Origin of the sequence: Agrococcus phoenicis (assembly GCF_047302415.1) — a bacterium.
In the GTDB taxonomy this organism is placed as follows: domain Bacteria; phylum Actinomycetota; class Actinomycetes; order Actinomycetales; family Microbacteriaceae; genus Agrococcus.
The window spans coordinates 2,636,875-2,746,243 of record NZ_CP154854.1 but is presented as its reverse complement, the minus strand read 5'-3'; the positions used below and the strand labels follow the sequence as shown (position 1 = coordinate 2,746,243).

Annotated in this window: 111 protein-coding genes and 4 pseudogenes (2 of these 115 running past the window's edge); 57 read left to right on the top strand and 58 right to left on the bottom strand. The window is 71.3% G+C overall.

The genetic code is table 11. The features are described 5' to 3' along the window. The 6 genes from AA0Z99_RS13250 to AA0Z99_RS13225 form a co-directional block, all read left to right on the top strand. Positions 1–74 carry the 3' portion of a glycosyltransferase gene (locus AA0Z99_RS13250; RefSeq protein ID WP_413318115.1) on the top strand. 1,162 nt of this gene lie to the left of the window's left edge, so only the last 74 of its 1,236 coding nucleotides appear in the window; its start codon lies beyond the left edge, outside the window; it ends in the stop codon at positions 72–74. A gap of 104 nt (positions 75–178) precedes the next feature. After that, the gene (locus AA0Z99_RS13245; RefSeq protein ID WP_413318113.1) at positions 179–820 is read left to right on the top strand and encodes an NAD(P)-dependent oxidoreductase; all 642 of its coding nucleotides are present in this window, start codon (positions 179–181) and stop codon (positions 818–820) included. Positions 821–896: 76 nt separating this feature from the next. After that, positions 897–1,085, top strand: a complete 189-nt coding sequence (locus AA0Z99_RS13240) for a hypothetical protein (protein ID WP_413318112.1) — start codon at positions 897–899, stop codon at positions 1,083–1,085. A gap of 63 nt (positions 1,086–1,148) precedes the next feature. Continuing rightward, the gene (locus AA0Z99_RS13235) at positions 1,149–1,664 is read left to right on the top strand and encodes a nitroreductase family deazaflavin-dependent oxidoreductase (RefSeq protein ID WP_413318110.1); all 516 of its coding nucleotides are present in this window, start codon (positions 1,149–1,151) and stop codon (positions 1,662–1,664) included. A gap of 68 nt (positions 1,665–1,732) precedes the next feature. After that, the gene (locus AA0Z99_RS13230; protein ID WP_413318108.1) at positions 1,733–2,374 is read left to right on the top strand and encodes an SDR family NAD(P)-dependent oxidoreductase; all 642 of its coding nucleotides are present in this window, start codon (positions 1,733–1,735) and stop codon (positions 2,372–2,374) included. 13 nt (positions 2,375–2,387) lie between these two features. Next, a complete protein-coding gene (locus tag AA0Z99_RS13225) occupies positions 2,388–2,600 on the top strand; it encodes a hypothetical protein (protein ID WP_413318106.1) in 213 nt (70 codons plus the stop codon). A gap of 54 nt (positions 2,601–2,654) precedes the next feature. Here AA0Z99_RS13225 and AA0Z99_RS13220 read toward each other — a convergent pair whose 3' ends face one another. Both AA0Z99_RS13220 and AA0Z99_RS13215 read right to left on the bottom strand, forming a co-directional pair. Continuing rightward, on the bottom strand, positions 2,655–3,095 hold the full coding sequence (locus AA0Z99_RS13220) for a nitroreductase family deazaflavin-dependent oxidoreductase (protein ID WP_413318105.1): 441 nt from the start codon (positions 3,093–3,095) through the stop codon (positions 2,655–2,657). A gap of 101 nt (positions 3,096–3,196) precedes the next feature. After that, a complete protein-coding gene (locus tag AA0Z99_RS13215) occupies positions 3,197–5,713 on the bottom strand; it encodes a DEAD/DEAH box helicase (protein ID WP_413318103.1) in 2,517 nt (838 codons plus the stop codon). A gap of 57 nt (positions 5,714–5,770) precedes the next feature. Between AA0Z99_RS13215 and AA0Z99_RS13210 the strand changes: the two genes are divergently transcribed. The 6 genes from AA0Z99_RS13210 to AA0Z99_RS13185 all read left to right on the top strand — a co-directional run bounded on the left by AA0Z99_RS13210 (position 5,771) and on the right by AA0Z99_RS13185 (position 11,108). Beyond that, positions 5,771–7,288, top strand: a complete 1,518-nt coding sequence (locus tag AA0Z99_RS13210; RefSeq protein WP_413318101.1) for an SDR family NAD(P)-dependent oxidoreductase — start codon at positions 5,771–5,773, stop codon at positions 7,286–7,288. A 10-nt stretch (positions 7,289–7,298) separates the two neighbouring features. Next, the gene (locus tag AA0Z99_RS13205; RefSeq protein ID WP_413318100.1) at positions 7,299–7,532 is read left to right on the top strand and encodes a ferrous iron transport protein A; all 234 of its coding nucleotides are present in this window, start codon (positions 7,299–7,301) and stop codon (positions 7,530–7,532) included. 386 nt (positions 7,533–7,918) lie between these two features. Next, entirely contained in the window at positions 7,919–8,503 is a 585-nt protein-coding gene (locus AA0Z99_RS13200) for a LapA family protein (protein WP_413318098.1), read from the top strand. 86 nt (positions 8,504–8,589) lie between these two features. Further along, positions 8,590–9,888, top strand: coding sequence for a M18 family aminopeptidase (locus AA0Z99_RS13195; protein ID WP_413318096.1), 1,299 nt, complete (start codon positions 8,590–8,592; stop codon positions 9,886–9,888). 138 nt (positions 9,889–10,026) lie between these two features. Next, the gene (locus tag AA0Z99_RS13190) at positions 10,027–10,401 is read left to right on the top strand and encodes a PadR family transcriptional regulator (RefSeq protein ID WP_413318094.1); all 375 of its coding nucleotides are present in this window, start codon (positions 10,027–10,029) and stop codon (positions 10,399–10,401) included. After that, positions 10,398–11,108, top strand: a complete 711-nt coding sequence (locus tag AA0Z99_RS13185) for a hypothetical protein (protein ID WP_413318092.1) — start codon at positions 10,398–10,400, stop codon at positions 11,106–11,108. The genes AA0Z99_RS13190 and AA0Z99_RS13185 overlap by 4 nt, the downstream gene beginning before the upstream one ends. A 9-nt stretch (positions 11,109–11,117) precedes the next feature. Here the strand turns inward: AA0Z99_RS13185 and AA0Z99_RS13180 are convergent, their stop codons facing one another. After that, complete coding sequence (locus AA0Z99_RS13180) at positions 11,118–11,789, bottom strand: DNA alkylation repair protein (protein WP_413318090.1); 672 nt, start codon at positions 11,787–11,789, stop codon at positions 11,118–11,120. Positions 11,790–11,818: 29 nt separating this feature from the next. Between AA0Z99_RS13180 and AA0Z99_RS13175 the strand changes: the two genes are divergently transcribed. Then, a complete protein-coding gene (locus tag AA0Z99_RS13175; RefSeq protein ID WP_413320877.1) occupies positions 11,819–13,564 on the top strand; it encodes a long-chain-fatty-acid--CoA ligase in 1,746 nt (581 codons plus the stop codon). 13 nt (positions 13,565–13,577) lie between these two features. On the opposite strand, the gene AA0Z99_RS13170 is transcribed toward AA0Z99_RS13175, so the two are convergent. Beyond that, a complete protein-coding gene (locus AA0Z99_RS13170) occupies positions 13,578–13,979 on the bottom strand; it encodes a TIGR03618 family F420-dependent PPOX class oxidoreductase (protein ID WP_413318088.1) in 402 nt (133 codons plus the stop codon). 160 nt (positions 13,980–14,139) lie between these two features. Here AA0Z99_RS13170 and AA0Z99_RS13165 point away from each other — a divergent pair, with 160 nt between their 5' ends. From AA0Z99_RS13165 to AA0Z99_RS13155, 3 genes are all read left to right on the top strand, one after another. Then, positions 14,140–14,943, top strand: coding sequence for a MerR family transcriptional regulator (locus tag AA0Z99_RS13165; protein WP_413318086.1), 804 nt, complete (start codon positions 14,140–14,142; stop codon positions 14,941–14,943). 76 nt (positions 14,944–15,019) lie between these two features. Then, the gene (locus AA0Z99_RS13160) at positions 15,020–15,604 is read left to right on the top strand and encodes a small multidrug efflux protein (protein ID WP_413318085.1); all 585 of its coding nucleotides are present in this window, start codon (positions 15,020–15,022) and stop codon (positions 15,602–15,604) included. 86 nt (positions 15,605–15,690) lie between these two features. Beyond that, positions 15,691–16,464: a GOLPH3/VPS74 family protein gene (locus tag AA0Z99_RS13155; protein ID WP_413318083.1), complete on the top strand. Its 774-nt coding sequence runs from the start codon at positions 15,691–15,693 to the stop codon at positions 16,462–16,464. Between the two features lie 24 nt (positions 16,465–16,488). Here the strand turns inward: AA0Z99_RS13155 and AA0Z99_RS13150 are convergent, their stop codons facing one another. From AA0Z99_RS13150 to AA0Z99_RS13140, 3 genes are all read right to left on the bottom strand, one after another. Beyond that, a complete protein-coding gene (locus tag AA0Z99_RS13150; protein WP_413318081.1) occupies positions 16,489–17,376 on the bottom strand; it encodes a dihydrodipicolinate synthase family protein in 888 nt (295 codons plus the stop codon). Positions 17,377–17,429: 53 nt separating this feature from the next. Next, on the bottom strand, positions 17,430–17,627 hold the full coding sequence (locus tag AA0Z99_RS13145) for a hypothetical protein (RefSeq protein WP_413318079.1): 198 nt from the start codon (positions 17,625–17,627) through the stop codon (positions 17,430–17,432). 94 nt (positions 17,628–17,721) lie between these two features. Continuing rightward, complete coding sequence (locus AA0Z99_RS13140) at positions 17,722–19,260, bottom strand: SulP family inorganic anion transporter (RefSeq protein WP_413318077.1); 1,539 nt, start codon at positions 19,258–19,260, stop codon at positions 17,722–17,724. Between the two features lie 181 nt (positions 19,261–19,441). Between AA0Z99_RS13140 and AA0Z99_RS13135 the strand changes: the two genes are divergently transcribed. Further along, the gene (locus AA0Z99_RS13135; protein ID WP_413318075.1) at positions 19,442–19,861 is read left to right on the top strand and encodes a MerR family transcriptional regulator; all 420 of its coding nucleotides are present in this window, start codon (positions 19,442–19,444) and stop codon (positions 19,859–19,861) included. Positions 19,862–19,907: 46 nt separating this feature from the next. On the opposite strand, the gene AA0Z99_RS13130 is transcribed toward AA0Z99_RS13135, so the two are convergent. From AA0Z99_RS13130 to AA0Z99_RS13075, 12 genes are all read right to left on the bottom strand, one after another. Beyond that, positions 19,908–20,675: an alpha/beta fold hydrolase gene (locus AA0Z99_RS13130; RefSeq protein WP_413318073.1), complete on the bottom strand. Its 768-nt coding sequence runs from the start codon at positions 20,673–20,675 to the stop codon at positions 19,908–19,910. A 2-nt stretch (positions 20,676–20,677) separates the two neighbouring features. Next, entirely contained in the window at positions 20,678–21,931 is a 1,254-nt protein-coding gene (locus tag AA0Z99_RS13125; RefSeq protein WP_413318071.1) for a CaiB/BaiF CoA transferase family protein, read from the bottom strand. Next, positions 21,928–23,076: a thiolase family protein gene (locus AA0Z99_RS13120; protein WP_413318069.1), complete on the bottom strand. Its 1,149-nt coding sequence runs from the start codon at positions 23,074–23,076 to the stop codon at positions 21,928–21,930. The genes AA0Z99_RS13125 and AA0Z99_RS13120 overlap by 4 nt, the downstream gene beginning before the upstream one ends. After that, positions 23,073–23,480 (bottom strand): Zn-ribbon domain-containing OB-fold protein, encoded by a 408-nt coding sequence (locus AA0Z99_RS13115; RefSeq protein WP_413318067.1) that lies wholly within the window; start codon positions 23,478–23,480, stop codon positions 23,073–23,075. Before AA0Z99_RS13115 ends, AA0Z99_RS13120 begins: the two co-directional genes overlap by 4 nt. Continuing rightward, positions 23,477–24,220, bottom strand: a complete 744-nt coding sequence (locus tag AA0Z99_RS13110; RefSeq protein ID WP_413318065.1) for an alpha/beta fold hydrolase — start codon at positions 24,218–24,220, stop codon at positions 23,477–23,479. Before AA0Z99_RS13110 ends, AA0Z99_RS13115 begins: the two co-directional genes overlap by 4 nt. Before the next feature lie 70 nt (positions 24,221–24,290). Next, the gene (locus tag AA0Z99_RS13105; RefSeq protein ID WP_413318063.1) at positions 24,291–24,812 is read right to left on the bottom strand and encodes a type II 3-dehydroquinate dehydratase; all 522 of its coding nucleotides are present in this window, start codon (positions 24,810–24,812) and stop codon (positions 24,291–24,293) included. 35 nt (positions 24,813–24,847) lie between these two features. After that, complete coding sequence (locus AA0Z99_RS13100) at positions 24,848–25,603, bottom strand: SDR family NAD(P)-dependent oxidoreductase (protein WP_413320875.1); 756 nt, start codon at positions 25,601–25,603, stop codon at positions 24,848–24,850. A gap of 33 nt (positions 25,604–25,636) precedes the next feature. Further along, positions 25,637–26,404 (bottom strand): SDR family NAD(P)-dependent oxidoreductase, encoded by a 768-nt coding sequence (locus AA0Z99_RS13095; RefSeq protein ID WP_413318061.1) that lies wholly within the window; start codon positions 26,402–26,404, stop codon positions 25,637–25,639. Then, positions 26,401–27,174 carry an IclR family transcriptional regulator gene (locus tag AA0Z99_RS13090; RefSeq protein WP_413318059.1) on the bottom strand — a complete coding sequence of 258 codons (774 nt, stop codon included), beginning with the start codon at positions 27,172–27,174 and terminating at the stop codon, positions 26,401–26,403. The genes AA0Z99_RS13095 and AA0Z99_RS13090 overlap by 4 nt, the downstream gene beginning before the upstream one ends. Positions 27,175–27,206: 32 nt before the next feature. Continuing rightward, positions 27,207–28,490, bottom strand: coding sequence for a TRAP transporter large permease (locus AA0Z99_RS13085; protein ID WP_413318057.1), 1,284 nt, complete (start codon positions 28,488–28,490; stop codon positions 27,207–27,209). Next, on the bottom strand, positions 28,490–29,062 hold the full coding sequence (locus AA0Z99_RS13080) for a TRAP transporter small permease (RefSeq protein WP_413318055.1): 573 nt from the start codon (positions 29,060–29,062) through the stop codon (positions 28,490–28,492). The genes AA0Z99_RS13085 and AA0Z99_RS13080 overlap by 1 nt, the downstream gene beginning before the upstream one ends. After that, positions 29,059–29,985 carry a TRAP transporter substrate-binding protein gene (locus tag AA0Z99_RS13075; RefSeq protein ID WP_413318053.1) on the bottom strand — a complete coding sequence of 309 codons (927 nt, stop codon included), beginning with the start codon at positions 29,983–29,985 and terminating at the stop codon, positions 29,059–29,061. Before AA0Z99_RS13075 ends, AA0Z99_RS13080 begins: the two co-directional genes overlap by 4 nt. 411 nt (positions 29,986–30,396) lie before the next feature. On the opposite strand from AA0Z99_RS13075, the gene AA0Z99_RS13070 reads away from it, so the two are divergent. Next, on the top strand, positions 30,397–30,792 hold the full coding sequence (locus tag AA0Z99_RS13070; protein ID WP_413318051.1) for a hypothetical protein: 396 nt from the start codon (positions 30,397–30,399) through the stop codon (positions 30,790–30,792). After that, a pseudogene (locus AA0Z99_RS13065) lies at positions 30,789–32,174 on the top strand (LLM class flavin-dependent oxidoreductase). Before AA0Z99_RS13070 ends, AA0Z99_RS13065 begins: the two are co-directional and overlap by 4 nt. Before the next feature lie 161 nt (positions 32,175–32,335). Here AA0Z99_RS13065 and AA0Z99_RS13060 read toward each other — a convergent pair. Next, positions 32,336–32,548, bottom strand: a pseudogene (locus AA0Z99_RS13060) (hypothetical protein); the annotation flags it as partial. A gap of 127 nt (positions 32,549–32,675) precedes the next feature. Continuing rightward, positions 32,676–33,005, bottom strand: a pseudogene (locus AA0Z99_RS13055) (hypothetical protein); the annotation flags it as partial. Here AA0Z99_RS13055 and AA0Z99_RS13050 point away from each other — a divergent pair. After that, positions 32,898–33,374: a hypothetical protein gene (locus AA0Z99_RS13050; protein ID WP_413320904.1), complete on the top strand. Its 477-nt coding sequence runs from the start codon at positions 32,898–32,900 to the stop codon at positions 33,372–33,374. The pseudogene AA0Z99_RS13055 and the gene AA0Z99_RS13050 sit on opposite strands and share 108 nt — an antisense overlap. Before the next feature lie 224 nt (positions 33,375–33,598). Here the strand turns inward: AA0Z99_RS13050 and AA0Z99_RS13045 are convergent, their stop codons facing one another. The 6 genes from AA0Z99_RS13045 to AA0Z99_RS13020 all read right to left on the bottom strand — a co-directional run bounded on the left by AA0Z99_RS13045 (position 33,599) and on the right by AA0Z99_RS13020 (position 46,667). Continuing rightward, complete coding sequence (locus AA0Z99_RS13045) at positions 33,599–34,030, bottom strand: very short patch repair endonuclease (RefSeq protein WP_413318049.1); 432 nt, start codon at positions 34,028–34,030, stop codon at positions 33,599–33,601. A 361-nt stretch (positions 34,031–34,391) separates the two neighbouring features. Then, on the bottom strand, positions 34,392–35,462 hold the full coding sequence (locus AA0Z99_RS13040) for a DNA cytosine methyltransferase (protein WP_413318047.1): 1,071 nt from the start codon (positions 35,460–35,462) through the stop codon (positions 34,392–34,394). A 49-nt stretch (positions 35,463–35,511) separates the two neighbouring features. Then, a complete protein-coding gene (drmB, locus tag AA0Z99_RS13035) occupies positions 35,512–37,332 on the bottom strand; it encodes a DrmB family protein (protein ID WP_413318045.1) in 1,821 nt (606 codons plus the stop codon). Further along, on the bottom strand, positions 37,319–40,450 hold the full coding sequence (locus AA0Z99_RS13030; RefSeq protein ID WP_413318043.1) for a helicase-related protein: 3,132 nt from the start codon (positions 40,448–40,450) through the stop codon (positions 37,319–37,321). The genes drmB and AA0Z99_RS13030 overlap by 14 nt, the downstream gene beginning before the upstream one ends. Continuing rightward, the gene (locus tag AA0Z99_RS13025) at positions 40,447–42,003 is read right to left on the bottom strand and encodes an NERD domain-containing protein (RefSeq protein WP_413318041.1); all 1,557 of its coding nucleotides are present in this window, start codon (positions 42,001–42,003) and stop codon (positions 40,447–40,449) included. The genes AA0Z99_RS13030 and AA0Z99_RS13025 overlap by 4 nt, the downstream gene beginning before the upstream one ends. Further along, entirely contained in the window at positions 42,003–46,667 is a 4,665-nt protein-coding gene (locus tag AA0Z99_RS13020; protein WP_413318039.1) for a sacsin N-terminal ATP-binding-like domain-containing protein, read from the bottom strand. Before AA0Z99_RS13020 ends, AA0Z99_RS13025 begins: the two co-directional genes overlap by 1 nt. Before the next feature lie 257 nt (positions 46,668–46,924). Here AA0Z99_RS13020 and AA0Z99_RS13015 point away from each other — a divergent pair, with 257 nt between their 5' ends. The 6 genes from AA0Z99_RS13015 to AA0Z99_RS12990 all read left to right on the top strand — a co-directional run bounded on the left by AA0Z99_RS13015 (position 46,925) and on the right by AA0Z99_RS12990 (position 52,555). After that, positions 46,925–47,926, top strand: a complete 1,002-nt coding sequence (locus tag AA0Z99_RS13015; RefSeq protein ID WP_413318037.1) for a methionine ABC transporter ATP-binding protein — start codon at positions 46,925–46,927, stop codon at positions 47,924–47,926. Continuing rightward, a complete protein-coding gene (locus tag AA0Z99_RS13010; protein ID WP_413318035.1) occupies positions 47,923–48,726 on the top strand; it encodes a methionine ABC transporter permease in 804 nt (267 codons plus the stop codon). Before AA0Z99_RS13015 ends, AA0Z99_RS13010 begins: the two co-directional genes overlap by 4 nt. Before the next feature lie 87 nt (positions 48,727–48,813). After that, on the top strand, positions 48,814–49,644 hold the full coding sequence (locus tag AA0Z99_RS13005; RefSeq protein ID WP_413318033.1) for a MetQ/NlpA family ABC transporter substrate-binding protein: 831 nt from the start codon (positions 48,814–48,816) through the stop codon (positions 49,642–49,644). A gap of 103 nt (positions 49,645–49,747) precedes the next feature. Beyond that, the gene (locus AA0Z99_RS13000; RefSeq protein WP_413318031.1) at positions 49,748–50,902 is read left to right on the top strand and encodes an MFS transporter; all 1,155 of its coding nucleotides are present in this window, start codon (positions 49,748–49,750) and stop codon (positions 50,900–50,902) included. A 133-nt stretch (positions 50,903–51,035) separates the two neighbouring features. Further along, a complete protein-coding gene (locus AA0Z99_RS12995; RefSeq protein WP_413318029.1) occupies positions 51,036–51,614 on the top strand; it encodes a dihydrofolate reductase family protein in 579 nt (192 codons plus the stop codon). 74 nt (positions 51,615–51,688) lie between these two features. Beyond that, positions 51,689–52,555 (top strand): alpha/beta fold hydrolase, encoded by an 867-nt coding sequence (locus AA0Z99_RS12990; protein WP_413318027.1) that lies wholly within the window; start codon positions 51,689–51,691, stop codon positions 52,553–52,555. 172 nt (positions 52,556–52,727) lie between these two features. On the opposite strand, the gene AA0Z99_RS12985 is transcribed toward AA0Z99_RS12990, so the two are convergent. From AA0Z99_RS12985 to AA0Z99_RS12960, 6 genes and pseudogenes are all read right to left on the bottom strand, one after another. Then, complete coding sequence (locus AA0Z99_RS12985; RefSeq protein WP_413320873.1) at positions 52,728–53,516, bottom strand: ABC transporter permease; 789 nt, start codon at positions 53,514–53,516, stop codon at positions 52,728–52,730. A gap of 29 nt (positions 53,517–53,545) precedes the next feature. Next, a complete protein-coding gene (locus tag AA0Z99_RS12980) occupies positions 53,546–54,367 on the bottom strand; it encodes an ABC transporter ATP-binding protein (protein WP_413318025.1) in 822 nt (273 codons plus the stop codon). Further along, positions 54,364–54,762: a DUF1048 domain-containing protein gene (locus AA0Z99_RS12975; RefSeq protein ID WP_413318023.1), complete on the bottom strand. Its 399-nt coding sequence runs from the start codon at positions 54,760–54,762 to the stop codon at positions 54,364–54,366. The genes AA0Z99_RS12980 and AA0Z99_RS12975 overlap by 4 nt, the downstream gene beginning before the upstream one ends. Before the next feature lie 116 nt (positions 54,763–54,878). Next, positions 54,879–55,193: pseudogene (locus AA0Z99_RS12970) on the bottom strand (PadR family transcriptional regulator); the annotation flags it as partial. Between the two features lie 175 nt (positions 55,194–55,368). Then, positions 55,369–56,214: an alpha/beta fold hydrolase gene (locus tag AA0Z99_RS12965; protein WP_413318021.1), complete on the bottom strand. Its 846-nt coding sequence runs from the start codon at positions 56,212–56,214 to the stop codon at positions 55,369–55,371. Between the two features lie 129 nt (positions 56,215–56,343). Beyond that, positions 56,344–57,159, bottom strand: a complete 816-nt coding sequence (locus AA0Z99_RS12960; RefSeq protein ID WP_413318019.1) for a hypothetical protein — start codon at positions 57,157–57,159, stop codon at positions 56,344–56,346. A 238-nt stretch (positions 57,160–57,397) separates the two neighbouring features. Here AA0Z99_RS12960 and AA0Z99_RS12955 point away from each other — a divergent pair, with 238 nt between their 5' ends. Further along, entirely contained in the window at positions 57,398–58,618 is a 1,221-nt protein-coding gene (locus AA0Z99_RS12955; RefSeq protein WP_413318017.1) for a sensor histidine kinase, read from the top strand. 193 nt (positions 58,619–58,811) lie between these two features. Here the strand turns inward: AA0Z99_RS12955 and AA0Z99_RS12950 are convergent, their stop codons facing one another. After that, positions 58,812–60,926 (bottom strand): cell wall-binding repeat-containing protein, encoded by a 2,115-nt coding sequence (locus AA0Z99_RS12950; RefSeq protein WP_413318014.1) that lies wholly within the window; start codon positions 60,924–60,926, stop codon positions 58,812–58,814. A gap of 128 nt (positions 60,927–61,054) precedes the next feature. Between AA0Z99_RS12950 and AA0Z99_RS12945 the strand changes: the two genes are divergently transcribed. After that, the gene (locus tag AA0Z99_RS12945) at positions 61,055–61,753 is read left to right on the top strand and encodes a response regulator (RefSeq protein ID WP_413318012.1); all 699 of its coding nucleotides are present in this window, start codon (positions 61,055–61,057) and stop codon (positions 61,751–61,753) included. Between the two features lie 43 nt (positions 61,754–61,796). Further along, positions 61,797–62,171 (top strand): hypothetical protein, encoded by a 375-nt coding sequence (locus AA0Z99_RS12940; RefSeq protein WP_413318010.1) that lies wholly within the window; start codon positions 61,797–61,799, stop codon positions 62,169–62,171. Between the two features lie 55 nt (positions 62,172–62,226). On the opposite strand, the gene AA0Z99_RS12935 is transcribed toward AA0Z99_RS12940, so the two are convergent. Then, positions 62,227–62,433, bottom strand: coding sequence for a helix-turn-helix domain-containing protein (locus AA0Z99_RS12935; RefSeq protein WP_413318008.1), 207 nt, complete (start codon positions 62,431–62,433; stop codon positions 62,227–62,229). Then, the gene (locus AA0Z99_RS12930) at positions 62,433–62,855 is read right to left on the bottom strand and encodes a DUF2975 domain-containing protein (RefSeq protein ID WP_413318006.1); all 423 of its coding nucleotides are present in this window, start codon (positions 62,853–62,855) and stop codon (positions 62,433–62,435) included. The genes AA0Z99_RS12935 and AA0Z99_RS12930 overlap by 1 nt, the downstream gene beginning before the upstream one ends. Before the next feature lie 46 nt (positions 62,856–62,901). Between AA0Z99_RS12930 and AA0Z99_RS12925 the strand changes: the two genes are divergently transcribed. The 3 genes from AA0Z99_RS12925 to AA0Z99_RS12915 are packed head-to-tail and all read left to right on the top strand — an operon-like array spanning position 62,902 to position 64,384. After that, positions 62,902–63,366, top strand: a complete 465-nt coding sequence (locus AA0Z99_RS12925; protein ID WP_413318004.1) for an ArsR/SmtB family transcription factor — start codon at positions 62,902–62,904, stop codon at positions 63,364–63,366. Then, positions 63,366–63,815, top strand: coding sequence for an SRPBCC family protein (locus AA0Z99_RS12920; RefSeq protein WP_413318002.1), 450 nt, complete (start codon positions 63,366–63,368; stop codon positions 63,813–63,815). Before AA0Z99_RS12925 ends, AA0Z99_RS12920 begins: the two co-directional genes overlap by 1 nt. Beyond that, complete coding sequence (locus AA0Z99_RS12915; RefSeq protein WP_413318000.1) at positions 63,812–64,384, top strand: dihydrofolate reductase family protein; 573 nt, start codon at positions 63,812–63,814, stop codon at positions 64,382–64,384. The genes AA0Z99_RS12920 and AA0Z99_RS12915 overlap by 4 nt, the downstream gene beginning before the upstream one ends. Before the next feature lie 30 nt (positions 64,385–64,414). Here the strand turns inward: AA0Z99_RS12915 and AA0Z99_RS12910 are convergent, their stop codons facing one another. Further along, entirely contained in the window at positions 64,415–65,092 is a 678-nt protein-coding gene (locus AA0Z99_RS12910) for a hypothetical protein (RefSeq protein ID WP_413317998.1), read from the bottom strand. Between the two features lie 101 nt (positions 65,093–65,193). Between AA0Z99_RS12910 and AA0Z99_RS12905 the strand changes: the two genes are divergently transcribed. The 3 genes from AA0Z99_RS12905 (at position 65,194) to erm (ending at position 68,576) form a co-directional block, all read left to right on the top strand. Next, positions 65,194–66,075, top strand: a complete 882-nt coding sequence (locus tag AA0Z99_RS12905; protein WP_413317996.1) for an ABC transporter ATP-binding protein — start codon at positions 65,194–65,196, stop codon at positions 66,073–66,075. Beyond that, complete coding sequence (locus AA0Z99_RS12900) at positions 66,072–67,205, top strand: ABC transporter permease (RefSeq protein WP_413317994.1); 1,134 nt, start codon at positions 66,072–66,074, stop codon at positions 67,203–67,205. The genes AA0Z99_RS12905 and AA0Z99_RS12900 overlap by 4 nt, the downstream gene beginning before the upstream one ends. A gap of 483 nt (positions 67,206–67,688) precedes the next feature. Further along, entirely contained in the window at positions 67,689–68,576 is an 888-nt protein-coding gene (gene erm / locus AA0Z99_RS12895) for a 23S ribosomal RNA methyltransferase Erm (protein ID WP_413317992.1), read from the top strand. A 106-nt stretch (positions 68,577–68,682) separates the two neighbouring features. On the opposite strand, the gene AA0Z99_RS12890 is transcribed toward erm, so the two are convergent. Further along, the gene (locus tag AA0Z99_RS12890) at positions 68,683–70,032 is read right to left on the bottom strand and encodes a cryptochrome/photolyase family protein (protein WP_413317990.1); all 1,350 of its coding nucleotides are present in this window, start codon (positions 70,030–70,032) and stop codon (positions 68,683–68,685) included. Between the two features lie 125 nt (positions 70,033–70,157). Here AA0Z99_RS12890 and AA0Z99_RS12885 point away from each other — a divergent pair, with 125 nt between their 5' ends. Genes AA0Z99_RS12885 through AA0Z99_RS12875 form a run of 3 tightly spaced genes read left to right on the top strand, consistent with a single transcriptional unit; the run spans position 70,158 to position 72,144 of the window. Further along, a complete protein-coding gene (locus AA0Z99_RS12885) occupies positions 70,158–70,517 on the top strand; it encodes a GntR family transcriptional regulator (protein ID WP_413317988.1) in 360 nt (119 codons plus the stop codon). After that, positions 70,514–71,413 (top strand): ABC transporter ATP-binding protein, encoded by a 900-nt coding sequence (locus AA0Z99_RS12880; protein ID WP_413317985.1) that lies wholly within the window; start codon positions 70,514–70,516, stop codon positions 71,411–71,413. Before AA0Z99_RS12885 ends, AA0Z99_RS12880 begins: the two co-directional genes overlap by 4 nt. Before the next feature lie 11 nt (positions 71,414–71,424). Beyond that, positions 71,425–72,144 carry a hypothetical protein gene (locus AA0Z99_RS12875; RefSeq protein ID WP_413317983.1) on the top strand — a complete coding sequence of 240 codons (720 nt, stop codon included), beginning with the start codon at positions 71,425–71,427 and terminating at the stop codon, positions 72,142–72,144. Between the two features lie 80 nt (positions 72,145–72,224). Here AA0Z99_RS12875 and AA0Z99_RS12870 read toward each other — a convergent pair whose 3' ends face one another. Next, positions 72,225–72,611 carry a hypothetical protein gene (locus tag AA0Z99_RS12870; protein WP_413317981.1) on the bottom strand — a complete coding sequence of 129 codons (387 nt, stop codon included), beginning with the start codon at positions 72,609–72,611 and terminating at the stop codon, positions 72,225–72,227. A gap of 206 nt (positions 72,612–72,817) precedes the next feature. On the opposite strand from AA0Z99_RS12870, the gene AA0Z99_RS12865 reads away from it, so the two are divergent. Further along, complete coding sequence (locus tag AA0Z99_RS12865) at positions 72,818–73,867, top strand: threonine aldolase family protein (RefSeq protein ID WP_413317979.1); 1,050 nt, start codon at positions 72,818–72,820, stop codon at positions 73,865–73,867. Positions 73,868–73,925: 58 nt separating this feature from the next. Here AA0Z99_RS12865 and AA0Z99_RS12860 read toward each other — a convergent pair whose 3' ends face one another. Beyond that, positions 73,926–74,090, bottom strand: coding sequence for a hypothetical protein (locus AA0Z99_RS12860; protein ID WP_413317977.1), 165 nt, complete (start codon positions 74,088–74,090; stop codon positions 73,926–73,928). Positions 74,091–74,263: 173 nt separating this feature from the next. On the opposite strand from AA0Z99_RS12860, the gene AA0Z99_RS12855 reads away from it, so the two are divergent. The 3 genes from AA0Z99_RS12855 to AA0Z99_RS12845 are packed head-to-tail and all read left to right on the top strand — an operon-like array spanning position 74,264 to position 75,824. Beyond that, on the top strand, positions 74,264–74,746 hold the full coding sequence (locus AA0Z99_RS12855) for a hypothetical protein (protein WP_413317975.1): 483 nt from the start codon (positions 74,264–74,266) through the stop codon (positions 74,744–74,746). Continuing rightward, positions 74,743–75,066, top strand: a complete 324-nt coding sequence (locus tag AA0Z99_RS12850) for a transcriptional regulator (protein WP_413317973.1) — start codon at positions 74,743–74,745, stop codon at positions 75,064–75,066. Before AA0Z99_RS12855 ends, AA0Z99_RS12850 begins: the two co-directional genes overlap by 4 nt. A gap of 44 nt (positions 75,067–75,110) precedes the next feature. After that, positions 75,111–75,824 (top strand): YdeI/OmpD-associated family protein, encoded by a 714-nt coding sequence (locus AA0Z99_RS12845; RefSeq protein ID WP_413317971.1) that lies wholly within the window; start codon positions 75,111–75,113, stop codon positions 75,822–75,824. A gap of 54 nt (positions 75,825–75,878) precedes the next feature. Here the strand turns inward: AA0Z99_RS12845 and AA0Z99_RS12840 are convergent, their stop codons facing one another. From AA0Z99_RS12840 to AA0Z99_RS12830, 3 genes are read right to left on the bottom strand one after another with little or no spacing between them, the layout of a single operon-like run. Continuing rightward, complete coding sequence (locus AA0Z99_RS12840) at positions 75,879–77,012, bottom strand: SRPBCC domain-containing protein (RefSeq protein ID WP_413317969.1); 1,134 nt, start codon at positions 77,010–77,012, stop codon at positions 75,879–75,881. A 36-nt stretch (positions 77,013–77,048) separates the two neighbouring features. Continuing rightward, a complete protein-coding gene (locus AA0Z99_RS12835) occupies positions 77,049–77,867 on the bottom strand; it encodes an endonuclease/exonuclease/phosphatase family protein (protein WP_413317967.1) in 819 nt (272 codons plus the stop codon). 12 nt (positions 77,868–77,879) lie between these two features. After that, positions 77,880–78,506 (bottom strand): TetR/AcrR family transcriptional regulator, encoded by a 627-nt coding sequence (locus AA0Z99_RS12830; protein ID WP_413317965.1) that lies wholly within the window; start codon positions 78,504–78,506, stop codon positions 77,880–77,882. A gap of 102 nt (positions 78,507–78,608) precedes the next feature. Between AA0Z99_RS12830 and AA0Z99_RS12825 the strand changes: the two genes are divergently transcribed. Together AA0Z99_RS12825 and AA0Z99_RS12820 are read left to right on the top strand one after the other, a co-directional pair. Further along, on the top strand, positions 78,609–80,126 hold the full coding sequence (locus AA0Z99_RS12825; protein ID WP_413317963.1) for an MDR family MFS transporter: 1,518 nt from the start codon (positions 78,609–78,611) through the stop codon (positions 80,124–80,126). A gap of 53 nt (positions 80,127–80,179) precedes the next feature. After that, positions 80,180–81,142: an ROK family protein gene (locus AA0Z99_RS12820; protein ID WP_413317961.1), complete on the top strand. Its 963-nt coding sequence runs from the start codon at positions 80,180–80,182 to the stop codon at positions 81,140–81,142. A 178-nt stretch (positions 81,143–81,320) separates the two neighbouring features. On the opposite strand, the gene AA0Z99_RS12815 is transcribed toward AA0Z99_RS12820, so the two are convergent. Beyond that, positions 81,321–82,955 (bottom strand): DEAD/DEAH box helicase, encoded by a 1,635-nt coding sequence (locus tag AA0Z99_RS12815; protein WP_413320871.1) that lies wholly within the window; start codon positions 82,953–82,955, stop codon positions 81,321–81,323. A gap of 353 nt (positions 82,956–83,308) precedes the next feature. Between AA0Z99_RS12815 and AA0Z99_RS12810 the strand changes: the two genes are divergently transcribed. Next, complete coding sequence (locus AA0Z99_RS12810; protein WP_413317959.1) at positions 83,309–84,628, top strand: cytochrome P450; 1,320 nt, start codon at positions 83,309–83,311, stop codon at positions 84,626–84,628. Between the two features lie 138 nt (positions 84,629–84,766). After that, entirely contained in the window at positions 84,767–85,204 is a 438-nt protein-coding gene (locus AA0Z99_RS12805) for a hypothetical protein (protein WP_413317957.1), read from the top strand. Here AA0Z99_RS12805 and AA0Z99_RS12800 read toward each other — a convergent pair. The 3 genes from AA0Z99_RS12800 to AA0Z99_RS12790 are packed head-to-tail and all read right to left on the bottom strand — an operon-like array spanning position 85,176 to position 89,646. Continuing rightward, positions 85,176–86,651: a sugar porter family MFS transporter gene (locus tag AA0Z99_RS12800; protein WP_413317955.1), complete on the bottom strand. Its 1,476-nt coding sequence runs from the start codon at positions 86,649–86,651 to the stop codon at positions 85,176–85,178. The two genes, AA0Z99_RS12805 and AA0Z99_RS12800, sit on opposite strands and share 29 nt — an antisense overlap. An 11-nt stretch (positions 86,652–86,662) precedes the next feature. After that, complete coding sequence (gene map / locus AA0Z99_RS12795; protein WP_413317953.1) at positions 86,663–87,439, bottom strand: type I methionyl aminopeptidase; 777 nt, start codon at positions 87,437–87,439, stop codon at positions 86,663–86,665. Beyond that, positions 87,436–89,646 carry an ATP-dependent Clp protease ATP-binding subunit gene (locus AA0Z99_RS12790; RefSeq protein WP_413317951.1) on the bottom strand — a complete coding sequence of 737 codons (2,211 nt, stop codon included), beginning with the start codon at positions 89,644–89,646 and terminating at the stop codon, positions 87,436–87,438. Before AA0Z99_RS12790 ends, map begins: the two co-directional genes overlap by 4 nt. A gap of 163 nt (positions 89,647–89,809) precedes the next feature. Between AA0Z99_RS12790 and AA0Z99_RS12785 the strand changes: the two genes are divergently transcribed. The 5 genes from AA0Z99_RS12785 to AA0Z99_RS12765 all read left to right on the top strand — a co-directional run bounded on the left by AA0Z99_RS12785 (position 89,810) and on the right by AA0Z99_RS12765 (position 94,301). Continuing rightward, the gene (locus tag AA0Z99_RS12785; RefSeq protein ID WP_413317949.1) at positions 89,810–90,742 is read left to right on the top strand and encodes a DUF6772 family protein; all 933 of its coding nucleotides are present in this window, start codon (positions 89,810–89,812) and stop codon (positions 90,740–90,742) included. Next, positions 90,739–91,068, top strand: a complete 330-nt coding sequence (locus tag AA0Z99_RS12780) for a hypothetical protein (protein WP_413317947.1) — start codon at positions 90,739–90,741, stop codon at positions 91,066–91,068. The genes AA0Z99_RS12785 and AA0Z99_RS12780 overlap by 4 nt, the downstream gene beginning before the upstream one ends. Positions 91,069–91,072: 4 nt before the next feature. Continuing rightward, the gene (locus tag AA0Z99_RS12775; RefSeq protein ID WP_413317945.1) at positions 91,073–92,380 is read left to right on the top strand and encodes an MFS transporter; all 1,308 of its coding nucleotides are present in this window, start codon (positions 91,073–91,075) and stop codon (positions 92,378–92,380) included. Then, positions 92,352–93,449, top strand: a complete 1,098-nt coding sequence (locus AA0Z99_RS12770) for a LacI family DNA-binding transcriptional regulator (RefSeq protein WP_413317943.1) — start codon at positions 92,352–92,354, stop codon at positions 93,447–93,449. The genes AA0Z99_RS12775 and AA0Z99_RS12770 overlap by 29 nt, the downstream gene beginning before the upstream one ends. 117 nt (positions 93,450–93,566) lie before the next feature. Then, complete coding sequence (locus tag AA0Z99_RS12765) at positions 93,567–94,301, top strand: Pr6Pr family membrane protein (RefSeq protein ID WP_413317941.1); 735 nt, start codon at positions 93,567–93,569, stop codon at positions 94,299–94,301. Between the two features lie 15 nt (positions 94,302–94,316). On the opposite strand, the gene AA0Z99_RS12760 is transcribed toward AA0Z99_RS12765, so the two are convergent. The 4 genes from AA0Z99_RS12760 to AA0Z99_RS12745 all read right to left on the bottom strand — a co-directional run bounded on the left by AA0Z99_RS12760 (position 94,317) and on the right by AA0Z99_RS12745 (position 98,039). Next, complete coding sequence (locus AA0Z99_RS12760) at positions 94,317–94,964, bottom strand: dihydrofolate reductase family protein (protein ID WP_413317939.1); 648 nt, start codon at positions 94,962–94,964, stop codon at positions 94,317–94,319. Between the two features lie 159 nt (positions 94,965–95,123). After that, the gene (locus AA0Z99_RS12755) at positions 95,124–95,957 is read right to left on the bottom strand and encodes a hypothetical protein (RefSeq protein WP_413317937.1); all 834 of its coding nucleotides are present in this window, start codon (positions 95,955–95,957) and stop codon (positions 95,124–95,126) included. A 56-nt stretch (positions 95,958–96,013) separates the two neighbouring features. After that, on the bottom strand, positions 96,014–97,369 hold the full coding sequence (locus AA0Z99_RS12750) for a sensor histidine kinase (protein ID WP_413317935.1): 1,356 nt from the start codon (positions 97,367–97,369) through the stop codon (positions 96,014–96,016). Continuing rightward, entirely contained in the window at positions 97,362–98,039 is a 678-nt protein-coding gene (locus AA0Z99_RS12745) for a response regulator transcription factor (RefSeq protein ID WP_413317933.1), read from the bottom strand. The genes AA0Z99_RS12750 and AA0Z99_RS12745 overlap by 8 nt, the downstream gene beginning before the upstream one ends. A gap of 148 nt (positions 98,040–98,187) precedes the next feature. On the opposite strand from AA0Z99_RS12745, the gene AA0Z99_RS12740 reads away from it, so the two are divergent. The 3 genes from AA0Z99_RS12740 (at position 98,188) to AA0Z99_RS12730 (ending at position 100,347) form a co-directional block, all read left to right on the top strand. Continuing rightward, the gene (locus AA0Z99_RS12740; protein WP_413317931.1) at positions 98,188–98,985 is read left to right on the top strand and encodes an alpha/beta fold hydrolase; all 798 of its coding nucleotides are present in this window, start codon (positions 98,188–98,190) and stop codon (positions 98,983–98,985) included. 84 nt (positions 98,986–99,069) lie between these two features. Then, the gene (locus AA0Z99_RS12735) at positions 99,070–99,672 is read left to right on the top strand and encodes an ATP-binding protein (RefSeq protein ID WP_413317929.1); all 603 of its coding nucleotides are present in this window, start codon (positions 99,070–99,072) and stop codon (positions 99,670–99,672) included. A gap of 186 nt (positions 99,673–99,858) precedes the next feature. Continuing rightward, positions 99,859–100,347 (top strand): Hsp20/alpha crystallin family protein, encoded by a 489-nt coding sequence (locus AA0Z99_RS12730; RefSeq protein WP_413317927.1) that lies wholly within the window; start codon positions 99,859–99,861, stop codon positions 100,345–100,347. A 64-nt stretch (positions 100,348–100,411) separates the two neighbouring features. Here AA0Z99_RS12730 and AA0Z99_RS12725 read toward each other — a convergent pair whose 3' ends face one another. The 7 genes from AA0Z99_RS12725 to dnaK all read right to left on the bottom strand — a co-directional run bounded on the left by AA0Z99_RS12725 (position 100,412) and on the right by dnaK (position 107,188). Beyond that, positions 100,412–101,005, bottom strand: a complete 594-nt coding sequence (locus AA0Z99_RS12725) for a hypothetical protein (RefSeq protein ID WP_413317925.1) — start codon at positions 101,003–101,005, stop codon at positions 100,412–100,414. After that, positions 101,002–102,111: a hypothetical protein gene (locus AA0Z99_RS12720; protein ID WP_413317923.1), complete on the bottom strand. Its 1,110-nt coding sequence runs from the start codon at positions 102,109–102,111 to the stop codon at positions 101,002–101,004. The genes AA0Z99_RS12725 and AA0Z99_RS12720 overlap by 4 nt, the downstream gene beginning before the upstream one ends. A 104-nt stretch (positions 102,112–102,215) precedes the next feature. After that, a complete protein-coding gene (locus tag AA0Z99_RS12715; RefSeq protein ID WP_413317921.1) occupies positions 102,216–103,073 on the bottom strand; it encodes a hypothetical protein in 858 nt (285 codons plus the stop codon). Positions 103,074–103,168: 95 nt separating this feature from the next. Next, complete coding sequence (locus AA0Z99_RS12710; RefSeq protein WP_413317919.1) at positions 103,169–103,603, bottom strand: heat shock protein transcriptional repressor HspR; 435 nt, start codon at positions 103,601–103,603, stop codon at positions 103,169–103,171. Next, positions 103,603–104,562 carry a DnaJ C-terminal domain-containing protein gene (locus AA0Z99_RS12705; RefSeq protein ID WP_413317917.1) on the bottom strand — a complete coding sequence of 320 codons (960 nt, stop codon included), beginning with the start codon at positions 104,560–104,562 and terminating at the stop codon, positions 103,603–103,605. The genes AA0Z99_RS12710 and AA0Z99_RS12705 overlap by 1 nt, the downstream gene beginning before the upstream one ends. Before the next feature lie 47 nt (positions 104,563–104,609). After that, positions 104,610–105,320, bottom strand: coding sequence for a nucleotide exchange factor GrpE (locus AA0Z99_RS12700; protein ID WP_413317915.1), 711 nt, complete (start codon positions 105,318–105,320; stop codon positions 104,610–104,612). A gap of 2 nt (positions 105,321–105,322) precedes the next feature. Further along, positions 105,323–107,188, bottom strand: coding sequence for a molecular chaperone DnaK (dnaK, locus tag AA0Z99_RS12695; protein ID WP_413317913.1), 1,866 nt, complete (start codon positions 107,186–107,188; stop codon positions 105,323–105,325). A gap of 260 nt (positions 107,189–107,448) precedes the next feature. On the opposite strand from dnaK, the gene AA0Z99_RS12690 reads away from it, so the two are divergent. The 3 genes from AA0Z99_RS12690 to AA0Z99_RS12680 all read left to right on the top strand — a co-directional run. Then, positions 107,449–108,144: a DUF1345 domain-containing protein gene (locus AA0Z99_RS12690; RefSeq protein ID WP_413317911.1), complete on the top strand. Its 696-nt coding sequence runs from the start codon at positions 107,449–107,451 to the stop codon at positions 108,142–108,144. 40 nt (positions 108,145–108,184) lie between these two features. Continuing rightward, positions 108,185–108,727 carry an NUDIX domain-containing protein gene (locus AA0Z99_RS12685; RefSeq protein ID WP_413317909.1) on the top strand — a complete coding sequence of 181 codons (543 nt, stop codon included), beginning with the start codon at positions 108,185–108,187 and terminating at the stop codon, positions 108,725–108,727. 73 nt (positions 108,728–108,800) lie between these two features. After that, positions 108,801–109,369, top strand: the 5' end (the start) of a protein-coding gene (locus tag AA0Z99_RS12680) for an MFS transporter (protein WP_413317907.1). It continues 898 nt past the right edge of the window; the window shows 569 of its 1,467 coding nt (coding positions 1–569); its start codon is at positions 108,801–108,803; the stop codon falls past the right edge of the window.

Here is a 109,369-nt window from a genome sequence, read left to right as displayed (position 1 = left end):
GCCTCGCGGCAGCCGGCGGGGCGCCGAGGGCCGCCGACCTCATCGAGGAGCAGCTCGCGGCGCAGCAGCGCTGACCTGCGCCGTCGCGCTGCGAGGAGGTGCCGCGGAATGCCCTGCCTTCGGCGCGGGTTGCCCAGAGCGGGACGACCATCAGCAGCACGACGACGGAGGAGACGACATGGCCAAGATCACGGTGCTCGGCGCGACAGGGTTCGCAGGCAGCCACATCGCAGCAGAGGCGGCAGCGCGCGGCCACCAGGTCACCCTGGTCTCGCGATCGCAGCCCGACGACGCACCGGCGGGCGCGCGCGTGCTGCAGGGCTCGGTGCTCGATGGCGAGCTGCTCGCCCAGGCGCTCGACGGCGCCGATGCCGTCGTGGGCGCGCTGTCGCCGCGCGGCGACATGCAGGGCGAGGTGGCGGATGCGTACGCCGACATCGCGAGCAGGCTCGCCGGCGGATCGACGCGGTTCATCATCGTCGGCGGCTTCGGGTCGCTGAAGGACGAGCAGGGCGAGCGCATCGTCGAGACCGATGCCTTCGCACCCGAGTACAAGGACGAGGCGCGCGAGCTGTTCTCGGCCTACGAGCGCGTCAGCGCCGTCGACGACGTCGACTGGACGTACGTGTCGCCGGCGGGCACCTTCGGCAGCTACGTGCCCGATCAGACCCGACGCGGCGAGTACCGCACGGGCGGCGACACCCCGCTCGTCACGGACGGCGGCGGTTCGCTGATCTCGGGCGCCGACTTCGCCCTCGCGGTCGTGGACACGATCGAGTCCGGCGAGCACCGACGCGCCCACGTGCACTTCGCCTACTGACGCGCAGGGCCGCGGGCCGCTGGACGCGCGACCGCATGCTCTGCCGCCTCCCAGCCCAGCCTGGCACCGTGGGGCCATGGCTATCGAATGGATCCCCGACTACGGCGAGCTGCTCAAGCGCGGCGTGACCATCCCGCTCGAGGGCACCGAGGACGACGCGGTCGCCGCGGTCATGCAGCTGCTCGACGCAGGCGGTCCGCTCCCCTCCCACACCGACGTGCGCCAGCTGGTGCAGGATGCCCGCGCGGGCTACCAGGGAGGTTGATCCCTGCCGCCGCGCGCGAGCCGGCGGAGCCCGTGAGCCGCGCTCCGCGGTGACGGCCAGCACGTGACGCACCCGCTGCGCCGCGTGCTGCGCCGCATCCTCGCGCCGGTGTCGCGCACGCGCGCCTTCCGCCGCATCGGGCCGCGCGCCATGCCGGTCGCCGAGCGCATCGCGTCGCGGCTGAGCGGCGGACGCCTGGTGGTCTCGGACATCCTGGTGCCCTCGCTGGTGCTCCACAGCCGTGGCGCGAAGACCGGGGAGCCGCGACGCTCCGAGCTCATGTTCACGCCCGACGGCGCCGGCGGAGCGATCGTCGCCGGCACGAGCTTCGCACGCGAGCGGCACCCGGGATGGACGGCGAACCTGCTCGCCCACCCCGATGCCGAGGTCGTGGTGCGGGGCGCGCGCTTCCCGGTGCGCGCGACGCGCGTCACGGCGGCGGAGCGGGATTCGGCGTGGGCCCGCATCGAGGCCCAGTGGCCGGGCTATCGGCAGTACGAGCGCGACTCGGGCCGCACCGTGCGCCTGTTCAGGCTCACCACGGATGCGGTGCCCTCGCCGTTCCGCGAGCGCCACTAGGGCGCCGACGGCCGCCCGCGGGCCCGCGGGGCGCGACGAGGATCAGCCCCGCACGGCACACTGGGTGCATGCGCATCCTCATCGCCGGTGCCACCAGCGCGCTCGGCCACGCCACCGCATCCGCCCTGCTCGACGCGGGCCACCACGTCATCGCCGTGGGGTCGAACGCCGATCGGCTGGGGCTCGTCGACGCGACCGAGCACTTCGAGTGCGACCTCACCGACATGGCGGCCGTCGAGCAGCTCGCGACCGAGGTGGGCGAGCTCGACGGCCTGCTGCACCTCGTCGGCGGCTGGCGCGGCGGCGGTGGGCTCGCAGGCCAGAGCGACGACGACTGGGCGTGGCTCGAGGCGCGCGTGGTCGGCACGCTCCGCAACACGACGAGGGCGTTCGCCGAGGCGATCGGGCGGTCGGAGGCCGGGGTCATCGCGATCGTGTCGTCGACCGGCGTCCAGCGGCCCACCGCCGGCAACGCGAACTACGTGGCGCTGAAGGCGGCGGCAGAGGCGTGGTTGGCAGCCGTCGGACACGCGCTGCGAGCGACGCCGGCGCGCACCGTCGCGCATCGCGTCACGGCGCTCGTCTCCGATGCCGATCGCGCAGCGCAGCCCGACCGGGAGTTCGCCGGAGCCACCGACGTCGTGGACCTCGCCGAGACGCTCGCCGCCGAGTTCGCCGCGCCAGCCGCCTCGCCGAGCAGCGGCGGATGACGGGCCGCGCAGCATGAGCGGCTTCCGCCCTCGACCGGCCAGCACGGCCTGGATGCTCATCGGCCTCGTGGCGCTGGTGCTGCTGCTGACCGGCACGATCCTGCCTCGCCTGCTCAGCGCGATCGTCTTCGCCATCGCCGTCGTCGCCTACCTCCGCTCCGGCACCGGTCGCGAGGGCGCGGAGCGCGGCGGCGACGAGCGCCCGCGCACCCCGCACGCCGACTGAGGGCTGCTCGACCGGCTGAGGGCTGCGCCCAGCAGGTCGGCTGCCCGCCGAGCGCTACTCGGTCATGCGCTCGAGCACGAAGACGGGGATGAGGCGGTCGGTCTTCTCCTGGTAGTCGGCGTAGTCCGGGTACGCGGCGACCGCGCGCTCCCACCACGTCGCGCGCTCGTCGCCCGTGACCTCGCGCGCCAGGTAGTCGTGCTTCTCCGCACCGTCCTGCAGCTCGACGTGCGGCTGCTGCTTGAGGTTGTAGTACCAGACGGGGTGCTTCGGCGCACCGCCGAGCGAGGCGACAGCGGCGTAGGCGCCCTCGTGCTCGACGCGCATGAGCGGCGTCTTGCGCAGCTTGCCGCTCTGCGCGCCCACGCTCGTCAGCAGGATGATCGGCATCCCGCGCATCGTGTTCGCCTCAGCGCCGTTCGACGCCTCGAACTGCTCAGCCTGGTCGCGCGCCCACTCGGACGTGCTCGGTGCGTACTCGCCTTCCAGCGGCATGGTGCTCCTTCGGTCGACCTCGACCGTAGCGCGCCGAGGTGTCCGCAGTCGCTCCGACGCCTGAGCTCGGCAGGCGCTGCAGGTCTGCGCCGCTGCCGCGACTAGAGCCGGCCGACCCGGGTGACCTGGACGACCGCGGTGCCCGCCTCTGCAGAGGCGGCGAGGTCGATGGTCGCCCAGATGCGCCAGTCGTGGTCGCCTGCCGGGTCGGCGAGGATCTGCTGCGCCTGCCACGCCGACGGCCCCTCGTCGATGACGAGCATGCGCGAGCTGCGGGCATCCGCCCCCGTGCCCATCGTCTCGTGCTCGTCGTAGTAGGCGTCGAGGGCGTCGCCCCAGGCATCCGCCCCGAACCCCGGGTCGAGCTCGCCGAGCGCCTCGTGGCGGTCGAGCGCCGCCAGCTGCACGCGCCGGAACAGCTCGTTGCGCACCAGCGTGCGGAACGCCCGCGGGTTGGCGACCACGCTCGGCGGCGGCGGTGGCGCGATCGGCGCCTCGCCCGGCGCGGTGGGGTGCATGAGCTCCTCCCACTCGTCGAGCAGGCTCGAGTCCACCTGCCGCACGACCTCGCCGAGCCACTCGATGATGTCGAGCAGATCCTCGCTCTTCGCCTCGTCCGGCACGGTCTGCCGCACCGCCCGGTAGGCGTCCGAGAGGTAGCGCAGCACGAGCCCCTCGCTGCGCGCGAGCCCGTAGTGCTGCGTGTAGTCGGCGAACGTCATCGCCCGCTCCCACATGTCGCGCACGACCGACTTCGGCGAGAGCGCGAAGTCGCCCACCCACGGCTGCGACGAGGCGAAGACCGCGAGCGCCTCCGTCAGCAGCTCCTCGAGCGGCTTCGGATGCGTGACCGCCTCGAGCAGCTCCATGCGCTGGTCGTACTCGATGCCCTCCGCCTTCATCGCCGCGACCGCCTCGCCGCGCGCGAGGAACTGCTGCTGCGACAGGATCGGCCGCGGGTCGTCGAGCGTCGACTCGATGACCGAGATCACGTCGAGCGGGTGGGTCGGGTCGGCCGGGTCGAGCACGTCGATGACCTCGAGCGCGAAGGGCGAGAGCGGCTGGTTGAGCGCGAAGTTCGCCTGCAGGTCGACCGTGAGGCGGATGAGCGGCGGCCCGTCGGGGTTCGCCGGATCCACGTGCTGCTCGACGACGCCGGCCGTGCGCAGCGTGCGGTACATCGCGAGCGCGCGCCGCATCAGCGCGAGCTGCGAGCGTCGCGGCTCGTGCGAGGACTCGATCAAGTCGCGCATCTCGGTGAACGCGTCGCCGCCCCGGCCGATGACGTTGAGCAACATCGAGTGGCTCACCTGCATCTGCGACACGAGCGGCTCGGGCTCGGCGTCGATCAGCTTCTCGAACGACGGCTTGCCCCAGGAGACGAAGCCCTCCGGCGCCTTCTTGCGCACGAGCTTCCGCCGCGCCTTCGCATCGTCGCCGGCCTTCGCGAGCATCTTCGCGTTCTCGGCCTCGTGCTCGGGCGCCTGCACCACCACCGTGCCGGCCGTGTCGTAGCCGGCGCGGCCCGCGCGCCCCGCGACCTGGTGGAACTCGCGCGCCGTGAGCTGCCGCATCCGCTGCCCGTCGAACTTCGTCAGGCCGGTGAGCAGCACGGTGCGGATGGGCACGTTGATGCCGACGCCGAGCGTGTCGGTGCCGCAGATGACGCGCAGCAGCCCCTGCTGCGCGAGCTGCTCGACGAGGCGGCGATACTTCGGCAGCATGCCAGCGTGGTGCACGCCGATGCCGGAGCGCACGAGCCGCGAGAGGGTCTTGCCGAACGTCGTCGTGAAGCGGAACTCGCCGATCGCCGCCGCGATCTCGTCGCGCTGCTCGCGGCTGACGATCTTCACCGACGAGAGCGCCTGCGCGCGCTCGAGCGCCGCCGCCTGCGCGAAGTGCACGATGTAGACGGGCGCCTGGTTCGTCGCCAGCAGCTCCTCGATCGTCTCGTGCACGGGCGTCATCGCATAGCTGTACGACAGCGGCACGGGCCGCTCGACGCCCGTGACGGATGCGGTCTCGCGGCCCGTGCGCCGGCTCAGGTCGTCGGCGATGGGCGTCGTGTCGCCGAGCGTGGCCGACATCAGGATGCACTGCGCCCGCGGCAGCGTCAGCAGCGGCACCTGCCACGCCCACCCGCGCTGCGGATCCGCGTAGTAGTGGAACTCATCCATCACCACCTGGCCGACGTCGGCGTCGGCGCCGCCCCGCAGCGCCAGGTTCGCGAGGATCTCGGCGGTGCAGCAGATGATCGGGGCGTCGGGGTTGACGGAGGAGTCGCCCGTCACCATCCCGACCTGCTCGGCGCCGAAGACCTCGACCAGGGCGAAGAACTTCTCGCTCACGAGCGCCTTGATGGGCGCCGTGTAGAAGGAGCGCCGCCCCTGCGCGAGCGCAGCGAAGTGCGCGCCGGTCGCGACGAGCGACTTGCCGGTGCCCGTCGGGGTCGAGAGGATCACGTTGGATCCCGTGACGATCTCGAGCAGCGACTCCTCCTGCGCGGGGTAGAGCGTGAGCCCGCGCTCGGCGGCCCAGGCCTCGAAGGCGTCGAAGGCGGCGTCGGGATCCCAGGCGCCGGATTCCCGGAGCCGCACGGCGTGGTCGAAGAGGGTCATCCCCTCGAGTCTGTCGCACGCTTCCCCCAGGCGCCGCGCCGCTCGGTAGGATCTCCTGTGCTCCCCCATCCTCCGGCTCCCTCCGGCGCGCCCGCCGACGAGCCACCAGCCGAGCCCTCGACGCTCTCCGCCGCTGACGTCGAGACCACGCTCCGCGTGCTCGCGACCCTCCACGAGATGGATCGCGACGACCCGCACTACGTCGCCGTGCGACAGGCGACCGCGAACATGTTCAAGGAGGTCAAGCTCGCGAGCCGCAAGGCCAAGCACGCGCGCATCCAGGCCGCCGACAAGGCCGTGATCGCCGCGACCGCCACCGGTGCGCCCGACCGCATCGACGACGAGACGCGCGGCGTGCCGCTCGCGACCCGCGCATCCGCCCCCACTGCCGGCACGCTGCTGCGCTCGCGCGGCTGCTACATCTGCAAGCAGCAGTACACGCTCGTCGACGCGTTCTACCACCAGCTCTGCCCGGCGTGCGCGGCGCTCAGCCACGCGAAGCGCGAGGCCCGCACCGACCTCACCGGCAAGCGCGCGCTGCTGACGGGCGGCCGCGCCAAGATCGGCATGCACATCGCGCTGCGCCTGCTGCGCGACGGCGCCCACACGACGATCACGACGCGGTTCCCGCGGGATGCGGTGCGGCGCTTCTCGTCGCTCGAGGACTCGTCGGAGTGGCTCGGCAGGCTCAAGGTCGTGGGCATCGACCTGCGCGACCCGGCGCAGGTCGTTGCGCTCGCGGAGGACGTCGCGGCGGCCGGCCCGCTCGACATCCTCATCAACAACGCCGCGCAGACCGTGCGGCGCTCGCCCGGCGCCTACGCGCCGCTCGTCGACGCCGAGAGCGCGCCGCTGCCCGAGGTCGCGCCGCACGGCGGCCCGATGCCGGAGCTCGTGACCTTCGGGCACACGAACGACGCGCATCCGCTCGCCCTCGCCGCCTCGGTGGCGAGCCACCCGATCCTCGCGAGCGCCGCCTCCACGGCCGACGAGCTGACCGCGCAGGCGATGGCCGCCGGCTCCAGCTCGCTCGAGCGGCTCGCCGCCGGCACCGCGATCGACGCGGGCGGCCTGCTGCCCGACGAGGAGCACGTCAACAGCTGGACCCAGCACGTCGACCAGGTCGAGCCGCTCGAGATGCTCGAGGTGCAGCTGGCGAACATGACGGCGCCGTTCCTGCTGGTGTCGAAGCTGCGGCCCTCGATGGCCGCCTCGACCGCGCGCCGCACGTACATCGTGAACGTCTCGGCGATGGAGGGGGTCTTCGGCCGCGGCTACAAGGGCCCCGGCCACCCGCACACGAACATGGCGAAGGCGGCGCTGAACATGCTCACCCGCACGAGCGCGCGCGAGATGTTCGAGACCGATCGCATCCTCATGACCGCCGTCGACACCGGCTGGATCACCGACGAGCGCCCGCACTTCACGAAGGTGCGGCTCGCCGAGGAGGGCTTCCACGCCCCGCTCGACCTCGTCGACGGCGCCGCCCGCGTCTACGACCCGATCGTGCGCGGCGAGGCGGGCGAGGATCTCTTCGGCATCTTCCTGAAGGACTACGCCAAGGGCGCGTGGTGAGGCAGCGCCGATGAGGGCGAGCGAGCTGCGCGCGCTGCCCGTCGGCACGCGCCTGGTGGTGCGCTACCGCTTGCACGAGGGGCCGCACGGGGCGACGGATGCGCTCGGCGAGCTGGACTCGGTCGACGCGCGCACGTGCACCCTCCGCACGCGCCGCGGCGAGGTCGTCATCGCGATCGCCGACATCGTCGCCGCCAAGCGGGTGCCGCCGCCGCCCGCGCCGCGACCTCGCGCAGGCGCGTAGCCGGCTCCGCGCCGCCACCACAGCCGTCCCCGCGCTGCGACCCGTGACGCTCAACCGGCGGAGCCGACGCTCGACCGGATAGTCCGCTCGCCCTGCCGCCACACCGGTTGAGCGTCGCTCAGGCTCGCCTCATGGGATCGGCAGGGTCCGGTGAAGCGGGCGCGATCGCGCATACGCTGCAGCCAGCCCGGGAGGGTGCTCGCGCTGGTCCGACCGAGGTCGGCGACTGCGGCGACGCACAGCACCGCTCGGGCACGCGGGTGGAGCTGCGGCGGCGACGACGGGGAGCGCCGCCGCGGCCCGCCCTGCGCGCGGCTCCGCCGATCGTCAGGTTGCAGGACTAGCGTGAGCGGCCAGGACGACCCGCGACGAAGGAGCGATCCGTCATGACCGACACCTCTGAGCCGAACCGGCGCTCGCGAGACCTCGACGCCGACGACGCGCACCGAGCCACCCCCTCCGACGAGCCGTACGCGCCGACCGCGGGCACCGCATCCGACCCCGACCGCCTCGACGCCGAGCGCGGCCGCAGCGAGCGCGTCGGCACCGACCGAGTCGGCACCGGCTCGACCGCCGCGACGCCCACTGCCGTGCAGCCGCAGGCGGCGGATGCGCGCACGGCCGAGCGCGCCGCCGAGCCTCGCATCGTCAAGACCGACCCGGCGCTCGACGGTCACCAGCGGCAGGGCGTGACGGGCGCGACGTGGATCGCGCTGATCCTCGGCACGGTCATCCTGATCCTGCTGCTCATCTTCATCCTGCAGAACAACGTGCCGGCCGACTTCGCCTACTTCGGGTTCGCGTTCTCGCTGCCGCTCGGCATCGCGATGCTGTTCGCCGCGATCGCGGGCGTGCTCATCACCGCGCTGCTGGGATCGGTGCGGCTGTTCAAGCTGAGCCGGCGGGTGCGCAGGCTCGAGCGCGAGCGCGCGACGATCAAGCAGGCCATCGCCGACACCTCGGGGCGCTGACCCGAGCCCTCGAGGGCTTCCCGACCGGTCGGGGATGCGCGGCGGGCGGCGCCGATACGATCGGAGGCCCGTCCCATGGAGGTTCCGTGCCCACCGAGTCCGTCTCCCACGCCGAGGATCTCGCCGACTTCGTCGACGCATCCCCCTCGAGCTACCACGCGGCCGCCGAGGTCGCCCGACGCCTGCAGGGCGCGGGCTTCGCCGCGCTCGACGAGACGGATGCGTGGCCCGAGACCCCGGGCAGCTACCTGGTGGTGCGCGACGGCGCGGTCATCGCGTGGGTCGTGCCGGAGCGGGCGACGGCGACGACGCCGGTGCGCGTGTTCGGCGCGCACAGCGACTCGCCGGGCTTCAAGCTCAAGCCGAAGCCGACGACCGGCTCGCACGGCTGGCTGCAGGCCGGGGTCGAGGTCTACGGCGGCCCGCTGCTGAACTCGTGGCTCGACCGCGAGCTGCGCCTCGCCGGCCGCCTGGTGCTCGACGACGGCACCCAGGTGCTCACCGACACCGGCGCGCTGCTGCGCCTGCCGCAGCTCGCGATCCACCTCGACCGCGAGGCCAACGAGCGCTTCGCCCTCGACAAGCAGGCGCACACGCAGCCGGTCTGGGGGCTCGCCGAGACGGCGGGCGCTCCCGCGTCCGCCGATCTGCTGGCCGAGCTAGCCGCATCCGCCGGCGGCGACGCCGTCGACCCCGGGCGCATCCGCGGCTTCGACGTCGTGACCGCCGACGCCGCGCGCGGCCGGGTCTTCGGCAAGGGAGACGTGCTCTTCGCGAGCGGCCGCCTCGACGACCTCGCGAGCGTGCACGCGGGCGTCGTCGCCATGGTGGCCGCCGCCGAGGGCTTCGAGGGCGACCACATCCCGCTGCTCGCCGTCTTCGACCACGAGGAGATCGGCTCGACCACCCGCTCGGGCGCGGCGGGGCCGTTCCTGGAGGACGTGCTCGAGCGCATCGGCCTCGCGCTCGGGGCGGATCGGGCGGAGCGGATGCGCGCGCTCGCGTCGTCGTGGTGCGTCTCGAGCGACGTCGGGCACTCGGTGCACCCGAACTTCGCGGGCAAGCACGACCCGGTCGTGCAGCCGGTGCTCGGCTCGGGCCCGATCCTGAAGATCAACGCGAACCAGCGGTACGCGACCGACGGCGCGGGCGCCGCGGCGTGGCACGGCTGGTGCGGGGCCGCTGGGATCCGGAGCCAGGAGTTCGTCTCGAACAACACCGTGCCCTGCGGCTCGACGATCGGCCCGATCACGGCGACGCGGCTCGGCATCCGCACGGTCGACGTGGGCATCCCGATCCTGTCGATGCACTCGGCGCGCGAGCTGGCGGGCGTGAGCGACCTCTTCGACCTGACGCGGGTGGCGGAGGCGTTCTTCCGCGGGTAGCGGCGCTCTTCCGCGGGTAGCGCCCTCGGGCCGGGATGCTGCCGCGTCCCTCGGGGGCGAGCTGACGGCGGCCACCAGAAGTGGGCGATCAGCGTCACTAGGTAGACACGCAGACTAGATAGCCGTACGATCTAGTGCATGACGACAGAGGGATGGCCGAGCGACTGGCTGCGGGGCGTGCTGGAGGTGTGCGTGCTGCGGTCCGTCGCCGCGGCACCGACCTACGGGTACGCGATCGCGGCTGATCTCGAGGCCGCCGGGCTCGGCTCGATCAAGGGCGGCACGCTCTACCCGCTGCTGACCCGCTTCGAGAAGGCAGGCATCGTCGCGCCCGAGTGGCGCACGGGCGAATCCGGGCCGGCCCGCAAGTACTACGCGCTGACCGACCTCGGGCGGAGCCAGCTCGCGGAGCTCACCGCGCGCTGGTCGGCGTTCTCGCACATCGTCACGACCCACCTCGGCGAGCCCCTCGATGCCGAGCTGCCCACTCCCTCGCGAAAGGCGACCCCATGACCACGCACGACAACCTCGTCGACTCCTCCTGGGAGGACGACTTCATCGTCGAGCTGCGGCTGCGCGACGTCGACGGCCGCACGATCGGCGATGCGCTCGCGCAGGTGCGCTCGCACTGCGCCGAGAGCGGCCAGACGATGCGCGAGGCGTTCGGCGACCCCGAGGCCTATGCGCGGAGCCTCGACCTGCCGGCGCAGCCGAGCAGCGGTGTCGGCCTCGTGATCGCGCGCAGCGCCATCGGCCTCGTCGCCATGTTCCTGACGCTCTGGAGCTTCACCGCGTGGCTCGAGGGCGAGGGCTTCGCGCTCACGCTCGGGCGCGTCGTCGCGCTCGCGCTGCTGACGGGCGCGGTGCTGCTCATCGCGCGCGGGCTCGGCTTCATCGTGCGTCACCCGTGGTGGTCGGGCCTCATCATGAGCGCGCTCGTGGCGGGGGTGGTGGTCGCCGAGGTGCTGCTGCCGCAGCCGATCGTGATGCTGCCGGCGCTGGCGACGGGCGCGATCGGTGTCGCGGTGCTGCTCGCGACCTCGGCGTGGGAGGCGCGCTCCTCGGCCGCCGATGACGACCCGGTCGTCGACCCGGTGACGGAGCGCGGCGAGGAGACGGGTCGCGCGGGTCGTGTGGTGCTGGTGCTCACGCCGTGGGTGCTGCCGATCGCGACGGCGGCCGTGCTGCTGGTCGCGTGGCTCATGCACCAGCTCGGCTGAGCGGGCCGGTCAGCGAGCGGCCTCCTGCCGCCGCACGACCTCCGCGATCCACGCCGGCGCGAACGGCGAGGTGCAGTTCGGCGGCGTCGGGTAGTCGTGCAGCACCTGGAGGCGCTCGCCGATCGCGATCGCCCGCTCGCGCAGCTCCGGGTGCGAGATGCCGATCTGCGCGAGGCAGTGGTTCATCGCCCACTGCTTGCGCTCGGGCGCATCGACCAGCTCCGCCTCGATCTGGTCGAGCAGCCCCACCAGATCGATGCCCGCCGGCGACGTCGCGACCCGGTCGATCGTCAGGGCCCAGCCCGCGCTCGCGACCACCGCATCCGGGTCGTCGAACCACCGCGAGCGCAGCGCCTCGACGTGCGGCGACCTCTTGACGACGTAGCTCACGAGCCAGTCGTGCACCTTGGGCGCCCGCGCCTCGCGCAGCATCGCGTCGAGCTCGTCGGCCTCGAGCGCCTTCGGCCGGCAGATGAGCAGCGCGAGCAGCCGCGCCGGCGTCTCGCCGGTCGCCCACAGGTCGAGCGCGAGCTCGTGATCGGTCTTCAGCCGCTTGGCGATCGCGCGCAGCTTCGACAGGTTGACGCCGTGGTCGTCGCCGTGCCGCTCGTTCACCTCGCGCATGCGCGGATCCTCGAGCGCCGCCAGCTCTGCATGCAGCGCCGCCACCGTGTCGGTCATCGTGGCCTCCTCGCCGTGGTCACGCCAGCATACGAGCGGATGCGCATGCACGGCTCAGCCCGGTCGAGCAGAATCGACGCATGAGCGCCTTCGACGATCGACCCTGGCTGTCCTCCTACGCCGAGGGCGTGCCGAGCGACATCCCCGAGATCGAGGAGACGCTCGTCGACATGATCGACGGCTCGGTCGGAGAGCACCGGCGGGCGGTCGCGCTCGACTTCTTCGGCGAGACGCTCACCTACGCCGAGCTGGGCGAGGCGATCGAGCGCGCGGCCGGCGGGCTGCGCACGCTCGGCGTGGAGGCCGGCGACCGCGTCGCCATCGTGCTGCCGAACTGCCCGCAGCACCTGATCGCCTTCTACGCCGTGCTGCGGCTCGGAGCGGTCGTGGTGGAGCACAACCCGCTCTACACCGAGCGCGAGCTGCGCCACCAGTTCGAGGATCACGGTGCGACGGTGGCGATCGTGTGGGACAAGGCGGCGCCCGCCGTGCTCGGCCTCCCGGGCGACATCGGGGTCGCGCACGTCGTGTCGGTCGACATCACGCACGCGATGCCCTGGCGCACGCGCGCGGCGCTGCGCCTGCCGATCGCCAAGGCGCGCGAGTCGCGGGCTGCGCTCACGAGCGGCGAGCTGGCACCGGGGGCGACCGACTGGTCGCAGCTGGCCGACGCGAAGCGCATCCCGCGCTCGCACCCACGCCCGGCGGTCGACGACATCGCCGTCCTGCAGTACACGAGCGGCACCACGGGCCGGCCGAAGGGCGCGATCCTCACCCACCGCAACCTGCGCGCCAACGCTGCACAGGGGCAGGCGTGGGTGCCGGGGCTGCAGCCCGGCCGCGAGGTCGTCTACGCCGTGCTGCCCATGTTCCACGCCTACGGCCTGACGCTCTGCGCGACCTTCGCGATGAGCATCGGTGCGCGCCTCGTGCTGTTCCCAAAGTTCGACCCGGCGCTCGTCCTGAAGGCCATGCGCTCGGCCCCGGCCACCTTCCTGCCAGCGGTGCCGCCGATCTACGAGCGACTGGCGAAGGCCGCCGGCGAGCAGCGCGTGAGCCTGCGCAGCATCCGCTTCGCGATCTCCGGTGCCATGAGCCTGCCCGTCTCGACGGTCGAGCTGTGGGAGGAGGCATCCGGCGGGCTGCTGATCGAGGGCTACGGCATGACCGAGACCTCCCCCGTCGCGATCGGCAACCCGATGGGCCCGTCGCGGCGCCCCGGTGCCGTTGGCGTGCCCTTCCCGAGCACGCGGATGCGGGTCATCGACCCTGAGGACCCCACGGTGGACCGCGGCCCGGGCGAGGACGGCGAGCTGCTGCTGCACGGCCCGCAGGTGTTCTCCGGCTACTGGAACCGGCCGGAGGAGACGCGCGAGGCGCTGCTCGACGGCGGCTGGCTGCGCACGGGCGACCTCGTGCGCGTCGATGCGGCCGGCTTCGTCACGATCGTCGACCGCCGCAAGGAGCTCATCATCACGGGCGGCTTCAACGTGGCGCCGTCAGAGGTCGAGGAGGCGCTCGTCTCGCACCCCGCGGTCGCGGAGGCCGCGGTGGTCGGGCTGCCGAGCCCCAGCGGCGGCGAGACGGTGGTCGCCGCCGTCGTGCTGGCGCCGGGCGCTGCGCCGGATCTCGAGGAGATCCGCGAGCACGCCCGGCTGCGGCTGACGGCCTACAAGGTGCCGCGGCGCATCGAGGTGGTCGAGGATCTGCCTCGCTCGCTCATCGGCAAGGTGCTGCGGCGCGAGGTGCGCGAGCGGATGGTGGCGGCGCAGTAGCCGCCGCGAGACGCTAGTCGTCGCTCCCGAAGTCGCGCCCCCACCACCTGCTCGGGCGGATCACGAACGCCACGAAGCCCTCGCGCTCGCCGTAGGGCTTGCCCTCGTACTTCTGCGACAGCCGGTCGACGATCGCCATGCCCTCCTCGCCGTCGATGCGCTCGACGACCTCGCCCCGCACCGTCGCCATCGCGTAGGCGTCGTCGGGAGCCGTGACGGACAGCGCGACGCGCGGGTCGCGCGAGACGTTGCGATCCTTGCGCGATCCCGCGGTGGTGAAGAACACCAGGTCGCGCTCGCCGTGCCGGTCGATCCAGAGCGGCACGACCTGCGGCGAGCCGTCTGCCTGCAGCGTCGCAAGGTGCGCGACCGCGGTCGTCGAGAATCGGTCGGCGACCTCGTCCCATTCCTGCATCGGATGCTTCCCTCTCGTCGGGCGCGCCGGGCAGCCTCGTCGCCGGTCGACCGCGAGACCGAGCGCGCGCAGCCAGCGTATCCAGCGCCGATCCGCCGCCGTCGGGCACGGCTCGAAGCCATGGTGAGTACAGTCGGCGCAGCATCGAAAGGGGCGCACGATGGCCTGGAGCACGCGCGAGCTCGCCGACCTCACCGGCACGACCGTCAACACCGTGCGGCACTACCACCGGCTCGGCCTGCTCGAGCTGCCCGAGCGCACCGTCAACGGCTACAAGCAGTACGGCGTGGCGCACCTGGTGCGGCTCCTGCGCATCCGACGGCTCGTCGACCTTGGCGTGCCGCTCGCGCAGATCAGCGAGCTGAGCAGCGACGTGGAGCGCACGCCGGAGGCGCTGCTCGCCGTCGACGCGCAGCTGGAGGAGCAGATCGAGCGGCTGCAGCGGGCGCGCGGCGACATCGCGGCGATCCTCGCCGGCAAGGGCCCCGCCGACGCACCGCGCGGCTTCGAGTCCGTCGCCGCGCAGCTCTCGGATGCCGACAGCTCGATGCTGCACCTCTACGCACAGCTCTACGACGACGACATCGTGCAGGATCTGCGCGCGATGGTCGAGGCGGAGGCGGGGGACGCCGCAGAGGCGGAGTTCAACGCGCTGGCGCCCGATGCCGACGACGCCGCCAGGCAGCGGGTCGCCGAAGCGCTCGCGCCGGCCCTCGAGCAGCACATGCGCGACTTCCCGTGGGTGCTCGACCCCCTCTCGCGGTCGCAGCGCGACGCCCGGGCGACCGCGGAGACCTTCGTCGAGGCCGTCGTGCAGCTCTACAACCCCGCACAGCTCGACGCCCTGGCTCGCGCGGACATCATCGCGCGAGCTCGGGTGCAGCAGGGCGCCGAGGGCGCGGGCACGGACGGCGCTGTCGAGCCCGGCGCTGTCGAGCCCGGCGGAGGCGCGGCCGGGGCTTGACCCTGTGGTGAGAACACAGTGCCTACTGGGGTGAGCGCCGACATCCGGCGCCTCTCATGACCCGAGGAGCACCACCGTGAACCCGATCGAAGACCTGATCATCGGCTTCCAGGAGCTCGTGGCCCAGGTGCCAGAGCTGCTGCAGCCCTTCATCGTCATGCTCGCCGGCATGATCCCCTTCATCGAGGGTGAGGGCGGCTCGGCGATCGGCATCGTCGGCGGCATCCATCCGCTGATCGCCGCGATCGCAGCCGCCGCCGGCAACTTCCTCGCCGTGCTCGCCGTCGTGCTGCTCACCTCACGCACCCGCGACGCCGTCGTGGCGCGCCGGGGCCGCGCCGCGGCCGATGCGCAGGCGACGCAGGATGGCGCCGTCCTGACCCTGGAGGGCGACGAGGGCACCGCCGCAGCGCCCGCAGCGCCCGCCAAGCCCGAGTCGAAGGGCCGGAAGCGCTTCCAGCGCTGGCTCGTGCGCTTCGGCGTGCCGGGCGCCAGCCTGCTCGGCCCGCTCGCCATCCCGACGCACTTCACCGCTGCGACCCTCGTCGCCTCCGGCGTCGCGCGCGGCTGGGTGCTGCTGTGGCAGAGCATCGCGATCGTGCTGTGGACGACCATCGTCACCGTGCCGCTCTGGCTCGTGATCTCGGCGGTCGTCGGCTGACGCGCGCGAGCCGCGCTCGACCGCATCTGCATCCGCATCCGCATCCGCCCGTCCACCGCATCCGCACTGCCTGAGAGGAACCTCCCGTGAGCGACGCCACCGAACCGAACCAGCTGCCGAGCCAGGGCCCCGGCACCGAGCCCGACGCATCCCCCCGCCACCGCGCAGCGGCCGCCGAGCCGACGCTCGCCGAGGACCTGATGCTGCTGCTCTTCCAGCCCGGCTCCGGACTGCACTCCGGCACCGGCAGCATCGCCGGCGAGGGCACGCTGTTCTACGTGCTCGCCGGCGCGGTGCTGACCGACCTCGCGCTCGGCGGGCACGTCACGACCGACGAGTCGAACCGCGCGGCGCGCGTCGAGGCGGTCGCCGACAACCCGCCGTCGGATGCGCTGCTGCGCAAGGGCTGGGAGTACGTCGCGCAGAAGTCCCGCGGCGTGCAGACCGTGCTCGCCGCGATCGGCCCGACGCTGCGCGCGCCGGTGCTCGAGCGGCTCGTCGAGCGCGGCGACATCGAGCGCGGGCAGCGCAAGTCCCTGGGCCTGTTCACGACGGACGTGCTGGAGGGCGACGGCGGCGACCGTCGCGCCGCGCTGATGGCCGAGGTGCGCACCGTGCTGGTCGACGGCGCCGAGCCGAGCCCGCGCATCGCGGCGCTCGGTGCGCTGTTGGCTGCCAGCGGCACGCTGCCGCAGTTCCACGGCGAGATCCCGTGGACGTCGCCCGTGATCGAGCGCGCCGAGCAGCTGAAGCGGGGCGACTGGGGCGCCGGCGCTGCGGCGCAGGCGGTCGCGCGCACCACCACGGCGATCGTCGTGAACAACGTGATCGTCGCCGCCGCGGTGCTGCCGCGCACGTAGCGGGGGCTGCCGGGTGCGGGCAGCTCAGTCCGCGGGCATCGCGGCGAGGGCTGCCCGCACCCGCTCGCGCGCCGCAGCGTCGAGCCCTCGGATCGGGCGCGGCAGGGGGTTGCCGCTGACGATGCCCGCCTGCTCGGCGACGGCTGCCACCACGCGCTGGCTGCCGTGCTCGGCGAAGAGCTGCCAGAGCGGCTGCAGCCGGGCCGACTCGGCGAGCGCGGCCTCGCTGTCGCCGCGCAGCGCCGCCCGGGCGATGCGCAGGGCCGGTGCGGGCAGGGTGCCGGCGATCACCGAGTACCAGGCCTCGCAGCCCGCGCTCAGCACCTCGGCGGCGAAGGCGTCACCCGAGATGCCGATCGTGACCTCCGGCGGCACGACGTCGCGGATCTGCGCGATCCGCGCCTCGGCGGAGACCGACGCGGGCAGCCCGGGGATCTTGATGGAGGCGACGCCGGGCAGGCTCGCGAGCCGCCCGTAGAGCGCATCGGTGAAGGTGAAGCGCGTCGTGCCGGGGTTGTCGTAGACGATCACCGGCACGCTCGCGTGCTCCAGCACATCCGCGTACAGGCCGAAGACGTCGTCGTCGGTGAGCGCCTGATAGCTCATCGGCGCGAGCAGCAGCGCCCCGGCGCCCGCCTCCTGGGCGTCGAGCGCGTGCGCGATGACGCGCGAGGTGCGCAGCGCCCCGATGCCGGCGATCACGGGCACTCCCCGGGCTGCTGCGACCGCTGCCGCGACCACCTGCTGCCGCTCGTCGCGATCGAGGTAGGCGTACGACCCGGTGGAGCCGAGCGCGGCGATGCTGTCGACGCCGCTGGCCGCGAGCATCCGAACGATGCGGTCGAGGGCGGCGAGGTCGACGCGGTCGTCGCGCAGCGGCGTGAGCGGGAACGCGCTCAGCCCTGTCAGCACGGCGTCGCCTGCGCTCGAGCGGCGGGCACGGGGAGGCTGACGCGCACCTGCGCTCAGCCCTGGCTGGCCTGCGAGAAGTGCTTCCGGATGCGGTCGGCTTGCTCCGGCGTCAGGTGCCACTCGGTGCCGATCTCGTGGCCCTCGAAGGGGCCGCCGCCATCGGTCGGGTTGCGCAGGAACCCGCGGATCTGCTTGCCCTTGCGGTCCATGCCCAGCTCGCGCGACAGCTCGACCGGCGTGATTGTCTCCATGCCCCGAGGCTACCCCGCGCGGGCGACGCTCAACCGGCCTGGCCGGTGCCCGACCGGATCATCCGGTCGCCGCACGCTCCTGCCGGTTGAGGGTTCAGCCCTCCCCGCCCAGCTGCCCCGTCATCCGGTCGCGCATCGACGTCGAGGCCGCGTTCAGCCCGCGCAGCTCGACGGTCTTGCCGAGCCGCTCGTACTTCGTCTCGATCGCGTCGAGCGCGGCGACCGTGGAGGCATCCCAGATGTGCGAGCGCGACAGGTCGATGACGACGTGGTCGGGGTCGTCGGTGTAGGAGAACTGCGTCGTCAGGTCGTTCGACGAGGCGAAGAACAGCTCACCCTCCACGACGTAGTGCGCCTCGGCGCGTGCCGGCGCTCCTGCGTCGGCCGACGCATCCGTCACCGTGCGGGTCACCGACTGGAAGTGCGCCACTCGACGCGCGAACAGCACCATCGCCGCCAGCACGCCGACGATCACGCCGATCGCGAGGTTGTGCGTGATGACCACCACGACGACGGTCACGACCATCACGAGCGTCTCCGAGACGGGCATGCGCCGCAGGGTCGAGGGGCGGATGCTGTGCCAGTCGAAGGTGCTGATGACCACCATGATCATCACCGCGACGAGCGCCGCCATGGGGATCAGCGCGACGACGTCGCCGAGCACGACGACGAGCAGCAGCACGAAGACGCCGGCGAGGAAGGTGGAGACGCGCGAGCGGGCACCTGAGACCTTGACGTTGATCATGGTCTGGCCGATGACCGCGCAGCCGCCCATGCCGCCGAAGACGCCGGAGAGCAGGTTGGCGACGCCCTGGCCCCACGACTCGCGCGTCTTGTTCGAGCGGGTGTCGGTGATGTCGTCGACGAGCTTGGCGGTCAGCAGCGACTCCATGAGGCCGACGAGCGCCATCGCGAAGGCCGTCGGCCCGATGATGCTGAGCGTCTCGAGGGTGAGCGGCACCTGCGGGATGAACAGCTCGGGCAGCGCGCGCGGCAGCTCGCCCTGGTCGCCGACGTTCGGCACCGACCAGCCGAAGACGAGCACCGCGGCGGTCAGCAGCACGACGGCGATCAGCGGCGAGGGCACCACCTTCTGCAGCCGCGGCAGCAGCACGATGACGGCGACGCCGACGACGACGAGCGGGTAGACGAGCCACGGCACCCCGAAGAGGTGCGGCAGCTGCGCGATGAGCACCAGGATCGCGAGCGCGTTGACGAACCCGACCATGACGCTGCGCGGGATGAAGCGCATGAGCCGCGCGACGCCGAGCACCGCGAGCACGACCTGCAGGACGCCGGCGAGCAGCACGGTGGCGATGAAGTAGTCGAAGCCGTGGTCGCGCATGATCGGGGCGATCACGAGCGCGACGGCGCCGGTGGCGGCCGAGATCATCGCGGGGCGCCCGCCGACGAACGCGATCGTCACGGCCATGACGAAGCTCGAGAAGAGCCCGACGCGCGGGTCGACCCCGGCGATGATCGAGAACGAGATCGCCTCGGGGATCAGCGCGAGGGCGACGACGAGGCCCGCGAGCGCCTCGCGCGTGAGCAGGCGGGGCGAGCGCAGCACGCTCAGGACGGATGGGTCGTCGCGGTAGCGAGCGCGCTCGCGGGAGACGTCGGTGCTGGCCATGGGGCTCCTCGGATGAGGGCTCGCGCGGATGCGCCGCGGGAGCGAAGGTGATGAGCGCGTCGTCGCGCAGAGCCGCCCGGCCCGGGCGATGTGGCCGATGGGCGAGAATGGACGGCGTGGTCGAGAGCTCGACCGACGACGACTCTACCCTAACGTGAGGGTAGAGTTGCAGAGGGAGCAGATGATCAGCGACACAGCGGAGGACGCGTCGATGCAGGACGAGCCCGGCTCGACCATGCACATCGGCGAGCTCGCCGAGCGCACAGGGCTGTCGCTGCGGTCGCTGCGCCACTGGGATGAGGTGGGCCTGGTGCGCGCCTCAGGTCGCACCGAGGGCGGCTTCCGCCTCTACACGGAGGACGATGAGCAGCGCGTGCGCCTCATCATGCGGATGAAGCCGCTCGGCTTCACGCTCGACGAGATGGCAGAGCTCGCCCGCGCGCTCGACGTCTCCCCCACCGATGCTCTCGCCGGCATGCCGGCCGACCGTGCCGACTACTACCGCACCGAGACGCGCGCGCGTCGCGAGAGGCTCGCGAGCCAGCTCGCGGCAGCGGACGACTTCCTGCGCCGCATCGATCCCGATGGTCTGCAGGGCTGAGCAGCAACCCGCTGGGCGCATCTGCGGGCGAGGCTGATGGCGCGCCTCAAGCGTTGCGGGCCGCCCAGAGCCTCGCGATCACGTTCGCGTGCGTCATGAGCGCTTGGTGGGGAGCGCCGTCGATCACCTCGAGCGTCCCCCCGACGTCCGCGGCGACTCGTTCCATGACCGCAGGCGGCGTCGACTGATCGAGCGCTCCGGCGATGCAGTGCACCGGCAGCGTGCTGCCGAGTGCCGGGTGCCCACTGAAGTTCGCGAAGTCACGCCACAGCACCGACCACTGGCTCGTTCTCATCCGCGTCAGCGCTGCTCGGGCGTGGTCGACGGGCGCCGTCGAGTCAGCGAGCTGCTGCACGGTGAACCATCGCTCGAGCGTCTCCTCGGTGACAGCGCCCATCCCGGCCGCCTCAGCACGCGCCGCCCGATCGACGAACGCAGGGTGGCCGCGATCTGGCGAGCACACGATCGTCATGCTCCGATACCCGCTCGGGTTCGCTCGCACAGCGAGCGAACCGACGACGCCGCCGAGTGAGGTGCCCACGAAGTGCGGTTGGTCCAAGCCCAGCGCAGCGGGGAGCTCTGCCAGATCGTGCGCGATCGAGTCGAGCGAGACGTCCTCCGGCCGCGACATCGACGCGCCGTGCCCGCGCAGGTCGATCGAGATGGCCTGGACGCCTCGTTCCGCGAGCGCGGCGCCGAACCACTGACTCGAGGCCGCGTCGAGACCCGCCGAGTGGGCGATGACCACGGTCGGCACACCGCTTCCCCACCGCCGCACCGTCGTGCGGACGCCGCCCAGCACCACTGCCTCCATCCCTACTCCACTGCGGTCGCACCGCGCGCGGCGGCGGTCCGACGGCCGACGGCGATGACCCCTCGCTCGACCATCGCGTCGATGTCAGCGTCATCGACGCCGACTGATGCGAGCACCGCCCGCGTGTCGAGGCCGAGTGTCGGCGGGTAGCTGTACCGCTGATGTTCATAGCCAGAAGCGCCGCCCAGGCGGACGGGGTTGCCCACCACCTCCACTGTGCTCCCGCGCCCGTCGTCGAGCTCGACGATCATGCCTCTGCCCGCGGCGCGCGCGTCCTCGATCGCCTCGGGAACCGTCTTGATCATCGCGCTCGGCACCTGTGCGACCTCGAGCGCATCGACCCAGTCCTGAGCGGCACGTTGGCGAAACGCTGGCTCCAGGATCGCCCAGAGCGAATCGCGATTGCGCAAGCGGGCTCCGGCGTCCGCGAAGCGTACGTCGTCGATCAGGTCTTCGCGGTCGACCACCCGCGCGAGCGCCTTCCACATCCGCTCGGTGTTTGCGGTGACGACGAACTCCCGATCGTCGGCTGCGACGAAGGATCGGTACGTTGGGATCGAATCGTGCCTGGCACCCTGGGGCGTCGGCGTGATGCCGCTGAACATCGCGTAGACCGCCTGATAGCTCGTCATGGCGAGCTGACTGTCGAGCATAGAGACGTCGATCGCCGCGCCCACGCCGGTCCGGAGTCGCCGGATGTACGCTCCGAGCGCTCCGTAGGCGGCGAACATGCCCGCGACCAGGTCTCCGGCGGGGATGCCGAGGCGCACTGCCGGGCGGCCCGGTTCCCCCGTCAGGCTCATGACCCCCGAGAGCGCCTGCACGATCATGTCGTAGGCAGGCTTGTCGCGCCACGGCCCGACCTGTCCGAAACCGCTGATCGACACCCAGATGAGCTCGGGACGCTTGCCGCGAAGCACTTCGGGGTCGATCCCGAGCCGCTTGCAGACACCAGGTCGGAAGTTCTCGATCACGATGTCGGCACCGTCGATCAGCCGCAGCACTGCGTCGAGTGCCTGCGGGTCCTTCAGGTTCATGGCGATCGAACGCTTGGAGCGGTTGTTGGTGAGGAAGTAGGCACTGTCCTCGCCGACGAAGTGCGGTGGGATGGCTCGGCTCGAGTCGCCGTCCAGTGACTCGACCTTGATGACGTCGGCTCCGAGATCGGCGAGCATCTGCGTACCGAACGGCCCAGAGAGGAACGTCGTCAGATCGACGATGCGGATACCGTCGAGGAGCGGTGGGAGCGCACTCATGCCGACGCCCGCTCGAAGATGTTGATCGTGCACGCGCCGTGGTCGAGGCCGGCGATGCCACCGCCGGTCACGTGCGTCAAGGCGTGGCGCGCGCCCTCGACCTGTCTGGCTCCGGCGCGATCCGTCAGGTGCCAGAGCGCCTCCACCACCTGCGCGACACCGCTCGCACCGACGGGATGTCCCTTCGAGAGCAGCCCGCCGGACGGGTTCACGACGACGTCGCCACCGTAGGTCGTGCGACCCTCACGGATGAGGCGCGTCGACTCACCCGGTTCGCATAGCCCCAGCGCCTCGTAGTACACGAGCTCGGCGATGGAGAAGGCATCGTGCAGCTCGATGAGGTCGAGGTCCTCAGGACCGATGCCCGCCTCCTCGTACGCATCGCGCGCTGAATGAGCGCTGATCTCAGGCCGCAGCATGTCGCGGAAGCCTGCGAGGAACTGGCCGGAGTGCAGGACCGACGCGATCGAGCGCATGCCGCCGAGTCCTCGCTTCTCCCGCTCCTCCTCGGACATGAGCACGATCGCTGCCGCGCCGTCGCCCGTGGGGCAGCACTGCATGAGGGTGAGCGGGTCGGCGATCGGGCGGGATGCGAGCACCTCCTCGAGCGTCACCTCCTTCTGGAACTGCGCGTACGGGTTGCGCGCACCGTGCGCGCGCGCCTTGACGCTCACTCGCGCCAGATCCTCGACCGTCGCGTCTCGCTCGAACAAGTAGCGCTGTGCGCGCATCGCGTAGACAGCGGGCATGACGATGCCCTGCTGCACTTCGATGTCCTCCGCGACGAGCGGCAATGTGCCGCCGCCGAATTGCGTGAGCTTGTCGACGCCGATGACGAGAACGATGCCCGCCCGGCCCTCCTCGATCGCGCGGACGCCGAGGTGGATCGCCGTCGCGCCGCCAGAGCAGGCATTGTCGACGTTCGTCACCGGCACGTCACCGATGCCCAGCTCTCGTACGATGCGCTGACCCGTCAGCATGCCGCCGAAGGCGTGCCCGCAGAAGACGGCGTCGACCTCGCTCGAGGTGACGCCAGCGTCGCGGAGAGCGCCGAGCGCGGCAGGCGCCGCGAGTCCGGAGTAGGAGGATTCGCGGTGCTTGCCCATCTTGATCATGGCGCCGCCGACGACGTAGGTGCCGGTCATGACTGGTCTCCTTCGGTGGCCCGGAAGCTCCACCCGGTCGGGCTGTCGAGGTCGATTCGCGCGCTGACGGGCAGATCGCACCGCAGGTCTTCGGTGGGGACTCGCACCTGCCCCATCACGCGGAGCCCGTCCTCCAGGTCCACGTAACCGAGGGTGTACGGGGTGGGGAACGTCGGCGAGATGTGCACCGTCGTGAATGAGTACAGCGACCCCGAACCCGGGATCTGCGCGGCGGCGATGTCCGTCGCGTTGCACGTCGGGCAGATGAAGGCCCGCGGGAAGCTGCTCGCGCCACAGGACGCGCAGCGTCCGCCACGGATGGCGCCATCCTCAGTCACGGCGCTCTCCTCTCGCGGCGCCGCATCTGCGACGGGCAGCAGCACCTCTTCGGATGTCGGTGTCATGCCGGTGTCTTCCTCTCGTTCTCGATCTTCGTCCACCACGGCGCGAGCACCGCCGCGACCTGGTCTGGTTCTTCAACGAACGGCGTGTGTCCCGATTGCTCGAAGACCACGGGAGCAGCGCAGCCCGTCCTCGCAGAGATCGCCGCCATGTCGGCGGGCGACTTCGCGGTATCCCACGCACCCGCCAGCAGTAGCGTCGGGCACGTGATCGATGTCATCTCGCTCCAGAGCTCGCGGCGCGCGAAGACCTGCTCCGCCGCGTCGGCGACCGCGCCGGATCGCGACGCGAACGTCGACTTCCAACACACGAGCGCCGCTGCTCCACTCGATCGGAACGGCTGGCCGAACATGGTCGACGCGATCCTCTCGGCACGCTGCTCCGGCGCTTCCGCTCGCAGCGCTGCGACGAGAGCGCCGAACAGCTCGGGACGCCGCTCGGCGTCCGCCGTCGCTGCCGAGAGGACGAGCGATCGCACGAGCTCCGGCCGCCGCGCCGTCGCCACCATGGCGACATACGCACCCATGGACGAGCCCACGAGGTGCACCGGCTCTCCGATTCGCTCGAGTTCGACGATGGTGTCTGCGGCGAGCGCGTCGATGCTGAGGTCGCCGCCCTCGCCCTCCCGTGCGCCTTGCCCGCGATGGTCGGGCGCGATGATCGTGCGACCCGTCCTGTGAGCGAGGTCGTCGAACATCCGACCGTCGAAGAACAGCGAGTGGAGCGCGAGGACAGGGGTCATCGTGAACGAGCGATCCTGCTTCGGGTCGACGTCACGAGCACGCCGAGGCGCATCGTCGAGGAGGACGTGATCATTCCGCCCCGCCGAGGAAGCCCTCGTCATCGAGCGCGTGCACGAGCGCAGTGAGCGCGCCCGCGTAGCTGTAGTGCCGCAGTCCCATGCACATGCCTGTCGCCGTGTGTGTGAAGCTCGAGGCGATCGAACCGCCGCCGAGCCCACGCGATGCACCCGCGCTGGCCTGGATGTTCGAGAAGTGGACCTCGAGGACGGGGCGGCCCGTGTCTTCTAGCGCGTGGCGCACGCCTTCGCCCTTGGTCGTCAGGCCGGCGGGGTTGATGATGTAGGCATCGACCCGGTCTCCGGATTCGTGGATGTACTCGAGGATGTCGCCCTCGTGGTTCGAGTCGAAGGTCTCGACTTCGACGCCCAGTCCGAGGCCGTAGTTCACGACGTACTGCTGGAGGTCGTCGAGCGAGGCGATGGCGCCGTAGACCTTCTTGCTGCGCCGGCCGAGGCTCGACATGTTCGGCCCGTCGATGACGGCGATGCGATGACGGGCGGATCCGGCCCGGGTCACGGTGTGTTCGCTCATGCTGTGCTCCTTCGATGAGTGGTGGACGAGTGCGATCAGGAGTAGCGGAGACCGGCGTCGACGAGGAGCGTCTGGCCTGTGATGAAGCCGGCCTCGTCGGAGGCGAAGAAGAGCACGGCGGCGACGACATCCTCGGGCTTGCCCTTCCGCTTGATCGCGTGGCCCTCGATGATCGCGTCCCACTGCTCCTCGCGAATGGTGTCGCGCTCGACCTCCGTGACGATGCCGTGCGGGCTCACGACGTTCGCCGTGACCTCGAAGGGGCCGAGCTCGGTCGCGAGCGACTTGTTGAGCGCCTGGACCGCGCCCTTCGAGGCCACGTAGTGTGCGTAGTTCGCTCGGCCGGTGGTCACGACGCTCGAGGAGATGTTCACGATGCGTCCGAAGCGCTGCGCCTTCATGTGCGGCGCTACCGCCTGGCAGCAGAGCATGACGCCGAGCGCGTTGACGGCGAAGACGCGATTCCACTCGTCCGTCGAGATCTCCTCGAACGGCTTCATCGTGAGCGTGGAGAAGATCGCAGCGTTGTTCACGAGCACGTGCACGGTGCCGAAAGCGGCGACGACCGCGTCGACCATCGCGCGAACGCTCTCCTGCGAGCTGACGTCACAGGCAACACCGATCGCGTCACCACCCGCGGCACGCACTTCCGCGGCGACGCGATCCACTGCCTCAGCGTTGATGTCCACGACGGCGACGCGATCACCGCGCTCCGCGAACGCGTGGGCGTAGGTGCGGCCAATGCCCTGTCCGGCGCCGGTGACGATGACCACGCGGCTCTGCTTGTCCATCACGATCTGGGTTCTCGCTTTCTGTCGTCTTGCTCAGGCGTCGGTGAGGTGCAGGGCGGCGATGCCGCCGTCGACGGTCACGGTGGTGCCGACGCTGGATCGATTGCGCGGGTGCGCGAGGTACAGCACGGCAAGGGCGACCTCCACCGGATCGACCATTCGATCGGTGGGCTGTCGCGCTTCGAACGCTCGGCGCTGTGCGTCGGGATCGGCGGCCCGTGCCGCGAGGTCGGCCATGAACGGCGTGTCGACCGTGCCAGGGCTCACCGCGTTCACGGTGATCCCCTCCCGCACCAGGTCGGCCGCCATCGCCCGGGTGAGCGACTCGATCGCGCCCTTGGTCGCCGAGTAGGCCGCGCGACTGCGGAAGCCTGATGCGGCGGTGCACGACGACATGTTCACGATCGCCGCTGCCGAGGAGCGTCGGAGGAGCGGCAGCGCAGCGCGGGTAGCGCGGACGTAGCCGAGCACGTTGATGTCGAACAGGCGATGCCACGCGTCGTCGTCCCCATCCTCGATCGTGCCGACGAAGCTCACGCCAGCGTTGTCGACGAGCACGTCGAGTCGACCGTGCTCCGCCTCGATGGCGTCGAAGGCAGCCTGCACCGTCTCGGCGTCACGGAGGTCGACCTGGTGACAACGCATGCCTGCTCGCCCCGGAGGCATCGCGCGGTCGAGCACGTGCACGAGCGCGCCCGCGTCCGCGAAGGCCTCGGCGCAGGACCAGCCGATCCCGGCCGCACCGCCTGTGATCGCGACGATCCGGCCCTCGTGGGCGGAACCTGTTGAGGGTGCGCTCATCGGTTGACTCCTGTTCCGAGGGCCCGAGCGATGCGCGCGGATCCAGACTGCAGTCGGTCGATGATCGACTCGATGTCGCCTATCGGGGGGCGGTCACGCGGATATGTCAGCGTCAGCGAGCCCTCGACGCCCCGCAGCCCGAAGATCGGCACCGCGAGGCCCCGCGCCTGCGGGAGCTTCTCTCCCTCGCTACTCGCGTAGCCGCGCTCGCGGATCAGCGAGAGCTGACGGACGAACTCGTCAGGCTCCGGAAGCTCGTGCCCCTCGCTCGACCTGCCTTCCGCGGGCTTCGCCCTCTCCGCCGCGAGCGCTCGAAGCGCGTCGGCCGGCTCGAGGAAGGCGGCAACCGCCTTGCCAGACGCCCCCCACACCACGGATCCCGGTCGATGCAGCTCGATCCGATACTGCAGCAAGTGGTTTCCGTCTGCTCTGCCGATGAACGCGAGCGACGGAGCGCCCGGCGAGTACCTGCCGAGCAACACGGTCTCGCCGAAGTCGTCGGCGAGCTCCTGCAGGATCGGCTGCACGACATCCGCCAGCCCGACCGTCGCTACCGTGCGCGCCGCGATGCGGTAGAGCTCTGGCCCGACCCGATACGTGTGCGACGCCGCATCGTGCTCGACGATGCTGTCCGCGGCGAGCAGGGCGAGCAGACGATGCACCGTGGATGCGGGCAAGCCGGTCGCGCTCGCGATGCGGGCGATCGTGCCGGGCTCGTCCAGGTCGGCGACCGCGGCGATGACGCGAACGGCGCGCGCAACGGTTCCCATGCTTCGTGGAGCCTCTTGGTTCATGGACGCACCTACCAGGAGAAGGTCGTGAAGGCGGGCAGGACGTTGACGACCAGCAGCACGGGGACCGCGGCGCGCAGCAGCAGCCCGAGGGCGGGCATGACGAGCCGGTGGAAGGACGTCCCGGTGGCTGTGGCTGCCACGAACAGATTGGGCGCGAAGGGTGGAGTGGCCAGCCCGATGCCGAGGTTGAGCACCATGATGACCCCGAACTGCACGGGGTCGATCCCGTAGGCCACGACCAGAGGGAGGAGCAGCGGCGTGAGGATGGTGATGGCGGTGTTCTCCTCGATGAACATGCCCACGATCAGCAGTGTCAGGTTCAGCACGATCAGGAACGCCCAGAGCGGCAGCTCGAGACCGGTGATGCCGGCCGCGAGGTCGCGCGGCGCACCCGACACGACCACAGCTCGCGCGAATGCCCCGCCCATCGCGATGATCAGGAGGATGGGCGCAGTCGCGAGGAGGCCCGCGACGAACGTGCTCGGCACTTGCGAGGGCTTGAGCTCGCGGTAGATCAGGAGCCCGACCAGCAGACCATAGACACAGGCGATCGCGCCGGACTCCGTCGGTGTGAACAGTCCCGAGTAGATGCCACCCAGGATGACCATCGGCATCAGGATCGCTGGGATCACGCTGAGCAGTCGGCGTCGACGACCGCGTCGCGCATCGACCCCCTCCGCGAGGAGCTGCAGGCCGCGGTCATCGAGGCCGTCGCGCTTGCGCGCCCACAACCAGTTGTTGAGGATCAGCAGCGCCATGAGCAAGAGCCCTGCGGGGATGCCCGCGAGGAACATGTCAGCGATGGAGACGTTCGCTGCGACCGCGAACACGATCATCGGCACGCTGGGCGGGATGAGGATCCCAAGGATGCCCGACACTGCCGCGAGCGCACCGATGTAGTTCCGCGGGTATCCGCGTGCCGCCATCCCGTCAGACATGATGCGACCGATCGCTGAAACAGTCGCGATCGACGAGCCCGAGATGGAGCCGAAGAGCGCTGACGCCCCAACGAGGGTGGCGCCCAGGCCGCCCTTGAAACGCCCTGCGAGCAGACCGACTGCGTCGACGAGCCGCCGTGAGACGCCTCCCGACTGCATGATCGCGCCAGCGAGCAGGAAGAACGGGATCGCGAGGTAGGTGAACGAATCGAGCGTGCGGAACGCCACGGAAGGGACCTGCGTGGGGTTGCCGCCGGTGAGGAAGAAATAGAGGAAGGCAGCAAGGCCGAACGCGGCCGCCACCGCGACACCCAGGATGATGAGCAGAAGGACTGCTCCTGCGGCGATCGGCATCAGCGGGCTCCCTGCTCATCATCGCGAGCGGCGTCAGCCTCCACCAGCGTCGAACCACGGCGGTAGTCGTCGGAGCTGAGGAAGGTGCGAACGAGCAGCACGAGTGTGGCCACGACACCGAGGGCAGCACCGAGCATCACGGTGAGCGCTGGGACAGCGAGCGGGATGCCCAGACTGGTCGATGATTGCCCGGTCGCCGCGTAATCGGCGTAGACGAAGTAGGAGTAGTTCGCGAACACCGTGTAGAACACGATCTCGACGAGCAGGATGACGCGCTGCAGCCACAGCTTCGGCCAGCCCGTGGGCAGATAGTGAGCGAGGGCGTCGACAGCGATCTGCTGTCTGCCGAAGGTGAGCATCGGGATGGCGAGGAAGGCCGTCGCGACCATGAGGTATCTGGCGACCTCCTCGGATCCGAGGAGCGAGACTCCCGGAATGTAGCGGCTCGCGACCTGCGCGACCGCGGCAACCAGGATCCCCGCGAACGCGACGCTGAGCACGGCGCGGACGACGCGGTCGAACACGCGGATCGCCCCGTCGAGGCGCGCCGCGCTCGGCGCCGCGCCGGTCACTGACCCGCCTCGGACTCCGCGCGGAGTTCTGCGATGATGTCGGCGCCGAAGGCGCTCTCCTGTGCTGCCCAGACCTCGTCCTTCACTGCAGCGAAGGCAGCCATCTGGTCGGCGTCGAGCTCCGTGACCTCGACACCGTTCTCCTCCAGCTCGGCGAGCTTGTCGGCGACCGACGCGCGCACCTCGGCGGTCATGTCGGCCGTGACCTCGTCCGCCAGGCCCTGCAGCGCGGCCCGGTCATCCTCGGAGAGCGCTTCCCAGACGTCCGTGTTGCAGGCGAGGGTGCCCATCCCGTACGCGTGGCGTGTCAGCGTCAGGTGGCTCTGGACCTCATCGAAGCGGCTGTTCGAGCTGAGGACGATCCCGTTGTCTTGCCCATCGACGGTGCCTTGTTGCAATGCCGCGTAGAGCTCCGGGAACGGGATGGCGACCGGCTGCGCGTCCCAAGCGGTGAAGAGGTCGACGTACATCGGTAGGCCGGGGACGCGGAAGCTGAGCCCCTCCATGTCCGTCGGTGTCGAGATCGCCCGCACGCTGTTGGTCAGACCACGGAAGTCGTTCTCGTAGAACCCGAAGGCCGAGATGCCGAGGCCTGCGAGGGTGTCCCGCTCGTTGGTCTGGAGCACGCCGTCGGGGTTGAAGAAGACGGCATCCGCGCCCTCGTAGTCGGTGACGATGTACGGGAGCAGCGACAGCTGCAGGCGAGGATCGAGACCGGATGCCGTGGATGCGAAGAACGCGCAGTCGACATCGCCGCTCGCCAGTCCTGCACCGAGCTCTTCGTCGCCTCCGAGCTGGGCACCAGGGAATACCTCGAACGCGACGCGACCGTCGGTGACCTCCGGGGCGCCTTCCTGCATCGCGACGGCGCCGGAGTTCACAGCGGACGAGTCGGGGAAGACGTGAGCGAGCTGCAGGGTCACGGACTCCCCACCTGCATTCGGCTCGCCGCCTGAGCTGTTCTCCGCGCCGGCGCCGGGAACACCCGCAGAGCATGCACTGAGCAGCAGCGTGGCAGCCGCAAGGGCGCCCATCGTGGCAATGGTCGACTTCTTTGTCATTCGTGGCCTCTTTGACTTGGTGAAGATGCTTGCAATGCAACATTCCGCTGAACGGAATACGATTCCAACTAGGTTCACCCTACTCGGAGGGCGCACGCAAACGCAAGCGATCTGCTGTTCTGAGGGGCGGCAAAGCCGCAGGTGAGCCCCCGCCACGGGCTCGCAAGCCAGTTCGCGGCTGCCTAAGACTTCCTGCGGCTACATCGACACCAAACAGCGCACCGATCCGCTGGAGCAGTGGTAGCACTCAACGAAGGGTCGCTCGGCGCTGGCATGAAGGATTCGCTGGCCGTCTGCGGTCCGCGGGCGGCGTGGTTCGCCGAGCAGTTCCCGGTGCACATGCTCTACTCGGGCGTGAGACTCGGCTACCAGATCGGCTCCGTGCTCGGCGGGGGCCTCATGCCGATGATCGCCGCGCTGCTGTTCTCCCTCGGCGGCAACGAGCCGTGGCTCATCGCCGGCTACCTGTCGGTGCTCGCCGCCCTCTCGATCGTCGCCGCGCTCTTCGCCGCCGACCCGGCGCGCGACCGCCCCGGCGTCGATCTCGGCGACCTGCACGACTCGGGCGCGAGCATCCGAGCTGCAGATCCCGAAGACCCCCCCGACTCCATCCCGACAGAGGCCGAAGCCGAGCCCGCGCTCGCCGCCACCGAGAGGACGACCCGATGACCCGCCCCCTGCTCCTGAGCGCCTTCGAGATGATCGTGCCGAACCACCAGTCGCCCGGCCTCTGGCGGTACCCCGAAGCGCAGGCAGCCGACTTCGACAAGCTCGACTACTGGACGAGCCTGGCGCAGACCCTCGAGCGCGGCGGATTCTCGGCGATCTTCCTCGCCGACATCCCGGGCGTCTACGACGTCTATGGCGACGGCATCGAGGCGACCGCGCGCGGCGGCGTGCAGTACCCGGTGCTCGACCCGCTCGTCGCGGTGCCCGCCATGGCCGCGGTCACCGAGCGGCTCGGCTTCGGCGTCACCGCATCCGTCACCTACGAGTCGCCCTACCTGCTCGCGCGCACGCTCACGACGCTCGACCACTTCACGGGCGGCCGCATCGCGTGGAACATCGTCACCTCCTACCTGGATTCCGCCGCGCGCAACCTCGGCTACGACAAGCAGCTGCCGCACGACGCGCGCTACGACCGCGCGGATGAGTACATGCAGGTCATGTACAAGCTCTTCGAGGGCTCGTTCGAGCCGGATGCGGTGGTCGTCGACAAGGAATCCGGCGTCTGGGTCGACCCAGACCGCGTGCACCCGATCGGGCACGAGGGCGAGTGGTTCTCGGTGCCGGGCTACGCGCTCGCGCACCCGGGGCCGCAGGGCACGCCCTACCTCTTCCAGGCCGGCGCGTCGAGCCGCGGGCAGGCGTTCTCGCTCGACCACGCCGAGGCGATCTTCTTCTCGGGCCCGACGCCGCAGCTCGTGCGGCGCTAGGTCGACGGCCTGCGCGAGGGGCTCGCAGAGCGGGGCCGGTCGGCGGATGCGATTCGGATCCTCACGATCGCGACGGTCATCGTCACGGACACCGACGAGGAGGCGCAGGCGCGGCTCGAGGAGTATCGGCAGCACGTCGACATCGAGGGCGCGCTCGCGCTCTTCTGCGGCTGGACGGGCGTCGACCTGTCGGGCCTCGTCCCGGATGCGACGCTCGAGCACGTGCAGACGGAGGCGAACCACTCGGCGCTCGCGTCTTTCACGACCCTCTCGACCGGGCGGAAGTGGACGGTGCGCGACCTCGCCGAGTTCGTCGCGATCGGCGGCCGCGGCCCGGTGATCGTCGGCTCCCCCACGACGGTGGTCGATGAGCTGGAGCGCTGGCGCGAGCAGTCGGGCGTCGACGGCTTCAACATCACGGCGGCCGTGCGGCCCGCGGACTTCGAGCGGTTCGTCGACCTGGTGACGCCGGAGCTTCGTCGCCGCGAGCTGCTGCCCGAGGCGGATGACGAGCCGGCTGGCCTCACGCTGCGGGAGGCGGTGACGGGCGCCGGCGCGCAACTGCCGGAGGACCACCTCGGCTCGACCTTCCGGCGGGCGAAGGCGCGGGCGTAGCGCGTCGGGATCCGTTCGCGGGAACTGGGTGAGCCGCAGCGAGAAGAGATTCGAGCTTGCGTGAGCACTGCGACAGGATGGTCGCCCTCCTCAAGGTCGGCCGCCGCGGTGCCGACGACGCGGAAGCTGCCGAGCACCCGCGAGTCGACGAGTGCCACGTCGATCGTCAGCCGCTTGCCCGGCACATCGACCGCGCCGAGCATGTCGGCGCGCAGGTGCACCAGCGGCGTGCCGGGTCCGGCCGCCTCGAGCACCGCGCGTCCGGGCAGCAGCAACCCCGCATCCGGCTGGGTGAGGATGACGCAGAGGTCGAGGTGCACGAGCGAGGTGCCGCCCACGTTGAGCCAGCCGAGCCGGAAGGTCGGCCCGACCACGACGCGGTCGCGTGCGACCGGGAACACCGTGGCGAGCGTCTCGAGCGTGGCTCGCACGCCGCTCGCCGTCGACGAGCCGGCGGCGCAGCTCGTCTACGTCGGCGGTGCGGTGCACGCCGACAATGCTGCCGATCGAATCGAGCGAGAAGCCGAGGCCGAGCTGAATGCCGGTGGGCTGGAGCTCGGCGCGCAGGAGTGCGAGCACGCCGAGTAGTCCGTCGCGCTGCGCGACGAGGCCGGCCACGGTCACCTTCGCGACGCCGAGGTTTCCGGAGAGCAGGCCTCCGGCCTCGTTCTCGCGCAGGTAGCCGGAGCCGGATGCGCGCAGTGCCCCGGCGTTGAAGTCGAGTTGCAGCGAGTCGATCGGCAGCAGTGCGACGACCCGGCCGCCGGGCACGGATGCGGCGACCGCGCCGAGGTCGAGCGTCACGGGGCCGACGCGAAGCGCCGCTTCCAGCTCGCGCCTGGCCTCGATCGCCTGCTCGACGAACGGCTGCGCAGCGTCGGCAAGGAAGCCGAGGCCCATCTCTCGGATCGGCCCAGCGGCTACTTGTGCCAGGCGGGAGCGAGCGGGCCCCGCGGCACCGAGCAGTTCGACGAGCTTGGCCCGGTAGGCCTCCACAGCCGCGCGCACCTGCTCCTGCGCCGCCGCCCCGACCTGCGCCCGGAGATCATTGAGCTGCTGGTCTTAGACGAGCGCGAGCCGCCGTTCGAGCTCCTGCAGTCGCGTGGTGTCAGCCATTGGATGACCCTGGTCGGAGGCGGAGCGCTAGGTGTACCCGGTCACCTTTCGAGCGATGCGCAGACGCGGCCTGGTCATGCATGACCGACGCGCGGGCGGGCACGGCGAGGGAGCTAGATCTCATTCGAGGCGCATGCGCCACCTACTTCAGGCCAAGATGCATCGCGGGCTTTGCTTGCGGTCAATGTACGCCTGAGTCCCGGTATCGGCCAGCCGCCAGCTTCAGCGGCGGCTAACTGATGCCACGTCGGCTACCGAGTTGGCGGTGCGGACGTGGATGCGCGCGACCGCTGGTGGCGTTAGGACGCCTAACCCGGCCCGGACTCGCGTGCCGTCGCGATGATTCGCTCGGCGACTTCGACCGGCTCTTCGTGCTCCCAGAACCTCATCACACGCCAGCCTGCCGCGACCAGCCGCGCGTTCGTCTCGGAGTCCCGCTCGCGATTGCGTGCGATCTTGGGACCCCAGTAGTCGGCGTTCGCCTTGGGCGCGACGAAGTGCTCGGGGCACCCGTGCCAGAAGCAGCCATCGATGAAGACCGCGATGCGCGAGCGCGTAAAGACGATGTCGACGCGCCGACGGAGGTCAGAAGCCAGGGCCGGGTAGTCGACGCGGTAGCGCAGACCGTCAGCGTGCAGAATACGGCGCACCGCCAGCTCGGGTGCGGTGTTCCTCGACCGGTTGGCCAACATGCTCGCGCGGCTACTCGCGCTCGTTGCCCAAGAGCTCCGCTGGCTCATCCGCTCACCGAGATCAGCTCACGTTCGAAGCGTCCAGATCCCGTCTCCACCCCTAACGGCCCCGGCAAGTTCACCACGGTTGCGTAGCTTAGTCGCGGCCCATCGCAGGTCGTATTGCCAAGTGAAGAACAGGTCCCCGGAAGCGCGAAGCTCTGCTTCGTGATCGCGCCAGACGTGCTCCGCGATTCTCACATGGTGCGCAGTACCGCCAAGTGCGTGCAGTGCATCAAGCAACCAGTCCTGCAGATCCTGTTTCGTCGCCACCCGACATTTTTAGCAGATGCTAGAACACCTGGGTCGATTAACTGGCATGAACGAACGTCGCGCAGGCTGGCGTCAATTGAGTCCTGGACTGAGGCGTCTACAGCTTGGCTTCGAGCTGACGCGCTATGGCGGCACCGAGCTGAACTGGAACCGCGTTGCCGATCTGTCGCGCGATTCCCGTCTTCGAGCCGACGAATTGATGGTTGTCGGGAAATCCCTGAAGTCGCGCAGCCTCGAAGTGAGTGATCGCTCGATCCGCAAAGGGGTGCAGGTAGCGGCCCTTCTCGGGCTTAAAGAACTCGGTCCGGATGGTCACGGACGGCTTCGAGGCATGGAGTCTGCCCATCACGTCGCCCGAGCCTGAAGTGTGGCCGATCCAGCACGGAGCCTTCAAGCGGTCCGGCAGATCGAAACGGTTCCCGCCCGCGGGAATCAGCTTGAATCGGTCCAGCGACAACTTCGTATACTGACGACCCAAATGAAGCTGGTGAGCGAAGAAAGGCCCGGCGAACATCCGCCCCGCGAACGGGTAGGACCGCCCCTCCGGAAGGTCGATGCCAGCGACCGGCACGGGAATGGTGGCAAGGGCATGACCCACGCTGACATGCGCGCCTGCGTGCGTCGGCTCTGGCCAACCGGGAAATGGCAGGTCGCGATGGTGCCCGATCAAGATCGCCCTCTTGCGGGCCTGAGGAGCGCCAAAGTCTGCCGCATTCAGCACCGACGCCTGGAATGCGAAACTCTTCAGCGCACCTGACTCAGTCGACTGCTTGAACTGCTCGTACTGCGGGGATCTACCGAACGCCGCAACGTTCTCGACGACGAAGTACTCAGGCTGGACCATCAGAATGGTCCGCTCGTACTGCCTCCAGAGATCGTTGCGCTCGTCATCGACCTGCTGCTTGCCCAGCGTTGAGAAGCCCTGGCAGGGCGGTCCGCCCACGACGACACGTGCCATGCCCTCGCTGGCGCCGCCCTCGTCGAGCCATGCCTTGATGTCCATCGCGTGGACGGTGGAGCGGGGGAAGTTCACCGAGAACGCGGCAGCCGCCGCGGCGTCGAACTCGACAGCAGCGACCGACTCAAATCGATCTGACGCATCGTGGAAGCCTCTGGACAGCCCGCCGGCACCGGCGAAGAGATCGAGCAGAGGGATGACGTCGGGCACCTTCACAATCTAGCCCGGACCAACGACACGCTCCGCCGGCGCGCCGGCTTCACCCTGGAAGGCTGCGACCCTCCGAGATCACTGAACGCATCAGTCCGGGCATGCCTTCGAACCCCGCGATACCGGCGCCGCCGAACAGTAGCGCGCGGTCTAGGAAGCGATTATTGACCTCGCATGATGTCTCTGCGACGAGACTGCAGCCGTGGCACGCCGCGAGATTTGCGCGCACCGCCGCCTGCCCGCTCTCTAGGCACACCGGATCGTTCGAGCAAACTTCAGCGTCTTCGAGAGCCTCGAGGATGACACCGACGAGATTTTGCGGTCGGGCGAGGCGCACCAGCCCTCCCAGCGTCCCCTGGGCGTCGCCCGACGCGGTGTAAATGAAGATTCCGCCCTCGGGGTCCGAGGTCGTGCCGTGGGCGTAGATCCTCTCCGCCAGCGAGGCGCTGGTGTACCCGCTCGCGAAGGCCAACCGCCGCAGTAGAAGATGGGCCAAGGTGTGAAGCGCGACCCAGCGCGGGGTCACGTCCGGGAGTCGAGAACTGTCGATCGCCGTGTCAGCCGCTCGTCGCAGCATCATTACCCGCCGTTGTACGTCCACGTGAGACTCCCAATCGGAGAGCACGCTCTCGTTGAACGTCAAGAGCACGCCCTCGCCAAACTGCTCGACTGACGGGTAGATCTTCCGATCTGAGGCAACGTTCCGGAGATCCGCGGGAACGAACGACGCATCCTCACTGAGCCTTCGGAAGCCGCGCAGAGCAGAGACCACCCGAACTCGATCCACCGCCCCGATTGGGCCCAGCGTCGCAGCCAACGCTGGCGAACCGGACACAGCAATGTCTCGCGGGACGGCTGCCCGTCGCACCATGAAGTCGGGCGTCTCTTCGTCGATTTCGACCACCAGCCGCGAGTTGAACGCCGCCCATTCACCCGCCTTGAGACGGCTCGTGATGTCGGACGAGCTCCCAACGCCAGCGCTTGCGACCGCCATGACGAAGTCCTCGCCGAGCCCCAGCTCAGCCGCAATGAGTTCGGCAATCGTTTGTGCGATCGGCGCTTCAGCATCGTCCCGGAGCTTCGGGAAGAACGCGTGGGCGCGCACCCGTTCTGCGTCCTTCTCGGAGAGCGTCGCCTCCTCGGGGATATCCAGCGCCGTAATGGTCTCGGGCAAATAGGCGGTCGTCGCGGTCCGGAGAGTGCCTCGCAGAGGTTTGTCACATGGTTCGGCCTCACCCTTCTGCCAAGGCTGCTTCCCAAAGCACCTGAACCCGTCTCGAGCGAGCGCGTCCTTGCCGATCAGTTCACTGAGAGGCCGAGCCCGTCGACAACGGTCACACGACGCGCGAAGCCCGGCAAGGCTCTCACCTGCGCCCGGTACACGACGGAGACGCAACGTGTTGTCCGTTCTGCACTGGCGCTGCTCTTCGGACGAGCCGGTTCCCCTATGGACCCACGCGAACCATTGCACGTCCTGAACGTGGCTGCCCCCTTGGCACATCGCAACGAAGCGAACCGGCACGAGCCCTCCCCCGCACTCGTGGCAGCGGTTGTTGTACGCGCCGTGGGAGGCCCCAGTCCGCCGCGACAGGCGCGCACAACGGTCACAAAAACGCCACTCCGGGAAGCGCCGGTACTCAAGTCGGTATGCCTTGCTGCCCGGCCGGTCTGAGACATGCGGCGCCATGCGAAGCTCGCCCCCCGGCAGCTCCGCCTCGAGGCGCTCGCAGTGCAGAAGTGGCGCGCGTTCGCGCTTCCACCACGACGTGTCCGGCGCGACGAGCGACGCTCCTGACACGTCGACGATCCCGCCCGCTCCGTAGGGCCTCACCGTCTCGCTGAGGCGCAGCTCGTGCTCAATCCGCTTCATCGAAGCGTCCCCCTGGTTCTCGTACTTCGATGGGCACATTCGCATCGACCGAGCGCATCGAGTCCATCACAATGAAGCCCGGCCCGCTCTGGCCGAACCGTTTGTACAGGCCCTCGTCGTCCTTGAGGCGCTCGTATCGAAGCGCCGCGCTGGCCGCGCGCTGCGCGCGGGCGCGATCGTCCCACTCTTGTCGAATGAGTTCGAGCTGGCTTCGCGCCGCCTCGTGCTCATGCCGGTCAGCGAACTTGATCCTGACAAGGAGACGCTCGGCCAGCGACGCTGCGGCTTGGCCGATCGACGGCTTGTCGAGGTCGAAACGCACTGCGTCGGAGTCAGCCCTCAGCGCCGCGATCGCGTGACGCAGCAGCATCACGTATGCGCCGGCGAGCGATCTCTGGCGCGAGTTCAACGCCCACGGGGTAACGCTGGTCGGCTCGACAGCTCGGTAGATCGCCTCATGGTACGACCTGAACGTTTCGAAGTGAGAGCGGTCACGGGGACGGTTGGACCGGAACAGGGTCACGACCACCCCACGCTCGCGTCCACGACCAACGCGACTCGTCGCCTGGATGTACTCGGCAGTCGTCTTCGGCTGGCCCACCATCAGCATCAGCCCAAGCCGAGATACATCGATGCCGACGGAAAGCATGTTCGAAGAGACCACGGCGTCTACGGCGGCGTGCCCGTCGCCTGCAGCTGTCGCAAGTCGACGCAGGTCTCGGGTCAACTCGCCGGGCTTCTTTCGGCTCGTGAGCTCGATCAGCCCGTCCGCCCGCACACTCCGTAGCCGAATTCCGTTCTCCTCCGAACGACTCTCGAGTCGAGCGCTCACATCGTCCACGATGTGGTTGCTGGAGCGCCCGAGCTCGCGGAGGCTGTTGTGGTAAGCGACCAATGTCCAGAACGCGTCGTACGGGGCGCTCGCGCTGCCTGAAACCATCGGCAGCTCGAACATCGGAGCGAACGTCGAGATGAGTGACGTCGCCTGGGGCAGCGATACCGGCATCAACCCGATGTACAGCCGTCCGCCCCCCGATGGGTTGAGCTCGGAGAAGAAGCTCTCGTCCTCATCGATACCCGACGGCGGATATAGGGATACTGGCCTCGCATAGAGACCAGCCGCCTGCTCGGCGGCCGCTCGGATCGTGGCGGTCGACGCAACGATTTTCGGTCGTGAGCCTTTCAGTTCGAGAAGAGCTAGAAGCGCCGCCTCGAACACGCCGACGGTCGTCCCTAGCGGGCCCGACAAGAGATGGAGCTCGTCCTGGATCACGAGCGACGGTTGGCGGAAGACCGTGTCGATCCCCAGTATCCGGGACGCTGCAGCACTGAATTGCAGGCGAGCGAACTTATCGACGGTCGCGAGCACGATCGTCGGAGGTGTCGCGAATATATCCTCATCCACGACTTCGAGCGGCAGGCCGTCGAAGAACTCGCAAGCGGGCCTCGTACATGTCAGGAGCACCCGAGACCCTCTCACGACCGGGCCGTAGTCGTCGTCGCGTTGGCTGCGCTTCTCGGGGAGCAGCTGAGCCGAGCACCATGGGCATGCTTCCACCTGGAACGGGTTGCTCTCGCGTGGGTCGTCGACCTTCTTGAGATCCTTCAGTCGCTCGATAGCGGCCTTGCGCGTTCCGGGCGTCGTCTCGTTGCCTACCCAGAGGCCGATGGAGAAGGGCGCCATCCCCGCGAGCCGCCCGCCCGGGGACGTGCGGAGCACCTCCAGCGCGCAGACGAGCAGCGCAGTTCGCTGGAACTGCTGTGAGGTCAGGAGGCGCATCGTGTAGCGCGTGATCACTGCCGTGCCGCCGCCCTCGACTCCGTAGCGAATCCTTCGTAGCAGCAGCTCAACCGCGGCGAGCCCGAGGTAGGCCTCCGTCTTTCCACCGCCCGTGGGGAACCAGATCAAGTCAACGACTTCGCGATCCGAATGCGTGTCGTCAACGGTCGACGCCAGCGCACTGAGCAGGAATCCCAATTGAAAAGGCCGCCACGCCGGTGCCGGCGCATCTGCCACACCCGCTGCGGCGGACGCCTGTCGCATCTGCAGTTGCATCGCCTCCATCGCCATGGAGAATGCCAACGCAACGCTCGGATCCTCTAGGGCAGCGATGCCACCGCGCATCCGTAGAGAGGCCTGCTCCGCCCGGTCACGGATGCGCCCAGCAGCGGGACGCCAGCGCTCCTCCAAGCCCTCGACCCTGACGTCCACCGCCGCTCGCCACGCGTCGTAGGCGTCGACGAACCGATGGAGCGCGTTCAGCACTCCTTCCGAGTCATCGGTGATCTCAACGAGGCGCGCGAGGCTGAGTGCTTCGGACCGAGGGTCATCCTCGGCGAACGAGGTCGTCTGGATCGCTCGCACGATCGAGTATGGGAGGTGACTGGTACGCACCTGACTGCACGTCTCACCATCGGCAGTCCAGTCGACAGCGACGCCATGTCCCACCGCGAACAGCCGCTTCGCTCGAAAACGCAGCGCGAGCTCTTCAGCCTCCTCACTGCGCAGCCTGTCGGCGATGCGCACATACTCGACGATCGAGCCGTCCGCCGGATCAATTGCGAGAGCGACCTGGAATAGCATCTTCTCCACGATCTCGCGCTGGGTGTCGGACTCGTTCTCGAGATTGCGCAGAGCGACGGTCACCATGCTGCCGGACGGGTGGGGGCGCCAGACTGTGTCGATCCGGGCCCGACGACCGTTCACATCCAACTCGCGGGAGGTCGCATCGCGCGCCAGCCCCTCGACGGATCTTGACCAGGGCGACCTGCGCCAGCTGGCGGTGTCATCCTGCTCCTCGGCGGAGTAGGTTGCGGCATCGACTTGAACGTTGAGGATCGAGGCATCTGTCACGAACGACACCGCGATGGAGCTCGGCCTCCAATCCTTTGGCCGAAGGCCCGCTACATCGACGTCATCGTTCTCGATGCCGTCGAACTCGAGCGTGCCGTCCTGCACCGTGTCGCTGGCTGCGGTCTCCTCGGGGAAGAGGTGACCGACGATGTAATGAAGGTCGGGCCGCGAGCGAAGGAGTTCCTTCGGTCCCGCCTCTGGCCCGACATACGCACTGCGGAGGTGCTCCAAAGCTGCTTGTTGCTGCGCGGTCAACGCGGTCATCCGAGTTCCTCCATCTTTCGCGCCAACGCCAACCGGGCGTTACCGCGCATCCACGCCATCGCAGGCTCATCGAGGATGACGGTGAGCGACACACGCGCCCGCGTCATCGAGACGTACAGGGCTGCACGCTCCGCGGACGTCACCGCAGCGGGCACGTCGACCACTACGACGTGGTCGAACTCAAGGCCTTTGACCATTCGGGGAGTCACGAGCGGCACGCGCCCTACCATGTGCTTCTCAGCCTCCAGGAGCCGACTGCTGCGCTCGCCTCGTCCCTGCACTGAAATCACGATCATGGAATCGCGCCCCTCGGACGCTCCAACGTCCTGCGACAGCGCAGCGACCACACGCTCCAGCCGCTGGTCTACGTCGGCATCTGCGGTCACCGTTTCCCAACGGACTTGGCGACCGAGCGCGACTGTCGGTGTGCCGATATCCGCCAGGAGGTGGTCTTGCACGGCATCGACCATGGACGATGTATTGCGCACGTTGCGCTTGAGCGAGAACCGAGCCGCTTCCTCTCGCACCGCTTCGAACCATTCAGGCTCGAAGCGACCCTCGACGTGGGCCTGATTGTTTGGATCCATCGCGAGCAGCCAGCGCCCCTTGTCGAGGCCACCGCGAAGCTTAGAAGTCACTAGGTTGAGGTCTGGCTCGTTCATCATGTCCTGCGCCTCGTCGACCAACACGAAGTCGAACTCGTCTTCCACGTCGCCGAGTCGCGCGAACTCCCTGACCACGATGGCCGTGCCGGCGGTCAGCGCATGGAAGTATTCGACAAGAGACCTCGAGGCGAAGGTCACCAACACTGCGTCGCCCGCGTCGGACGCTTGACGAGCTGCGAGCGCCAACGCCATGGACTTGCCGGTCCCCGCGCCGCCTTCGATAATCGCGCGCTTGACGTTCTCCATGCTCAACAGCACGCCCACCTGCTCTTGAGTTAGACGATCCTGCTCGCTTAGCACAAAGCGCCGTTCCGCGTCGTAAACGGCTATGCCGATGAACTCTCTCCCGAGTCGTTCGCTGACGCGCGAGAGGATCCGACTCCCCCTCGGGAGCCGAGCCCTTACCCGGCTCGCGAGCGCATCCAGCGCCTGCTCAATGCGGATTGCGTCCACATGCCCGCGAGCCAGCCACTGGTCAGGATGCCAACCGACCGATTCCGGCGGAGCGTCGATGAAAGGCGTGAAGACGGCGTACGTTGCGGCATCTCTAATGTCGATCCCGTCTATCTCGTGGAGAAGGTCGCGCAGCGCGTACATCTCGCCCTGCGCTTGCTTCATCGGGTCCTCGATCGCGCGACGCCCGTGCGTGCGAGTCTCCAGCCACCACCGTCCCTCACCGTCGCGGCTGACGGAGCCGCCCTTGATCTCGAGGACGATCACCGCTCCCTTCCACAACACGATGAAGTCGGCCTCAGCCTCCCGCTTCACCCGCGCCCGCCGCAGATTCGTCGAGAAGAAGGCGAGTGCCCCGTCGTCATCGATGTCACGGAGAAGGTTCGCCACCAGCTTCTCGCTCCCGGTCGGCTGACCTGCGCCGAACACGAGCACTACGACTCCCAGAGATAGTCGAAATCGCGGAAAGCGAGGTCGCGGTTCATCTCACCGAAATTGTCCTTCAGGTCGACGATCAGGCATTCCGACTTCCCGCCGTTCTGCGGCCCGCGCAGGCCTCGCCCGACCATCTGGATGTACCGGTTCGGGCTTAGCGTCGGTCGAGCGATGTAGAGCGCGCGAACGCTTGGGGCGTCGAAGCCCTGGGTCAGCAGGTCGCAGTTTACGAGGACTCGCAGGTCGCCATCCTTGAATCTGCGGATCTGCTCGCGTCTCTCGGACTGTGACGTCTGGCCGCTCAATGCTGCCGCTGCGACGCCCTGGTTCTTGAGCACCGCGGCCGTTGTCTGGGCAGAAAGAACCGACGGCGTGAATACTAGGACTGGCCAGTCAGGATCGAGCCCGAGCACGTGCTCGACGAGGATCTTCATGCGGCCCTTGTCACGCCCAAGGCGAGCGAGCACGTCCGGGGCGAGCCGGCCGGTCTGTTCAGCGGTCGACCGCTCGCCCGCGTCAAGGTGGATGTCGATGCCGTCAAGCACCTCGTGCTGGACGCGGGCGAGCACGCCCCGCTCGACGAGCCGGGCATGCGCGTTGTCACCTAACGGGTCGATCTTCTGATTTCCGAATCGTGCCGCCAGGCTCTCGTTTCCAGTCTGCGAGTAGCCCTTGAACGGTGTCGCGCTGAGTCCGACTAGCGGTCGCTGGAAACTACGTCCGTCCACTCCAAGGTGGGAGAAGATCTGTCGATACTCGGTCGAACTGCCCGCAACATGCGCTTCATCGACGAAGACTGCGGCCGGTTGCAACAACCACCGATATTCAGGCTTCGCGAGCGCCTCGCGAAGCTTGGCGTCGGTCGCGACAACGATGCTGAGCTCTGTCTCAGGCTCTTCGACCTCGCGCTCGGCTCCCCAAAGCCGTCCGATCGAGAGGGGTTCCGAGGAAGCGATCCAGCGCCAGACCTCGCTCCATGTCTGCACGGCTTGTTCGCACAGCTCGGCAGTCTGCGCGATCCAGAGGATGGTTCCTCTGAGCTCGCCCGACTCGAACAAGCGCAGCACGCTCTCGACAGCGGTGCGGGTCTTGCCCGCGCCCGTCGGAAGCTGCAGCATCACCTTCCGGGCCGGAGCCTCCGTCCCACCGCTCAGGAGAACCGCCTGGAGCTGCTCCTGCGCTTCAACCTGGAAGTCATGGAGGACGCTCAGGTTGGGACGTCCCGGAACGACGAACTCCGCGGGCAGCGGCGGGAGGGACTTCGGGCCTGCAAGCCACGAGGAGAAGCCGAACGACTCGACCCAGTCGACCGCGGCTGGGAGACCCGCCATCTTACGCGGGAAGTCGTAGAACCCCTCCTGCTCGAACAAATCCTTGAGCTCCGACAGGGTACGTTGCCCGTAGGTGTCCAGGAGCAGCTGCCCGATGGACGGGGTACCACCCAGCGCGATCACGGCATCCCACAGGCCGTGCGGCAGCTTCTCTCGGAGATCGTCCTCACCAAAGATCGCCTCGAGCCGCTCCGCGTCAGAAGTCGCCGCTCTCGCTTCCTCCTTCAGGAGCGCCGCTTGTCGGCGCAGCTGCAGCCGCTCGAGCTGCTCGAGCTCCATGTCCTCGATGGGCAGTTCGAGCTCGTCACGGACAGCGCGCAGGATATCGAAGCGGGAGGCCGAGGCTCGCACCACGACCATCAGCTGACCGTCGCGCGCGTGATGCAGATCGTGATCCTCGACACCCTCTTCCGCAGCGACGCGCTTCGTGATCCGCTCCGCTCGCACGAGCTCCACGTCTGCGATGGAGTTGGCGAAGAACTGCTCGCGTAGTCCAGGGAACACGTCGAGCACCGGCTGACCTGCACTCGCCCCTTCCACAATCAGAGAGAAACTGTACGCATCCTCGAAAGCGCGAAGCCCCCCCTCTTCGATGAGCGCGTCTGCAACCGCCTCGTCCAGAGCCAGCAGGTAGGGGCGTTGCCGCTCCCGGAGAACAACCGCCTGCTCTTCATCTCTGGCAACAAACACGTTGGCGACAGCGAACGGCTCGATCGACCGACCGACCCGAGCGGGCACGATCCTCCCGAAGTCCTTGCCACGAGCCCGGATGGCTCGCAGCGTCAATTCACTCAGCGCAGCGTCCGACGCGGAGGAGTCGTGATTGGCGTTTAAGAAGGCATCCCAGATTGCGTCGCCCACCTCGTCCAAAGTCTCCGCCAGCTGGAGCGCCTTCGACGTCTGCATACTCATGGCCGCGACAGGCAGCAGCTTGCCGTGGGCAGTCAGCACCGGGGCCACTGCGGCCGCAACAGGCCGAGGGCCGAGCGTGGTGACGATCCGCCCGCACTTCCGGGCGGCCCAGATGTGGGGCGCTGGAACGTCGAAGATGCGAGGCGACGTCGCGTCCTCCACCTGCCATGCCACTGGCGCGGGAGTGCCAAGCAGCTCCTTTGTCCATTGGATGAGTGAGAAGCCATCCTGCGGCAGGTGCTGAAGAACGGAGAACGGGCCCGGCCCGAAGCCGTCAAGCACCTCGAGTCGACTGACCGATCGCTCGCCGGGACCGAGTCCACGGTTGATTAGCTCGATCATCTGCTCTACGTACAGCGCCCACGCAGGCTCATTGCTGATCGGGTATTCGTCGGTGACTTTGTTCGCCACCCCGATGCGGCTGGCGATCGCTGGCGTGCAGCGAGAGTGATCGAGTGTGCGGTCCGGCATCGCAGCGGCGAGTTCGGGGATGTCCCAAACACTCGAAGCGGGGTGCCAACCCGCGTCATGGGTCGGTACGAGCAGGACGCGAGGAACAGACGCCATCGCGCGCGCCGCTTCGCCGACCGGCATCTCCGCTGCGAGCCCCCAGATGGCCTCCCAGGCAGCATCGTCGGCCGCGTGGGCACTGGTCACCAACTGTTCGAGCCGCACCGCTGGGGTCAGTTCCCTGAAGCCTTGTTCGGTGAGGAGCCGCTTAACTCCGTCGATCGCGACGAACGACGGGGAGACAAAGCCAGCCTCGCCTCGGTGCTCCGATGAAGGCAGGTGCACTTCTCGCGACTGAGTCAGCTTGGCTGAGCCGCCGCCCACGAGCGGCACGATCGGCGCCTCGTTCGCGCTTGGCACCTGCCGCTGCAACGCCACAGTGAGCTTCAGAGAGTTCGCGGCGGCGTGTTCGGACACGCGCGCCCACTCGCCCAGCCAAGTCGCGACGCCGACCTTGCTCGGCAGCGCTTCTAGAGCCCGGTCGCGCTCCGAGGCCGTCAGCAGTTCGAATGTGGTGACATGTTCGTAAAGGAAGAGGTCCGCCAGACGGGTCCGCCGGGAAGGCGAGAGGAACGCCGTGAAGTGCGGCTCGTCCACAGCCGAGCCCAGATCAGCGGCGCGGGCGCGAACCAAGTCACCCCACTCGAATCGCTGCTGCAGCACTTCGAAGTCGAGCGTCCTCAGTTCGCTTCCGCGTCGAAGAGTGCCTGTCACATCCGGAATGAGCCCCCGCTTCGCTGCCACATTTGGGATCGCGGCACTCAGGATCTCGTCCCCGAAACTGAGCGCTTCACGTCCTCGGGCAGTCATGTAGTCGAGATGCCTAGCTGGGTCGTCATCCGTACCGAGCTCGGACAGCAGCTCCACGAACATCGCGGCCATCGCATGCACGATCTCCCTGTTGTACTGCTTTCGCAGCAGAGTCGTCCGGTCATCGTTGACTGACCAAGGAGCGTTGAACAGGGCTGATGCGGTGGTCTTGTCCTCCAACGGGAAGTAGGACCAGAACCGTCCAACCGTTGCGTCGCTGCGATGGACCGGGACGGCGACACTGATCTTGATCTCGGTACGCGCAACAGCCTGTCCGACGTCTTCCCGGGCGCGGGCCGAAGGCCGATGCATCTCGTGGGCGACCAACCACTCCGAATCGCCGGTCTCAGGGCTCTCGATTCGGACTCGGCCGTCGCCAAGGTCGCGGGAGACGTGGCTCACGTCAACAGGGGCGTCCTCCCTCGTCGAGCGCAGACGGATGGCGCTCACCGCTTCCACGAAGAGCAGGAATTCCGAGTTGAAGGAGCCGAGCTGTGCGATCAACGAGTCGGCGCGGCTGGCCAGCGGGAGCTTGATCACGGTGGTGGCCCACTCCGCGAGCTCCCGAGCGACCGGGTCGCTCGCGAAGACCTGCTCCGACTGGACGACGACCGGTGCACGCAGCTTCGGGATTCTAGAGCCCGCACCCGAGATGGACTGGATTGCGCTGATCGACTCCGGGGTATTGAAAGCAAAGGCGACGGAACGACTCAGCACCATGGGCGCGTCCGATAGCGCGAGGGTGGACTTGAAGCCCAACCCGAACCGCCCGATCTCGTCGCCCTGCTTCACGTCGAGGAACGCGTGCGAGACCGCCTCGATCCCACTCTTCGAGAACGGTCGACCCTCGTTGGCGCAATAGAGAGCCTCATCAGTGAGCACGAGCTCCACTCGGCCCCGCTGGCCCGCGCCCTGGAGCGCGTCCGCTGCGTTCTGGACGAGCTCCATGAGCGTGCGATCGGAGTAGCCACCAACCCGAATGTTCTCCTCGTGGTTGGCGTCTTGTCGCACGAGAACGGGATTCGCCCCATAGGCGCTGATCGCGTTGTCGAACAACGACTGGACGAACTCTACGAGTTCCGGATCCGGCTTCGGCCACATTGCGTCTCCTTTAAGGATGCCTCATCGGAGGGTAAGCCGAGCGGCTGACAAAGCGGCAGACACGCCGACACGGCGCGCCATATGTTCGGTGATTACGGATCGAGGCTGGGTGCTCCCTCGCGCGCTTGGGTGACGTCACGCCACGTCACATGCTCGCGCCGACGACCCATCCACGAGACAATGTCTGATAGCTGGTCGTCGACGACGAGCTATCAGCCACCATGCAGGGCGTCGGCCGCGCCCGCGTTTGGAGTTCCATGATCTCGATCGAGCACGTCAGCCGCCGCTTCGGCGACGGCCCCGACGCCGTCGTCGCCCTCGACGATGTCAGCATCGAGGTGCCGCGCGGCTCGATCTTCGGCGTCGTCGGCCAGTCGGGCGCCGGCAAGTCCACGCTGCTGCGCACCGTCAACGCGCTCGAGCGGCCTGACTCGGGCCGCGTCACGGTGAACGGCGTCGAGGTCACCGCGCTCGAGGGCACGGCGCTGCTGAAGGAGCGCCACAAGATCGGCATGGTCTTCCAGCACTTCAACCTGGTCGGCAACCGCACCGTGGCGCAGAACGTCGAGTTCGCGCTGGAGGCCGTCGGCACGCCCCGCCGCGAGCTGCGGCCCAAGGCGCTCGAGATGCTCGACTTCGTCGGGCTCGCGCACCGCGCCGACGACCGCCCCGGCCAGCTCTCCGGCGGCCAGCGCCAGCGCGTCGGCATCGCCCGCGCCCTCGCCTCCGGCCCCGACGTGCTGCTGAGCGATGAGGCCACGAGCGCCCTCGATCCCGAGACGACCCGCTCGATCCTCGAGCTCATCCAGCGCCTCAGCCGCGAGCTCGGCCTCACCGTGCTGCTCATCACCCACGAGATGGATGTCGTCAAGCGCATCTGCGACGCCGCCGCCCTCATGGAGCACGGCCGCGTCATCGAGCAGGGCGCCCTCGACGACCTCATCCGCACGCCCGGCAGCCGCGTCGCCGCCGAGCTCTTCCCCGTCGGCGAGGCCCACGACATCCCGAACCACCGCATCATCGACGTCACCTACACGGGCCTGAGCGCAGACCGGCCCGTCATCGCGCAGCTCAGCCGCGACTTCGGGCTCGACGTCTCGATCCTCGGCGCGGCGCTCGAGACGATCGGCGGCCGCCAGGCGGGCCGCACCCGCCTCGCCGTGCCCGGCGACGCCTCCACCGCCCTCAAGGTCATCGACACCCTCACCGCCCAAGGCGTCACCGCCTGGGAGGTCAACGGACGCGAGGTGCAGGCATGATCGACGTCAACTCCCCCGACTTCTGGTCGAACCTCTTCGACGTGCTCGCCGAGGGCACGTGGGAGACCGTCTACATGGTGGCGATCGCCATGGCGATCACCTTCGTCGTCGGCCTGCCGCTCGGCATCATCCTGGTCGGCACCGAGCAGGGTCGGTTCCTGGAGGCGCCGCTCGGGCAGCGCTGGCTCGGCCGCCTCATCAACGCCGTGCTCGGCTTCGTCGTGAACCTCGGCCGTTCGGTGCCGTTCATCGTGCTGATGATCGCGCTCATCCCCGTGACCCGCTGGCTGCTCGGCTCGTTCATCGGCACGGGTCCCGCGATCGTGCCGCTGACCCTCGTCGCGATCCCGTTCTTCGTGCGCGTCGTCGAGATCGCGGTGCGTGAGGTCGACCCGGGCCTGTTCGAGGCGGCCGACTCGCTCGGCGCGTCGCGCTGGCTGCTCGTGCGCCGCGTGCTGCTGCCGCAGGCGTGGCCCGCGATCCTGCTCGGCACCGCCACCACCATCACCTCCATCATCAACTTCTCGGCGATGGTCGGCGTGGTCGGCGGCGGCGGCCTCGGCAACGTCGCCCTCACCTACGGCATGCAGCGCTACAGCGTGCTGCACATCGTCTTCGTCGTCGTCATCCTCTTCGTCCTCGTGCAGGCCATCCAGTGGTCGCTCACCGTCGCTGCCAAGCGGCTCGGCGCGGTGCCGAACAAGCGCGGCTCGAAGCGGGCGGTGGCGGATGCGCAGGCCAACCTGGATGCGGATCTCACGACCACGCGCTCCACGACCGTCCCGCCGGGCACGCAGTAGCGCCGGCCAACGCCCTCCAGCACGACTCGCGCTGGCGCACCCATCCGCCACAGCGCATCCGACCCCCTCCCCACCGAAGGAACCACCATGACCAGCACGTTCACCCGTCGCGCCGCGACCACCGTCGTCGCGGGCGTCGCCGCCCTGACCCTCGCCGCCTGCTCGTCGGGCGCCCCCGCCGCCGAGACGCCCGAGGACGGCTCGCTCGGCACGATCCGCGTCGGCGCGCTGCCCGTGCCGGCCGGCGACCTGCTCACCTGGGTCGACGAGAACCTCGCCGAGGAGGCCGGGCTCGACATCGAGTGGGTCGAGTTCACCGACTACAACACGCCGAACCCCGCCCTCACCGACGGCTCGACCGAGGCGAACCTCTTCCAGAACGCCACGTTCATGGAGACCTACAACGAGCAGGCCGGCGGCTCGCTCGTCTCCGCGGGCGAGATCTACCTGCCCGCCGCCGCGTTCTACTCCGAGTCGCTCACCTCGCTCGACGAGCTCGAGGACGGCGCGACCATCGCGATCCCGAACGACCCGACGAACGAGGCGCGCGCGCTCGAGATCCTCGCCGCCGAGGGCCTGATCGAGATCGCCGAGGGCACCACGAACCTCGACGGCATCACCGAGAACCCGCAGGGCTTCGCGTTCACCGAGGTCGAGAACGCGACGCTGCCGCTCGCGATCCCCGACAACGACGCCGTCTTCGTGACCGCCTCGTTCGCGCTGCCCGCGGGGCTCACGAGCGACCAGGCGATCCTGATGGAGAGCAACGACTCGGACTACTTCAACATCCTCGCCACGACGCCCGAGCTCGAGAGCGACCCGCGCGTGGCCGCGCTGGTCGAGCTGCTGACCTCGGAGGAGACGCAGGAGTACATGCTGGAGACCTGGAACGGCCTGATCGTGCCGGTGGAGAACTGACGCACCGCGCAGCATCCCCGCCCTGGGCCCGCGCCCGAGTCGACCCCGGCTCGGGCGCGGGCCCTCGACCGGCGCGCGCGGGGGCGGATGCGGAGGTGGTCCCGTGAGCGCCATCCGCCAGCTGGCGGCGTCGGTGCCGATCCGCACCGCGAGCAGCGGCACCCAGATCGCGATCCCGATCCTCGTCGTCGAGACGACGGGCGATGTGGCGCTCGGTGCCGCGCTCGTCGCGATCGCGCTGCTGCCGGGCATCGTCGCTGCACCGCTCGTGGGCGCCGTGCTCGACCGCGCCCGCCGGCCGCGCGCCTTCATGATGGCCGCCGCCGCCGGCACCGCGGTCGCCTTCGCGATGGCCGCTGCGCTCGACCCGCTGCCCGTCTGGCTGGTCGCGATCGCGCTGGCCATCAGCGGCCTGCTCACGCCCTTCGGCTTCGGCGGCCTGTCGAGCTTCGTCGCGCAGCCCGGCACCGACGCGCGCCGCGCCTACGCGCTCGACGCACTCAGCTACAACGTCAGCGGCGTGGCCGGCCCGGCGGCGGTCGCCGTGCTCGCGCCGACCCTCGGCCCGCGCACCGCGCTCGTCGCGATGGCCGTGATCGCGCTCATCTCGCTCGTCGCCTACCCGCTGCTCGCGATGCCGCCCCGCGCTGGCGAGCGCACGGGCCTGCTGCGATCGATGGCGGCCGGCATCGTCGCCCTCACGACGCGGCGCCGCCTCGCGGTCGTCACCACCTCCGGCACGCTCGCCGAGCTCGCCCGCGGCATCATGCCGATCGCCGCCATCGGCATCGCGCTCGCCACCACCGGCGACGCCGCCTCCAGCGCCGTGATCGTGACCGCCTTCGCGATCGGCGCGCTGCTCGGCGCCGCGATCGAGCCGCTGCGCCGCCAGGTGCTCTCGCCGCAGGCGACGATGCTGATCGGCTTCGCGCTCACCGGGCTCGCGACCCTCGCGGCGGCCATCGACCTCGGCTTCGCCTGGACGGCCGCGCTCGTGGGCCTCTCCGGCCTGTGCACGGCGGCGCCGACCGCGGCGATGCTGCTCCTGCGTCGCACCGAGAGCCCGGATGCGGTGGTCGCCCAGGTCTTCACGGTCGGGTCGGCGCTGCGCACGGCCGCGAGCGCCACCGGCACGGCGATCGCCGGCGCGCTCGCCGGCTTCGAGCCGCTGCTGCTGCTGGCGGGCTCCGGCATCGGCTGGCTCGTCGCGGCCGCGGCCATGCTCGCGTTCGGGCGCACGGGCGACCGCCCGGGCTGACCGCCACCGCGCGTGCCATCTCGCCAGATGGGCCCTATGCGCGGCAGCGCATCCGCCGTACCGTCACGGGCATGACGCCCGGCTGCCGCCGCTGACCTCGCCACGGCCATCCGAGCCCCGCGACAGGAGGACCATGCTCGACACGACCCCGCAGACCCCGGAGGGCAAGGTGCTGTGGCACTTCGCGACCTCCCTCGACGGCTTCGTCGCCGGCCCGGATCACGAGATGGATTGGATGATCGGCACGAACCGCCCGTCGCTCATCGACGAGTACGTCTCGACCCTCGGCGCCGTGCTCGGCGGTCGCACCGGATGGGATCTGGCTGCCGCGAGCGGCGCACGGCCCTACGGCGACTGGGAGGGGCCGATCTTCGTGCTCACGCACCATCCCGAGGATGCCGAGCCGGCCGAGGGCGTCACGTTCCTGACGTGCGAGCCGGCCGAGGCGGTGCGCATCGCGCGGGAGGCGGCGGGCGGCAAGAACGTCGAGGTGCACTCCCCCACCGTCGGGCGTCAGCTGCTGGAGCTCGGCCTCATCGACGAGATCGACCTGCACATCTCGCCCGTGCTCCTCGGCGACGGCATCCGGCTCTACGAGCGGCCCGGCTACCAGCCCGTGCACCTCGACCGCGTCGGCGACGACGGCTCGTCCTCCGAGGTGAACGTGCGCTATCGCCTGGCAGCGCGCCTGAGTCCCGCCGGGCTGACCTGAGCGCCACGGGGCTGGCCGAGCGCCGTCGAACGCCATAGGCTCCCGTCAGCCCGGTTCCGAAGGAGGAGGCCGCCATGGTGCAACGCACGCTCGAGCTGCCAGAGGTCGACCTGGTCTACGACGTCCACGGGCCGCTGCCGCCCGAGGGCGGCCTTCGGCCGCTCCTCATGATCGGTCAGCCGATGGATGCGCGCGGGTTCGACGCGCAGGTCAGGCTGTTCGGCGACCGCACGGTCGTGACCTACGACCCGCGCGGTCTCGGTCGCAGCACGCGCAAGGACGGCGGCGTGACGAACGAGCCCGAGACGCAGGCCGAGGACGTGCATGCGCTCATCGAGGCGCTCGGCGCCGGCGCCGTCGACCTCTTCGCCAGCAGCGGCGGCGCGGTCACCGCCCTCGCGCTCGTCGCGGCTCATCCGCATGACGTGGTGACGCTCGTCGCGCACGAGCCGCCCATCGACTGCGTGCTGCCGGATGCGGAGGCCGTGCAGCGGGCGCGCGCCTCGTACACGCAGCTCTACGAGGACGAGGGCTGGGGCGCAGGCATGGCCGCGTTCATCACGATGACCTCCTGGGAGGGCGAGGTCACCGAGGAGCACCTGGCGCAGCCGTGGCCGAGCGCCGCCGCGCTGGGGATGCCGACGGAGGATGACGGCTCGCGCGACGACCCGCTGCTCTCGGATCGATCGTGGGCGGTGTGCCGCTACGAGCCGGACCTCGAGGCGCTGCGGGCGGCGCCGACCCGGGTCGTCGTCGCGGTGGGCGAGGAGTCGACGCGCGTCTACACCGGGCGCGCGGCGATCGCGCTCGCGGAGCGGCTGGGCCAGCGAGCCACGGTCTTCCCGAGCCACCACGGCGGCTTCGCGGGCGGCGAGTTCGGCTACGCGGGCCAGCCCGAGGCGTTCGCCGCGAAGCTGCGCGAGGTGCTCGCGCAGGGCTGACCAGCGATCGGCCGACCGGCTTCGGCCCGTGCACAGGCGGCCCGTGCACAGGCGGCCCGTGCACAGGCGGCGCGCGCGGAGGGTTCGGTCGTCAGCGGGCGCACGAGCGCACGATCCACCCGTGGCACCGCACAGAGCGGGATCTCCGCGCATCCGCTCGCGCGCAGCGCGCTCAGCCGTGACGACGTCGAGAGACGACGACCGCCAGCACCCACGTCAGCAGCAGGATGCCCACGAGCCAGGCGAGCGCCACCCACAGCTCGCCGCCCACCGGCTGCCCCGCGAGCAGCGCCCGCAGCGAGTCGACGATCGCGGTCACCGGCTGGTGCTCGGCGAACCACGCGACGGGCCCGGGCATCGAGGCGGTGGGCACGAACGCCGACGAGACGAACGGCAGGAAGATGAGCGGATAGCTGAACGCGCTCGCGCCCTCGACCGTCGTGGCCGTCAGCCCCGCGATCACCGCGAGCCAGGTCAGCGCGAGCGTGAACAGCACCAGGATCCCGGCGACCGCGAACCACTCGCCCACTCCCGCGGGGCTGCGGAAGCCGACCAGCAGCGCCACGCCGATCACGATCGCGACCGACACGAGGTTCGCCACCAGTGAGGTGAGCACGTGGGCCCACAGCACGCTCGACCGAGCGATGGGCATCGAGCGGAAGCGCTCGAGCACCCCGCCGTCGAGGTCGAGGAACAGCCGGTAGGCCGTGTAGGCCACGCCCGAGGCGATCGTGATCAGCAGGATGCCGGGCAGCAGGTAGTCGATGTAGGAGCCGCTCGCGCCCGTCTCGATCGCGCCGCCGAAGACGAACACGAACAGCAGCAGCAGCGCGACCGGCGTGACCGCGGTGGTGATGATCGTGTCGGGGCTGCGCAGGATGTGGCGCAACGAGCGCCCGGTGAGCACGCCCGTGTCGGTGAGCGGATGCCCGAGGCCGGCCGCGCGGGTCGGCGCCCGCAGCGCAGGCTGGAGGGAAGCCTCTGGGTTCGTCACGGTCGTGCTCCTTCGTGTCCTGCGCCGGTGCCCGCTCCCGCGCCGCCCGCTCCTGCGCCGCTGCCGACGAGCGCGAGGAAGACCTCCTCGAGCGACGGCTGCCGCTCGACGAGCTCGACCCGCGCCGCTGGCAGCAGCGCCCGCAGCTCGGCGAGCGTGCCGTGCTGGAGGATCACGCCCTCGTGCAGGATCGCGATGCGATCTGCCAGCTGCTCGGCCTCCTCGAGGTGCTGCGTCGTCAGCAGCACGGTCGTGCCGCCCTCGCGCAGCCGTCGGATCGTCGACCACACCTCCTGCCGCGACTGCGGGTCGAGGCCGGTGGTCGGCTCGTCGAGCACGAGCACCGGTGGGTCGCCGACGAGGCTCATCGCGATGTCGAGCCGCCGCCGCATGCCGCCGGAGTACGTGCCCGCGAGCCTGCCGGCGGCGTCGGTGAGCGCGAAGCGCTCGAGCAGCGCATCGACGAGGCGCGCGGGCGCGGGCAGATGGCGCAGGCGTGCGATCAGCACGAGGTTCTCCCGCCCCGTCAGCCGCTCGTCGACCGCTGCGAACTGGCCGGTGAGGCTGATCGACTCGCGCACCCGGCCGGCAGCTCGGGCGACGTCGAAGCCGTGCACAGTCGCGCTGCCGGCATCCGCCCGCAGCAGTGTCGAGAGGATGCGCACCAAGGTCGTCTTGCCCGCACCGTTGGAGCCGAGCAGCGCCGTGACGGTGCCGGGCGCGACATCGAGGTCGACGCCGCGCAGCACGGCACGACCCTTGAACGCCTTGCGGATGCGCGAGGCGCGGATCGCGGGCGCGACCAGCTCGGTGGTCATGACGGGGATCCTTGGGCGCCGGATCCGCGGTCGGCGTGCGCCTCGCGGTCGGCCTGCCCGATCGCCTCGACGAGGCGCTCGCGCTCCTTGGCGACCCATTGGCCGTCTCGATAGTTCGCCAGGAAGGTCTCGGCGAACTCCACCGGGTCGTCGCCGACGATGGCGCGCACCGGCGTGCCGTCTGCCGCCGACGCCTCGAAGAGGTCGGCGAGATCCTCGAGCATCTGCACGAGCACGTCGCCCTTGGCGATGGCACCCGCATGCAGCAGGTAGCGCTCGAGCCCCGCGACCGCCGTGCGATGCGATGCGGGCAGGGCGCTCGCCCGTGCCCGGTAGTCGCGCCAGCGGCGCTTGTCGTCGAAGGATCCGGTGACCTTCTCGAGCCAGTTCGTCATGATCGTGCTCCTCGGTGCTGGGTGCCGGCGTCCGCGTCGGCGTCGTGCTCGGTGGTGGTGGGGCCGTCGCTGCCGAGGGCAGCAGCGGCGGCGACGCTGGTGCTGGCGGCGTGGCGGTGCAGCTCCTCGATGCGCGCGGCGAGGAAGCCCCAGGTCTGCCAGAAGTCGTCGAGCTGCTCGTCGCCCGCCGCGTTCAGCGAGTAGACCTTGCGAGGCGGGCCCTTCTCGCTCGGCACGCGCTCGACGTCGACCAGGCCGCGCTGCTCGATCCGCACGAGCAGGGCGTAGATCGTGCCCTCCGCGATCTCTGCGAAGCCCTCCTCGCGCAGGCGCGCGGTGATCTCGTAGCCGTAGGCGGGCCGCACGCTGAGGATCCCCAGGATGATGCCCTCGAGCGTGCCCTTGAGCATCTCGGTCATCTGCTTGCCCACGGGGGCCTCCTCGCGCTAGTCAGCATCAGTAGGTACAGGTACATAGTAACGCCGAGTAGCGGATGCGCAAGCGTGCGATCGGCGCGACGCACGCGGGGGCGCCGATCCGGGAGCGCAGCGACGAGAGCCCGGCGCCGTCGCGAGCGACGGGGCCGGGCCCTCCGGTGCGGTCGGATCAGCGCTGCAGGAACTCCAGCAGCGCCGCGTTGAAGCCCTCCGCGTGGCTCAGGTTGCAGCCGTGCGGCGCACCGGGCAGCAGCACGACCTCGCTGCCGGGGATCGCGGCGTGCGTGCGCTGGCCCGAGCCCTCGAAGGGCACGATGCCGTCGGCGTCGCCGTGCAGCACGAGCGTCGGGACCGTGATCTGCGCGAGGTCGTCGGTGAAGTCGGCGAGCCCGAACGACTGCATCGCCTCGAGCGCGGCGAGCTCATCGGCCTGCCGGCAGAGCGCGATGGAGCGCTGGCGATCAGCCTCGCTCACCAGCACCTCGCCGTCGGCGTTCGCCGAGTAGAACTGCTTCGTGAACTGGTCGAAGAAGCCGTCGCGGTCGGCGGTGAGCTGCGCGGTCATCTCGGCTGCCTGCTCTGCCGTCAGCGGCCCGTCGGGGTTCTCGGCCGACTGCATCATGCGCGGCGGCACGGCGGCGGCGAACACCACGCTGCGCAGCCGCTCCTGCCCGTGCCGGGCGATGTAGCGCGCGACCTCGCCGCCGCCCATCGAGAAGCCGACGAGCGTGACGTCGCGCAGGTCGAGCGCATCCAGCAGACCTGCGAGGTCGTCGGCGAGGGTGTCGTAGTCGTAGCCGGTCGACGGCTTGTCGCTCTGCCCGAACCCGCGCCGGTCGTACGCGACGGTGCGGTAGCCGCCGGCGACCAGCGGGCCCACCTGCGGCTCCCACGACGCGCCCGAGAGCGGCCAGCCGTGGATCAGCACCACGGGGCGGCCCTCGCCGCGCTCCTCGACGTGTACCTGCACGTCCCTCAGCCCCAGCATCTGCGTGTTCACGGGGATCTCGGTCATGTCTGCCTCCTCCTGGATCACCGCCACGGTAGCCCGCGCACCTGGCGTCGCATCCGGCTGTTGCCTAGCCGGGCCACAGGCGCTCGGAGCGCGCTCCCAGGCGCCGCCTCGGATCGATCGCGCGGTGCGTCAGGGCACCGCGTCGGCCGGCACCTCGTGCAGCTCGACCGTCTCCATCACCGCGAGCGCCTCCTCCACGGCGGGCGAGGCCCCGAGGTACGCACGCGCCTCATCGGCCGACTCCAGCACCACCGGCGAGGGCTGCTCGCCGTCGTGCAGCATCAAGAACCCGCGGGATCGATCCTCGTCGTCTCCCTGGAAGAGCAGCATCGGCGCCCCGTCATCGCCGAGCATCCCGGTGAAGACGTACGGCACGTACCCGCCGGACTCCGCGATCCACATCGCGATCGCCGTCACGTCGCCGTCGATCGTGCGCTGCTCGACGATCTCGAACTCGCCGGACGCGGCGCTCTGCTGCACCGTCATGCCGTCCCGGTAGACCAGCTGCACCCCCGAATCGAGCGTGAAGCGCACGTCGTTGAACCAGCGCGCGCCCTCGGCCGGGTTCTCGGCGCTGGCGTCCTCGACGCCTGTTCCCGCGGGCAGCTGCACCGTCATCGTGCCGGTCTGCGTCTCGAAGGCGGTGGCGGATGCGTCGGCACCCGCGGGCGGGGCGGCCGCCTCGCTCGACGGTGCAGGCCCGCTCGGCTCGGTGGTCGCGGGCGCTGTCGCCTCAGCGCCCGCCGTCGTCTCAGCGCCCGCCGACGTCTCAGCGGGCTCGCCGCCGCCGCAGCCGGTCAGCACGAGTGCTGCCGCTGCGAGGGCCGCCAGCGCAGGGGCGACCCTGCCCCGCGTCGACGCGCGCCGGCGCGACGGGTAAGGGATGGCGGCGATCGCGGGCAGCGGTGCGAGCGAGCGCTGGCCGTCCGTGGGCAGGGTGGGCATGGGACTCCTCGGGTGGGCAGCAGGCCCGAAGGACGCTATCGCACGCGCCTCGCCGAGCCCTCGGCGCGGCCGCGGATCCCGGGCTGCGCGCCCTGAGGCAGTGCGCGGCGCGCCGCGAGCGCGGCTCCGCCGCCTGACCGCGCCGCCGGGCCGCTCCCCCGACCGGCGGAGGTGCCGCGCGCCTCCGCCCATCGCCTGGCGGAGGCGATCGCCGACGCAGCGCGCCTAGGCTCGAGGCATGCCCGTGCGCCCTGCCCCCGACGCGAGGTCGCTGCGCGCCGACGTGCTGCTGGCGGTCGGCCTGGGCTTCGTCGGCTGCCTGATGGTGGCGCTCTCGTGGAACCTGGAGCCGCTCGAGGTGCCGATCTGGCACCCGCTGCTGGCCGCCGTGCTGCTGCCGCTGCCGCTGGTGCTGCGGCGGCGGTTCCCGATCATCGTCGTCATCTGCCAGACCGCGATCTACATGGTGGCGGGCGAGCTCGGCGTGCTGGAGATGTACGCCTCGCAGGTGGCGCTCTTCATGGGCTTCTACTCGATCGGCGCCTGGGATGCGAACCGCACCCGCGCGCACTGGGCGCGCGTCGCGATCGCGATCCTGATGGCCGGCTGGCTCGCGACCTCGGCCGTGCGCGGGTTCCTCGACCCCGAGACGGGCGAGCGGGGCGTCTCGGCCTACTTCGCGCTCCTGATCATCCAGATCATCATCAACATCGCCTACTTCGGCGCCGCCTGGGTGTTCGGCGATCGCGCCTGGGCGAGCGCGCTCGAGCGCGAGCGCCTCTCCGCCGCGCACGACGAGATCGTGGCGCAGCAGGCGCAGCTGGCCGAGCAGGCCGTCTCCCTCGAGCGCCTGCGCATCGCCCGCGAGCTGCACGACGTGGTGGCGCACCACGTGTCGGCGATGGGCGTGCAGGCCGGTGCGGCCCGGCGCATGCTGACCGTCGACGCAGACCGGGCGGCGGATGCGCTGCGCCACGTCGAGCAGTCGGCGCGCGACGCGATCGGCGAGCTGCGGGCGCTCGTCGTGACGCTGCGCTCCGACGACGACGGTGCCGCCGCGACCCCCGACCTCGAGCTGCTGCCCGAGCTCGTCGAGCAGGCCCGCGCAGCCGGGCAGCGCATCTCGCTCGCTGCGGTCGGCGAGCCGCGGCAGGTGTCGCCGATGGTGGGGCTGATGGCATTCCGCGTGGTGCAGGAGGCGCTCACGAACGCTCGCAAGCACGCCGGCCCCGTCGCACAGGTCGACGTGCGCGTGCGCTACCTGCCGGACGAGCTCGAGGTCGAGGTCGCCGACGACGGGCACGGCGCGGGCACCGGCGAGCAGGGCGCGGGCGCGGGCGTGCTGGGCATGCGCGAGCGCGTCGCCGCGCTCGGGGGCTCGCTCGAGGTGGGGCCGCGGTCGCGCGGCGGCTGGCTGGTCCGGGCCCGCGTTCCCGCGCTCGCCGCGGGCGCCGACTGACGCCCCCACGCCGGCACGCCGCCGCTCCCCTGCGTTGCGCGGGGTGCGCCATCGACGGCACGGCCGGCGCGGGGCGATGGCCGTCGCTGAGCGAGGACCTTCGCTGAGCGAGGACCGGCGCTGGGCGAGGACCGGCGAGCGGCGCTGGGCGGTGCACCCACCGAGGGTGGTGCCGCGCAGCGCCGCTGCCGGCTCAGCAGCCCGTGTAGCGGAGGGCCGAGGTGTAGATCGTCGGCGGGCCGCCGAGCACGAGCACCGATTCCGGCTTCGCGCGCACGAGCGCTGCTCGCACCTCGTCGGGCATGCAGTGGCGCGAGGTCAGCAGCATGGGCGCGTTCTGCACCCCTGCCACGGCAGCGCCGGCGAGGGCGTCGGGGAAGTTCTGACCGCTGACGACGTAGGCCGTGCCCACGTCGCCGAAGTCGGCCGCGAGCCGCACCGAGGTCTCGAAGCGGTTGCTGCCTCCGTAGCGCACCACCGTCGCGCCCGTGTTGGCGATGCCGGTGGCGATGGGCGCGGAGACCGCCGAGCCGTTGCCGACCACGCCTGCCCAGCGCACACCGAGCCGCTGCACCGTCGCGCGCGTGGGCGCGTCGAACCCACGGCGGTTGTCGACCAGCAGCACCGGGCCGTCTCGGCGCGCGGCCGCAGGACCGGCGGAGAGCGCGTCGGGGAACCGCAGACCGGTGGCGAAGAAGGCGGAGGAGGCCGAGCGGAACGCGTACTCCGCGATCAGGCGGCTGGTCTCGAACCGATCCTTGCCGCCGAGCCGCAGCACGGGGTTGGTCGCGGACGTCTGCGCATCCGGGCCCGCCGCCTCGGCGGTGGCCGCTGCCGGCCCCTGCGGGTCGAGCTCGTCGGCGGATGCCGGGGCAGCGCTCGGGGTCGACGTCGCCGCAGCATCCGGCGCAGCGGATGCGGTCGGCGCAGCGCTCGCTGCCGGGTCGGCCGCAGGAGTCGCGGTCGGCTCGGCGCTCTCGGGCGTCGCCGTGCTCTCGCTCGGCTCCGCCTCGGATCCCTCGCTCGGGATCGGCGTCGCCGTGCTGCTCGGCGCGGGCTCCGGCGTCGCACCGGGCTCGGCGCCGGTCGTCGGGGCGGGCTCGGCGGGCGGTGTCGCCGTCGGCTCGAGGTCGGGCGACTCGGTCAGCGCATCGACGCTCACCGTCGCGCCCGCGAGCGGTCCCCGACTGCCCCAGAGCCCTCGCACCGCGGTCTCCACCCCGGTCGAGACGGAGTTCGCGTCGCCGACGATCACGACGCGCTGCGGGCGCAGCCGAACGATCTCGTCGAGCACGTGCCTCGGCACCTCTGCGCGCGGCGTCAGCAGCACCGGGCCGCCCTGGTGGGCTGCCGCGGGCCCGGCGGAGAGCCCGTCGGGGAAGTTCTGGCCGCTGGCGAGGTAGACCACCGGGACACCGGCGCCGAACTCGCTGCGGGAGACCGCGACGGCCGTGCGGTACCGGTCGGTGCCGGAGATGCGCTTCGCCTCCGGCAGCTGCGCCACCGTGAGGGTCGGGTCGCCGAACCAGTCGGTCCACATGCGCCACGTGTTGCGGTTGCCGTACGAGGAGCAGGTGTTGCCCGTGCCGTACATGTTCGCGAGCGCGGCGGCGTTGGGCCGGTAGGGCGTGTAGTTGTAGAGGCCGGCGGTCGCGGCGTTGCGGATCGTGATCGCGCTCCGGCCGCAGGCCTGGTTCGGGTGCCACCACACCCAGTTGGTCACGCCCGCGCGGTGCGACCAGCGCTCGGGGTGCGCCGCGTAGCGCTGGAACTGCCGGGCGCCGTAGTAGACCTGGTAGAAGAACCCGCCGACGCTCGCGTCGCAGGGGGCGGTGTCGGGGCAGCCGAAGCCGGTCGCCGCCGTCCACTGCCTCGCGCTGGGGCTGCGCGAGGTGACGAGCGACTGCTCCTTCTGCAGCAGCACGAGCAGGTAGCGCTGCGAGATGTTGCAGGCCTGGCCGACGCGCGCGATGAGGCTCGCCGCCGACTCGCTCGCGCGGCCGGCGAGACCGGCGCAGTAGGCGTCGGCGGGCATCGTCGGCGTGCGCTGCGTGTAGTTCTCCAGGCACGTGCGACCCGCCAGGCAGCCGGGGTTCTTGGCGTCGATGAAGGCCTGCACCTGCGAGGCGCTCATCGCGCGGCCGTCGTAGAACTGCTGATCGGAGATCAGGTAGCCGGGGTCGAAGTCCGCTGCGTTCGCGGCGGCTGACGCCTGGCCGGCGGGACCGGTCGACGGGACGACGGTCAGCAGGGCGCCGACGAGTGCGGTCATCACGACGGCGACGATGAGGCGAGGGCGCGAGCGCATGCTGCAACCATTCCTTGAGGGTTAGGGTTCACCCAAGAGTAAGCGCCGAATGTGCCATTTCGGGCAGGTTTACACCATAACGCTGTGATAGCGCGGCAACACGCGGACGACCTCAGTATCGTGACGCTGTGACGCGCATCCTCCTGGTCGACGACCAGTCCCTCGTCCGCGCCGGGTTCGAGACGATCCTGTCGAGCGAACCCGGCTTCGAGGTCGTCGGTCAGGCCAAGGACGGCGCCGAGGGCGTGGCGCTCGCGAGCGAGCTGCAGCCCGACGTGATCTGCATGGACGTGCAGATGCCGGTGATGGACGGTCTGGAGGCCACCCGCCGGATCACCCAGGGCTCGTCGCACCCCGCGGTGCTGATGCTGACGACCTTCGATCGCGAGGACTTCCTCTTCGATGCCCTCTCGGCCGGCGCCTCCGGCTTCCTGCTGAAGACGGCGGAGCCCGAGCACCTGATCGACGCGGTGCACGCGCTCGCCCGCGGCGACGCGCTCCTCTCCCCCGAGGTGACGCGCCGCGTGATCGAGCGCTTCGCGGCGACGCCCGAGGCCCCGACGGCGACGCCGAGCAGTGCCGCGGGCGCCGCATCCGGTGGCGAGTCGGCAGACCGGGCGCTCGAGCAGCTCACCGAGCGCGAGCGCGAGACGCTGCTGCTGCTCGCGCGCGGCCGCTCGAACGCCGAGATCGCCGCGGAGCTCTTCGTCGGCGAGGCGACCGTGAAGACCCACGTGTCGAACGTGCTGCTGAAGCTCGGCATCCGCGACCGCATCCACGCCGTCATCTGGGCCTACGAGCGTGGCGTGGTCGCACCGCACGCCTGAGCCAGGAGCCCTCACAGCCCGCGCGCTCGCTAGGCTCGGGTGCATGCGTGCTCGAACTGCTGCCATCGCCGCCTCCGCCGCCGCGATGCTGCTGCTCGCGGGGTGCTCCGCGGGCCCGTCCGCCTACTGCGAGACCCTGCAGGAGCAGCCGGCCGGCAACTACGTCTTCAACCCCTACATCGGGTGGGGCTCGGGCCCGGCCGAGGTCGACAGCAGGCTCGCGGCCATGGATGCGGTGGGTGAGCCGCCGAGCGAGCTGGCCGATGCGTGGGCGACCTGGCACGCGCACCTGACGGCCATCAGCGACGCGGAGACCGCCGGCGAGGCCCCGGCCGAGCTGATCTCGGCGTCCTCGTCCGGTGAGGCGGCCGAGGCGGGCACCGCGCTCAGCGACCACTACGTGGACGCCTGCCTCTAGGCGATCTGCCCTCCTGCCGCTCCTCGCGCGGCACGGCGCGGCTGCGACCGGTGCGTCACTCGGGCTCGTGGGCCAGAAGGTCGCCCGGCTGGCACTCCAGCACGCGGCAGATGGCGTCCAGGGTCGAGAAGCGCACAGCCTTGGCGCGACCGCTCGTCAGCACGTGCAGGTTCGCCGGCGTGATGCCGATCCGCTCGGCCAGCTCGGCGACGCTGAGCTTGCGCTTCGCGAGCTCGACGTCGAGGTTCAGCACGATCGGCATCAGACGACCTCGGCCATCTCGTGCTCGAGGTCGGTCGCCTTCGTCAGCAGTCCGCGCATCACGATGAGCAGCAGGCCGATCCCGGCCGCACCGAAGCAGCCGACGGTCGCGAAGATCGCGACGACCGGCGGCAGGGCGCCCGCGATCGCGAGGATGCCGAGCGCGACCGCGAACAGGGCCGATGCGGCGAGCGCGCACGCGGTCATCACGTCGACGAGGCGCAGGGCGCGCGGGTCGAAGATGCGCTCGCGCGCGACCATCGACAGCAGGCGCCACATGACGACGAGGGCGACCTGCGCGCAGAGGATGATCGCGATGCAGCCGAGGATGCCCGGCCAGTGCAGCCCCGCCGCCTGCGGCATCGCCCAAGCGGATGCGACCGCGCTCAGGGTGTTGACACGCGAGCCGAGCAGGCGGACCATGGGTCGCAGCGCGTAAGCAAGTGCTAACGCAACGAGGAGGTGTCGGATGCCGATCGCGACCGATCCGCTCAGCCGCATCTTCTTCGCGCTTGCCGATCCGACGCGGCGCGCGATGCTGCACCGGCTCGAAGCGGGCAGCGCGACGGTCGGCGAGCTCGCGGAGCCGTTCGCGATCAGCAGGCCCGCGGTCTCGCAGCACCTCCGCGTGCTCGACGACGCCGGTCTCATCGAGCGCACCCGGCGCGGCCAGTGGCGCTCGTGCGCGCTGCGCCCCGAGGGCCTCGACGATGCAGAGCGCTGGGTCGCGGAGCACCGGGCCGCCTGGCAGCAGCGCTTCGACCGCCTCGACCAGGCGCTCGCCGCCCTCGTCGCGGGCCCTGCCGCGACCGCTGCCCGGGCCACGGGAGCCGCCGACCGCCGCGACGCATCCGAGTCCCGCGACGCATCCGACCACGGCGACACCCGCACCACCGACGACACCCGCACCGCCGACGACACCGAGGAGCACTGATGGGCACGACGAAGCAGTTCACGATCACCCGAGCCTTCGACGCACCGCGCGCAGCGGTCTGGCGCGCGTGGACGGATCCGGCGATCGCCGCGCAGTGGTGGCATCCGCACGAGGTGGTGACGCCACCGGAGTCGGTCGAGATCGACCTGCGGGTCGGCGGCACCTACCGGTACGTCATGGTCGCGCCCGACGGCAGCGAGTACCCGACGGGCGGCGAGTACCTCGAGCTGCGCGAGCCCGAGCGGCTTCGGTTCTCGTGGGCCGACCCGGGCGACGCGGTCGCCGACGCCATGCTCATCACGATCGACCTGCGCGAGCTGCCCGACGACCGCTGCGAGATGACCTTCCACCTCGCCGGCGTCGATGAGGATCGCGCCACCGAGGAGAGCATCCACGCCGGCTGGAGCGAGGCCTTCGTCGAGCTCGACGAAGCGCTGGCGCGCGCATGATCACCGTCGAGCAGATCGTCTCGGCCGACGGCTTCGCGGCCGAGCCCGACGGCGGCATGCGATTCGTCGCGGCGACCGCGCCCGACGACAACCGCACCGACGCCTCGCAGCTCGCGATGCTCGAGTCGATCGACGCGATCGTGCTGGGGCGCCGCACCTACGAGATGTTCGCGAGCTACTGGCCGACCGCCGACCCGAACCGCGAGCGCGTGGCCGGGCCCATCGCGCGACTGCCGAAGCTCGTCGTCTCGTCGAGCCTCGAGCGCGCGCCGTGGGGCGACGGCGAGATCGAGGTCCTGCGCCCGGAGCCGAGCGCGGCGGATGCGGTGCGCGGCCTCGAGGGCAGGTTCGGCTCCGTCGTCGTCTGGGGCTCGCTGCAGCTGGCGAACGCGCTGCTCGAGGCGGGCCTGGTCACGAGGCTGCGCCTGCGGATCTGCCCCGCGCTGATCGGTGAGGGCCTGCGCTTCACGCCCCCGAGCCTCGACCAGCAGCTGCTGCGGCTCACCTCCTCCACCGCGCTGCCCTCCGGCCACCTCGTCACGGAGTACGCGCTGACCCCCGCCCGCTGACGCGCGCTGCCGCCGCCCCGGCGGCTGCGGCTAGGCCTCCGGCCGCGGCCGCCGCACCAGCTCGAGCCGCACGAGCGGCAGCAGGTGCTTCGCCAGCACCACCGTCGCGACCGTGTCGTCGAGCTCGACCCCGAGGCTCACGACGTGCTCGTCCGCGATCGTGATCCCCGGCAGCCGCGCGCCGTCGACGACGACGGACGCGGCGACAGCGTCAGCGGCCGACGGCGGGTCGATGAAGGAGTCGGGATGGAACGGCACCGGATGCCGCTCCTCGCGGAAGGTGTTGGCGATCACGTTCCGCATGTGCAGCGCGAGCCGCTCGGCCAGCGACGAGTCGTCGAGACCGAGCACGTGCGTCTGCACGGCCTCGTACGCCATCGGGAACCGCATCCACCGCAGCAGCTCGACGGCCGCGGGCGAGAACCGCGGCGAGGGGTTCGCGAGCGCCGCCTCCAGATCCGGCGAGAGCTCGAGGTGGTTGCTCGGATCCTCGAGGTCGTCGGGGTTCCTGATCACCGCGTACATGATCGAGGCGTCCGTCCAGTGCCTCGGCCCGCCGTCTATCGACGACGAGGTCGTGTTCACCCCGATCTCGCGGATGCTCGGCTGCGGCACGAGCGTGACGAACCGCACGGGGAACGTGGCCGCCACCTCGTCGATCGTCGGCAGATCGGGGAGCGGACGGGTCTCGTCGTCGGCGAAGCGCATGCCGTGAGCCTCGCACGTGCCTCCCTCCCCCGCCAGGGGGAGACGCGATTCCCACCCGCAGGCGGAGGTGGCCGGACATCCGGGCTCCCTAGCGTTGAGGCATGCTCTCCATCCATGCGATCAGTCGCTCCTTCAACGGGCACCAAGCGCTCAAGGACATCTCCTTCGAGGTGCACGACGGCCTGATGACCGGCTTCGTCGGCGCCAACGGTGCCGGCAAGACCACCGCCATGCGGATCCTGCTCGGCGTGCTGTCGCCCGACAGCGGCGAGGTGCGCATGGACGGCCGCCCGATCACCGCGGATGACCGCGCGCAGTTCGGCTACATGCCCGAGGAGCGCGGCCTCTACCCGAAGATGAAGGTGCACGAGCAGCTCGTCTACCTGGCCCGCCTGCACGGCATGACGGCCGCCAGTGCTGCCAAGCGCGCCGACGACCTGCTCGAGCGCCTGGGCCTCGGCGAGCGCAAGGACGATACGCTCGAGTCGCTCAGCCTCGGCAACCAGCAGCGCGCGCAGATCGCCGCCGCGCTCGTGCACGACCCCTCCGCGCTCGTGCTCGACGAGCCCTTCTCGGGGCTCGACCCGATGGCGGTCGAGGTCACGCTCGACGTGCTGCGCGACGTCGCCCGCTCCGGCGCCCCGGTGCTCTTCTCCAGCCACCAGCTCGACGTCGTCGAGCGCCTCTGCGACTCGCTCGTGATCCTCGCCCACGGCGAGGTGCGCGCCGCCGGCACCCGTGCCGAGATCCGCGCCGCGCACACCCGCCCCGAGTGGGTGCTCGAGACCGACGACGCGGGCTTCGTGCGCGCGATCCCCGGCGTCGAGGTGATCGAGTTCGACGGCGGCCACGTGCGCTTCGCCGCCGACAGCACCGAGGCCGCCGACCGCGTGCTCCGCGACGCGATCGAGCGCGGCACCGTGCGCAGCTTCGCCCCCTCCGTCCGCCCGCTGAACGAGATCTTCCAGGAGGTCGTCCGATGAGCGCCACCACCGCATCCGCCCCCGCCGACGGCGGGCGCACCAACCACCGCGGCCGCACCGGCTTCTGGCAGGCCACCGGCATCGTCGCCCAGCGCGAGATCCTCATCCGCGTGCGATCGAAGTCGTTCATCATCTCGACCGCGATCATGCTCGCGCTGATCCTGGCCGGCGTGCTCTTCTCCTCGGTCGGGCCCCAGCTGTTCGACGAGGACACCGCGGTCGCGACCATCGCGACCATCGCGCCCGCCCTGCAGGGCATGGACGGGATCGCCGTCGAGACGCTCGGCTCGGCGGATGCGGTGCGGCAGGCCGTGCAGTCGGGCGCGGCCAGCGCGGGCGTGCTGCCGGGCACCGGGGCGAGCGGCCTGCTCGTGATCGGCGACCGCGAGACGCCCTCGGCGATCGTCCAGATGCTCAGCGTCACGCCCGAGGTCGAGCTGCTCGACCCCAACGCGCCCGACCCGCTGCTCACCTACTTCATCGGCATCGCCTTCGGCATCGTCTTCTTCTCGTCGGCGATCACGTTCGGCCAGACGATCGCGCAGTCGGTCGTCGAGGAGAAGCAGTCGCGCATCGTCGAGATCATGCTCGCCGCGATCCCCGCCCGCGCCATCCTCGCGGGCAAGGTGATCGGCAACTCGGTGCTCGCCTTCGGCCAGATCCTGCTGATCGCGGGCGTCGTGCTGCTGGGCGGCGCCATCACGGGATCGCAGCTGCTGCTCGACGGGCTGGGCATGCCGATCGTGTGGTTCGTGGTGCTGTTCACCGTCGGCTTCGTGATGCTCGCGTCGCTCTACGCGGCGGCCGCGGCGCTCGTGTCGCGCGCCGAGGATCTCGGCACGGCGACGAGCCCGCTGATGATGCTGGTGATGCTCCCCTACATCGCGGTGATCATCTTCAACAACAACCCGGTGGCGCTGCAGATCATGTCGTACGTGCCCTTCTCGGCGCCCGTGGCCGTGCCGATGCGCGTCTACCTGCAGTCGCAGGAGTGGTGGGAGCCCTACCTGTCGCTCGCCATCCTGGTCGCCTTCACGGTCGCGGTGATCGCCTTCGCGGCGAAGATCTACGAGCGCTCGCTGCTGAAGACCGGCTCGATCGTGAAGTGGCGGGATGCGCTGAAGCAGTAGCGCGCCGCGCTCCCGCAGCGGCCCCCGGCACTCGCCCGGGGGCCGCTGCCGCGCGTGCCCCGCCCGCTCCGGCACAACGCAAGCCCCGCGAGGGATCGGCGCGCCAGATCATCGCCGCCGCGGGCACTCGCCGGGCACCGTCGCTCGACGGCTTGCGTTGTGCGAGGAGCGTGGGCGGCGGGGTGCGGGAGCGAGCGCGAGTTGACCGCTTCGGACGCGCCGCCTACGCTGGCGGCGTGGGAACCATCTGCAGCAGCACCGCCGTCGCGGCGGGTTGCGCTGGCATGTTCGCCAGCTCCCGGCCGCGCCGCCACTGACGGCGCGCTGCTCCCTGAAGCGCTGAGCCCGCCCTGGCCTCGACGACCGCGTCGGCCACGGGCCAACGGCTCGGCCACGCATCCTGAACGCACTGCAGCTCGCCGTTCGCCCTCGCCGGCGCGGCGCCGTTCACGCTGCCCGGCTCCATCGCGAACCGGAGCACCCATGCCACGCACCACCCGTCCAGGCGCCGACCGGCGCACCCGCGCATCCGACCATGCCTCGCGCGCACCGCGCGACCGCCAGCCTGAGCAGCGTCACCCGAACCCGCCCGTCCGAGCCCAGCGCGACGAGCCCGGCAGGCACGAGCTCGGGCAGAACTTCCTGATCGATCGCCGCGTCGTCTCGGCGGTCGTCGAGCGCGTCGCCGCCACGCCCGGGCCGATCCTCGAGATCGGCCCGGGCGACGGCGCCCTGACGCTGCCGCTCGCTCGGCTCGGCCGGCCGATCCTGGCGCTCGAGGCCGATCCGCGCCGCGCGGCGCGACTCGATCGCCGCACACCGCCGGCCGTGCGGATCGAGCACGCCGACGCACTCGCGCACCGCTTCGAGGCGCACCCCCACGTCGTCGTCTCGAACCTCCCGTTCCACCTCACGACCGCGATGCTGCGCCACCTGCTCGACGGCCCGGGGTGGACGGACGCGGTGCTCATCGCGCAGTGGGAGGTCGCCCGCCGTCGAGCGGGCGTCGGCGGTGCGACGCAGCTGACCGCGCAGGCGGCGCCGTGGTTCGAGTTCGCGCTGCTCCAGCGCATCCCGCGGCACGCGTTCAGGCCCGCGCCCCAGGTCGACGGCGGCCTGTTCACCATGCACCGGCGAGCCGCGCCGCTCGTGCCGAGCAGCGAGCGGAGGGCCTACGCCGCGATGGTGGCGCGCGTCTTCCGCAGCCGCGGTGCCGGGCTCGCCCGCATCCTGCCGGCGGCAGGGGTGCTGCCGCCTGCGGAGGCGAAGCGGTGGCTGCGCGAGCGGTCGCACGCGGCCGGCGGCCTCCCGCGCGATCTCGCCCCCGAGGACTGGGCCGACCTGTGGGCCGCACGCGGTCGCCTTCGCTGAGGTCGGTCCGGCGCTGTCAGCGGTGCCCGGAGGCGCTGCCGCAGCGAGGCTCGGGGCGCTTCGGTGCACGGTCGCGCACCGGTGCGGCACTGCGCAGCGGGGCGCCTCAGGGGCGCGCGGCCTCGTAGCGGGCGAGGGCCTCCTGGCGCTCTGCCGCGTGGTCGACGATCGGCTCGGGGTAGCCGTCGTCGTAGCCGTCCGCGGCCTTCCAGGGCTCGTGGGCGGATGCGCCGCTCAGGTGTCGCAGCTCCGGCACCCACCGCCGCACGTAGGCGCCGTCGGGGTCGAACTTCTTGCCCTGCAGGATCGGGTTGAAGACCCGGAAGTACGGGGACGCGTCGGTGCCCGTGCCCGCCGTCCACTGCCAGCCGTGGTTGTTGGAGGCGAGGTCGCCGTCGGCGAGCAGGTCGAGGAAGTGCCGGGCGCCGACGCCCCACCACACGTGCAGGTCCTTCGTCAGGAAGCTCGCGGTCAGCATGCGCAGCCGATTGTGCATCCAGCCCTCCGCCTGCAGCTGCCGCATGCCCGCGTCGACCATCGGGAAGCCGGTGCGCCCCTCCTGCCAGGCGCGGAAGCGCTCGTCGGGCTCGTCGTACGCCATCGAAGCCAGCTGCTCGCTGTAGTCGTGCCAGGCGGAGCGCGGCTGGTGCCACAGCACGTCCGCGTAGAACTCGCGCCACGCCAGCTCGGTGCGGTAGCGCAGCATGGACCGCTGCCCCGCCTTGCTGCGCGAGTGCGCGACGCGGTCGAGGTCGGCGAGCAGCGTGCGCGGGTGCACGGCGCCGAGCTTGAGCGCGACCGACATGCGCGAGGTGTCGTCGAGGTCGGGCCGGTCGCGATGCTCGTCGTAATCGTCGATCGGGCCGTCGAGGAACTCGGCCCAGCGCTCGAGCGCGGGCTCCTCGGCCGCCCAGTCGAGCGTGGCCGACACCTCGGGCACCGCGGGCAGCCCCTCGCCCTCGACGCGGCGCACCCAGCGCGGCGCGGGCGCCTCCGCTGGCGCTCGCCAGCCGTGCTCGAGCCACGCCCGCGAGAAGGGCGTGAACACGCGATAGGGGTCGCCATCGCCCTTCCGCACCCGCCCGGGCGAGACGGCGTACGGCGTGCCGGTGGCCACGAGCGGCACGTCGAGCGCTCGCTCGACGGCCCGGTCTCGCCTGCGCCCGAGCGGCGTGGTCTCCCCGGAGACGTGCACGGCGCTCGCCCCGGCCTCCTCCACCAGCGCAGGGATCACCTGCTCGGGCTTGCCCGAGCGCACGATGAGCGCGCCGTCGGTGGCCGCGTGCAGCGCGTGCAGCGCGGTGAAGAGCGCCGCGGTGCGTGCGCTGCCCGCGCGCTCGAACGAGGGGTCGAGCACGAACACCGGCAGCACCTCGCCCTCCTCGGCAGCGGCCACGAGCGCGGGGTGATCGCGCACCCGCAGGTCGCGGCGGAACCAGACGAGCTGTGCAGGCATGACGGCAGGCTACCCGCGACATCCGGTCGTCCCCTTGACACCTCGTTGCTTGCGTGGTTCATTAGTGGAGTAATGAACCAACGGAGCGAGATGCGCAGCTCGGTCCAGACCCCCAGGAGGCAGTCATGCTCGACGAGAGCAAGCCGCTCTTCCAAGCCGTTGCCGAGCAGATCGAGGACGGGATCCTCGACGGCACGTACCCGGAAGACAGCCAGGTCCCCTCGACCAACGAGCTGGCCGCCTTCCTCCGCATCAACCCCGCCACCGCCGGCAAGGGCCTCGGGCTCCTCGTCGACGCGGATGTGCTCACCAAGAGGAGAGGGATCGGCATGTTCGTCGCTCCAGGCGCCCGCGAAGCACTTCGCCAGCGCCGCAAGTTCGCATTCCAGGACCAGTACATCGCACCGCTGCTGCGCGAGGCAGCACAGCTCGGCATCACCGCCGACGAGCTCGCGGGCATGATCACGAAGGAGGCATCGCGATGACCGCCATCGTCACCACCGACCTCACGAAGCGCTACCCGGAGGTCGCAGCGCTCTCGGGTGTCTCGATCCGCCTCGAGGAGCACCGCATCCACGGCCTCCTCGGCCGCAACGGCGCTGGCAAGACCACGCTCATGCAGCTGCTCACCGGTCAGGTCTTCGCGACCGACGGCGACATGCAGGTGCTGGGCGCGAGCCCGGTGGAGAACGTCGAGGTGCTCTCGCAGACCGCCTTCATCCAGGAGAGCCAGAAGTACCCGGACACCTTCCGCGCCATCGACGTGCTCCGCATCGCCGCCGGCGCCTACCCCAACTGGGATCAGGCGTACGCCGACCGGCTCGTCGAGCAGTACCGGCTGCCCGTGAAGCGCCTCATCAAGAAGCTCTCCCGCGGCCAGCTCTCGGCCATCGGCATCGTCATCGGCCTCGCCGCCCGCGCACCGCTGACCTTCTTCGACGAGCCCTACCTGGGGCTCGACGCGGTCGCACGCCAGATGTTCTTCGACGACCTGCTCGCCGACTACACCGCGCATCCGCGCACGATCGTCCTCTCGACCCACCACATCGACGAAGTCGCGAACCTGCTCGAGCACATCGTGATCCTCGACCAGGGCAAGGTGCTGCTCGAGGCCGACACCGACGACCTGCACGACGCGGCGATCACCGTGTCAGGCCGCGCACAGGCGGTGGATGCGTTCCTGTCCGGCCGCGAGGTGCTGGAGCGCAAGGTGCTCGGCACGCTCGCCACCGCCACCTTCACCCCGCACGACGGCGACGAGCTCGCCGCGCGCGAGGCCGGCCTGGACATCAGCCAGGTCTCCCTGCAGGCGCTCTTCGTGCACCTGACCACCGCCAACGCGGCAACCGCCGCCGACCGCGCCGACCGCGCGACCATCTGAGAGGAGTCGTCATGCGCATCCGCAACGTCGTCCAGCTCCACATCGTCAACAAGATGCAGGCCTTCGGCTGGCCGCTGCTCATCATGCTGTTCTCGCTCGCGATCGTGCTGGTGATCGGCGCGCTCGTCGGCAACCTCGGCGGCCCTGAGGCGCGCGAGGGCATGAACATGGGCATGCAGTACAACGGGGCGATCTTCGCGCTCCTGGGCCCGCTCATCGGCTTCGGCTTCACCGCGATGGGGCAGTACTTCCCGCTCGCGCTCGGGCTCGGCCTCACGCGCCGCGAGTTCGCCGCCGGCACCGCGCTCGTCTTCCTCGGCAACGCCGTCTTCTACGCCGGCATCATCACGATCGGCAAGGTCATCGAGGTCGCGACCGGCGGCTTCGGACTCTCGATCCGCTTCTTCGACGTCGCCTACACGGGGCTCGGCGAGTGGTGGCAGACGCTGCTGCAGACCTTCCTGCTCATCATCATGGTGATGCTCGTGGGCGCTGCCATCACCACCGCGTTCCAGCGCTGGGGCCAGCCGTTCCTCTGGGTCTTCTGGCTGAGCCTCGCGGTCGTGGTCGTGGGCGTCGTCGCCGGCTTCCTCCTCTCCGAGGGCTTCCGGAGCTTCGGCCTCGCGGTCGCCGGGATGGGCTGGCTGCCCTGGATGGGCGTGACCGCCCTGGTCGCGCTCATCGGCGCCGCGGTGTGGCTGACGCTCGTGCGACGGGCGCAGGCCCGCTGACGCCGGCACCGACATCAGCAGAGCGCCCGCCCCGCACCTGCGGGACGGGCGCTCTGTCGGCGTCGGTCGGATGCCTCGGCTCAGCCGAGCGGGTCGGCCTGGTCGGGCTGCTCGTCGCCGTCGGCGTCGTGCTGGCCAACATCGATGCCCGCGGCACCGGTGCCGTGCGCAGGCGACTCGGCCGGCTGCACGGGCGAGCCCTCGTGCGGCCCGCCGCCGCGCGCGCCGGACGCGCCGAGGCCGTGGATCGGCGACTCCGCCTCCTGCACCGGTGAGCCCGCGCCGTCATCCGAGGCCCCCAGCCCGTGCACGGGCGAGGCGGCGCCCTCCACGGGCGAGCCCTGGCCCGACTCCGAGGGGCCGGTGCCGTCCTCGGGCGAGGCGGCGCCGTCGTACTCCTGACCGTGCGCGTGGTCGTGGTCGTGGTCGTTCGCTCCGTCGTGCTGCGACGTCTCGTGGTGGTCCATCTGGTTCTCCGTTCCGCTGGGAGCTGCGCCGGATGGCGCCGCGGTCGACACGGGTTGCCCCGCACGTCTCTGTGCTGTGGTGCTGCCGTGCTGTGGTGCTGCCGCCATTGTGCACCGCGCGGCTGTGCGCCTGTACCCCGGGATCTGCGCCCCGCATCCGCCCGCCGCTCGCAGCCCGCCCGCCCGGCGTCTGCGAGGATCGTGAGGTGCAGACGCTCCACGATCCCCACCGCCGCGGCTTCGCCTCCGACAACTACTCCGGTGTGCACCCCGAGGTGCTCGACGCGATCGCCGCGGCCAACGGCGGCCACCAGACCGCCTACGGCGCCGACGACTACACCGCTCGGCTGCAGCAGGTCGTGCGCGAGCGCTTCGGCGAGCAGGCCGCCGTGTTCCCGGTCTTCAACGGCACGGGCGCCAACGTCGTCGCGCTGCAGTCGCTGCTGCCACGCTGGGGCGCGGTGATCGCCGCGAAGAGCGCCCACATCAACGTCGACGAGGGCGGCGCCCCCGAGCGCGTCGGCGGCATGAAGCTGCTCACCGTGGACACGCCCGACGGCAAGCTGACCCCGGCGCTCGTCGAGCAGGAGGCGTGGGGCTGGGGCGACGAGCACCGGGCGCAGCCGCTCGCGGTCTCGATCACCCAGTCGACCGAGCTCGGCACGCTCTACACGGCCGACGAGATCCGCGCGCTGGCGGATCACGCGCACGAGCACGGCATGCTGCTGCACCTCGACGGGGCGCGCCTGTCGAACGCGGCGGTCGCGCTCGGGCAGCCGCTCCGCGCCTTCACGACGGATGCGGGCGTCGACATCCTCTCGCTCGGCGGCACGAAGAACGGCGCGATGGGCGCCGAGGCCGTCGTCACGCTCTCGGCCAGGGCGGGCGAGGGCTTCGTCTACCTGCGCAAGCTCAACATGCAGCTCGCATCGAAGATGCGCTTCATCTCCGCCCAGCTGATCGCGCTGTTCGAGGGCGACCTGTGGCAGCGCAACGCCGCGCACGCGAACGCGATGGCGGCCCGCCTGCGTGCCGCCGTCGAGCCGCTCCCGGGGGTCGAGCTCGCCTACCCGACGCAGTCGAACGGCGTCTTCGCGCGCCTGCCGGAGGGCGTCGCCGACGCGGTGCGCGACAGGTTCTCCTTCTACGACTGGAACGCATCCGCTCGTGAGGTGCGGTGGATGTGCACCTGGGACACGACGGAGGCAGACGTGGATGCGCTGGCGGCGGCCGTGCAGGAGGCCGTCGGCGCGTAGGCACGAACGAAGCCCCGGCGGTATTCCGCCGGGGCCACGTCGATCCTGGGTCAAGCGATCAGAGCTCGCGCTCCTCGGGGCGCACGTCGCCCGTCGCTGCGCCCGGCTTGTCCTCCGGGACCACATCGCCGGCCCACGGCTCGTTCTCGCCCGAGGCGGGGCCGTCCGGGTTGGCGGTGTCGACCTCCGGGTCGTTCGACGGCTTCGCGTCGCTGTCAGTCATGGTGCCTCCGCTCGACGTGGGGCTGCGACTGTCGTCGCCGCCCGGTTGTACCCCATTGTGGCCCTCACGCCGGGGAAGTCAACGGGCTCGCTCACAGGTTGACCTGCAGTGCGCGAGGACGGGCGCGGCGATGTGACTTGCCGATCGCGCATGTCATCCATAGACTTGTCGACATGGAAAACGACCACCGCGCAGGCACCCCCACCCCGGACGAGGCGCGCGCGACCCTGCGAGGGCTCGACGACGACGGCGCCGCCCTCGCCGAGCGCGTCGTCACGCCGCCCTGGTACCACCCGGTGCTGGCGCTCTTCGTCGCGACCTTCGTGGTCTCCACCGCCATCCCGGGCCCCGCCTCGATGGTGGTGCTGGCGATCGCCGTCGTCAGCCTCGTGCTGGTGGTGATCGCCTACCAGCGCACCTACGGGGTGGCGACGAGCCAGCCCGCCGGGCCGCGCACCCGCCGGATCATGGGCGCCATGATCGCGATCATGGTCATCTGCATGCTGAGCAGCCTCGTGATCAAGTTCACCGAGGTCTCGCCGTGGTGGTCGCTCATCCCGGCCGTCGTCGCGGGCGCGCTCACCTTCGTCCTGGGACGCGCCTACGACGCGCGGCTGCGCAGCGAGCTGGGGCAGAACGCCAGCGCTCGCGCATGAGCAGGAAGGTCGCGCCGGCGTTCAGCGAGGTCATCCACTCCCCCGTGCGGCTGCGCATCGCCGGCCTGCTGCGTCGGGTCGACGAGCTCGAGTTCGCGGTCGTGCGCGACACCCTCGGCATCGCCGACGCCAACCTGTCGAAGAACCTCAGGGTGCTGGCGGATGCGGGGCTCGCCTCGGTGCGCAAGGAGCCGTCACCGCAGCGCGCGGATGCGCGGCGCCTCACCTGGGTGTCGCTCACGCCGAGCGGCAAGGCAGCGCTCGAGGGGCACCTGGCTGCGCTCGCCGAGATCGCCGGCGGCGAGACGGGTGGCGGCTGAACCCCCTCGGGCGCGGCGTGGGCGGCTGCTGGCATGCTGACGGCATGCAGCAGCAGATCCGCACGCCGGGCGGCAGCGACGAGCGGCCAGCGGTGTTCTTCCGCGACGCGGCAGCGTTCCGCGCCTGGCTCGAGGCGCACCACGAGACGGCGACGGAGCTCTGGATGGGCCTCAACGCCAAGCACGTCTCGCCTCGCGGTCTCACCTGGGCCGAGGCGGTGCCCGAGGCGCTCTGCTTCGGCTGGATCGACTCGCTCTCGCAGAAGATCGACGATGACGCGCGACGCCAGCGCTGGACCCCGCGCAAGGCCGGCTCGAACTGGTCTGCCGTCAACGTCGCCCACGTCGCGCGCCTGACGGCGGCGGGGCGGATGCACCCGGCAGGCATCGCGGCCTACGAGGCGCGCCGGGAGGACAGGACGGCCGTCTACTCGTACGAGACGAACCCCGAGGCGCTGCCGCCCGAGCTGCAGCGCCACGTCGACGCGAGCCCGGCTGCGACGGCCTTCTTGGCGGCGGCGACCGCGAGCTACCGCCGCACCGCGATCGGCTGGGTGCTGGGCGCGAAGCGCGAGCAGACCCGCGAGCAGCGCGCGAAGCAGCTCGCCGACGACTCGGCAGCGGGCCGCCTCATCCCTCCGCAGCGCTACGGCGCGACCCCGCGCTGGGTCGAGCGCGCCGCTGCAGCAGCCGACGCCGCTGCATCCGCCGCCGCCGCATCCGCCGAGACCGCCTCACCCGCCGAGCCCGACCACTGAGGAGCGCGCCGGTCGCTGCGCGGCCCGCGCCAGGAGACCGAACCGCCCGGACCCCTACGGCCGGAGATGCGCCGCCAGCTTCGCCAAGGACGACCCCAGCCCCAGCTCGTGGTCGGCCTGCGACACCCCCTCCGGCACCCCCGTGGCCGCGACGGTCACTCGGGTGGCGGCACCGACCGGCTCGAGCATCCACGTCATCGTCATCTCGCCGCCGAAGCGCTCATCGTCGGAATCGAAGACCACGCGCTGCACGACCCGGCGATGCGGGACGAGCTCGACGAAGGTCACCCTCGACACATCGGTGTCCTCGCTCGTCTTCGCATCCACGGGCGCCTCGAACCGCAGCTCCATCTCGAACCCTCCGCCCACCGCGGCGCCACCCCACTCGATGCGGCCGACGGCCCCCTCGGGCGGCAGCCACACCTCGAGCGCCGCAGGATCGAGCAGCGCCGCGTAGACCTGCCAGGCCCCTGCCTGCACGACCGTCGAGGCCCGATCCACCCGCCCTGCCTCTCGCGTCGACGGCCTGCTCGCGCGCCCCTCGGCGATCGCCCGCACCATCGCGGCCAGCGCCAGCGCGAGGTCGTCGAAGGTGAGGCCCCTGCCGTCGTGCGTGACGCCGGATGCCGGCGCCGGCGCATTCGCGTCGGTCTCGGCTCCGACCGTGGCAGCCCCGCGCGTGCGCACCGCCGGCACGTGCACGAAGCCGCCCGGCGCCGGCAGGCCCGCGACCCGGTAGGCGATGTGGTTGCAGAGGAAGCGCCCCGCGTCGTCGCTGACGTCAGCGGGCAGGCCGACGGCGAGGATCGCCGAGACCAGGGCGTCGACGTCGAAGCCGGAGCCGCGCCGCTCGGGCCCGTCGGGCTCGATCGCGGTGCCGAGCGGCTGGCCGCCGGTGTTGTCGGGGATCCAGGCGAGGTCCTCGTTCACGCCCCAGCGCTCGGGCGTGATCGCGCGGCGGCCTCCCGCCTCGCCGACCGCCAGGACCGCATCCGGAGCGTGCTGCGCGATGAGCGCCTCGAGCGCGGGGCCGGCGTCGGCGAAGGAGACGGGCAGCACGCCGGTCGCGAGCTCGACGCCGGGCTGCGGGTCAGCGGCCCAGGCCGCGGCCAGGCGTCGCACCGCCTCCAGGCTCGCGTTCTCGGGGTCGCCGCCGAAGGGCTCGAAGCCGGTCACCAGGATCCTCATGCGCACCATCCTGCCGCGGGCCGGCCGGGAGCGGCCTCACCGCGACCGCCGCCCTCCCCGCTCCCGGGCGGCGGCGTCGTCGCCGAGCTGCACGAGCACGGGCAGGTGATCCGAGATCGCCGGCCGCTCGACGGGGAGCTGCATGGCGGGCGGCAGCGAGGCCGCCTCGTCGGGGATCCCGAGCGCGTGGTCGAGCTGCACGAGCGGGCTCGGCATCGGGTAGGTGGCGCCGCGAGCGAGCATCGTGACGCCGGCGCCCGCGATGGCGCGCACGAGGCCGCGCGGCAGGTTGAGGTCGCCGAGCAGGATGCGCGGACCGGGCAGCGCGCGCAGCCACGGCAGCACCTGCCGCAGCTGCCGCGCGTTGGCGCCCGGCACGAACGTGAGGTGCGCGCTCGCGACGGTGATCGGCCCGAGCGGCGCGTCGATGGTCGCCGCGATCGCTGCGCGCGGCTCGTCGTCGATCCAGTGCACGGTGCGCGCGCGCACGTCGACGACCGGTGCGCGGAACGAGGATGCCGGCTCGAGCCGCAGCGCGTGCCAGCGCACCACCGGGTGCCGTGAGAGCAGCGCGATCCCGTAGGCGTTCGGCGTCGCATCGAGGTCGGCGTCGTCCGCCGGTCTCCACGACCGCGCGGGATCGCCGATGAGGGTCGGCTGGAACCGCCACTCGGTCGCGCCCATCGACTCGGCGGCGAGCGCGGTGAGGTCGAGCGAGCCCGAGCGCGGTTGACCGCGGTCGACCTCCTGCAGCGCGAGCACATCGGCGTCGAGCGCCGCGATCGCCTGCGAGAGGCCGTCGGCATCGACGCGACCGTCGGCCCGCGCCACGCCGTGCTGCAGGTTCCAGCTCACCACTCGCATGCTTCAGTCGCCGGGCGAGTCGTCGGCGGGCCGCATCGCGGCGAAGACCACGTCGAGCAGCCGCAGGCGCTCGTCGAGCGGCAGTGCGCGCGGCTCGCTCTCGCGGGTGACGGCGTTCAGCCCGGCGAAGGCCGCGCCGACCAGGGCGCGATGGCGCACGACCTCCTCGACCGGGGCGACGCCGCCCTCCGCGCGGCCCCGGGCCAGCAGCCGCTCGGTGACCGCCTGCTCGAGGTTCGAGAAGCGGTTCAGCACGATCCCCGTGAGCACCGGGGCGCCCTCGGCGATGCGCTGCACCTTGGCTGCCCACTCGCCCTGGGCCTGCGGACTGCTCTGCGCGATGGTGTCGGTGATCACGGTGCGCAGCGACTCCCACGGCGACTCGTCGAGCGGGCGCGCGTCGATCGCCTCGAGCACGCTCTGCGCCGTGCGGTCGAAGTGCAGGAACAGCACCTCGTCCTTCGTCGCGAAGTAGCGGAAGAACGTGCGCTGCGAGATGCCGACGGCCTCAGCGACGTCGTGCACGGTCGTCGCCTCGTAGCCGCGCTCGAGGAACAACCGCTCCGCCACCTCCGCGATCTCCTGCTGCACGGCGCGCCGAGCGAGGTCGCGCGTGGGTGATCGGGTCATGTCCGAGACCGTAGCAGGCAGACAAGTTCGGCGCTTCGTGCTTATACTGTCAGTGACTGACATGTTCGGATGCTCGTGTCAGCAGTGAAGAGGGAGAGGGCGATGACCGCGGTCGAGCAGCGCATCGAGTCGGAGCAGGTCGAGGACGCCGGGCAGCGCAGGCGCGTGGCAGCGCTGATCGGCACGCTGGTGGCCGGCGCGTTCGTCATGATCCTCAACGAGACGGTGATGGGCGTCGCCCTGCCGGCCGTCATGGAGGACTTCGGCGTCACCGCCGCGGCCGGCCAATGGCTGACGACGATCTTCATGCTCACGATGGCGATCGTCATCCCCATGACCGGCTTCCTGCTCCAGCGATTCTCGGCGCGGGCGATCTTCATCGCGGCGCTCGTGCTGTTCACCATCGGCACCGGCATCGCCGCCTTCGCCCCGGCATTCTGGGTCCTCCTCGTCGCCCGCGTCGCACAGGCGAGCGGCACCGCGGTCATGATGCCGCTGCTCACCACCACCATCCTCAGCTCGGTGGCGCCCGAGCGTCGCGGCCGCATGATGGGCCTCATGGCGATCGTCATCTCGGTCGCGCCGGCGCTCGGCCCGCCGCTGTCGGGCTTCGTCATCACCCTCGCCGGCTGGCGTGCCGTCTTCCTCGTCGTCCTGCCGATCGCCGTGCTCGTGCTCGTCGTCGGCGCCGCGCTGATCCGCGGCGGCACGGCGCCCGGCAGCGGCCGCTTCGACATCCTCAGCGTCCTGCTCTCGACGGCGGCGTTCGGCGGCCTGCTCTTCGGCCTCGGCAGCATCGGCGAGGCCGCCAGCGGCCACGGCAGCGGCCTGCTGCCCGTCGTCGCGATCGCCATCGGCGCCCTCGCGCTCGCGCTCTTCGTCTGGCGCCAGCTGCGGCTGCAGCGCACCGACGCGGCGATGCTCGACCTGCGCACCTTCACCTACCGACCGTTCTGGGTCGGCATCGTGCTCCTGCTCGTGGCGATGGCGTCGCTCTTCGGCGCCCTCATCCTGCTGCCCCTCTACCTGCAGAACGTCCGCGGCCTCGCTCCGCTCGACACCGGGCTGGTCACGCTGCCGGGCGCGCTGCTCATGGGCATCGCGGCGCCGTTCATCGGCGCGCTGTTCGACCGGGTGGGCCCGCGCCCGCTCGTCATCCCGGGCTCCGTGGTGCTCAGCAGCGGCCTGCTGCTGCTCGCGCTCGTGAGCGACGCGACCCCGATCTGGGGCATCGTGCTCGCGCACGTCACGCTGAGCGCGGGCCTGGCGCTCATGATGACGCCGCTGATGACGAGCGCCCTCGGCTCGCTCCCGCCGCGGCTCTACTCGCACGGCAGCGCGACCACCAGCACGCTGCAGCAGTTCGCCGGAGCCCTCGGCACCGCGGTCTTCGTGACGATCATGTCGGTCGGTGCGGCCGATGCCGCGAGCGCGGGCCTCGACCCGGTCGCGGCGCAGGGCCAGGGCATCCACCTCGCCTTCGTCGCCGGCGCGGTCGCGTCGCTGCTCGCGATCGTCATCGCCTGCTTCGTGCGCCGCCCCGCGGAGCCGGTAGCGGCCACCGAGGCCGCGGCCCCGAGCGCCGTCGAACCGGCCGCATCCACCGATCGCCGGGGCTGAGGCGCTGCGACGCGCGGTGCGGGGCGGATGCGCGCGTACGGCAGGATTGGCCCGTGACGATCGCAGGCCTCGATGTTGGCGGGACGAAGATCGCGGGCGTCGCGCTCGCCGAGCGCGGCAGCGCGCCGCCCTCGTGGACCCTGGACGACGTGCTCGCGCGCAGCCACCGCACCCACACCATCGACGGGCCAGCATCGCTCGTCGACGAGGTCGAGGCCGCCGTGCGCGAGCTCGACGGGCAGCTCGCGGCCGCCGGTCACGCGCCCATCGCCTCCGTCGGCCTCGCGATCGCGGCGTGGATGACGCGCGACCGCGAGACGGTCATCTGGGCGGCGCACCTGGGCGTGCGCGATGCGCAGGTGCGGGCGTTGCTCGAGCAGCGCCTGGGCATGCCGGTCACGATCGACAACGACGCCAACGGCTACCTCGTCGGCGAGGCGGCGATGGGCGCGGCGGCGGATGCGTCGTCCTCGATCCTGATCGCGCTCGGCACCGGTGTGGGCGGCGCCTACGTCGCCGACGGCCGACCCCTGATCGGGGCCAACGGCCTCGGCGCGGAGCTCGGCCACGTCACGGTGCTGGAGTCGGGGCCGCCGTGCTCATGCAGCGCGCACGGCTGCCTCGAGGCATTCGCGGGCGGCAACGCCCTGCGGCGGGAGGCGGCCTCGGTGCCGGCTGCCCTGGCGCTGGCCGAGGACGGCGTGCCGACGGCCGCGCACCTCGCCGAGGCTGCCAGGGCCGGTGACGAGCGGGCGCTCGCGGCGATGGCGCACGCGGGCTGGGCCGTCGCCGCGGGGCTGCGGCGGCTGCTGCCCGCGTTCGATCCCGAGGTCGTCGTGCTCGGGGGCACCGTGATGCTGGCGTGCGCCGACCTGCTGCTGCCGGTCATCGAGCGCGAGCTGGCCGAGCACGCGCCGCTGCAGGGCGTGCCGCAGCCGCGCCGCCTGGTGCTCGCGCAGCTCGGCGGCCACGCCGCCGCGATCGGCGCCGCCGTGCTCGCCGCGCCGCCGCGCTGACCCGCCCCGCGCCCCGCGCCCCGCGCCCCCGCAGAGTTGCAGCGACTGGTGGTCCCGCTGCCGCTCAGCCGACCGAACGCTGCAACTCTGAGGGGCCGACGCGGGGCGGGAGGTGCCCGAGACAGCGACAGCGCCCCTCCGGCGGACCGGAGGGGCGCTGTGCAGTGCTTCGAAGGGCTCAGCCCTGCGCGCGACGCGGGGCGCGGCGCTGGCCGCCGCCCGAGCGGGCGCCGGACTGGCCGTCCTGCAGCGAGCCGCCGCCGGCCGACGACCACGCGACCGACGAGCCGCCGCGCGGCGCGCCCTGGCGCTGACCGCCCTGGCGAGCCGGCTGGCCGGCGCGGGCGCCGCCCTGGCCTCCGCGACCACCCTGACCACCGCGACCGCCCTGGCCGCCGGCCGCGGGTGCCTGCTGGCGCTGCTTCGTCTCGGGGCGACCCGATCGATCCCTGCGGGGACGGTCGGCGCGAGCCTCGCCGCCGCCGGCGCTGTGCGCGCCCGAGCCTGCGACGCCGTCGCGGGCTGCGCGCTTGCGACGAGCGTTGGCGCCCTGCGACGTGCCGCCGCCACCGCGCTGCTGCGGCAGCTCGTTGCCCGAGCCGGGGCCGCCGGGGACGGGTGCCACGTGGGGCGCGTACGGCCCGACCAGCACGTCCACCGCATCCGATGCGGCCGTGACGATCTGAGGCTGCACCTTGATGTCAGCCTTGCGCAGCAGCGTCATCGTGTCGCGGCGCTGGGCGGGCAGCATGACCGTGGCCACGTCGCCCTCCGAGCCCGCGCGCGCCGTGCGGCCCGAGCGGTGCAGGTACGCCTTGTGCTCCATGGGCGGATCGACGTGCACGACGAGCTCGACGTTGTCCACGTGCACGCCGCGAGCAGCGACATCCGTCGCCACCAGCACGCGCACGGTGCCGTCGGAGAACTGCGCCAGGTTGCGGTCGCGGGCGTTCTGCGACAGGTTGCCGTGCAGGTCGACGGTGGGGATGCCGGATGCGGTGAGGTGCTTCGCGAGCTTCTTCGCCTGGTGCTTGGTGCGGGTGAAGAGGATGCGACGGCCCATGCCGGAGGCGAGGCGGCGCACGAGCAGGTTCTTGTCGTCGGGGGCGACCTCGAAGACGTGGTGCGTCATCGCGGCGACGGGCGAGTTCGCCTCGTCGACCGAGTGCATGACCTCGTTGGTGAGGAAGCGCTTGACCAGCTTGTCCACGCCGTTGTCGAGCGTCGCCGAGAACAGCAGGCGCTGGCCGGAGGCGGGCGTCTTGTCGAGGATCTTCGTGACGACCGGGAGGAAGCCGAGGTCGGCCATGTGGTCGGCCTCGTCGATGACGGTCATCTCGATCGCCTGCAGCGACGCGATGCCCTGCTTCATGAGGTCTTCGAGGCGACCGGGGCACGCGACGACGATGTCGACGCCGTTGCGGAGCGCGGTCTCCTGCGGGCGCTGCGAGACGCCGCCGAAGATGGTGGTGACCGTGAGGCCCGCGGCCTTGGCCAGCGGTGCGATCTCGGTCGCGATCTGGGTGGCGAGCTCGCGCGTCGGCGCGAGCACAAGACCGAGCGGCAGGCCCTTGCGGCGGCCGCCGCCGGCGAGGTCGCCGGAGAGGCGTGCGACCAGCGGGATCGAGAACGCGAGCGTCTTGCCCGAGCCCGTCTTCCCGCGGCCCAGCACGTCGCGGCCCGCGAGGGTGTCCGGCAGCGTGTCGGCCTGGATCGGGAACGGGCGCTCGCGGCCAGCGGCGCTCAGCGCGGCGACCAGCTTGGCGGGCACGCCGAGCTCGGCGAAGGTCGTGGTGACCTCGGGGGTGGTGATGTCGGTCAAGGTTGCTCTTTCTGTGAGCGTGCGCGCGCATCCTGGTCCGCACACTCGTGCGGTCGGGCCCGTACGGGGCCAGAGAGGGGTGGATGCGTCGACGCAGTTCGGCGAGCGCGGCGGTGGCCGCGATCGTTCGCCGTGGAAGGTTCATCGACACCCGAGGATCTCGGATGGAGAGAGGAGCGTTCAACGACGCTGGGCTGATGCCCATCTGGCGAGCTGGCAGCGATGCCCTGCTCGCGCAGTGCCTCCATCGTAGCAGGTGGGGTCTGACATCGGCAGGATGGGGGACATACGGGGTGCGGTCAGGCGATCTCGTTAGCGTCGAGGGCGACGGAAGGACGACCTCCATGACGCACGCCCGCTCCGCCGATGACACGATCCCCTTCGTGCTGCGCGGCTACGACTTCACCCGCTCGGTCTGGCGACGCGCCCGCAGCGCCACGGCGCGCGCCATCCCCATGCGCCTGCTGCTCGACGACGGGCTGCTGGTGCGCGGCCGCGAGGGCGTCGAGCTCTTCTACGACGGGGGTCGGATGCGCCGGCACGGCGCGATGCCGGCGTTCGTGCAGGAGACGCTGTTCGGGCACGGCTCGGTGCACTCGCTCGACGGGGCCGAGCACAAACACCGCAAGGCGACGTTCCTGGACGTGGCGTACGAGGACGAGCAGGTCGAGCGGCTGCTGCCGCACCTCGAGCGGGAGTGGCGGAGCGAGGTGGAGGCGTGGGCAGCCGGCGGTGAGCGCTCGGCCTACGACGCGGCGGTGGGCGCCCTCGGTCGCGCGGTCATGCGCTGGGCGGGCCTGCCGGGCACCGCGGCGGCGAAGACGCGCTGGGCGGCGAGGGAGGCGCAGATCGTCGACGGCTTCGGCGTGCCCTACTCCCCGGAGTTCGCGCTCGCCGTGCTCAACCGCCACTGGTGCGATCGGCACGCGAGGGAGTTGATCGAAGCGGTGCGCGCCGGCACCGTCGAGGCCGCGGAGGGCTCTGCGCTGCACGCCTGGGCCTGGCACCGCCGCCCCGACGGCGAGCTGCTGGAGCCGAAGCTCGCCGGCGTCGAGCTGCAGAACGTGCTGCGCCCGATGATCGCCGTCGCCCGCTTCGTCGCCTTCGCCGCGAAGGCGCTGCACGAGCGCCCCGAGTGGCGGGCCCGGATCGCAGCGGAGGCGGCGGAGCGCGGCCGCCTGACGGAGGGCCCGCTCGCGGTCGCCTTCGCGCAGGAGCTGCGGCGCACCGCCCCCTTCGTGCCGATGCTGCCCGCCGAGACGCTGACCGAGGTCGAGCTCGACGGCGAGCGGCTGCCCGCGGGCCACCGCGTGTTCCTCGACATCCAGGGCACGAACCACGATCAGGCGGCGTGGGAGCGCCCGCGCGAGTTCGATCCCGAGCGCTTCGTGGGCCGCGACGACTGGGAGTCGATCCCCGAGTTCATCCCGCACGGCGGGGGCCACCCCGCCACCGGTCATCGCTGCCCGGGCGAGAAGCTCGCGATCGCCGGGCTCGCTGCGGCGGTCGCGGCGCTCAGCGACCCGAGGGTGCGGATCCTCGCCGAGGGCCTCGACGTGAACCGCCGCCGGCTCCCCACGAAGCCGGCCTCCGGCGGCCGCGTGCGCAGCGCATCCGCCCCTTCGTCCTCGGCGCAGCCCCAGGCGAAGTGCCCGTTCCACTGACGCTCGTGCGGTGAGGCCGCCGCCTGTGGACTGCGCCCTGGCCGGAGACGGCGGCCCCGGATAGCCTGAGCCACACCAGGGGGTCATGCAGCGACCGTCGCTGACCCGCCCCCCGCATGACGGACGAAGGGGCTCGCGATGGCACCCACCGACGACCGGCCGGTGAGCGAGCGCGAGCCGCTCCAGCAGCGCACGGCACCGGAGGCGGCGCGGATGGTCGTCGAGCGCGCGAGCGAGCGGCCGAGCGCGCGCCGCTCGGTCGTCGGCATCGCGATGCTCGTCGCGGGCATCGCCGCGGTGGCCGCAGGCCTCATCGGGCTCGGCTCGCGCGTGCTGCCGACCGCGCGCGCCGTGCGCGACACGACGCTCGACCCGGTGGCGACCTTCTTCATGGGCACGGCGGGCTCGACCGGCGAGCTGGTGCTGGCCATCGTGCTCATCGCGCTGGTGCCGGTGGGCATCGTGCTCGGGTGGCTCGGCTATCGGCACCTGGTCGACGACGGTCCCTCGCTCGCGGCCGTGCACCAGTCGAACTCCCCGAACGCGGTCATGAGCCAGGGCGGGGAGGGCTGGTAGCGGCCCGGCGGTGGCGCGAGAAGACCGCGCCGCTGGCGATGTCGGCCTCGAGCGACTCGAGCGTGCGGCCCCGGGTCTCCGGCACCTGCGTCGCGATGAACGCGAGCGCGAGCGCACCGACGCCGGCGAAGAGGAAGAAGCTGCCCGTGATGCCCACCCCCGCGACCAACGAGGGGAAGCCGAGGGCGATCGTGCCGTTCGCGATCCAGTGCGCGAAGACCGCGACACCGATGCCGACGCCGCGCATGTGCAGCGGGAAGACCTCGGAGAGGTAGACCCACGTCGCGACGTTGAGGAACGTCTGCATGGAGCCCACGAACGCGACGACGAGCACGAGGATCACCCACGGGCGCAGCGGGTCGCCGGGCGCGAGCAGCATCGAGGCGCCGCCGATCAGCAGGTGGCAGGCGGTGGTCAGCGAGAAGCCGGTGAGCAGCGTCGTGCGCCGATCGAGCCGATCCATGAGGCGCAGCGCGACCAGGCCGCCGACCACGGCGATGACGCCCGGCGCGATGTTGGCGATCAGGGCCGCCGACTGCTCGAAGCCGGCCTCGACGAGCACAGAGCTGCCGTAGTACATGATCGCGTTGATGCCGGTGAGCTGCTGCGCCACGCCCACGCCGATGCCGACCAGCAGGATGCGCGCGAGCCAGCGGCTGCGCAGCACCGCCCGCAGCCCGGTGCGCACGCCCGGGGCCTCGCGCTGCGCAGCGGCCACCAGCTCGACCTCGCCGAGCTCGGCGACCGCGCGATCGTCGGCGCGCACCGAGCGGAGCACCGCGAGCGCCTCGTCGCGCCTGCCGCGCTCGGCGAGCCAGCGCGGCGACTCGGGCATGCGCAGCATCCCGACGAAGAGGGCGATCGCCGGTAGCGCGCAGACGGCGAACATGATGCGCCAGACGCCGTCGAGGTGGCCGAGCGCGACGCCCAGCACGGCGTTCACCGTGAAGGCGGCCAGCTGCCCCGTGACGATCGCGACCTCGTTGCGGCCCGAGATCGATCCGCGGATCTCGTAGGGCGCGAGCTCCGACAGGTAGACCGGCACGACCGTCGACGCTCCGCCGACCGCGAGCCCCAGCAGGATGCGGCCGAGGACGAGCACGGCGAAGCCGGGAGCGAGGACCACCACGAGCGTGCCGATGAAGAAGACGACCGCGAGGGCGACGAGCACCGTTCGGCGACCGAGCGCATCCGACAGCCGACCGCCGACGAGGGCGCCGAACGCGGCGGCGAACACGAGCGAGCTCGTCACGATGCCCTCGGTCAGGGCGTCGAGGCCGAGCTCGGCGCTCATCGGGCGGAGCGCGCCGTTGATGACGCCGGTGTCGTAGCCGAACAGGAGCCCGCCGAAGCACGCGATGATCGAGATGACGCCGAGCCGTCGGCGGTGCGGGCCGGGCGTGAGCGGCGGCAGCGCCGGTGCGCGCGACAGCGTGTCGCCGGTCACGATCGGGGCGCCTAGCGCTGCGTCGGCAGCGTGAGGATCTCGGCGGCGCCGTCGGTGATCGCGATGGTGTGCTCGGAGTGCGCCGTGCGGCTGCCGGTCGCGCTCCGCAGCGTCCAGCCGTCGGCGTCGGTGACGAGCACGTCGGTGTCCGCCATCACCCACGGCTCGATCGCGAGCAGCATGCCGGTGCGCAGCGGCACCCCGCGGCCGGGCCGGCCGTCGTTGGGGATGTGCGGATCCTGATGCATGGTGGTGCCGATGCCGTGGCCGCCGAAGTCGGTGTTGATCGCGTAGCCGGCGTCGCTGAGCACCGTGCCGATCGCGTGCGAGATGTCGCCGGTGCGACCGCCGGGCACCGCTGCTGCGATGCCCGCTGCGAGGGCGCGCTCGGTGATCGCGATGAGGTCGCGGCTCTCGGCGTCGCCGGCGCCGCCGACGACGAAGCTGATGGCCGCATCGGCGGCCACGCCGTCGAGCAGCACCGCGAGGTCGAGCGTGAGCAGGTCGCCGGCGGCGAGCCTCTGGTCGCGCGGCTTGGCGTGCAGCACCGCATCGTTGACGCCCGTGCAGATGTAGTGGCCGAAGGGGCCGTCGCCGAAGGACGGCGCGTAGTCGACGTAGCACGATCGCGCGCCGGCCTCCTCGATCATCGCCTTGGCCCAGCGGTCGATCTCGAGCAGGTTCGTGCCCGCCGCCACCCGGCCCTTCAGGGCGTGCAGGATGTCACCGACGAGCGCGCCGGTCTTCCGGCCGCGGGCGACCTCGGCGGGGCTCAGGATCTCGATCATCCCTCCATCTTCTCGTCTCCGGCGGGATCGAACGACCACTGCGCGGGGCGCTCGGCCCCTGCCGGCCCCACCCACAGCCCGGTGCCGTCGGGCGCGACGTCGACGGCGACGGTGTCGCCGTCGCGCACCTCGCCCGCCAGCAGCGCCCGGGCGAGCCTGTCGTCGATCTCGCGCTGCATGAGCCTGCGCAGCGGCCGCGCGCCGTACATCGGGTCGTAGCCGCGCTCGCTCAGCCACTGCCGCGCCGCATCGGTCACCTCGACCGTGAGGCGCCGCTCCGCCAGGCGGCGGTCGAGGCCGCCCACCTGGATGTCGACGATCGAGCCGAGCTCCTCGGCGCTCAGCGCGTCGAAGATGACGATGTCGTCGAGCCGGTTCACGAACTCCGGCTTGAACGCCGCGCGCACGGCACCCATGACCTGCTCGTGGGCCTGCGCCTGCGGCACCGTCGGGTCGGTGAGGAACGCCGAGCCGAGGTTGGAGGTCAGGATGAGGATGGTGTTGCGGAAGTCGACCGTGCGGCCCTGGCCGTCGGTGAGGCGCCCGTCGTCGAGCACCTGCAGCAGCAGGTCGAAGACCTCGGGATGCGCCTTCTCGACCTCGTCCATGAGCACGACCGAGTAGGGGCGGCGCCGCACGGCCTCGGTCAGCTGCCCGCCCTGCTCGTAGCCGATGTAGCCGGGAGGGGCGCCGACGAGGCGCGCGACGGAGTGCTTCTCGCCGTACTCCGACATGTCGATGCGCACGAGCGCCTTCTCCTCGTCGAAGAGCAGCTCGGCGAGCGCCTTCGCGAGCTCGGTCTTGCCGACGCCGGTGGGGCCGAGGAAGAGGAACGAGCCGGTGGGCTGGTCGGGGTTCGAGACGCCCGCGCGAGAGCGTCGCACGGCGTCGGCGACCGCGGAGACCGCCTGGCGCTGGCCGACGACGCGGTGGGCGAGCGCGTCCTCCAGCGCGAGCAGCTTCTGCGTCTCGCCCTGCATGAGCCGGCCGACGGGGATGCCCGTCCAGGCGGCGACGACCGACGCGATGTCGTCGCTCGAGACCTGATCGCCGACCATCCGGGCGCCCGCCTCGGCGGCGCTCGCCTCGGCCTCTGCGACCTGGCGCTCGATCTGCGGGATCTCGCCGTAGAGCAGGCGGCTCGCCCGCTCGAGGTCGCCGTCGCGCTGCGCACGCTCAGCGCGGTTGCGCAGCTCGTCGAGCGATTCGCGGAGCGAGCCGATGCGGTTGAGGCTCGCGCGCTCGGTCTGCCAGCGAGCGTCGAGCTCGGTGAGCTGCGAGCGCTGCTGCTCGAGGCTCGCCTCGAGGGCGGCCAGGCGCTCCTTCGAGGCCTCATCGCGCTCGCGCTTGAGCGCGAGTCGCTCGATCTCCATGCGGTCGACGGTGCGGCGCAGCTGGTCGATCTCGGTGGGGGCCGAGTCGATCTCCATACGCAGGCGGCTCGCGGCCTCGTCGATGAGGTCGATCGCCTTGTCGGGCAGCTGGCGGGCGGTGATGTAGCGGTTGGAGAGCGACGCGGCGGCGACGAGCGCGCTGTCGGCGATCGTCACCTTGTGGTGGGCCTCGTAGCGCTCCTTGAGCCCGCGCAGGATCGCCACGGTGTCCTCGACGCTCGGCTCGCCGACGTAGACCTGCTGGAAGCGGCGCTCCATGGCCGCGTCCTTCTCGATGAACTCGCGGTACTCGTCCAGCGTCGTCGCCCCGATGAGCCGCAGCTCGCCGCGAGCCAGCATGGGCTTCAGCATGTTCGACGCGCCCTGGCTGCCCTCCGCGGCACCGGCGCCCATGATGATGTGCAGCTCGTCGATGAACGTGACGATCTGCCCCTCGGCCTTGGCGATCTCGGCGAGCACGTTCTTCATGCGCTCCTCGAAGTCGCCGCGGTACTTGCTGCCGGCGATCATGGCGTTGACGTCGAGCGAGACGAGCCGCTTGCCCTTCAGGCTCTCGGGCACGTCGCCCGCGACGATGCGCTGGGCGAGCCCCTCGACGACGGCTGTCTTGCCGACGCCGGGCTCGCCGATCAGCACCGGGTTGTTCTTGGTGCGGCGCGAGAGCACCTGACTGATGCGTCGGATCTCGCTGTCGCGCCCGATCACCGGGTCGAGCTTGCCTGCGCGCGCGATCGCGGTCAGGTCGGTGCCGAACTGCTCGAGCGCCGAGCGCTGGTCATCCTGATCCGGCAGCATGCCGCCCATCCGTGCCATCGATTCCCCCATCGATCAAACTTGAGTGGTGTTGACTCAAGTTTACTCGATGTGCCGGGCGCGCGCCATGCCGCATTCCCGCTTGACACCTCATGAGCCCTCGGCTACAAATGGTAAATCGTTTGTTCATTGCATGCGACGCTCCAACTGAAGGACATCGAGGATGATGCACGCAGCCCCGCCGGTCGGCTACTCCGATCCGCTCCCGCGAGTGCTCGCGGCCGACGACTTCGACACCGGGACCTGCGGATGGCTCGACCTCCGCCCGAACTTCGTCGCACCCGACTTCCGAGAGCACTCGACCGACATCGACCTCATCCACTGGGGCCCGACGATGCTCAGCTCGGCGACCTTCGCGTTCGGCGGCACGCACGGCTCGGCGCACGGCACCTACTCGCTGAAGGTCTCGAGCCGGGCGTCAGCGGGGCCCGTGACCGCGCCCCCCGCCCCGGGCTCGATGGGCTTGGCGATCAAGCGGCTCTCCGAACCGTTCGGCGTGCGCCGCCTTCGCGTCGAGGCCCTCCTCGCCTACAAGGTCGAGCAGGATCGCCCGGGCCTCGGGGTCGACGACCTGCGTGCCTTCGGCATGTTCATCGACCTGCAGGACGAGGAGCACCGCTGGATGCCCGGCGTGCGGTACGTCAACGCGCTCGACGGCACGCCCGTCCGCCGGTGGCAGTACTTCACCGAGACGGAGGCCACCGATGTCGAGTGGAGCTATGGCGTCGACGGCTGGCACAAGGCGGGCATCGATCCGCAGTGGTTCGGCGAGCGCGCCGCAGATGGCTCGACGGCTGCGACCGCGTGGTTCGAGCCGGGGTCGCAGCGCATGATCTACAACGAGTCCGACGACAAGCTCAACTGGATGCCGATCGCGCTCACGATCGACGTCGCGGCGCGACGCTACGAGTCGTTCCGCGTCGGCAGGCGGGAGCATCGCTTCCCCCCGGGCGCTCGCCCGACGCTCGCGCCGGCCTACGCCGACATCGAGGGACTGCTGAACCCCGTGCTCTTCGTCGAAGCGGACACCGATCGCCGCGTCTCGCTCTACGTCGACTCCGTCGTCGTGTCGGTCGAGACGGAGCCGGTCGCGTGAGGTCGTTCGCGAGCTCCGTCGTCGAGCTGCGCCAGCGCTTCGAGTCCGACGTCCAGACGCATCCCTTCGAGTGCGGCTGGGCCGATGAGGCCATCTTCTTCGTCAGCCTCCACGACCCGGCTCCGGGTACCGTGCTCGACCTCCGCGTGCAGCTGAGCCCGGACGGCATCCGCTGGCATGAGGAGGGCTCGACGCTGCGCGTGGAGCGCGATGGGTACGTCCGCGTGACGCACTTCGGCGGGTTCCTGCGCCTTGCAGGCTCCGCCTCGGACCGCGGGGGCGCGACCCCGGTCACCATCTCGGTTCGCCTCGCGCTGAAGGGATGAACCCATGATCCGCATCCACAAGGCCACGGTGGGCGCCACCGTCGGCACTGCCCTCGAGTGGTACGACTTCTCGCTCTACGCCACCGCGAGCGCGCTCGTCTTCCCCGCCGTCTTCTTCCCCTCGCAGGATGCGCTCACGGCCACCCTCGCGTCGTTCGCCACCTTCGCGGTCGGCTTCTTCGCGCGACCCGTGGGCGGCATCATCATCGGCACCCTCGGCGACCGGTACGGGCGCCGGCAGATGCTCTTCCTGACGCTGTTGCTCATGGGCATCTCGTCCACGCTCATCGGCCTGGTGCCGGACTACGCGACCATCGGCGTCGCCGCTCCCGTGCTGCTGATCGTGCTGCGCGTGCTGCAAGGGTTCGGCGCGGGGGGCGAGTACGCCGGCGCCACCCTGCTGGCGGCCGAGCACTCCTCGTCCGCATCGCGCGGGCTCAACGCCTCCATCCCCGGCGCGGGCAATGCCGTCGGCGCGCTGCTCGCGACGGGAGTGCTCACGCTGCTCAGCACGGCGCTCCCGCAGGAGCAGTTCCTCGCGTGGGGTTGGCGCATCGCTTTCCTCCTCAGCGTCGCCGTCTGCGTCGCGGGCATCCTGATCCGCCTCCGCCTCCAGGAGAGCCCCGAGTTCACAGCGTCGAAGGCAACGCGCGACGTGCCTCGCGTCGCCCTCGGCGAGCTCTTCCGCTCGTCGGGTCGCCGAGTGCCCCTCGCGATGCTCGCGAGCATCGGGCCGAACGTCGCGAGCTACCTGCCCTCGGTCTACGCCCTCACCTACCTGGCCTCGACCGTCGGAGCGCCGGCGTGGATCGGACTGACCGGCATCCTCATCGGCAACCTCCTGAAGCTCATCACGATCCCGACAGCAGGCTGGATCAGCGACCGCCTGGGACGGCGACCCGTGTTCCTGGCTGGCGCGATCGGGGCTGCAGTGCTGATCTTCCCGTTCTTCTTCCTGCTCGACACGGGGACACCCATCCTCGTGTGGATCGCACTCGTGCTGATCTTCACCCTGTGCAACGACGCGATGCTGGCCGCGCAGTCGGGATTCATGTCGGAGCTGTTCGACGTGCGCCATCGCTACACGGGCGTGACCTTCAGCCGCGAGATCACCGGCGCGCTCGTGGGCGGCACGCTGCCGTTCGTCGCTGCCAGCCTGACCTCGGCTGCCGGCGGGGACTCGTGGCTCGTCGCGCTGTACTGCGTCGTGCTGATGGTGCTCGCGGCGATCGGCATGCTGCTGCTGCCCGAGACGCGCGCACGTGCGATCGCAGGGCAGCAGCATGAGGTGGAGCCGGCGCACCAGGCATAGTGGACGTGTGCATCCGCCCGACGAGCGCAGCCCCGCGCCCCCAGCGCGCCTGGCCGACGTCGCGGCAGCAGCAGGGGTGTCGCCTGCGCTGGTCTCGCGGGTGCTGAACGGTGATGAGCGCGTGCGTGCTGCAGCAGGCACCAAGCGACGCATCATCGACGCAGCGGCGAGGCTCGGCTACGTCCCGAACGTCGCGGCGCGAGGGCTCAGGGCCAGTCGCACCGGTCTCGTCGGGCTCGTCGTGCACGACCTCTCCAGCCCGATCTACCTCGAGCTCATGCACGGTGCGCGGGTCGAGGCCGCCGCCAGAGGATGCTTCCTGGTGCTGGGAGACATCGACGAGCTGGTGCGCGATGAGGCCGCGTACACGATCCTCGTCAGCGGTCGTCGTGTCGATGGCCTCATCGTCCAGGGCGGCCACGGCGAGTTCGATCGTCGCATCGCCGACATCGCACGATCCGTGCCGACCGTGGTGGTCAACGCCCCCGCGAGCGCGGATGAGCGGCCGGTCGCGCACGTCGTCCTCGACGAGGCAGGTGCGACACGGCGCCTCGTTGAGCACCTGTTGACGCTCGGGCACACGCGGATCGGGCTGGTGTCGGGCCCCCGGGACTCGACGACGAATCGGCTCCGGGAGGAGGGGATGCGCGGCGCGCTCGACGATGCTGGGCTGGCTCTGCTCGACGACGACCTCGTGCACGGCGACTGGTCGGCAGAAGCCGGTCGCGCAGGTCTCGCCGCCCTCGTCCGTCGCTGGAGAGGTGGCGAGGATCGACCCACGGCACTGATCGCGGGCAACGCCATGATCGCCATCGGCATCCTCGGCGCCGCCCACGAGCACGGCCTCCAGATCCCCCAAGACCTCTCGGTCGCAGGCGTGCATGACCCGTGGATCGCGGAGCACGTGGTGCCCTCCCTCACGACCGTGCGCCTCCCGCTTCGGGAGATGGGCGAGATCGCCGTTCGCCGCTTGCTCGACGACCCCGGTTCCGTCGCCACGACGACCGTCGAAGAGCCAGCGCCCCTGCTGTTCGCTCGCAGCTCGACCGCGCCTCCGCAGGCGAGGTGACCGAGGCCTGACGGGCGCCTCGCTCCGCCGCGATGGCGGTGAGGCTCGGCCCCCGGCTACGATCGCCGTGACGGGTCGGGCCCCCTCGATCGCCCACCACGAGCACCAGGAGCCCGCATGTCGACCACCCCGACGAAGGCCTCGCCGCTGCGTCGCTTCCTGCTCGTCGGGCGGGCGGTGATGGCGCTCGCCATCCTCGCTGCGGTCGTCGGCCAGCTCATCACGAGCATCGGCGTCTGGACGGCGAGGGGCGACGAGTCCATCCCGCTGGACGTGCTGAACTTCTTCAGCTTCTTCACCATCGAGTCGAACCTGCTCGCCATGGTCGTGCTCGGCGTGCTCGTCGCCGCGCAGCTCGGCCGACCGCGCATCGGCCGGCGCTTCGACGTGCTGCTGCTGTGCGCGACGACGTACATGATCGTCACCGGCGTCGTCTACAACACGCTGCTGCGCGGGATCGAGCTGCCGCAGGGCTCCACGCTCGGCTGGTCGAACGAGATCCTGCACCTCGTCGCGCCGCTGTGGATGCTGATCGACTGGGTGCTGAGCTCGGGCAAGCGGCAGGTGCGCTTCTCCGACCTCTGGATCGTCGCGATCTTCCCGGTCGTCTGGCTCGCGTACACGCTGCTGCGCGGGCCGTTCACGCTCGACCAGTCTCGCGGTCGTGACTGGTGGTACCCCTACCCGTTCCTCGACCCGTCGACGCACACCGACGGCTACGTCGGCGTCGCCGTCATGTGCGCGATCGTCGCAGCCACGGTGCTGCTCGGCGCCGCCGCGATGGTCGCCATCGCCCGCGCGCGCAGGCGCAGCGCCGCGGCGGCCCTCGAATCGCCCGCACCAGCCGCCTGAGCGGCGAGCGCCTCCCTACTCGTCGACCTGCACCTCCTTGCCGTCGATCACGACGAAGGTCGCCGTGCGGAACGGGGCCGGGGTCAGCGTCATCGCCACCGCGCCGCTGCCCGCGACCCGCGCATCCGTCACCTCGAACCCCGACGGCCGCGCCACGTCGTGGAAGAGCCGCTTGCCCGCGCCGACGACGGTCGGGAACACGATGAGCCGCAGCTCGTCGAGCAGCTGCTCGTCCAGCAGCGTCTGCAGCAGCTGCCATGAGCCGTGCACCTGCAGCTCGCCCTCGCCCGAGGCCTTCAGGGCGCGGATGCGCTCGGGCACGTCATCGGCGATGATCGCCCGAGTGCCCGCCCACGTCGCATCGGCCTCCCCCATGGTGGTCGAGACGACATGCTTGGGCGCCGTGTTCAGGCGCTGCGCGACCGGATCGGCGGGGTCGGTCACGAGCGGCCAGTGATCGGCCATCATCCGGTAGGTCGAGCGCCCGAAGAGCAGCGCGTCGGTGCGCTCGAACCAGCCGCTCACCACCGCGCCGACCGTCTCGTCGAAGGCCGGAGCGACCCATCCTCCGTATCGGAAGCCGCCGCTGGTGTCCTCCTCGGCGCCTCCGGGGCCTTGCATGACGCCGTCGAGGGTCATGAACTCGTGCGCGATCAGTCGCATCCTTGCCTCCTCGTCGAGGCCGGCCGCGCGGGGATCCGGCGCCGGCACGACCGAGCATGCTCGCCCTCAGCCGCACGGGCAAGGGTGGGACGACGAACCGCCGCGCTGCCTCTCGGCTGCGCGGCGGTCGGTCGCGGGTGGGATCAGTGGTCCACGGGATCAGCGGTCGACGCTGAGCACCGCGAGATCCTCGGCGAGCTCGACGTCGACCTCCTCGCCGCCCAGCAGGATCTCGACCTCGTAGCGCACCTGGTCGTCGTCTGTCTCGATCGAGCGCACCTCGCCACCGCCGGCCGCGGCGATCGCTGCGGCACTGACGTCGCCGATGCGCGCGGGATCGAGGGGCAGGTCGTTCGAGCGGTCGTCGTCGTCCTCGCGCACGAGCGCCTCGCCAGAGAGGGGCACGAGCACGTCGAGCTCGCTGCCGTCGTCGAGCCGCACGTCGACCTTCCAGCCGCTCTGCTCGACCTCGATGCCGGTCGCCCGACCGCCGTCGGCGGCGAGGATGGCCGCGTCGATCGCGGCGATCAGGTCTGCCTCGTCGCCGGTCGGGGCGCCGGCGGGCGCGGCGCTCGCGGCAGCGCTGTCGTCGCCGGGCTCGGAGGAGGCCGAGGGATCCGGTGCGGTCGCGGCGCCGGGGGCCGAGGAGCCGGGCTCCGTCGCGTCGGGAGCCGCTGCGGTGGCCTGCGGCTCGCGCTCGTCGCCGTCCTCGACCGCCTCGGCGATCGCCAGGCCGACGCCGGCGACCGCGAGCACGGTGAGCGCGGCGGCCGAGCCGATCAGCACCGGCTTCAGGATGCCGCGGCTGCGCTTGGCGGCGGGCGCCTCGGCGGGCGTGCCGTCGATGACGGCCGTGGACTCGGCGGATGCGTCGGTCGTCGAAGCGGGATCGCGCGGCATCGGGTCGTCGGAGGGGTCGTCGGTGCGGTGGTTCGTCGGGGCGTCGCCGGCGTCGCCGGGCTGCTGCGGTTCGCGGGGGGTCTGCTCGTTCATGGCTCCACTCTCGCTCGCGGGGGCTGACGCGACTCTGAACGATGCTGAACGGCGCTTCAGGCGCGGTCGGCGTCGACCGGCAGCTCGAGCACGAATCGCGCGCCGCCTGCGGGCGAGGTCGTGATCCAGGCGTCGCCGCCGTGCGCTCGGGCGACCTCGCGCACGATCGCGAGCCCGAGCCCCGAGCCGCCGTCGTCGCGCGCCCGCGACTCGTCGAGGCGCACGAAGCGCTCGAACACGCGCTCGCGCTCGCCCTCCGGCACGCCGGCGCCGTCGTCGTCGACCCACACCATGCTGCGCCCCGCGCGCACGACCGAGCCGATCGAGACGCGATCCCGCGCGTGCCGCCGCGCGTTGTCGACGAGGTTGCGCAGCGCGCGGCCGAGGAGCCGCGCATCCCCCACCACCGGGGCGCTGCGGAGCGCAGCGCCGTCGATGCGACGCCCGAGCGCGCGCACTCGCTCGACCTCGGTCAGCGCGAGGTCGTCGAGGTCGACCGGGCGGCGCTGGCCTGCCTCGTGCTCGTCGAGCCGGGCGAGGAGCAGCAGCCCCTCGACGATCCCGTGCATGCGCTCGCCCTCGGCGAGCACCACGTCGGCGAGCTCGCCGGGCGCGGTCGCGCCAGGGTGCGCTCGCGAGAGCTCGGCGAACTGCCGCATCGAGGCGAGCGGCGAGCGCAGCTCGTGCGAGGCGTCGGCGACGAAGCGGCGGCGCGCTCGCGCGCCCGCCTCGACCCTCCCGAGCATCCGGTTCATGGTCGCCGCCAGTCGGTCGATCTCGTCGCCGCGGCCGCTGTCGGGCAGTCTGCGGTCGAGCGCGGTCGCGTCGATCGCGTCGGCCTCCCCCCGCATCCGGTCGACGGGGTCGAGCGCGCGCCCGACCACGATCCACACCACCGTGCCCACCAGCACGATCGCGAGCGGCACCGCCACCAGCAGCAGCCAGGTGGCGAGCCGCACGGCGTCATCGATGGCCGACGTCGAGCGGGCGACCACGATGGTGCCCTCGTCGACGCGCTCCGCGACCACCACGAAGCGCCCGTCGTCGAGGCGCGCCTCGATCGGGTCGAGCCCTGGCGGCACCGGCAGCTGGGCCGCGGCGTCGGCGTTGACGACCACGCCCGTCGCCGTGCGCAGCGCCACCAGCACGTCGTCGTCGCGCTGCACGAGCGCGGCGGTCTGGATGGTGCCGGCGTCGACGCCCTCCGCGAGCGCCGCGAGCTCGTCGGTGAGCTGCTCGCCGACCGAGGCGGTCAGCAGTCGATCGAGCGACCAGACGACCCCGACAGCGCCGAGGCCGAGCGCCGCGGCGACGACCGCGAGCGCCGCGACCAGGATCCGGAGCCGGATGGAAGCGCCCCGCCGCGCACCGCGCTCGTCGGCGGGGTGCCGCCGAGCGGCGGGCTCAGCCACCGTCGGCCGCCAGCCGGTAGCCGGCGCCCCGCACGGTCTGCAGCGCGTCGCGCCCGAACGGCCGGTCGACCTTGCGCCGGATCCTGCCGACGTAGACCTCGACGATGTTGGGATCGCCCTCGAACTCGTCGCTCCACACGTCGTCCAGCAGCTCGCGCTTCGTCACCACCTCGCCGCGCCGGCGCAGCAGCAGCTCGAGCACCGCGAGCTCGCGCGCGGTGAGCTCGACCTCCCGCTCGCCGCGGTGCACGGTGCGCGCCGCCGGGTCGAGCCGCAGATCGCCCGCCTCCAGCACCGTCGGTCGCTCGCGGGCGCCGCGACGGGCGAGCGCCCGGATGCGCGCGACGAGCACCGGGAACGAGAACGGCTTCGTCAGCCAGTCGTCGCCGCCCGTGTCGAGCCCCTCGACCTCATCCCACTCGCCGTCCTTCGCGGTGAGGAAGAGCACCGGGGTCCAGTCGCCCTCCGCGCGCATGGTCTGGCAGACGCGGTAGCCGCTCATGCCGGGCATCATGACGTCGAGCAGCACGATGTCGTAGCGGAACTCGCGCGCCCGCCAGAGCCCGTCGACGCCGTCGTGGGCGACGTCCACCGTCATGCCCTCCGCCTGCAGCCCGCGCCGCACGCCCTCGGCGAGGCGCACCTCGTCATCGACCAGCAGCACGCGCATGGCTCGATCATGGCGGCTGGCGACTGACGCGGCGCTGAACGGCGAGCGCGCCCGGCAGTGCTGCGGACCGCTCGCGGGGGCTGCGCCCCGCCCCTCGCTCCAGGCCCGCGCTCCCGGCCCGCGGCTCCGCCGCCGCTAGCGTGGTCGCATGACGAGCGGCACCCTGCACACCACGCACCTGGGCGAGCAGGGCTCGCCCGTCGTCTTCTGCCACGGCCTCTTCGGGCAGGGTAAGAACTGGACGGCGATCGGCAAGGCGCTCGCCGACCGCCACCGCGTGACCCTCGTCGACATGCCGAACCACGGGCAGTCGCCGTGGACGGAGCGGCTCGACTACGAGCAGATGGCGGATGCGGTGGCCGGGGTCATCGACGAGCCAGCGACGCTCGTGGGCCACTCGATGGGCGGCAAGGCGGCGATGCTGGCTGCGCTGCGCCACCCCGAGAAGGTCGCGCGGCTCGTCGTCGTGGACGTCTCGCCGGTCGAGTACCGCTCGGCCGACGAGTTCCGCGGCTTCATCGACGCGATGCTCGCGATCGACCTGGCGACGATCGCGTCGCGCGGTGAGGCGAGCGCGGCGCTCGAGCCTGCGGTGCCGGATCCGGGCATCCGCGGGTTCCTGCTGCAGAGCCTGCGCCGCACCACGAGCGCCGAGCAGGGCGAGGGCGGCCCCGCCTGGCGCTGGATGCCGAACCTCGAGGTGCTGCGCCGAGACCTGGCGGTGCTGCGCGGATTCCCGGAGGCGGAAGCCGTGTACGAGGGGCCGGTGCTCTGGATCGGCGGGGCCGAATCGGGCTACGTGCGCGACGAGTTCCGCGAGGCGATGGAGGCGCGGTTCCCGAACGTGCGCCGCGTGACGGTGCGCGGCGCGGGCCACTGGGTGCACTCGGAGCAGCCGGCGATCGTGACCGAGCTGCTCGAGCGCTTCCTCGACGGAGGCGCGTAGGCGTCGACCGCTCGGCGCGAGGGCGCGCAGGAGGCCGCCGCCGGCGGCGTCGACCACCGCGCGGCATCGGGCAGGATTGAGGGCATGCCTGCGACCGACCAGCCCCTCGCGCGCGTCGTGCTCATCGGCGGCGCGTCGGGCTCCGGCAAGTCGCGCATCGCCGCGCTCAGCGGCCTGCCGATCCTGCGGCTCGACGACTACTACCGCGAGGGCGACGATCCTGCGCTCCCCCGCCTCGAATCGGGTGAGGCCGACTGGGATCACCCGGGCTCCTGGCATCGCGACCGGGCGCTCGCCGCGCTCGAGGAGCTCGCGCGCACCGGCCGCACGACCGCGCCGGTCTACGACCTCTCGCGCAGCCAGACCGTCGGCGCGCACGAGGTGACGCTCGACGGCGCGAAGCGCTTCGTCGCCGAGGGGATCTTCGTGGCCGAGGTGGTGGCCGAGGCCAAGCGTCGAGGCATCCTCGCCGACGCGCTGTGCGTGCAGCGCTCGCGCTGGGTGACCATGGGGCTGCGCTTCGCGCGCGACCTGCGCGAGCACCGCAAGAGCCCTGCGTTCCTCGTGAAGCGGGGCGTGATCCTGGCGCGGCGCGAGCCGGCGATCGTGGCGAGGCTGACGGCCGCGGGATGCCGGCCGGTGCGGGTGCGCGCGGCCGCGCGCATGCTCGCGGCGCTGCGCGACTGAGCCCGCACCGCAGGCGCTCACCGCTTCGGAGGCTCCCGATTCTCAGCCATCGCGAAGCACGCTATTGGCACTCTCCGAGCGAGAGTGCCAATCATGGGAGCACCTCGGGATGCACGGCATCCCCGAGCGCCACGGACACCGAGCCGACGCACGGGGCGGCGGCTCACGCACGAGGAGGTGGTTGTCATGGCACTGACCTTCGATCCCTTCCGGGAGATGGACCGCATGGCGGCGCGGCTGCTGACGAGCAGCGGCACGCAGCGCGCGGCCAGCTGGATGCCGATGGACCTGTACCGCGCAGGTGACGCCTACGTCGTGAACGTCGACCTGCCCGGCGTCGACCCCGGCTCGATCGACCTCGATGTCGAGGCCAACACGCTCACGATCCAGGCCGAGCGCACGATCGGGGCTGCGGATGGGTCGCAGTGGCTCGCGCAGGAGCGACCGGCGGGCCGCTACGTGCGGCAGCTCGGGCTCGGCACCGACGTCGACCTGGAGCACATCCAGGCGAGCTACGAGCACGGGGTGCTGATGCTCACGATCCCCATCGCCGAGCGCGCCAAGCCCCGCAGGATCACCGTCGAGCAGCGCGACGGCCGCGCCCAGCTCGATGCCGGCTCACCCGACGGTGGCAGCGCCGGCGCGACGGCCTCGCCGGCAGGGGCCGCCGCGTAGCCGATCGGCAGCGCCCCGCCCGGCCGCAGCGCACGCTGCGGATCGCGGCGGGGCGCCCGTGCGCTCACGCCGGGGCGTGCGCCCTGCGCGCTTCGCGCCGGGCGAGCGCCACCCAGGTGCGCGGGCCTGCGAGCCAGCCGATGAGCGATGAGACGGCGATCGACAGCAGGATCCACAGCGATGCGACGATCCAGAAGCCGACCACGCCGGTCAGCAGCGTCAGCAGCCCGAGCGCCCAGCTCGACAGCGTCGAGAGCACGGCCTGCAGGCCGGTGCCGAGCGCAGCGCCCCGGAACGTCACCGCCGCCGCGCCGACCACGTCGGCAGCGCGCATCCGCCGGGTGCTGAGCCAGCAGCCGAGCGCGATCGCTGCGATCGCCACGAGCACCAGCGCGAGCACGAGGGGCACGAGCCATCCCGGGTCGAGCTGCTCGATCCAGTCGACGACGCGCAGCCCCCACTCGACGTCGTCGAAGAGATCGATGATCGCCCAGCGCAGGAGCGCTACCACCAGCGCGGCGACCAGCAGCCCCCAGAACAGGCCGGCGCCCGCTGCGACGAAGCCGAGCCCGAGGCCGCCGGCCGCGCGCGCAGCCGCGCGCTGCTCGGCGCTCAGCACGTCGGGCGGCGCTATCCGCCGCGCGCGCCTGGGGGTCACCGCTGCGCCGCTTCTGCCCGCCCGATCGCGAGCTCTGCCTCGTCGCGGGCGCGGGCCGCCGCCTCCTCCTGCTCGGCGAGCGCGCGCGGGTCGACCCGCGGGCGCGATTGCGACAGGAAGAGCCATCCGAAGAGCATGCCGACGAGCCCGGTCAGCACGACCGCGATGCCGAGCTCCCAGAACAGCGCCGTCCACATCGTCCCGACCGTGAAGGAGGCGCTCGAGCTCGCCAGCATCGCGAAGACCGCACCGATCAGCGCGATCGGCCAGAGCAGCATGCCGATGACGCCTGTCGCAGCCGTGGTGCACAGCCAGGCGAGCCACGTCGAGCGGTGGGGCTTGGCGAGGCCCGCCGAGGCCGACCAGAGCGCGTGCAGGAGCCAGCCGCCGGCGAGCAGGCCGCCACCGGCGAGGAGGCCGATGAGCGCGGTCGCCCAGATGCGATCGGGCATCGTCCAGCGCGCGACGATCGCCGTGAAGGAGTCGGCCTCGAAGTCGCCGCCGTCGCCTCCGGTGTGCAGCAGCAGCGCGAAGCCCGCGATGAGCGCGCCGGCGGTGAGCAGGTGCGTCGCGAGCGCCATGAGCGTCTGCCCGAGCCAGGAACTGAGCAGCGCGGCGCGGCGCTGGCGCGGCGACCACGGCACCCGTGGCGGGAGCATCATCACCACCTGGTGCGGCGGCAGCATGGGGGAGGCGCCGTACGGGCTGGGCGCATACGGGCTGGGCGCATACGGGCCCGCCGCCTGGGGCATCGGCGGGCGCTGGCCGGGCTGCGGCGCGGCCTGCACGATCTGCGCGCCGCCGAACGGCATGCCCGCCACCGGGTTCTGCACCTGCCAGCCGGCCGGCACGAACCGCTGCGGCACCGCCTCCGCGACCGCGGGCACGAAGCCCGGCGGCATGAGCTGCCCCGACATGCCGATGCCGGGGTTCGCGACAGCCTGGCCGTGCACGCCGAGGCGCTCGCGGCGCGCCCGCGCGCGCTCCTGCGCACGTGTCTCGACCGCCGTCGCGGGCACGAGGGCGTCGTGCCGCGCGGCGGCGCGGTCGGCCTTGCGCTTGGCTCGACCCGAGGCGGCCGCGCGCGCCGCCGCATCTGCCGGCACGGGGCTGTCGGCGCCGGGAGGCGGCGGCGCACCGGCCCCAGTGCCGACCGGAGCGTCGGGCTCCGGTGCGCTGGGAACGGGTCGAGGGTCGGGCACGATCGCGGTCAGCCCTCCGAGCCCGCCGGCGCTCCGGTCGTGCTCGACGGCACGCCCGTCACGACCGTGGCGCGGAACGCCGAGGCCATCCACCGCCAGACGAGCGAGCCCACGACCGCTGCGATCACCACCAGCACGGCCAGCACGAGCGTCGCGACCACCGCGATCCATTCCGCACCGCCCGCGCCGTCCCCGAGCGGCTGCGCGAGCCCGACGGCTGCGCCGACCCCCGCCTGCAGCACGCCGGCGAGCACGAGCCCCATGGGCACGGCGGTGAGCGTGACCAGCACCGGGCGGAAGACCCCGTGCATCCGCAGCACCAGCCACGACAGCAGCACCGCGACGACGAGCAGCGACCCGCCGACGACGAGCAGCCACGCCGCGCCGGTGTCGACCGCGGCGGCCGCCTCGGTCACCCCCGCGCCGCCGAACACGACCGCCCGCTCCTCGCTGAGGAGCAGCCCCGCGAGCGCCGAGTACGCGATGGCGCCGACCCTGAGGACGAACCACGCGGTCACCGGCAGGGCCAGCGCGACCAGGCCGAGCGTCACGAGCGGCAGCGCGAGCGCACCGGCGAGCGCGGCGCCGCGCCTGCCGCGGCGCGCCACCCTCGGTCGCTGCACCTGCACGCGCTCGATCGTCACGTCGGGGTGGCGGATCCGCTCGGTCGCGTCCTGCACGTCGGCGGGCGAGATCGTGACCGCGGCGGGCGCCGCTGCTGCGGCCGGCGCTGGCGCGGTCGCCTCGGGCGCGACGGGCGCCGCGGCGCTCGCACGGCGCGGCCGAGCCTCGCCGTCGTCGAGCGGCAGCGGGATCGGCGCCGACGCGTCGCGCGGCACCGGCTTGGGCCTCGGGGTCTCGTCCACGGCCACATCATGGCACTGCCCGCTCGGCGAGCGCAGGGCGGGAGCGGCCGAGCGACGGGATCAGCGCAGCGACGACCCGGCGCTGCCTGCCCGGATCAGAGGTGGCGCTGCGGTCGCCAGAGCACGATCTGCCCCGGCTTCGCGGGGCGGGCGCCGGCACGCAGCGTGGTGATGCCCGCGTGCCCCGCCGCGAACACGCGGCGGCCCGACTGCTGCATCACCGCATCCGCCAGCGCGCTCTCGAGCTCGCGCACGCGGGCGCGCAGCTCGCGATTCTCGTCGCTCATCTCGAGGATGCGACGGATGCCCTCGAGCGACACGCCCTCGCCCGAGAGCAGCTGCACCTGCTTGAGCCGGCCGACGTCGCGCATCGAGTAGCGGCGGGTGTTGCCCGCGGTGCGAGCGGGTTCGACCAGCCCGAGCCGGTCGTACTGCCGCAGCGTCTGGGCGTGCAGGCCGGCCAGCTCGGCGGCCGCCGCGATCGAGAAGATCGGCGACGACTCGTCGAGGCCCTCCGGCACGCCCAGCATCAGCTCGACTTCGCCTTCGCCAGCAGCGCTTCGCGCGGCGACTCGTTCGGACCCGCCTGCACGAAGGCCTCGAGGTGCGAGACCTGCTCCTTCGTGAGGTGACCGGGCACCGCGACCTGGATGGTCGCGAGCAGGTCGCCCGTGCCCTTCTTGCCGGCGACGCCGCGACCCTTGACGCGCAGCACACGACCGGACGGCGTGCCGGGAGCGACCTTCAGCCGCACCGGCGAGCCGCCGAGGGTCGGCACCTCGATCGTCGCCCCGAGCGTCGCCTCTGCGAACGTCACGGGCACGTCGACGCGCAGGTTGAGCCCGTCCATCGTGAAGACCGGGTGCGGGCGCACCTGCACCGTCAGGATCAGGTCGCCGGGCTCACCGCCGGAGGGCGAGGGGTCGCCCTTGCCCGCCAGCTTGATCCGCTGGCCGTCGTGCACGCCCGCAGGCACCTTGACGGTCATGGCCTTGCCGCCGACCGTGAGCTTCAGGGTGTCGCCCTGCACGGCCGAGGTGAAGTCGAGCGCCGCCCGTGCGGTGACGTCGCGCCCCTTCGCGGGCCGACGGCCGCCGAAGCCGCCGCCGAACCCCGGCGCCTGACCGCCGAACATGCCGCCCAGCAGATCCTCGAAGTCGCCCTGCGAGTACTGCACGCGCGGTCCGCCGCCGAAGCCGCCGAAGACGTCCTCGAAGCCGCCGGATCCGCCGGGGGCGAAGCGCGGCCGGCCTCCGGCCATCGCGCGCACCGCGTCGTACTCCTGGCGCTGCTTCGGGTCGGCGAGCACCGAGTGGGCCTCGGAGATCTCCTTGAACCGCGCCTCGGCTGCGGCATCGCCCGGGTTCGAATCCGGGTGGTACTGCCTGGCGAGCTTGCGGTACTGCTTCTTCAGGTCGGCTGCCGAGACATCCTTGGAGACGCCGAGCACGGTGTAGAAGTCCTTGTCGAACCAATCATTGCTGGCCATCCGGCGTCACCTCCTCCTGCCCTCGAGCGGGCGCATGCCTCGCGGCCTCATTCTGCCGGGACGAAGACCGCGACCTTCGCGGGGCGCAGCGTGCGCTCGCCCACGCGGTAGCCCGACTGGATCACGTCGGCGACCACCATCTCGGTCACCTCGGGGTTCGGCAGCTGCGCGACAGCCTCGTGCTTCTCGATGTCGAAGGCCTCGCCGACCTCGCCGAGCCTGACGACGCCGAGCGCCTCGAACGAGCCGCGCAGCTTCGCCGCCACGATCGCGAGCGGACCCTCGGCCAGGTCGCCGTGCTTGTCGGCCAGGTCGAGGTCGTCGAGCGCCGGCAGCAACGAGGTGATGACGGATGCGGTGGTCGCCTCGCGGTCTCCCGCCCGCTCCCGCTCGGTGCGGTTGCGGAAGTTGACGTACTCGGCGCGCAGACGCTGCAGCTCGTCGAGCTGCGCAGCGGACCTCGCCTCGAGCGCTGCGCGCTCGGCGTCGATCGCAGCGGCTTCGCCCTCGAGCAGCGCGCGATCCTCTGCGCTCAGCTCGTCGTCGGCCGGTGCAGCCTCGGTCGCGGCATCCTGCGCGTCCTCCTGCGCATCGTCCTCGTGCGCGTCGTCCGCCGCCGGGGCGGCCCCGGAGGCGGCCGACGCCGGCTCGCGGGGCTCACCCGTGACGGGATCGATGCGTCGCTTGTCCGTGACGCGGGGCTCTTCCAGCCCCTCGTCGCGCTCGCGAGGCTCCTCGAACTCCTTGGGATCCGTCACGATTACTTCTTCTCGCTCTCGTCCTCGTCGTCCACGACCTCGGCGTCGACGACGTCGTCGTCAGCGCTCGCGTCGGCCTGCTGCTCGGCGTCTGCCTCCTCGGCGGGCTGCTGGGCCTGGGCCTGCTGGTAGATCGCCTCGCCGAGCTTCGACTGCGACTGCTGCAGCTTCTCGACCGAGGTCTTCACGGCCTCGTCGTCGTCGCCTGCGAGCGCTGCCTTGACCGCGTCCACGTCGCCCTGCACCTCGGACTTCACGTCCTGGGGCAGCTGCTCCCCGTTCTCGGTCAGGATCTTCTCCACCGAGTAGACGAGCGTCTCGCCGGTGTTGCGCATCTCGATGGCCTCGCGGCGCGCGTGGTCGGCGGCCGCGTTCTCCTCGGCCTCCTTCACCATGCGGTCGATGTCCTCCTTCGAGAGGCTCGAGCCGCCGGTGATCGTCATCGACTGCTCCTTGCCGGTGCCCTTGTCCTTGGCGGACACGTGCACGATGCCGTTCGCGTCGATGTCGAAGGTGACCTCGACCTGCGGGATGCCGCGCGGCGCCGGTGCGATGCCGGTGAGCTCGAACGTGCCGAGCGGCTTGTTGTCGCGCGTGAAGTCGCGCTCGCCCTGGAAGACCTGGATGGCGACCGAGGGCTGGTTGTCCTCAGCCGTCGTGAAGGTCTCGGAGCGCTTGGTCGGGATGGCGGTGTTGCGCTCGATGAGCTTCGTCATCATGCCGCCCTTGGTCTCGATGCCGAGCGACAGCGGGGTGACGTCGATGAGCAGCACGTCCTTGCGCTCGCCCTTCAGCACGCCGGCCTGGAGCGCGGCGCCGACGGCGACGACCTCGTCCGGGTTGACCGACTTGTTGGGCTCCTTGCCGCCGGTGAGCTGCTTGACGAGCTCGGTGACGGCGGGCATGCGGGTCGAGCCGCCGACCAGCACGACGTGCGCGATCTCGCTCACGGTGATGCCGGCCTCGCGGATGACGTCCTCGAAGGGCTTGCGGGTGCGCTCGAGCAGATCCTTCGTCATGTTCTCGAACTGCGCGCGCGTCAGCGTCTCCTCGAGGTTCGCCGGCCCGTTCTCGGTGAGCGAGAAGTAGGGCAGCTGGATGCTCGTGCTCGACGAGGCGGAGAGCTCCTTCTTGGCCTGCTCCGCGGCCTCCTTCAGGCGGCGCATCGCGATCTTGTCGTTGGAGACGTCGACGCCCGACTGCTCCTTGAAGCGCGTCTTGAGCCACTCGACGACCCGGTCGTCCCAGTCGTCGCCGCCGAGGCGGTTGTCGCCCGCGGTCGAGCGCACCTGGATGGTCGAGAAGTCGTCGTCCTTGCCCACCTCGAGCAGCGAGACGTCGAACGTGCCGCCACCGAGGTCGAAGACGAGGATCAGCTCGTCCTCCTTGCCCTTGTCGAGGCCGTAGGCGAGCGCCGCGGCGGTGGGCTCGTTGATGATGCGCAGCACGTTGAGGCCGGAGATCTCGCCGGCCTCCTTCGTGGCCTGGCGCTCGGCGTCGTTGAAGTACGCGGGAACCGTGATGACGGCATCCGTCACCGGCTCGCCGAGGTAGGTCTCGGCGTCGCGCTTGAGCTTGCCGAGGATGCGCGCCGAGATCTCCTGCGGCGTCAGCTGCTTGCCGTCGATCTCCTGCTTCCAGTCGGTGCCCATGTGGCGCTTCACCGACGAGATGGTGCGGTCGACGTTCGTGACGGCCTGGCGCTTGGCCGGCTCGCCGACGAGGGTCTCGCCGTCCTTGACGAATGCGACGACCGAGGGCGTCGTGCGGAAGCCCTCTGCGTTCGCGATGACGGTGGGCTCACCGCCGTCGAGGAACGCGACGACGGAGTTGGTGGTGCCGAGGTCGATGCCGACTGCTCGTGCCATAGTCTCTTGCCTCCTGTTCGCAGCAGTGCTGCGCTCTGCCTGATTCCGGCGGAGGAGACCACCGTCAGCCCCCGGGCCGCCCGATGGGCACCCGCCTGGCGGTGGACTCGTCCCCCGGAACCTCGGCTGCGACCGGCGTCCCGGTGGACGCACAACCTGAGTCGCGATGACTCAACTTTCCCATCTTGAGTCGAGCGCTGTCAAGTTTCATGCCTGTGGATCCGCCGAGAGCCGCGCCGCGCGCCGGTAGCGTGAGCGCCATGGAGAAGCTCAGGGCAGTGCTGCAGCGCGAGTACGTCAGGCACCTGGCGGCGACGCTCATCGCCGCGGCCCTCGCGTACGTCATCACCGCGGCCGCGCACGCGCTCTTCGGCGAGCCGCTCGCGGCGGAGCCCTTCACGCTGCCCGCGTCGGCGTTCGCGCTCGTGTTCGGCGTCTACGGCCCGTCGTTCCTGCTGCTCTCCCACCTCGCCTTCGGCTCCTTGCGCGGGGAGCGCCTGCGGGCCCGCGTGCGCCGGTCCGAGGAGCGCAGCGCGCTCGTGCGACACCTGCTGCTGGGCGGGCCCGCCTCATGGTCGCTGACGATCGTCATCGTCGGCGTCGCCTCCGTCCTGCTGCTCGCTGCGGGGAGCGCCGCCGTCGACCTCTGGCTCATCGTGCGCTGCGTGCTGGGGGTGGCCGGCACGTGGGTGCTGCTGGTCGCCGTCTTCGCGGTCGATCACATGCGCGGCTGGGCAGACCACGACGGCCTGCGCTTCCCCGGTGACGACGAGCGCTCGTTCAGCGACTTCGTCTACGTGTCGACGCAGCTCTCGACCACCTTCTCGTCCTCCGACGTGCAGCTCACCAATCGCCCGGCTCGCAGCCTCGCGACCGTGCAGTCGGTCGTCGGCTTCGCGTACAGCACCGTGATCATCGCGGTGTTCGCGTCGCTGCTCATCTCGCTCGCGGCCTAGGCCCGCGGGGGGTCGCTGCCGCCCTCCGTAGGCTGGCGCCATGACCTGGAGCACGCGCGCGACGCGCATCGCCTACGAGAACCCCTGGATCCGCGTGCGCGAGGACGACGTCACCCGCCCGGACGGCGCCGACGGGCTCTACGGGGTCGTCGAGCTGCGCGACGCCGTCTTCGTCGTCGCGCTCGACGAGCAGGAGGCCGTCGTGCTCGTCACCGTCGATCGCTACACGACCGGCGGCGACTCTCTCGAGGTGCCCGCCGGCGGCAGCGACGACCAGGAGCCGCTCGTCGCCGCGCAGCGAGAGCTGCTCGAGGAGACCGGGCTCGAGGCGAGCGAGTGGATGCCACTCGGCTCCGTCGACGCGCTCAACGGGGTCGCCCGCGCACGCGAGCACGTCTTCCTCGCTCGCGGCCTCGCGCAGGCGGCCGATGCGGCGGCGAGCCAGGGCGAGGAGGGCATCTCCGCCGTCACGCGCGTGCCCTTCGGCGAGGCCCTCGCGATGTGCGGCGACGGGCGCATCCGCGACGGGGAGACGATCGCAGCGCTCGCGCTCGCCGCGATCCGCCTGGGCCGGCTCTCCTGACGCGCTCGGACACGCCCGGGCGGGAACCCTCGCACGACACCTCGCGTTCGCCTTCCGGTCCTACGCTCGAGCCATGAGCGCGCACGAGCCGCACGAGGCATCCGCCACCGCATCGCCGACGACGGCGGATCGATCGCCCGACGACGCCGTGCAGCCGGCCCAGATCGGCGTCGCGCCCGTGACGCGCCGCGAGCTCGGCAGGCGCGCCCGGGCATGGGCGATGTGGGATTGGGGCTCCGCCTCGTTCAACGCCGTGGTGACGACCTTCGTCTTCAGCACCTACCTCGCCTCCGACCTCTTCGTCGACCCGGCGATCGTCGACGCGGCGGGCGACGCCGGCTCGCCGGAGCTCACGCGGGCGCTCGCCGAGAACGCCGCCGTCGTCGCCTGGGCCATCGCGATCGCCGGCGTGCTGGTCGCGCTCATCGCGCCGATCGTCGGCCAGCGGTCGGATGGCGGCGGGCGCCGCAAGCTGTGGGTGCTGGTGAACACCACGATCACGATCCTCGCGATGGCCGGCATGTTCTTCGTCACGCCCGTGCCCGAGCAGGTCTGGCTCGGTGCCGCGCTCCTGGCCGCCGGCAACCTCTTCTTCGAGTTCGCCAGCGTCAACTACAACGCGATGCTCCACCAGGTCTCCAC

Coding starts and splice junctions, on each gene's coding strand:
- AA0Z99_RS13170 (WP_413318088.1), bottom strand. CDS start 13,979: ATGCAGGAATGGGACGAGGTCGCCGACCGATTCTCGACGACCGCGGTC.
- AA0Z99_RS13045 (WP_413318049.1), bottom strand. CDS start 34,030: ATGAGCCAGCGGAGCTCTTGGGCAACGAGCGCGAGTAGCCGCGCGAGC.
- dnaK (WP_413317913.1), bottom strand. CDS start 107,188: ATGGCACGAGCAGTCGGCATCGACCTCGGCACCACCAACTCCGTCGTC.
- AA0Z99_RS12805 (WP_413317957.1), top strand. CDS start 84,767: ATGGCACCCACCGACGACCGGCCGGTGAGCGAGCGCGAGCCGCTCCAG.
- drmB (WP_413318045.1), bottom strand. CDS start 37,332: ATGAAGCGGATTGAGCACGAGCTGCGCCTCAGCGAGACGGTGAGGCCC.
- AA0Z99_RS12960 (WP_413318019.1), bottom strand. CDS start 57,159: ATGCCCACCCTGCCCACGGACGGCCAGCGCTCGCTCGCACCGCTGCCC.
- AA0Z99_RS12840 (WP_413317969.1), bottom strand. CDS start 77,012: ATGAGGATCCTGGTGACCGGCTTCGAGCCCTTCGGCGGCGACCCCGAG.
- map (WP_413317953.1), bottom strand. CDS start 87,439: ATGATCGAGATCCTGAGCCCCGCCGAGGTCGCCCGCGGCCGGAAGACC.
- AA0Z99_RS13185 (WP_413318092.1), top strand. CDS start 10,398: ATGACCACGCACGACAACCTCGTCGACTCCTCCTGGGAGGACGACTTC.
- AA0Z99_RS13130 (WP_413318073.1), bottom strand. CDS start 20,675: ATGGAGGCAGTGGTGCTGGGCGGCGTCCGCACGACGGTGCGGCGGTGG.
- AA0Z99_RS12745 (WP_413317933.1), bottom strand. CDS start 98,039: ATGCGCGTGCTGCTGGTCGATGACGAGGTGCGCCTCGCCGAGGGCGTG.
- AA0Z99_RS13200 (WP_413318098.1), top strand. CDS start 7,919: ATGACCGACACCTCTGAGCCGAACCGGCGCTCGCGAGACCTCGACGCC.
- AA0Z99_RS12965 (WP_413318021.1), bottom strand. CDS start 56,214: ATGACCGAGATCCCCGTGAACACGCAGATGCTGGGGCTGAGGGACGTG.
- AA0Z99_RS12885 (WP_413317988.1), top strand. CDS start 70,158: ATGCTCGACGAGAGCAAGCCGCTCTTCCAAGCCGTTGCCGAGCAGATC.
- AA0Z99_RS12830 (WP_413317965.1), bottom strand. CDS start 78,506: ATGACCCGATCACCCACGCGCGACCTCGCTCGGCGCGCCGTGCAGCAG.
- AA0Z99_RS13100 (WP_413320875.1), bottom strand. CDS start 25,603: ATGGACAAGCAGAGCCGCGTGGTCATCGTCACCGGCGCCGGACAGGGC.
- AA0Z99_RS13230 (WP_413318108.1), top strand. CDS start 1,733: ATGCGCATCCTCATCGCCGGTGCCACCAGCGCGCTCGGCCACGCCACC.
- AA0Z99_RS12880 (WP_413317985.1), top strand. CDS start 70,514: ATGACCGCCATCGTCACCACCGACCTCACGAAGCGCTACCCGGAGGTC.
- AA0Z99_RS12935 (WP_413318008.1), bottom strand. CDS start 62,433: ATGCCGATCGTGCTGAACCTCGACGTCGAGCTCGCGAAGCGCAAGCTC.
- AA0Z99_RS12870 (WP_413317981.1), bottom strand. CDS start 72,611: ATGGACCACCACGAGACGTCGCAGCACGACGGAGCGAACGACCACGAC.
- AA0Z99_RS13110 (WP_413318065.1), bottom strand. CDS start 24,220: ATGACCCCTGTCCTCGCGCTCCACTCGCTGTTCTTCGACGGTCGGATG.
- AA0Z99_RS13135 (WP_413318075.1), top strand. CDS start 19,442: ATGATCAGCGACACAGCGGAGGACGCGTCGATGCAGGACGAGCCCGGC.
- AA0Z99_RS13095 (WP_413318061.1), bottom strand. CDS start 26,404: ATGAGCGCACCCTCAACAGGTTCCGCCCACGAGGGCCGGATCGTCGCG.
- AA0Z99_RS13090 (WP_413318059.1), bottom strand. CDS start 27,174: ATGGGAACCGTTGCGCGCGCCGTTCGCGTCATCGCCGCGGTCGCCGAC.
- AA0Z99_RS13125 (WP_413318071.1), bottom strand. CDS start 21,931: ATGAGTGCGCTCCCACCGCTCCTCGACGGTATCCGCATCGTCGATCTG.
- AA0Z99_RS12690 (WP_413317911.1), top strand. CDS start 107,449: ATGGAGAAGCTCAGGGCAGTGCTGCAGCGCGAGTACGTCAGGCACCTG.
- AA0Z99_RS12810 (WP_413317959.1), top strand. CDS start 83,309: ATGACGCACGCCCGCTCCGCCGATGACACGATCCCCTTCGTGCTGCGC.
- AA0Z99_RS12845 (WP_413317971.1), top strand. CDS start 75,111: ATGCAGCAGCAGATCCGCACGCCGGGCGGCAGCGACGAGCGGCCAGCG.
- AA0Z99_RS12950 (WP_413318014.1), bottom strand. CDS start 60,926: ATGCGCTCGCGCCCTCGCCTCATCGTCGCCGTCGTGATGACCGCACTC.
- AA0Z99_RS12740 (WP_413317931.1), top strand. CDS start 98,188: ATGACGAGCGGCACCCTGCACACCACGCACCTGGGCGAGCAGGGCTCG.
- AA0Z99_RS12825 (WP_413317963.1), top strand. CDS start 78,609: ATGACCGCGGTCGAGCAGCGCATCGAGTCGGAGCAGGTCGAGGACGCC.
- AA0Z99_RS12955 (WP_413318017.1), top strand. CDS start 57,398: ATGCCCGTGCGCCCTGCCCCCGACGCGAGGTCGCTGCGCGCCGACGTG.
- AA0Z99_RS12905 (WP_413317996.1), top strand. CDS start 65,194: ATGCTCTCCATCCATGCGATCAGTCGCTCCTTCAACGGGCACCAAGCG.
- erm (WP_413317992.1), top strand. CDS start 67,689: ATGCCACGCACCACCCGTCCAGGCGCCGACCGGCGCACCCGCGCATCC.
- AA0Z99_RS13145 (WP_413318079.1), bottom strand. CDS start 17,627: ATGGAGACAATCACGCCGGTCGAGCTGTCGCGCGAGCTGGGCATGGAC.
- AA0Z99_RS13220 (WP_413318105.1), bottom strand. CDS start 3,095: ATGCCGCTGGAAGGCGAGTACGCACCGAGCACGTCCGAGTGGGCGCGC.
- AA0Z99_RS12915 (WP_413318000.1), top strand. CDS start 63,812: ATGATCACCGTCGAGCAGATCGTCTCGGCCGACGGCTTCGCGGCCGAG.
- AA0Z99_RS13115 (WP_413318067.1), bottom strand. CDS start 23,480: ATGACACCGACATCCGAAGAGGTGCTGCTGCCCGTCGCAGATGCGGCG.
- AA0Z99_RS12770 (WP_413317943.1), top strand. CDS start 92,352: ATGAGGTGGAGCCGGCGCACCAGGCATAGTGGACGTGTGCATCCGCCC.
- AA0Z99_RS12990 (WP_413318027.1), top strand. CDS start 51,689: ATGGTGCAACGCACGCTCGAGCTGCCAGAGGTCGACCTGGTCTACGAC.
- AA0Z99_RS13240 (WP_413318112.1), top strand. CDS start 897: ATGGCTATCGAATGGATCCCCGACTACGGCGAGCTGCTCAAGCGCGGC.
- AA0Z99_RS12930 (WP_413318006.1), bottom strand. CDS start 62,855: ATGGTCCGCCTGCTCGGCTCGCGTGTCAACACCCTGAGCGCGGTCGCA.
- AA0Z99_RS12975 (WP_413318023.1), bottom strand. CDS start 54,762: ATGACGAACTGGCTCGAGAAGGTCACCGGATCCTTCGACGACAAGCGC.
- AA0Z99_RS13140 (WP_413318077.1), bottom strand. CDS start 19,260: ATGGCCAGCACCGACGTCTCCCGCGAGCGCGCTCGCTACCGCGACGAC.
- AA0Z99_RS13215 (WP_413318103.1), bottom strand. CDS start 5,713: ATGACCCTCTTCGACCACGCCGTGCGGCTCCGGGAATCCGGCGCCTGG.
- AA0Z99_RS13085 (WP_413318057.1), bottom strand. CDS start 28,490: ATGCCGATCGCCGCAGGAGCAGTCCTTCTGCTCATCATCCTGGGTGTC.
- AA0Z99_RS12775 (WP_413317945.1), top strand. CDS start 91,073: ATGATCCGCATCCACAAGGCCACGGTGGGCGCCACCGTCGGCACTGCC.
- AA0Z99_RS12790 (WP_413317951.1), bottom strand. CDS start 89,646: ATGGCACGGATGGGCGGCATGCTGCCGGATCAGGATGACCAGCGCTCG.
- AA0Z99_RS12850 (WP_413317973.1), top strand. CDS start 74,743: ATGAGCAGGAAGGTCGCGCCGGCGTTCAGCGAGGTCATCCACTCCCCC.
- AA0Z99_RS12995 (WP_413318029.1), top strand. CDS start 51,036: ATGCTCGACACGACCCCGCAGACCCCGGAGGGCAAGGTGCTGTGGCAC.
- AA0Z99_RS12705 (WP_413317917.1), bottom strand. CDS start 104,562: ATGGCCAGCAATGATTGGTTCGACAAGGACTTCTACACCGTGCTCGGC.
- AA0Z99_RS13015 (WP_413318037.1), top strand. CDS start 46,925: ATGATCTCGATCGAGCACGTCAGCCGCCGCTTCGGCGACGGCCCCGAC.
- AA0Z99_RS12685 (WP_413317909.1), top strand. CDS start 108,185: ATGACCTGGAGCACGCGCGCGACGCGCATCGCCTACGAGAACCCCTGG.
- AA0Z99_RS13245 (WP_413318113.1), top strand. CDS start 179: ATGGCCAAGATCACGGTGCTCGGCGCGACAGGGTTCGCAGGCAGCCAC.
- AA0Z99_RS12765 (WP_413317941.1), top strand. CDS start 93,567: ATGTCGACCACCCCGACGAAGGCCTCGCCGCTGCGTCGCTTCCTGCTC.
- AA0Z99_RS12730 (WP_413317927.1), top strand. CDS start 99,859: ATGGCACTGACCTTCGATCCCTTCCGGGAGATGGACCGCATGGCGGCG.
- AA0Z99_RS13225 (WP_413318106.1), top strand. CDS start 2,388: ATGAGCGGCTTCCGCCCTCGACCGGCCAGCACGGCCTGGATGCTCATC.
- AA0Z99_RS12875 (WP_413317983.1), top strand. CDS start 71,425: ATGCGCATCCGCAACGTCGTCCAGCTCCACATCGTCAACAAGATGCAG.
- AA0Z99_RS13020 (WP_413318039.1), bottom strand. CDS start 46,667: ATGTGGCCGAAGCCGGATCCGGAACTCGTAGAGTTCGTCCAGTCGTTG.
- AA0Z99_RS12890 (WP_413317990.1), bottom strand. CDS start 70,032: ATGCCTGCACAGCTCGTCTGGTTCCGCCGCGACCTGCGGGTGCGCGAT.
- AA0Z99_RS13010 (WP_413318035.1), top strand. CDS start 47,923: ATGATCGACGTCAACTCCCCCGACTTCTGGTCGAACCTCTTCGACGTG.
- AA0Z99_RS12710 (WP_413317919.1), bottom strand. CDS start 103,603: ATGCTGGGCGTGCCGGAGGGCCTCGACGAGTCGTCGCCGATCTTCTCG.
- AA0Z99_RS12920 (WP_413318002.1), top strand. CDS start 63,366: ATGGGCACGACGAAGCAGTTCACGATCACCCGAGCCTTCGACGCACCG.
- AA0Z99_RS13070 (WP_413318051.1), top strand. CDS start 30,397: ATGAAGGATTCGCTGGCCGTCTGCGGTCCGCGGGCGGCGTGGTTCGCC.
- AA0Z99_RS12855 (WP_413317975.1), top strand. CDS start 74,264: ATGGAAAACGACCACCGCGCAGGCACCCCCACCCCGGACGAGGCGCGC.
- AA0Z99_RS13120 (WP_413318069.1), bottom strand. CDS start 23,076: ATGACCGGCACCTACGTCGTCGGCGGCGCCATGATCAAGATGGGCAAG.
- AA0Z99_RS12980 (WP_413318025.1), bottom strand. CDS start 54,367: ATGACCACCGAGCTGGTCGCGCCCGCGATCCGCGCCTCGCGCATCCGC.
- AA0Z99_RS12755 (WP_413317937.1), bottom strand. CDS start 95,957: ATGAACGAGCAGACCCCCCGCGAACCGCAGCAGCCCGGCGACGCCGGC.
- AA0Z99_RS12860 (WP_413317977.1), bottom strand. CDS start 74,090: ATGACTGACAGCGACGCGAAGCCGTCGAACGACCCGGAGGTCGACACC.
- AA0Z99_RS13205 (WP_413318100.1), top strand. CDS start 7,299: ATGAGGGCGAGCGAGCTGCGCGCGCTGCCCGTCGGCACGCGCCTGGTG.
- AA0Z99_RS13165 (WP_413318086.1), top strand. CDS start 14,140: ATGGCCTGGAGCACGCGCGAGCTCGCCGACCTCACCGGCACGACCGTC.
- AA0Z99_RS13180 (WP_413318090.1), bottom strand. CDS start 11,789: ATGACCGACACGGTGGCGGCGCTGCATGCAGAGCTGGCGGCGCTCGAG.
- AA0Z99_RS12910 (WP_413317998.1), bottom strand. CDS start 65,092: ATGCGCTTCGCCGACGACGAGACCCGTCCGCTCCCCGATCTGCCGACG.
- AA0Z99_RS12760 (WP_413317939.1), bottom strand. CDS start 94,964: ATGCGACTGATCGCGCACGAGTTCATGACCCTCGACGGCGTCATGCAA.
- AA0Z99_RS12785 (WP_413317949.1), top strand. CDS start 89,810: ATGATGCACGCAGCCCCGCCGGTCGGCTACTCCGATCCGCTCCCGCGA.
- AA0Z99_RS13030 (WP_413318043.1), bottom strand. CDS start 40,450: ATGACCGCGTTGACCGCGCAGCAACAAGCAGCTTTGGAGCACCTCCGC.
- AA0Z99_RS12940 (WP_413318010.1), top strand. CDS start 61,797: ATGCGTGCTCGAACTGCTGCCATCGCCGCCTCCGCCGCCGCGATGCTG.
- AA0Z99_RS13105 (WP_413318063.1), bottom strand. CDS start 24,812: ATGAGCGAACACACCGTGACCCGGGCCGGATCCGCCCGTCATCGCATC.
- AA0Z99_RS12735 (WP_413317929.1), top strand. CDS start 99,070: ATGCCTGCGACCGACCAGCCCCTCGCGCGCGTCGTGCTCATCGGCGGC.
- AA0Z99_RS13190 (WP_413318094.1), top strand. CDS start 10,027: ATGACGACAGAGGGATGGCCGAGCGACTGGCTGCGGGGCGTGCTGGAG.
- AA0Z99_RS12925 (WP_413318004.1), top strand. CDS start 62,902: ATGCCGATCGCGACCGATCCGCTCAGCCGCATCTTCTTCGCGCTTGCC.
- AA0Z99_RS12900 (WP_413317994.1), top strand. CDS start 66,072: ATGAGCGCCACCACCGCATCCGCCCCCGCCGACGGCGGGCGCACCAAC.
- AA0Z99_RS13005 (WP_413318033.1), top strand. CDS start 48,814: ATGACCAGCACGTTCACCCGTCGCGCCGCGACCACCGTCGTCGCGGGC.